This window comes from Haliscomenobacter sp. (assembly GCF_965225875.1).
Taxonomy (GTDB): domain Bacteria; phylum Bacteroidota; class Bacteroidia; order Chitinophagales; family Saprospiraceae; genus Haliscomenobacter.
Genome location: NZ_CBDDBS010000003.1, coordinates 980418 through 1095760 on the forward strand (window position 1 = coordinate 980418; position 115343 = coordinate 1095760).

Here is a 115343-nt window from a genome sequence, read left to right on the forward strand (position 1 = left end):
AGGTGTTCATTGAGCGACATCCCTTTGAAGGGCTTGTCCATTTTGTCGGAAGCCGCTTTGCTGAGGTCGGTAATGAAATGGGAGGCATTGGTTGCACTTCCACCATTGCCGCAAACAAACATCTGGCGATTTTCAGCCCAGCCTTTTTCATAAATGGCGATGAGTTCTGCAATCTTCGCTTGGGGCAAATTAGCGATCAATCGCTGGTGCCTTTCCAGGTAATCGGCTATAAATGAGTCAGTATTCATGCGAATTTATTGATTCAGCAGGCACAATGCACCCACCAGAACAGTTTCTTCTTTGAGTTCAGCCAATGCGACCAAAGGCCCCGGTTGAAAAGCTTTTACCAAATATTTTGGCAGCGCCTCTTGTACCTGTACGCGTAACGCTTCACCAATCAAGGAAACCCCGCCACCCAATACGATGATTTGCGGATTGAACAAATGCACCACATGTGAAAGTCCCCATGCTAAAGTATCAGCATACTCCGAGAGCAATTCAGCCGCATGGCGATCACCTTGATTCAACGCAGGCAATACAAACTTAGCCTCTCCAGATTGCTGAAAACCAACCAATTGTTTTAGTGCTGATTCATTGGGTAACGCAGGTAGTAACTTCCGGATTTTGGCATCCAATGCCCAGCCTGAGCAAAAAGATTCCAGGTTGTTTCCCTGGCGATCGAGCTGTAAAAGGCCAACTTCCGCCTCGCCGGGAGCATTGCCGTGGTACAATGCACCATCACATACCAATCCTCCACCAACACCGCTGCCTAAAGTAATGTAAAAGACTTGTTTACAGCCTTTTCCGGCCCCAAAATGAGCTTCGCCAAGGGCGGCCACATTGGCGTCATTGTCCATAAAAACAGGGGCCTCAAACCGGTGTTTAAACCATTGTAACAGCTCAAAACCCGACCAGCCGCCAATTTGATGAGAGGTAGCAATGACTCCAGCAGTCCGGTTGACCGGCCCGCCAAAACCAATGCCGATGCGTGCAGGAGGGTAGGGGAGTGCAAGCAAAGTTTTTTCAATCTGGGTCAAAATACCCTCAGCACCCAAAGCTTTGTCAACCTGGTAGCGGAAAATTTCGCCAATTTTACCCGTATGGGGATCACCAATAGCCACTTGTAATTTAGTGCCGCCAATTTCGATGCCTACATCCATGGTTGATTGTTCAGCTTACTCCTCGAGAAAATCCAGATCCCGATTGTGGGTCTCCGAAATGGTAATAATGGAATACAGGCCAATGGCAAAACACAAAATCCCAACAAAAGCTCCAGATTCAATTACAGTAAACGACTGTTTAAAATAGCCAAACAAGGTAGTCATCAGCACCACGGTTCCACGTACCATATTGGGGATGGTGGTGGCAGCAGTGGCCCGCAGGTTGGTTCCAAATTGTTCGGCACCGATCGTTACAAACATCGCCCAGTAGCCAATACCAAAGCCCAACAACAAAGCCATGGTATAAAGGGTGCCCGCCTGATTGATGCCCCCAAACAGATAGATGACGGAACAAACCAAGGTAAAAAGCATAAAGCCCAATACCGCTTTCTTGCGGGAATGCAGCCAATGGCTCAAAAATCCACTGCTGAGGTCGCCTGTAGATAAGCCGATGTAGCACCACATGATCGCTAGACCAGGTTTGATGGGTTCAGTAATATTCAAGGCTACGCCAAATTCATTGCTAAAAGTGGCCAGAATGCCAATCACAAACCAGGTGGGCAAACCCATCCCGATGCATTTCAAGTATCGGATCAGTCGGTCTCGATTGGTGAACAAGGCAAAGAAATTCCCTCGTTGGAGGTGCTGCTGCGCTTTGATTTGTACAAAAATACCGGACTCAAATACCCCAATGCGCAACAACAACAGGGCAATACCCATGCCGCCGCCGATGAAATAGGCAGTCCGCCAGTCAAACCATTCTACGCTGAAATAAGCGACTACCGCACCGAGTAAACCAATGCCCGCAACCAGCGAAGTTCCGATGGCTCGCAAATGTTTAGGCAGAATTTCAGATACCAGCGTGATGCCTGCGCCCAATTCGCCCGCCAGACCAATTCCAGCAATGAAGCGTAGAAGTTTATACACTGTGGGGTCTTGTATGAACCCACAAGCAATATTCGCCAAAGAATAGGTCAAAATCGAGCCAAAAAGCACCGAAAGCCGGCCTTTTTTATCGCCCAAAACACCCCATAAGATGCCACCGACGAGCAAGCCCAGCATTTGCCAATTGAGGATGCTGGCGCCAACTGAAGAAACTTCGGCTTCTGAAAGGCCCAGGGATTGCAAGCTGGGAATACGGACGATACTGAAAAGTAATAAGTCATAGATGTCGACAAAATAGCCGAGTGCAGCTACAATCACTGGTACACTGATAAGGTGCTGAAGGGCACTTTTTGACGTAAAAGGGTTTTCCATGAAGATGTTTTGATTGATTCAAATGATGAGCGACGAAAATAGCATACACTGCCGATTATTCGTCATTCGGCGTTGGATTTATTTGCCATTATTATTTAAATTACCGAAGAGTTAAACTGCTCAGGATGGGCCGCCTGTAGTCGTCGAAGCCCCAAAGGCCGCCAAAAACGGTAAGGATGCCTTCATCTTTTTTAAAATCACTTTATATGGAGGAAGGAATTATTCACATAACGCCCAAGTCTGGGCTAATGAAAAAAGCTGCACTCCTAATGTGGAAGTATGGTATAGGAAGATTCTATCATCACAATTTGTTTGTTTTTTTATTCATTTTATTTTTTGTTTTTTTAGTCTTCCGACCTTTTATTGCAATTGCTGTATTTTTGTTAATGGTGCTTTATGTCGTTGGTGGACGAATTTACCTGATTTCAAAGTATAAACAAATGGGTAATAATCGTTATTCCGGAAACTATTTTTGGAAATACGACGATACAACGCTGACCAGAGTTTCTAGCGGCCCCAACGATTCATACAGCTGGAGGTATTTTACCGGTTCCATGGAATTTGAGAAAGAGGGAATGATAAAGCTGATTAGCTCTAGAGCCAATAATTATCTCTGGTTTTTTAGAGATGAGATGACTCCCGGTGAGTACGACGCATTTGTGGCTAAGGTCAAGCGAAAAATTCAGCAGCACAGAGTAAGGTAAGCAAGCTGGAAATAGTGAAATTCTATGTGTTTTTTGTCTCATAATTTATATTATGTTAAATAAAAAGAAGAAAAACGCTTCTACACCCAAAAAATGGCCTATTTCTTCCTCATGTTGTAAGAAATCATTCCAAGGAGAAACATTATGGCAATCACCACTTTCATCCATGCAATCTGAGCTAATCTTTCGTACTTTAAAACTTTGTAAGTAAGTACCAGTATATGCCTATTAATCGAGACTTTGTGAAATCCGGGGACAAAGGTTATGCTCGTGCTTGTCGCGGTGGTTCCTGGGAAATAAATCCCGCCAACCTGCATGTAACCTTTGCCAGGCTAACCACAAAGGCAAGCCGATGTGGGAGTGATATAGGCTTCCGTGTGGTTAGGGAGCTTTGATGTAGTGTATTCACAGAGGAAGGGCTATCTAACTTTAATTCAGATAGCCCTTCCTAATGCTATCTTTCAGAAAAAAGCTTAATCTCCTCCCATACTTGCCCAAATCTTGCCAAATATGGTTTAGGATCCTCAATTCCTGCAATTGCTTTCTGGTTGAATTCATAAATTTTGCCGGCGATAGTTTTTACTTCCTCCGAATCCATGCTCTTTTCTGCACGGCTAAGGAGCTTTAAAGTAACATCAGGTTGCATGAGCTTTAGTCCCTGCACTTCATTCAGATAGAAGGCGATGGACGCATCATCTCCTTTTTCGGCCAGGCCATAAGCTTGAACCATACTGGAAATTACCATTTTTCTAGCATTATTGTAATAGGCTTCTGCTTTTTCTCGGGACAGTTCGTTTCTGTAGTAATCGTCAAGATCGGCCAGGGAATATCTTCCAATTTGCATAATATATTCATTCAACTTATGACCGTAAGGCACTACTTCCTTGGGTCTTGGCTCCCGGATTAAAGTTCTGTCTACGATTAGGGACGTTGATTCTATGGAGCTACATCCAGTCCAGATGAAAATAGAGGCAAGTACAGATAAGAGCACGTTTTTCATAAAAATAGGTTTTAATTTTGTGTATATTCAAAAGTAACAATTGTTATTCGAACAAACAAATTACATTACAAACCAAAAGGTATGAAAATCCTCAGCTCAGCCCAGATTCGTGAACTAGACGCCTACACCATTGCCAATGAACCCATTGCCTCAATCGACCTGATGGAGCGCGCTGCCGTCAGTTTTGTAGACTGGTTCATGGCAAAATTTCCCCAATCGGACTCCCCTATCTATATCTTTTGTGGACCGGGCAACAATGGAGGAGATGGTCTGGCCATTGCCCGAATGTTGAGCTATGCCTTTTACGAAGTTGAGCTCTATTTGTGTGCCATTAGTCCAAAACAAAGTGCTGATTTTCAAGCTAATTTAAAAAAATTACCCCAATTTGAAAGTATTCCCATTACAGCGCTTTCCGAAGGCGACCCATTGCCCCCTCTCCCACCCTCCGGCATCTTGATTGATGCCTTGCTGGGAACTGGAATTTCACGCCCGCTGGAGGGCTATTGGGCTGATTTTGTGGCGCATCTGAATCAATTTCCCGGCACGAAAATAGCCGTAGACTTGCCTTCGGGTTTAAATGCTGATGTTTGCACCAAAAACAAAACATTTTGTGCCAATTACACCTTCAGCTTTGAATTTCCCAAACTGGCTTTTTTATTGCCAGAGAACGACAGCCGAGTGGGCGAATGGTCGTTTGCCTCGATTGGTTTACACCCTGAAAAGATTCAGTCCATTGAGACTCCAAATTATTACCTCCAACAAACCGATGTGCAAGCATGGGTGAAAAAACGCAGTCGCTATGCGCACAAGGGATTGTACGGCCATGCTTTGCTCATTGCGGGCAGCCAAGGCATGATGGGGGCGGCTTTGCTAAGTGGTCAGGCAATTTTGCGAAGTGGTGCGGGGTTGTTGACAATTCATGCACCGGCCTGTGGTTACCCAATCCTACAAATGGGTTTACCCGAAGCCATGGTGAGTTCCGATCGGCATCAGTTCAATTTTTCAGAAATGCCAGAACTGGCAAAATATTCCGCCGTAGGAATTGGTTGTGGCCTGGGCACCAAAGACTTTTCCATTCGGGGCCTTGATGAATTCCTGGGGGCCATTGGCCCAAAGCCTCTGGTGATCGATGCAGATGCCCTCAACATCATTGCCCAACAGAAATGGCAGCAGCGGATTCCACGTGGCGCCATTTTATCACCCCATCCCAAGGAGTTTTCCCGTTTATTTGGCGATGCAGGCGATGATTTTGCCCGGCTCGAATTGCTGCGTGAAACAGCCGTCAAATACGGCCTATACATCATCCGCAAAGGTGCACATTCTGCCATAGCCCTACCCGATGGCCAAATCTGGTTCAACTCCAGCGGCAACCCCGGGATGGCCACGGCAGGAAGTGGCGATGTGCTCACGGGAATTCTTACGGGGCTGTTGGCGCAGGGGTACAACGCAGAGCAGGCTTGTAAATTAGGTGTTTACCTGCACGGTTTGGCAGGAGATATTGCCGCAACTAAACTGGGGCACGAGGCACTTTTGGCCAGTGACATTGTGGATCAAATTGGGGCAGCCTTCCAGTTGCTAAAAAAATCTTAGAAAGCTTTAGAGAAACATTTATTTTTGCAGCGAAGGCCACTTTCGCTCCGACAGGGGGCCAACCAACTCAACATTCGTATTTATCCAACTTTTTCAGGATTAAGCAAATAGTTTATGGCAGCCTGGGGTATTAATAATTTTGAAAACGACGACGCAGTAGCGTGGATCGAGGCATTTTCTGAAAAACAGTCAATCGACAAAATTGAGCGGCTTTTCAGTGATGCCATTGAGGAGGACGAGCCCAGTGAGCGTCTAGGATCATCTGTGCTTGCTGCAGCCGAGTTGCTGGCCGTCTCCCAGGGCAATGAGCCTGAAGAATTCCATGAAACACTACTCGATGATTTTGAAATCGATCTGGAAGCCATCCAAGAGTGGATTGATGCCGATTTGATCAATTTAGCCATTCACGCGGTAGAAAAAATCAGTGAGTCTGATGATTCTGAGTTGCGGCAATTGTGGGAGGAGGTAGACGAATTGGATCACTGGTTGATCGTGATAAATGATTTGAAAAAGAGGTTGAAATAAATCCTTTCTAAAAGGGAAAAGAAACAGATTTGTAAAATAAATATTTAGGCCAAAAGGAACTCTTTTTTCCACAGAAACAAAGGAGTTATAATCAATTTGTGCGACCGCCATAAAATTTTTAAATTTTTATTTTCAGACAAATCCAATCCAAAACTTTTATTAGCTGCGTACCTAAGGGTTGATTCATTAACCTTCCAATTCCTGTTTTATGACAATAACAAAAAGTCAAGGTCAAATTCAAAGTGATTTTGACACGCAGCAAAAAGCCCTAGGGCGTAGGAAATTCCTGCGCAATACCGGAGCTGCCCTAACCGCGGGTGCTCTTGTTTCCATGATGGCTTGCGACAAAGACGACAACAATGACAATGTTGGCGTAAATTTTGGTACAGGCGACTTTGCGATCCTCAATTTCGCCTATGCGCTCGAACAGCTTGAAGCAGCGTTTTACACCCAAGTGATTGCCACACCTTACACCGGCATGTCAACAAGTGAAACCAGCCTACTTACCGACATTCGTGATCATGAAATCGCCCACCGTGAATTTTTCAAAGCTGCGCTTGGCACCAATGCAATCCAGGCACTGGAGGTAGACTTCAGCACGGTCGATTTTAACATCCGGGACAGCGTATTGAAGACTGCCAAGGCTTTTGAAGACCTCGGCGTATCGGCTTACAATGGCGCAGGTCGTTACCTCGCTTCCGTGGATTACCTCCTGCTGGCTGGAAAAATTGTATCGGTGGAAGCCCGACATGCGGCTTACATCCGTGATTTGCTTAGCAACGGTTCCTTTGCGGATGGTTCAGTAATCGATGCCAATGGCCTCGAGATGTCTCGTAAACCCCGTGCCGTTTTGAGTATTGCTGCACCTTACATCAAAACCAAACTGAACGCCAGCAGCCTACCTGCTTAACTTTAACCCATAAAAAGAGATTCAATGAACACACTTAAAGTGTTAAACATCATAAGTGAGCAGGATCCAGAAATTTTTGATCGGATCGACACGCGCCGTAAGGCTATGCACGCTTTTACTGGTTTGGGTAAAAAAATCGCCTTGATTTCGGCACCCTTTATGCTGGGTACAGTACTCAACAAAGCCTATGGGCAAGCCCCAACCAGCTCCGTCATCGACGTACTGAACTTCGCGCTGACCTTAGAATACCTGGAGTATGAATTTTATTTGAAGGCCACCAACAGTGCGGGCTTGATCCCCGCAGGTGCAGCCACCTCCGCCATAACCACCATCCGCAACCATGAATTGGCACACGTCAATTTTCTCAAAACCGCCATTACGGGTGCGGGTGGAACACCTGTTGCCAAACCAAATTTTGACTTTTCAGGTGGGAATGGCACTGGCACCGGGCCTTTTGCTATGGCTTTTAGCAGCTACCAACTCTTTTTGGCGGTAGCGCAAACCCTGGAAGATACGGGAGTGCGGGCCTACAAGGGACAGGCAGGCAACCTGATCAACTCCGACGACGTACTGGAGGCAGCGCTCAACATCCACTCCGTGGAAGCGCGTCATGCCTCGCACATACGCCAGATGCGCAAAGCCAATAATTTTGGCGATGTGAAACCCTGGATTACTGGTAAAGAAACTGGGGGCATCGGTGCGTTGGTACAAGCCAATTACGATGGTGAAGAACTGACTACTCAGGCTGGTGTAAACATCATTGATATTGGCGGAAAAAGTATTTCGGCCAATGCTGCAAGTGAAAGTTTCGACGAACCGTTGACCACCGCTCAGGTGCTGGCGCTGGTTGATGCTTTTATTGTGTAATAAAATTAAGCGGTCAACTCACTCACTCACTTATCGAGTTGACCGCTTTTAAATTAAATTTCAATGTAACACCCGTCTCCATAACTCAAGAACCGGAACCCATTATCCAGGGCATATTGGTACATTTTTTTCCACTCCTCTCCTACCAAAGCTGCCACCAACAACAATAGGGTGCTCCCAGGTTGATGAAAATTGGTACACAAGCCACTGATCATTTTTACCGGATAACCAGGAGCAATCAACAACTGGGTTTTGGCCACCAAACGGCTAAACTCATTGCCCTCAAGCCAGGTAAGTAAAGCCTGAAGTGCTTTTTCCACTGGAATCGTTTCATGGTCCAGTTCGTAAGCGTCCCATTGCCGAATTTCAAGGGCCTCCCGATCAAGATTTGGGCTATTCAGTAATTTACAGCCCATTAAATACAAACTTTCCAGGGTACGCAAGGTTGTAGTGCCCACCGCTACCACCGGGCGTTGTGCTTGATGGGCTGTAATTAGTTTTTGCAACAAATCCCGCGACACATCAAAATATTCCGCGTGCATATCGTGATGCCCGATCGTAGGTGCACTTACGGGCTTAAAAGTGCCAGCGCCCACATGTAAGGTGATGAAATCAAGGTCGATGTTTTTATTTTCTAGCCTAGAAAACACGGCAGGAGTAAAATGTAAACCGGCAGTCGGTGCAGCCACGGAGCCTTCCAGGTCCGCATAAATCGTCTGGTAGCGTTCGCGATCCAACTCCTCCGCTTCCCTATCTAAATAAGGCGGCAGGGGAATTTGCCCAATGGAACTCAGCACTTCGGCAAAAGTGTACTCGGCAGGTTGCCAGCGGAATTTGATGCTAAAGTGGCTTGAACCACGTTCGAGTACTTCTGCAGAAAGTTGGTGGATTTGATCCGGTTCGGTTCCCCAGGTAGCGCTGACTGGTCCCTCTTTCCATTTTTTGGCTCCACCTACCAGGCATTTCCATTCAGATTCACCATGTTTGGCCATTTCCACACTGAGTTCGCCGAGGGGCTCCAGGCAAAAAATTTCGACAATCCCCCCGGTAGGTTTGGCCATGAGTAAACGGGCGGGGATGACTTTTGTGTTGTTGAACAGCATCAATGCTCCTTCCGGGATGTTTTGGGCAAGATTGCTGTAGGTGTCTTCTGATAGGTTATTCTGGCGAAACAGCAATAGCTTTGATGCATCGCGTTGGGCAAGGGGGTATTTTGCAATCCGCTCTTCTGGTAAATCGTATTGGTACTCCTCAATCTTTATATCCTGGACTTTCATGACCTGGCATTTAACAAATAAAAAAAGTGAGCCGCGAAGATACACGACTCACTCCTTTTGTTTGATGCTTCCTTCAGCTTTTTATGCTTAGTAGGAGCAAAAATTAGTATCGTTTCTTAGTTGGAAGAAGATGCTGTTTTTACAAAGCGTACCGACTTACCTTTTCCATTGGTCAGATAGTAAACACCATTTGGCAGATCGCTGATCTGGATATTGACCTTGTTGTAGCCTTGCACCATTTCAACCACCTGATCCTTGGTTTGTACTCTACCCATCAAATCAAGGATGTACAAACGGCTTGGACCACCTTCTGCTGCATAAAATTCAACATTGAGTACATCCTGAGCGGGGTTAGGATACACCTTGAAATTGGTTTTTTGCAATTCCTTGTCGCTGAGTTTTCCAGCCAGTTCAGGTGCTACAAATGGAGTGGTACCGTACAGATCGGATTCCCATACTCCGCGGCCATAAGTAGCTGCGCGTACTTTACCCAAGCTGTACTGGATTTCCAGATCGGCAATTTCTACGTTTGGCAATTGAGCGCTGAACAATACCCAGTCGCTCATGGTATTGTCACGGTAGTAAACACCTACGTCCATACCCAGGTAAACGCCGCCGTTGCTGCCGTTGGAATAAACAACACTATTGGCCGGAATATTGGGCAATGTGCCACTTACATTCGTCCAAGAGGTACCACCATCGGTAGATTTGTATACTTTGCTACCAGTGTTGTACCCACTGATTGAAACCCAAACATTGTTGGCATTGGTGTTGTCGATCGCAAAAGCGTTGACGCGTCCGGCAGATGTAGGATTGGTCAATGTAGTCCAGGAAGTACCTCCATTGATGGTTTTTCTGAGCATGCTGCCTGTGCTTAAATCCGCATCAAATGCATAATACACTGTGTTTGCACTATTTGGAGCTACAGCAATGGAACGCACACTTGGCCCAGTTGCGGAGTTAACTCCCATTCTGGTCCATTTAGTGCCACTGTTTGTAGATTTGTAAATGCTTTTATAACCGATGTACATCGTTGCGGGAGTACTTGGTGCCAACGCAAATGGAGTTACCCAACCACCTTGTTCGGTCGTATTTGGCTTGATGGAAGCCCAGGTAGAACCAGAGTTGGTTGAACGATAAATGTCTCCATAATACAACTCACCATACATATAAGCCGCGTTCGTTGGGTTGATGGCACAATCCATCCCGTCGCCGCCAATCTCATCGGTCCAGGTTCCGGTAGTACTCCGCATTTTGGTACCATTATCCTGCAAGCCACCAATAATAGCGTTGTTGGTCTGAGATACACCCAAACGGTACAATTGGCTGATGGCCATGGTGTTGGTCAAATCAGTCCAGCTGGTACCGCCATTGGTTGTCCGATATATACCACCATCATTTCCCTGGAAAAGGGTGGTATTGTTTTGGAATTCCAATGCGTGCTTATCCGCATGTACCACAGGCACAGCCCCTGATGAAGTCCACATGGTGTTTATGGTCCAGGTAGTACCTCCATTGGTTGATTTCCAGGTATTTACTCCGCCCAAATAAATGGTATTGGCATTGGTTGGATCGGTTGCCAAGGTCAGGTCATACCAACCTTGTCCACCTGCATCATTGCCTGTTGCATTCCAACCCAGCAAGTTGGGAGTAGAGGCTTTGAGCGTCCAGGTAGTACCACCATTGGTAGAGGAATAGAATCCATTGAACCCACTATCAGCGGATTTTGAATAAACCGCTCCCACGTAATTGGCATTGGCTGCAGAAACACTCAATTCTGCGCGATTGGAGCTCGCCAGCGAATGCACTTGAGTCCAGGTTACTCCATTGTCGGTAGAGCGAAAGATTTGAGCTGTAGTACCATTGACCGCTGTAGCGTAAAAAGTCCCTGTTGAACCAGGCATTTGCTCCAGGTCATAGAACACACCAGTGTTGGCCTGAGTCCAGTTGGCACCAGCATCATCAGTATAAAAAATACCAATTGAGGTAGCCACCAGAATTCTGCCACCTGTAGGGTTTTTTACCAATTTGCGGGTATAACGTACATCGGAACGTACCCAGTTCAAACCAGTAGTGGACCAGGTTGCACCGCCATCCGTTGATTTAAGGATACCAACCGATGGGGAGTCCCGACCATCACCATCACCCGTAGAAACATAAATGGTGTTAGGGCTCGCTGGATCTACCAGAATAGAGCTAACCCCGAGGCTAGGTCCAAAATCAGTCAATGCAGTCCAGGCAGTACCTCCATTCGTGGTTTTCCACACACCTCCACCAGCGCTACCAATGTAAATGACACTGGAATTACCCGGGTCAAATGCAATAGCATTGATACGGCCAATACCGGCATACCCTCCAGTAGAGGAAGTTGGTCCCATGGGAGTCCAGTTGCCTACTGGCGTAAGTGAACTGGTCACCACATCGGGGGCAAAACCATGGCTTTTTTGATAACTGCTGAATTCTTCTTCATTGATCCCGGCTTTAGGCAGGGAGCCATCGGGCATCAAACGGTTTTCCCAGTAATATTGCCAGCGTAAAAAGGGTTTAAAACCTTTACCCTTTTCTGGTGTTTTGTCCTTCCAAAACTCCTTGAAATCAGCTTTTGCTGCTTCAAAACTAGCTTTGTCTCCTTTTGTCATCAAGTCTGCCCAAGGTTGAGCAAAACTTGAAACCGTACAACATGTAGTAAACCATAACAATAGAGCCGTGGCTCCAATTAATTGTCTTTTCATAAAATCCGATTATAGTTAAGAGTGATAAAATCCAAGGAAAGATCCTATCTAACAGAAAGGTGAACAATTGAGATCTGATTTGGCTGGAAATAATGTAAGCAGTACAAGGACAAGATAGGCCAATTTCACAATTTGACAAATATATTTTGGTCGAATTGTGAAAAAACGAAAAAATGACAATAAAAAGAGGAGTAATTGCGAAATCGTTAAAAGGTTGGGTTAAAAGACAGGTAAGCCGATTCCGAGATCTGGCCTCGGCCTTCCTGTCAATGCTTAAGACAGATTACAGTATTCGGCTAGATAGAGTTGCAGTCAAAAATGTTCTAATGCTAGCACAGTGTTAGAATGGAGGCCAATAATGATGCCTTTGGGTTTGGGAAAAGATAATAATGTGGGAAATAAGGTGGATGTGAATTGCTGGAAGAGAAATAGGAAACTTATACGTTTCGGTTGTAAAATTAAAAAAATATTGATTTATAAAAATAATAATCTAAGTTTTTTTCATAAAATCAGAAAAGAATCAAAAAATCGATCACTGGCGGCATTAATGGCCATGTCCTTAAGGGTAACGGTTTGAATGCTGTAAAACCGATTGCGCACCATAAAGGCCTTGGTTTTGATGACAGCTTGGTCCCGTAAGTAATTGATCCGCCATATTTTACCAGGAAAGCCTTGTTGTACAATATCGGACTGGTAAGCCAGTTCTCCTTTCACACTACTGGTTGCCTGATCGATACTTGCAGCAAAAAAATCCTTTAGCAATTCTGTAGAGTCTGAATGGATGGTCCCAGGAGGGTAATCACAAAAGGTGACCATGTAGAACAGGTTTTCCGCATTTTTCTGGGTGTTGTTGTACACGAGGATGTAATAGGCTAATTTTCCTAGTGGGGTTTGCACCGAATCAACCGCTTTGTCAAATTCTCCCGGGACCAGAACTCTAAATTTTCCTTCCAGAGATTGGTACTCCTTCCAGGGATTCGTCCGCCAATCTTCAGCAGAAGTTTGAACAAATGTATCTCGCAATACTTGTGCGTGGCTAATACTAATCGAGATCAAGAAGAACAAGCCCAAAAGGCTCAATTTTTTCACTAAATTCATTGCAAGTTAATTTCCATCAAATGAGCGTATTTTCAGCCTAAAAGTTGTGTCCGCGGCGGTAAAAAAATAAGTGTTTCATTTTGCCAAAGAATTAGATAAGTAAATGGTTCATTTTAAGCTTTTTATACAATTCTTTGGCTCAAAGAAAAAATGAACACTTATTTTTTGCCCACTATTCCGTAATTTTTTTTGTTAACAGAGACATATTTTTTTGCAAAGTTCAACAAAGCGCCATACCTTAGTTTCAAAATCAAACTAAGTGACAAATACATCCCATTTATCCGCAGTCTATCGTGAGCGTTTTGCCCTCGTAGCGGACCTTTATCACCTGACAATGGCTTATGGATTTTGGAAAAACGGAGTCCAGGATCAACCCGCCGTATTCCAGTTGTACTACCGTCGCAATCCGTTTGCCAACCAATACGCCATTGCTACGGGTTTGGGTTTGGCCATCGATTACCTGCAACAGTTCCGCTTTACGGTAGAGGACATTCATTACCTCGGCTCTTTAAAAGGTGCTGATGGGCAGCCCCTATTTGAGATCAGCTTTTTAAACTACCTCCAAAGGCTTGAATTCAAATGCCATGTTGATGCCATTCCTGAAGGTACTGCGGTTTTTCCCAATCAGCCTTTGGTGCGGATAGAAGGCCCGCTGTTGCAAGCCCAAATCGTAGAATCGGCCTTACTCAACCTGATCAATTTTTCCACCTTGATTGCCACCAAAGCAGCCCGGGTGGTACAGGCAGCTCAAGGAGATCAAATTCTGGAATTTGGACTGCGCCGAGCCCAAGGACTGGATGGTGCCCTAACTGCCTCCAGAGCAGCCTATATTGGAGGGTGTAATGCCACAAGTAACTTGCTGGCGGGCAAATATTACCGCATTCCTGTCCGTGGTACCCATGCCCACAGTTGGGTAATGAGTTATGAAAATGAAAGGGAAGCTTACCGTAGTTTTGCCAAGGCTATGCCCAATAACTGTATTTTCCTGGTTGATACTTACGACACCATCAAAGGGATCAAAAATGCCATTGAAGTAGGCAAAGAATTGCGAAGTATGGGGCATACTCTGCTAGGGATTCGCCTGGATAGCGGCGACCTTTGTGAGTTGAGTAAAAAAGCCCGCAAAATGTTGGACGATGCTGGCTTTACCGAAACAACCATCGTAGCCAGTGATTGTCTGGACGAAAATTCGATCAGTAGTTTAAAGGACAAAGGCGCTACAATCAATGTTTGGGGAGTTGGTACTGAGCTCATCACCGGAGGGACTCAAGCTGCTTTAGGTGGAGTATATAAACTGGCTGCAATCCAGGGAAAAAATGGAGAATGGGAATACCGGATCAAAAAATCCGAGGATTTGTACAAGATGTCCAACCCCGGTATCCATCAGGTGCGGCGCTATTTTGACCAATCGGGCAAACCTTTGGCAGATGTACTATACGATGCCACTCAGGCTGAACCTACAACCGAGGTCATTGAGCTCCAGACAGGAAAAGTAGAACCCCTACCCTCCCCCAGCCTTTCCCAGGATCTGCTTGTGCCTATTTTTAGATCAGGGAAACTCGTCTACTCTGTTCCCGACATCCACCAGGTGCGGGAAAGATCATTGCAACAACAAGCCTTATTCAATGGAACCAAAAAACACTTTGTCCATGGATTGGACCGTTATTTGTTCGATTTGAAGCAGCGTTTCGCGCAAAAGTAGTGGGGGAAAATAAGTGTTCATTTTCTCTGAGCCAAAGAATTGGATAAGAAACTTAAAATGAATTATTTACTTATCTAATTCTTTGGTAAAATGAAACACCTGTTTTTTTATCGCCCTAAAGAGCTAAATTGCGTTTTATTATACTTTGAAGGATGAGTTTGCAATGAATCAATGGTATTAATCGTTACCTCATCCTTTTGAACCTGGAATTTGCACAATGAAATATTGCTATGAATATCCTCGGCCATCTGTTACGGTAGACTGTATCATTTTTGGCCTCGACGAATCTCAAGTGCTCAAGGTACTCCTCATTCAACGGGGGCATGACCCTTTCCAGGGACATTGGGCCCTGCCCGGCGGCTTTGTAGATTTGGAAGAAGACCTAGAGTTTGCAGCCTTGCGCGAATTGGAGGAGGAAACGGGGGTTCGCGACGTGTTTATTGAGCAATTGTTTACTTTTGGTGCGCCTGGTCGGGACCCTCGGGGCCGCGTAATTAGTGTGGCCTATTATGCCCTGGTCAATTTGACGGAGCACCCGGTAAGCCCTTCCACCGATGCACAATCGGCAGAGTGGTTTCCCATTACCAAACTCCCGCAACTGGCTTTTGACCACGAATTGATTCTGGATACGGCCTTGAATCGTTTGCGCGCTAAAGTCCGGTACCAACCCATCGGTTTTGAGTTGCTGCCTGAAAAATTTACTTTGACTCAGTTGCAAAATCTGTACGAAACCATCTTGGGTTTGCCAAAGGATGATGCCTTGAACAAACGTAATTTCCGCACCCGAATCCAAAAAATGGATGTACTGAAGGAAGTAGGCATCCAAGAGGGTGTTTCACATCGCCCGGCTAAATTGTACAGTTTTGACAAGGCGCGTTACGAAGAGTTGCAAAAAATGAAATACATGGACCTGGTTCGCCGGGGCCTTGATTTTGAAATATGACCTGGTGCAATGTTAATTCTACGCTACAATGTTAATTTAACTGCAGCCATTTTAGTTAAATTGTTTAATGCTACTGCTCTATGAAAACCGTTTTTTTTGTTCGCCACGCCAAATCCAGTTGGGGAAATCCTTCAGTAAGTGATATGGATCGTCCACTCAACGAACGTGGGCTGCGTGATGCACCTCAAATGGGTTTAAAACTCAAACAACTCAACTCAAACATTGATCTCATTGTGAGCAGTCCAGCCAAAAGGGCTTTCACGACTGCCACTTTTTTTGCGGCAGCATTGGGCTTACCCCCCGAGAAAATTGTGTTGGAGCCCCGCTTGTACGAAGCCATGTCAGAAGACGTGATCAGCGTCATCAATGAGCTATCGGATGAATACCACGTGGTGGCTATTTTTGGGCACAACCCCACGTTTACCTTCATCGCCAACCTTTTTACGGAAGATTACATCGACAATATTCCCACTTGTGGGGTCTGTAAGGTAGACGCCAAGATCAACTCCTGGAAGGAATTTGGCGAAAACAGTGGTCGACTGTCCGCATTTTATTTTCCCAAACAATCTTTGCTTTAAATGAAGGGTTTACGAGTGGTCCTTTTATGTTTGTTTCTCCCGCTTTTTGCCTGTAATGTGGGGCAAAAAAAGCTCCCTATTCCAGAAAAAAAATTAATCCAAATCCTCACCGATGTGCATTATGCCGAGGCAGCCTTACAAGATGTGTACGGCGTTCAAAAGGATAGCCTCAAAAAAGTGTACTACCAGGAAATTTACCAATTGTACGAAACATCGGAGGGCGAGTTGACCAAAACCATGGATATCCTGCGTCAGGATCCGGAAAGATTGGACAAAATTTACCAATTCATTGTCGACAATCTAAATGGTTAACAATTATTTAAACTGCATAGCATCTAGGTCATCTTGGATTAATTATAGCTTTGCACAAGTTTTTTGAACCTTCGTGCATGGACAACATAAAAATTCTCATCGTTGATGATGAGCCAGACATCCTGGAGATTCTCCAGTACAACCTCGAAAAGGAAGGCTATCAGGTCGTGACGGCCTCCGATGGTGAAGAGGCCATTAATGTGGCTGAACGCGAGCAGCCCAACCTGATCATTCTGGACATCATGATGCCTAAAATGGACGGGGTTGAGGTTTGTAGAATCCTGCGTAGCAAACCCGATTTTGACCGTACCGCTATCGCCTTTTTAACCGCTCGGGAAGAAGATTATTCTCAAATTGCTGCATTGGACGTTGGTGGCGACGATTACATCACCAAACCCATTCGCCCCCGCGTGTTCATCAGCCGCATCAAGGCCTTGTTGCGGCGCTCGGATCGCCTCCCGCAGGAAGAAGGTTTGGACGTGGTTAAAGTAGGTGACCTGGCCATCGACCGCGATCGGGTCAGTGTACAACGGGGCGAAGAATTGATTGAATTGGCCAAAAAAGAGTTCGAGTTGTTGTTTTTACTGGTTTCGAAACCAGGCAAAGTGTTTTCCCGGGAAGAAATATTCAACAAGGTTTGGGGAACTGACGTTATTGTAGGTAACCGAACCATCGATGTACACATCCGCAAGTTGCGGGAAAAAATTGGTGAAGATTACATCAAAACCATCAAAGGGATCGGGTATAAATTTGAATTTTAATGCTTAAAAACCCAACGCCCCGGCAAATCGCCATTGCTTCAGCGGCCCTCATCACTGCGGTAGGCATTGTCATTTTTTTGATGGTTCGTTTTCTGCGTTGGGAGGCCTATCCCTGGTTGGAATATTTGACCTGGGTGCTCTTGTTTTTTGTACTGACCTACCGGGTGGTTTTGTATTTTTTGCAAAACTACATTTACCGCAAAATCAAACTCATCTACAAAACCATCCACCAGGAGAAGATCAATCCGGCCGAAAAGAGCAAATCCATCAACGCCGATGCGAAAATATTTGAAGAAGTAAGCCAACAAGTGGCCGATTGGGCCGCAAATCAACAGAAGGAAATTGACCAATTGCGTTCCTGGGGAGAATACCGCCGGGCCTATTTGGGCGACATTTCACATGAGCTCAAAACGCCCATTTTCAACATCCAGGGCTACCTGGAATCGGTCATTGACAATGGAGTGGAAGATGCAGCCTTTAGTTTGTCTTTTTTGAAAAAAGCTTCAAAAAACGTAGACCGCCTACAAACAATCATCCAGGATTTGGAAACCATCTCCAAACTGGAAACGGGCAACATGTTGCTCGAGTTGACCAATTTTGACATCAAGGAACTGGGTCGGGAGGTTTTTGAAGACCTCGAAATCAAAGCCGCCGAGCGCAATATCTCCCTCGAATTTAAAGAAGGGGCCAGTCAAAACTACCGGGTTAAAGCCGACCGGGAAAAAATCCGCCAGGTACTCATCAACCTCATCCACAACTCCATCAAATACGGCATCCCCAACGGCCGCATCAAAATTGCCTTTTACGACATGGACAAACGGGTGCTGATCGAAGTAGCCGACAATGGCATTGGCATTCCTAAGGAGCACCTTGCCCACGTCTTTGACCGTTTTTACCGGGTAGACAAAAGCCGCGCACGCACCCAGGGTGGCTCCGGCCTCGGCCTTTCTATTGTCAAACACATCATTGAAGCCCATTCCCAAACCATCAATGTAAGGTCAACCCCGAATCTGGGCTCTACGTTTGGGTTTACCTTGGACAAAGCGAGCTAAGTTGCATAATTCTGATTTTTATTCGGAGGACATCAATTGCCACGTGCTTTAGCTCGTGGATCGCGCTTTCTCCTCTTGATGGGCCTCCAGCCCAAATTATGATTCCCAGGCCAGGGCTGAAGCCCATACAAATTTTTGCCCCTGGTCCACGAGCTAAAGCACGTGGCAATTGATGTCCTTCGCCTCCAAAACTTTCAATTTTCAACTATAAACTCTTCAATTTTTCACTTACTTTTGCACCCCGAAATCAAGATTCATCTTTTATGCTCAACATCACCAACGTTTACGTACAGTACGGCGACCGGATTTTACTCAATCGCATCAACCTCACCATTGGCGAAAAAGACAAAGTGGGTTTGGTCGGTAGAAATGGTGCGGGGAAATCGACCCTGCTCAAAATAATCGCTGGCGAGATGAGCCCTCACGAAGGTAAGGTAAGTCGCCCCAACGGTGCCTCCCTGGGTTTTTTGCACCAGGAAATGGACATTCCCAAGGGCCGCACGGTACTAGAAGAAGCCATGACGGCCTTTGCTGAAGCCAAAGATCTCGAAATCCGCATCGCCGAGTTGCACAAGGAAATGGAAACCCGTACGGATTACGAGACAGACTCATACATGGAGCTTTTAGAGGAATTCGCGCACGTCAACGACCGTTTCCACTACCTCGGTGGCGAGTCGGTTCAAGGGGAAGCTGAGCGGGTGCTCAAAGGGCTTGGCTTCAAACAAAGCGACCTCAACCGCCTCACTGACGAATTCAGTGGTGGTTGGCAAATGCGGGTGGAACTGGCCAAAATGCTGTTGCGCCGCCCCGACTTCTTGCTGCTCGACGAACCTACCAACCACCTCGATATCGAGTCCATCATCTGGCTGGAAAGTTTTTTGAAAGACTATACCGGCTCGGTGATTCTGATTTCGCACGATAAAGAATTTTTGGACAACGTGACCACCCGCACGGTAGAGGTGGAACTGGGCAACGTGTTCGACTATAAAGCAGCCTACACCAAGTTTGTAGAAATGCGCCGCGACCGCCGCGAAAAACAACGCGCGGCTTTTGACAACCAGCAAAAAGTCATCGCTGATAAGGAGCGCACCATCAGCCGCTTTATGGCCAAGGCCTCCAAAACCAAGATGGCGCAGTCCATGCAAAAACAGCTGGACAAAATTGACCGCATTGAAATCGACGATGAGGACATTGCGGCCATGAACATTCGCTTCCCGCCAGCTCCCCGCGCCGGACAAATTGTGGTGGAGGTAAAACAACTGGAAAAACGCTACGGCGAACTGCTGATCCTGGACAAGGTAGACTTCAAAATGGACCGCGGCGACCGGGTTTCTTTTGTAGGTCAAAACGGCCAGGGCAAAACCACTTTGGCCAAAATCATCGTGGATGAAATCCAGTACAGCGGTGGCAGCCTCAATCTGGGCCACAATGTCAAAATTGGCTACTATGCCCAGAATCAGAGTGAAACCCTTAAATCGACCGATACCCTGCTGGAAACCATGGAAAATGCCGCACCGCCTGAAATGCGCAGCCGCGTGCGCCACATCCTGGGTGCCTTCATGTTCAGCGGGGAAGATGCAGAGAAAAAAGTATCGGTGCTCTCCGGGGGTGAACGCGCGCGTTTGGCCCTCGCCTGCCTGCTGCTCAATCCCTTCAACCTGCTGGTACTCGACGAACCTACCAACCACCTGGACATCATCTCCAAAGACGTGCTCAAAGCGGCTTTGATGGAATACGATGGCTCCTTGATTGTAGTTTCTCACGACCGGGAATTCCTCGCGGGCCTAACCAACCGCACCATTGAGTTCCGCGATCGCCACCTCTACGACCACATCGGCGACGTAAACGCCTTCCTCGAAAAACGCCAATTGGATAACATGCGACAGGTGGAAATGAGTACCAAAAATACCCCACCAGCTGTGGTTGCCGCGCCCCAAATGGCCAATGCACACCCCGCTCCTACCCCAGCCCGGGAATTGAGCTTCGACGAGCGCAAACGCCTGCAACGGGCCGTGAGCAACGCCGAAAAAAAAGTGGAACGCCTGGAGGAAGAACTGACGAAGTTCCAGGCGCAAATGTCTGATCCTGATTTTTACAGCAAGCCGGATGCGAACAAGTTGATGCAGGCGTATGAGGCCAAGAAGAAGGAATTGGGAGTAGCAATGGAGGAATGGGAAGCGGCGACGATGGAGTTGGAGGGGTAGACGTTTTAGATCAATACCTATAAAATTTATTGAGTTATAACCCTGAGGTGAATCTTTAGTGCCTTAGGTTTCTAAGGTGGTGAGGCTATTCTTTTACCACCTTAGAAACCTAAGGCACTAAAGATTCACCTCAGGCAGATTAACAAAGATTAGCTGTTAAAAACTGTTAAACTTCCAACCCTCCCCCCTCCCTTCCAGTCTTACCCTCCTGACAAAGCATTTTTATATTACCCAACTGTTTTACACCATGAGATTATCCAAAATGTTGCTGGGGCTATTTGCTCTGGCCCTCTTCACCTTTGCCTGTGAAGACGAAAACAACGGCACCCCCGACAAAAACACCTTCACTTTTGAGTTCAGCACTGCTACCGAGGGATGGGTGGGCGCCTTTGCCGATTTACCCAAATTGAACAACCGCCAAGACTCCTCCATTTACGAGTTGAGTTACAAGTGGGCGGCCCTGCCTGCCGAGGTGGGTGGCAACCGCGTAGGTGCCCTGCAGCTCATCGGCCACAACCGCAGCGACGATTTGTTCATGTACGTGAAGCGCAAAGTGACGGGTTTGTTGCCTAATACCACCTATCAGGTCGATTTCGACATCGATCTGGCCAGTGAGGCGCCTACGGGTGCGGTGGGTATCGGTGGCGCACCTGGAGAGAGTGTTTATTTCAAAGCCGGAGTAGTTGACAAAGAGCCAGTGGCTGTATTGGACCCAACTGACAACCACTTCCGCATGAACATCGACAAAGGCCAGCAATCTCAAAGTGGTCGGGACATGAAGGTATTGGGCGACATTGCCAATGGCAAACCGGCCAGTGGCACGGGCTCATCCCCCTTCACCATCATCAACCGCAAGAACACCAACAAGCCGATTAGTGTCAAAACCGATGCTCAAGGCGCATGTTGGATTATCCTGGGAACCGACTCTGCTTACGAGGGGTTGACCCGTTTGTACTACGACCGGGTGGGCGTGGTCTTTACCCCGCTGGCAAAATAGGCAAAGCCAGTTACTGGATTTTCCTAGATTTTTGTTTACATTGCATTTGAATACACGTGTTAGGGGTGAAAATCATTCATCCCTACACGTTGTTTTTTTTATAGAAAACCACTACTTCGACACATGAATGCAGAAAGCTTTGCAAATCTGCTAAAGGAATACGCGCACCTCTATCAATTGCCGATGGAGGAACTGCGCACCATGGTGATGCAATACCCCTATTGTCACAATTTACAAGTATTGCTGCAGGAAAAAGCGGAACTCGACCAACATCCCGACCGCGAAAAAAACCTGGCCAGGGCCGCCACCTACGCCATCGATCGCAAACAGTTGTACAAACGACTAAAATTGATGCGGGAAAAAAAGGCAGAGCCAAAAGCCGAAGCCTCCTATCACCTGGGCGAAGACTTTTTGGAGCTCAAGGACCTTACCTCGGTACAAGCCGACCTCGAAAAAATTGCCTTGGGCACCTATGAAGACCCTTCCATTACCCAAACGATGGCCATTGAGCCTGAGCCTCCTTCCAGCATTGATGGTACAGCCAGTACGGAACCCGGCCTCAATTCTTCCTGGAATGGCTCCTGGGATGGTGCCAACGACGACTTGGACGAAGACATCAGCCTGGAAACTGATTCTCTTGACTTTACGCTCAATCCCATCTCAAATCCAGTTCCGAATGTTGCATCGGATATTGTTGTTGAAACTGAACCTCCTTTAGATGATGTTTCCGATTCGTCCACACCTTCCCCATCTCTAGACGCAGAGCCCGACACACCCAAACCATCACACCCAAACCCAAACCCAGTTATTCCAACACCTAAAAAGTCCTTTAGTAGCTGGAGCAAAGCCGCGCAAAGTGCTTATTTGCAAAGTTCTATCCAACAATTGTTGCAGGAGGAACACCTCGATCCCAAAAAAAACAAACACATCGACAGTGTTGATAGCAAAAACGAGGTAAACAAAAAAGCCTGGAAAAGTATCGTGGATGGCGACAGTATGGCATCCGAAACTTGGGCTCAATTGTTGGTCGCCCAAAAACAATACCACAAAGCGATTGAAGTATATGAACGTTTGATGTTGTTAATTCCAGAAAAAAGTTCTTTCTTTGCAGCTCAAATTGAATCGATCAAAAATAGTTTATCATGACCTTCATTACTATAGTCATCGCACTGGTCAGCTTCGCGTTGATGTTTTTCATTTTGATCCAAAACCCTAAGGGTGGTGGTATCGACTCAACCTTTGGCGGAAGCCAGGCCAACCAATTGTTTGGCGCTTCTGGGTCGACTGAAATTGTGGAAAAGATTACCTGGGGCCTTGCAGCTGCCTTGTTTATCTTGTGTATCGTAGCATCTTTGATGGTAAGCAACATCGGCGGTGCTGGCGAACAACTGCTTTCGCAATAATTCTTCGCAATATATTTGCACCCAAACGGGCAATAGTGAAAACTGTTGCCCGTTTTTTGTTAAGGGGCAATAAAAAAATAAGTGCTCATTTTGCCCCACTACTTATAGAAAATCAAACCATGCACAATCCCTGGCAAACCCTTTCCATCCAGGAAGTTTACGACAACCGCTGGATCAAAGTCACCCACCGTGAAGTCCTCACTCCGACTGGAACCCCTGGTATTTATGGAGTTGTCCATTTCAAAAACCTGGCAATAGGCATAGTGCCTATCGACGAGGAAGGCAATACCTGGTTGGTCGGCCAATACCGTTATACTTTGGATCAGTACAGCTGGGAGATACCCGAGGGAGGCTGCCCTAAAGGCACCGATCCCCTGGAAACTGCCAAACGAGAGCTTAAAGAAGAAACGGGCATGCAAGCCGAGCGCTGGGAACAAATCATCGATTTTCACACTTCCAACTCGGTTACGGACGAATACGGGATTGCCTATCTTGCCACCGGTCTTAGTTTCGGTGAAGCTGAACCGGAAGAAACCGAAGAATTACAAGTCAAAAAAGTACCGCTAGAGCAAGCTATTGCGATGGTTTTACGGGGAGAAATAACCGATGCCTTGTCGATGATGGCGCTGATGAAAGTACACATCATGAGCTTGGCAAAAGAAATTTAAGCCTTCACTTTTAAGAATAGCGCTTAACTCTTCAAGTTTGTTTTTACTTTTAAGCCCATGATTGCATGGCAAAAAATACGAGGCTACTTGCGGGGCACCTTGCAGCACCTGTTCATTGGGGGCATTATTGTCTTCATCAGCATTTTGTTTCCTACCCATACCCGGTTCAAATACAGCTACGAACAAGGTCAAATTTGGAATTACGAAGATTTGTCGGCCCCTTTTGATTTTGCCATCAAAAAACCAGATCGCCTGCTCAAGGCTGAAATGGATTCCATTCTTGCCGATTTTTCGCCTTTTTACCGCATGGATGACAGTGTAGGTGTTCGTAGCCTGCGCAAATTTGATGAACGCTTTGATGATCAATTCAAAAATCTTGAAAAAAGTCAATTCCTTGATGTGCGGCGCAACCCGGAGCTGTACCGCAAATTTGGCGAAAAATTCCTGCAAAACAAACACCAACGAGGAGTAGTTGACCTGGATCCCAGTCACCAACGGGAGGACAAGAACTTTGTAATTCATTTACTGCTTGGTGGCACTTTTGAGGAAAGAACCCTGAGTAATTTGTTCACCTTGGACAAAATAAACCAGACTATTTCCGATACTTTACAAAATTGCGGCCTACCCAATGCCGATTTTTTGTATGCCCTGCTGGTTGAATGTTTGGAGCCTAATGTAACATATGACAAACTCAATTCCGAACTAGCCCGTAAAGAAATGTTGAGTGGCGTAGCCAAACACAGTGGTATGGTGCGCAAAGGAGAATTGATTGTACCTCGTTTTGGGGTGATCAGCGAACCCGTTCAACTGAAGCTGGAGAGTTTAAAAGAGCATTTTGAAATTGAAATCGCCCAACGCAGTTGGGGAATTTATTTCGGGTATTTTTTATTGACGGCACTGGTCATTGGTTTATTTGCCGCCTTCTTGTACCTGTACTGCCGACCCTTGTTCGACAATTGGTACGAGCTCATTTTTTTGCTGGCTTGGTTTCCAGTGTTTGCCTACCTGGTGTACATCATTACCCGGATTGATGCATTGAGTGTTTACATCATTCCCTTTGGCATCGTACCCATTCTGGTCAAAACTTTTTACGACAAATGGCTGGCTTTGTTCACCCATTCGATGATCGTATTGCTGGCTACTTTTTTGTCTTCCTCCGGTTTTGAATTTGCCTTCTTGCAAACCTTAATTGGGGTGGTTATTTTGTTGACGAATGTGGATACCCGCGATTGGAACCAGTATTTTTTCACCATATTATACATCTTTTTGGCATTTTGTCTGGGTTATTTAGGGCTGAGTTTGGTCCAACAAGGCAGTTTTAAGGGCATTGACTTGGCCATGTTTAACTGGATTTTTTTAAGCACCTTTTTAACCCTTCTGGCAAACCCCTTGATTCCACTGCTGGAGCGGATGTTTGGCTACACATCATCCATGGGTTTGGCAGAATTGTCCGACCTCAATCGACCACTTTTACAAGAATTGGCCATCAAAGCACCTGGAACATTGCAACATTCTTTGCAGGTTGCCAATTTGGCTGAAGCAGCAGCCCGCCGCATCGGTGCCAACCATTTATTGGTGCGTGTAGCAGCTTTGTACCACGACATTGGTAAAATCAACCAACCTGAATATTTTATTGAAAACCAGGGAGGCCTCAATCCGCACGACCAATTGCCATACCGCGAAAGCGCTCGCATAATCATAGCCCATGTAACCCAAGGTGTAGAATTGGCCAAGCAGTACCGTTTGCCCAAACTACTGAACGAATTCATTCTGACCCATCATGGGACCACCCTGGTGGAATATTTCTACCGCAAGGAACAAGATGCCTTCCCGGGCGAAGTGATCAATGAAGCCGATTTCTGTTACCCTGGCCCTAAACCGCGTACCAAGGAAGAAAGTATCCTGATGCTGGCAGACTCCATCGAAGCCGCAGCCAAAGCCAGTCTAAAAAACCCTGCCCCGGGGGATATCCAGGCCCTAGTAGAGCGCATCATTGCAAGTAAATTGAGTAAAAAACAATTGGAAGATTCCGCCCTGACTTTTAACGATCTGGAAAAATGCAAGGCCGTCTTTTTACAAATTTTGCGCTCAGTATACCACGCAAGAATTGAATATCCCGCCGAAAAATAAGGTAATCCAGGTAGAGCAAAAAAACTGGATTTATTCCCTGCAGAGTATTACCTTTGCGCGACATTTCTGAAAGGGTATGGAGCAAGTGATTTTTAAGGACTTGGGGTGCATGAGTTATCAGAAAGCTTGGGACTTTCAAACTCAGTTGCACCAGGAAATTGTAGAGCAAAAGTTGGCGTTACGCAAGGCCAATCAAACGCTTCCAGCATCCAGTTCAGGCTTGCATTACCTCCTCTTTTGTGAACACCCTCCTGTGTACACCCTGGGCAAAAGCGGCTCCATCGACAACTTATTGCTGGACAGTGAAGCCCTCGCACAAGCTGGCTTTGAATTTTTTAAAATCAATCGCGGTGGTGACATTACCTACCACGGCCCCGGCCAAATTGTTGGTTATCCCATTTTTGACCTCGACCGTTTTTTTACCGACGTACACCGCTATGTGCGCTTTTTGGAAGAAGCCGTAATCCTTACACTGGTAGATTATGGCATCCATGGAACCCGGGTAGAAAAGTATACCGGGGTTTGGTTAGAAGCGACTGACGATAAACCCCTGCGTAAAATATGCGCCATTGGCGTACATCTGAGCCGTTGGGTCACCATGCATGGTTTTGCGTTCAACATCAACACCAACTTGGGCCACTTCAACAACATCATCGCCTGTGGCATCACGGACGAGGATAAAACGGTGACGTCCTTGGCAAAAGAATTAGGTCGGGAAATGGACATTGAGGAAGTAAAGGCGCGCCTTAAAAATCATTTTGCCTACTTGTTTGGTTTTACATTTGCTATTCCCGAATGGGGCGAAAAAAAATAGATTGTTCATTTTGCCCCACTGCTAAACACGACTGAATGAAAAAAGATATTTTAATTCCCAAAGTAGAAGACCTGGCCATAGCCATCATTCCAGGAGAGGATGATGACCTATGGGACGTATATTTGTTGAATTTGAAAGCCTCTCCTTTATCCACTGTTTTGATCAATTCAACTGGTTACGGTGAAATTGAAGGCGAAAAGGTCAAAACCACCACACTGCGCCATTTTTTTGAAGAAATCCCCCCTCAATCCTATACACTTATCGAACCCATCCAGGACAAGTTATTTTCCCTTGCCAATGAATACTGGGTTAGTTTTGTTATCGATGAACTGATGTACGACAAAAAGTATGTTTTTGTTCATGGAAGTATTTCCAAAGACCATTTTACTACCGTACCTTTTCTAGATAAAAAAGGAGTAATGATTCGGTGATTGAGCAGTTCTTCTTCCTTCATCCGGTCACTGAACGGAGCCGAAGTGCCGGATGAAGGAAGAAGAACTGCTCAATTACCCCATCCAAATACCAAAAATAATGCAAGCCATAGAGCCCAAACGTGTTACTGAATCTCGTTCGGTAATGACCGAGATGGTTATGCCCAACGATGCCAACCCCATGGGTAACCTGATGGGCGGCAACCTACTGCGTTGGATGGACATCGCCAGTGCCATTTGTGCAGGAAAACACTGCGAAAGGCACGTGGTAACCGCCTCCGTTGACCATGTTTCTTTTCAACGCCCCATCAAAGTGGGCGACGTAGTCACCTTGGAAGCAACTGTTACCCGGGCTTTCAATAGCTCACTTGAAGTATACGTTGAGGTTTTCGCTGCGGACATTAAGGGCCAAAATGCCCGGCGCTGCAACCATGCCTATTATACATTTGTTGCACTAGATGACGCTAACGGCAGCCCAATTGGTGTGCCTCCGGTGATCCCCCTCACCGAAATAGAGCAGCAACGTTATGATAGTGCCCCCCGCCGACGTGAGGTTCGCCTTATTTTAAGTGGTCGCATGCGGCCCGAAGATGCGACCGATCTGAAGGATTATTTCAAGCAGTTTTCGTCAAAATAGTTATACCTATACCAAATGTAATCCCATTGCCCATGACCTACATTTATCACTTTTGTACTAAAGTTTTGACCTTTATCCTCTTTGCTTTCCTTTGCGCTTGTAACAAATCACCACAAAACACTGAACCGAAAGAATCCTTTGTGGTTGGTGTAAAACACGCTCCTGCCGATTACTTTTATTTACAAAGAGCCTTCCCTGATACTCATTTTTCTGATCAGGCATATGCCGCCGCTTTGGACGAAGCAAAAGCACAATTGAGTTTAAGAACTGTGCCACCAGTAGGTTTTAGTGAAGCCTGGAATGCCAAAGGCCCGGGAAATATCGGAGCACGAGTCAATGCCATTGCCGTGCACCCCGGCAACGAACAAATCATCTACGTGGGTTTTTCGGGCGGAGGTTTGTATAAAACCACGAACGGAGGGAAGTCTTGGTTTCCCATTTTTGACGATCGAGCCTACCTGGCTATCGGTGCCATCGCCATCGACCCCAGTAATCCGGAAACCATTTATGTTGGCACCGGTGATCCCAACATTACCGGTTATCCTTTTTTGGGTGATGGCTTGTATCGGTCTATCAATGGCGGGCAAAGCTGGACCAGAATTGGTCTGGAAGACACCCGCATCATTTCCAAAATTGTCATTGACCCCAGCAACCCCCAACGCATCCACGTGGGTACCATGGGCCTGCCCTTCGAGCGCAACCGTCAGCGGGGCCTATACACCAGCAACGACGCTGGTAAAACCTGGCAACAGACTTTGTTCGTCAGTGAGCAAGCCGGAATTATTGATCTGGTGATTGATCCCCGCAAACCCAATGTATTGTACGCGTCTTCCTGGACCCGCATCCGCAACAACCAAGAATCGATCATAGCTGGCCCGGATTCGGGTATTTTTAAAAGCACGGACAGTGGCAAAACCTGGAGTAAACTTACGGGTGGTGGTTTACCCACTGAGCCCATGGGCCGCATTGGATTGTGTTTTTATTCAGGTAGTCCCGATTTGCTTTTTGCGGTTTACATAGATGTCAATTCCAATTTGAAAAACATCTACCGCAGCGCCGACGCAGGTAACACCTGGGAGGCTCTGATTGTAAGCGGGCAATCAAATCTGCCGAACACTGTAATGGGGGGGCTTGGTTGGTATTTTGGCAAAATCAAGGTTAACCCAAAAAATCCTGCTGAACTCTATTTGTTGAGTATTTCCCTCTGGAAAAGCAGGGATGGCGGAAAAATGTGGGAAGCCATTGGAGAAAGTGAAATTCATTCTGACAAACACGATTTGGTATTCACCCCTTCCGGAAATGTAATTGTGGGCAGCGACGGAGGCCTGGATCAAAGCAATGATGGTGGCAAAACCTGGATCGACATCGAGTCCATCCCAACCACCCAATTTTACCGCATCGACTACAATCCGCATTTCCCCAATCGGTATTACGGTGGTGCACAGGATCATGGTACAGTACAAGGTAGCGCCTTAAATCAGGACTGGCAGCGCATCGAAGGTGGGGATGGTTTCCAGATGCGTTTTCATCCTTTTGATCCACAGATTGTCTGGGCGCAAACCCAAAATGGCACCCTACGGGTCAGCAACAATGGCGGAAGTTATTTCCAATTGGCCTTACAGGGCATCAACCGCACCGACCGGGTCAATTGGGATGCGCCTCTCCTCTTGAGCACCCACGACCCCGAAATATTGTACACTGGCACCCAAAAGGTGTACCAAAATAGCACTGGTTTGGCCGTGTTTTGGCAAGCCATCAGCCCTGATTTGACGGATGGTGAGGTCTTTGGGCGCAATTTTCACACCATATCTTGTCTGGCGGAATCGCCGCTCAACCCTGAATTGATTATGGCAGGAACGAGTGATGGCAATGTATGGTACACTTCAAACACGGGGGCATCCTGGAATCGCATCGACCCAGGCCTGCCCGAACGCTACGTCACCGCGGTGAAGGCCTCTCCAAGCAATGAAAACACGCTGTATGTGAGCCATTCCGGGTACAAGGACAATGACAATCGGCCACATTTGCACATCAGCCGAAACTTGGGGAAAACCTGGTCTTCCGCAGCTGGTGACCTTCCGCCTTTGGCCATCAACGATTTCATTGTACTGCCTGGTTATCGGGACAATGTACTGTTTGCAGCAACCGATGGCGGCGTATATGCCAGCGTCAATGCGGGTAAAAACTGGTACCGCCTGGGCGCCAATCTGCCCATCATCGCCGCTTATAGTTTGGCCTGGAATGTGGCACGCAACGAATTGGTGGTTGGAACACATGGCAAATCCATCCTCGCTTACCCACTTCAATCCTTACTCAATAATGTAGTGACCAGTGCGCCACAGGCCATTTTACCCCAACATACGCTTAAAGCTTATCCCCTACCCTTTGGAGAAAGCCTAAACCTGGATTGGGACGCGCCCGAACAACAATCGAGCTGGAATCTCAAGGTGTTTGATGCAAATGGAAAAATTGTATTGGCCCAAAACCTGGGTAGCAACGCTTTCAACAAGTTGCAATTAAAAACAGAATACTGGCAAAAAGGGGTGTACTTTATTCAGATCAGCAATGGGCGGGCGCAAATTTCCCGCAAGGTGATCAAAGGGTAATTTTTCCTTTTTCGGCAGGTGAGTTCAGGGTGGATCCGAGGTTTCGAGTCTTTACCTTTGAAAATAGACTTTAGGAACAAAAACTTTTTGGGCATAAAGTCTAATAAATTTAACGATCAGACTGCATCACAATCATGAAGCAAGTAACTCTTCTATTCGTACTTATGCTGGCCCTCAGCCTGAGTGTTTCAGCTCAAAAAGAAAAATGGACTTCCCTGTTTGACGGTAAAACGCTCACTGGCTGGAACAAAAAAGGGGGCAACGCAACTTACGCGGTAGCCAATGGAGAAATAGTGGGAACCACTATGGAGAACACGCCGAATACCTTTTTGTGCACCGATAAATTGTACGACAACTTTGTGCTGGAACTGGAATTGTCGCTCGGTGGCGAGATGAATTCAGGCATCCAGTTTCGCAGCAATGTGCGCAAAGGCAACGACGGCAAGGATGTCGTGTACGGCCCACAATGCGAAGTGGACCCCTCTGCTCGCGCCTGGTCGGGTGGTGTGTACGACGAACAACGCCGCCAATGGTTGTACAACCTCAACTTCAATCCCGAAGGCCAAAAGGCATTCAAAGGAAATGGTGCCTGGAACAAATACCGCATCGAAGCCATCGACGGCCAAATCCGTACCTGGATCAACGACATTCCTACTGCCAATCTGGTGGATACTTTGGTCGAAAAAGGCTTCATCGCCCTACAAGTCCACTCCATTGGCAACGATCAAAAACTGGCGGGTAAAACCATCCGCTGGCGCAACATCCGCATCCAAACCGGAGCCGACATCGTGGCTAAACCCATCAACAATTGCCCAATTATCAACCTCAAGCCAAACTCTTTGACCGAAGCGGAGAAAAAACAAGGCTGGCGTTTGTTGTTCAACGGCCAAAACATGGAGGGCTGGCGCTCTGCCTTCAAAACCACGGCTCCCGAAGCAGGTTGGTTGGTCAGCAATGGTGTATTGAGCATCCAGGGCAGCGACGGCTCAGAGTCGCGCAGCTTTGGCGACATTGTGAGCAAGGAAGAATTCAGTGCCTTTGAATTGACTTTTGATTTCAAACTCACTCCTGGAGCGAATTCAGGCGTGAAGTATTTTGTGAGTGAAAAATTCGACAGCAAAGGTGGCTCGGCCATCGGCCTGGAATACCAGTTGTTGGACGACGAAAAACACCCCGATGCTAAAATGGGCGCAGCGGGCAACCGCACCCTGGCCAGTTTGTACGACCTGATTCCTTCGTACAAACTGGACAACCGCTTCAAACGCAAAATTGGCGAATGGTGCCAGGCCCGCATCGTGGTCATGCCCAACAACATCGTTCAGCACTGGCTGAACGGCTTCAAAGTGCTGGAATACGAGCGCAAAAGCAACATTTTTGCCGCCCTGGTCGCCCGTAGCAAGTACAACACTTTTGAAGGTTTTGGCCTGAATGACAAGGGGCATATCCTCTTGCAGGATCACGGCAATACGGTTTATTACCGCAGCATAAAAATTCGTACTTTGTAGGTTCGTTTGCAACCACTACTGGGCATTTTGCTCAGAGGACATGAATAGCCCCTGGCTTTAGCCAGGGGCTATTCATGTCCTCCGCGTCTAAAAAATGTCTAATAGTGAGGTTTGAAACTACGGACCTGAAGATAAAAGCAATGAAAGTTGGTTTATTTATTCCCTGTTACGTTGACCAATTCTACCCGAAGGTGGGCATTGCAACGTTGCAATTGTTAGAGAAATTCGGCTGTAAGGTCGGTTTTCCGTTGAATCAAACCTGCTGTGGCCAGCCGATGGCCAACAGCGGGTTTGAACATTTGAGCCAGGATTGTAACCGCTTGTTCATCCAGAATTTTGCGGAATACGATTACGTGGTGGGGCCCACGGGTAGTTGTGTGCTCCACCTCAAGGAACATTTGCATGATGAAAAACGGGAAGCTGAGGCTACTGCCCTGCGTGGCAAAGTCTACGAGTTGTGTGAGTTTTTGACGGATGTACTTCAAGTGAAAAATCTGCAAGCCAGTTTTCCTCATCGGGTCGGTTTTCACCAGAGTTGCCACGGACAAAGGGGGCTCGGGCTTTCCCAAATGTCGGAACTCATGGCTGAACCTTTTTCCAAACCCGCCCAGCTCCTGGCACAGGTGCAAGGCCTGGAATTGATCCCACTAACCCGTACGGATGAATGCTGTGGCTTCGGGGGTACTTTTAGTGTGATGGAAGAAGCCGTATCGGTCAAAATGGGCAAAGACCGGGTGGCGGATCATTTACACAATGGTGCAGAGTTCATCACGGGCGCGGATATGTCCTGCCTAATGCACATGGAGGGGATATTGCGGCGGAGCGGGAGTAAGGTGCAGGTGGTGCATGTGGCGGAGATTTTGAATGGGATTTGAGGTAACTTTCAATATGTCAATCGTTTAATGTTTTCCATATACCCCCGACTCACCCGTACCACCTCCCCGTTCTGCAAAATCACATCATAACTGGAAATTTGTTTTTGAATTTCCTGCACAAAAGCCAGGTTGATGATCGCCGAGCGGTGCACCCGAATAAAACGGCGTGGATCGAGTTTTTTCTCTAAAGCCCCCAGGCCATAATTGCTGAGATAGCGCTGTTTGGAGGTGATGAGTTTGGAATAATCCCCTTCGGCGTCAATCCAAATGACTTCAGCCAGGTCGACGGTTACCAATTTTGCGCCGATCTGCACCAGAATCTTTTCAGGGTAAGTACTTTCGGGCGTCAGCAGGCTTTCGGTAAGGGATTGTACACTGTTCAGGTTGTTTTGCAGGGAATTTAAGGCTTTTTGTACGGCAATTGAAAAACGATCCCGAGTGTAGGGTTTGAGCAAATAATCGAGGGCGTGTACTTCAAAGGCTTTAAGCGCATACTTATCATAAGCCGTGGAAAAAATCACCAATGGCATTTCATCCAAACGGGTCAACACATCAAATCCATTCAACCCTGGCATTTGAATGTCCAAAAAAATCAAGTCGGGTTTAAATTCGCGAATCAGGCGAATGGCATCCACTCCATTGTTGGCTTCGCCGATGACGATCATGTCGGGGAAATCTTCTAGGTATTCACGAATGAGCTGCCGACCCGCCGCTTCATCGTCGATGATGATGATTTTTTGCATGTTGAAACTTAGCAGTGGGCAAACTTACAATTCAAAACTAATTTTTAAGCCCGAGGGCAAATTGTCTTCCAGGCGTAAGACTGTGCCGTACATTTTTTCCAACCTTTGGGCAGTGTTTTTCAGGCCGATCCCATTGCTCCAAATGGCCTTTTTGTCTTGGACCCCCACGCCGGTGTCGGCTATTTGGATCTGCAATTTTTCACCAAAGCGCTGGATTTGCACGCTCACCTGGCCTCCTTCGATTTTTGGTGAAATGCCGTGCCGAATGGCATTTTCCACCAAAGGTTGTAAAATCATTGGCGGGATTTTTTTGTCCAACACATCTCCGGCAATGTCCAGTTGCAACTGCAAACGTGCGCCGTAACGGGCCTTCTCCAGTTCCAGGTATTTTTTGACAAAAGTTATTTCATCCGCTACGGGCACCAAGTCTTCCTGCGTTGCTCGCAATTGATAACGAAAAAGGTCTGCCAGGCTAGCGATCATTTCCCGGGTACCTTCCAACTCCCTCGGTACCGAGGCACTGATGGTGTTGAATACATTGTACAAAAAGTGAGGATTGAGTTGAGCTTTCAGGGCCATGAGTTCACTTTGTAAAGCGAGCTGTTTCAATGCCGCTTCCCTGGCCTGCTGCTCTTTTACCTGCAGGTGGTAGCTGTAGCCATGCATGACCCCAAATTGGATGATGTACAACAAACTGGTGATGTAAATGTCCCAAATCTCGCCGTTGCCCCAAAGGTGCCCCATACCAAAATTGTCCGCCACCCAATAATAGCTTTGTTGCCAGCCCTTGACGTAAATGGGCAATAAAACAAGGTGCAACAAAATTTTGATCCAGATTGGCCAGTCCTTGAGTTTCCGAATCATCAGCCACCAAATGGGGATCGAAAACAACAAGCGCAGCAATTGTTCAACGATAAAGCGGTCATAGGGCTCGCCCCGGCCATCGGCAGAAATGAACACCGCATAGTAATAAAAAATGCCAGAGAAAACGTACATACTGAGCAGAACACTCAGCTCAATCAATGAAACGCCCCAAATTCGGTGCCGATACAGCTCTGCAAACATGCCTTCAATTTTTATTCAATGATAAATGTTTCCCGGCAAAAAGGTTCACAACTTTCCGATGAATGAACGTATAGAGCGATGAATGGAAAAACCCTTTCACTCAACGCCGCATTTGACCATTCGTCTTTTCTGCCTTGCTGACCCTGGTTTCCAGGACTAGTTTTGAGGCATTGAATCACTCAAAATCAGCCGACTATGTTGAAGTATTCCCTTTGGATCACCTTTTGTTTGTTCAGTACAACTTTTCTTGCTGCACAAAGTTCAGTGATGGGCCGAGTTGTGAATGCCCGCAATGAAACACTGCCTTATGCAAGTATTCAATTGAAAAAAAGCCAGGATTCCAGCCTCGTGAAAGTTGAGTACAGCAGCGAAAATGGTAGTTATACCTTTCAAAATGTACCAGCTGCCGAATATTATATCAGCGTTTCTATGGTTGGTTTCAGCTCTTACGATTCGCCCCAATTCAAGGTAGAAAGGGATAAAAACACTGCCCTTCCCGACATTGCCCTGTCTGAAAGCAAAACCGAGTTAAAAACCGTAACCGTAAGTGCCCGCAAAGCCCTGATTGAAGTCAAAGCGGATAAGACCGTTTTTAATGTCGAAGGCAGCATCAATGCCACCGGCAATAATGTGTTGGAGTTGCTCCAGAAATCCCCTGGAGTGATGGTGGATAAAGACGACAACATCATCCTCAAAGGCAAATCCGGCGTGATCATTTACATCGATGGTCGCCAGTCTCAATTGCAAGGCGCCGACCTCAATGCCGTGCTCAAAACCATGCAATCCAACGAAGTAGAAGCCATCGAAATCATATCACAACCTTCGGCCCGTTTTGACGCAGCGGGTAATGCAGGCATCATCAACATCCGCCTGAAAAAAGACAAACGCCTAGGCACCAATGGCAGTGTGAACATGGGCTACGCCCAGGGAATTTTTGGCAAATGGAACAGTGGGCTGAGCCTCAATCACCGCAACAAAAGCAGCAACTGGTTTGGCAATTACGCCGGCCGCTGGGCGATGGAACAAAGCTTCATCAACATGTTTCGCGAACAAGGCGAGTTTCGTTATGAACAGCGCTCCGTGGGCCGCTACCAAAGCGACAACAACAACTTCAAGGTTGGCGCCGACTGGTTTTTGAATTCCAAACATACCTTGGGTTTTGTCGTCAATGGGAACCTGAATGACGGCGAAAACCTGAGCATCAGCCGCACACCCATCCTGGCACTAAACACTGGCACCCCACAGAGTATTCTGGTTGCGAACAACATTTCAAGTAGTGTCCGCAACAATTTCAACAGCAATTTCAATTACCGTTTTGCCGATACCACTGGCCATGAACTCAACCTGGATGCCGACTTTGGTAGATTCAATCGCGACAACAACAGCCTTCAACCCAATACTTATTACGATGCAGCGGAAAAATCTGTCCTCTCCTCGCGTACTTTCCAGATGATCACCCCGGCGGAAATCTCCATTTATACCTTCAAAGCCGATTACAGTCAAAAACTGGGCAAAGGTAAACTGGGACTAGGTATCAAAGCCTCACTCGTGAATACCGACAACACCTTCAATTTTTATGACGTGCTGGATGGGGCTGCCCTGTTTAATACCCAGCGCAGTAATCTGTTTGATTATACCGAAAACATCAACGCTGCCTACGCTACCTATCAGCAACAATGGGCCAAATGGAGCCTTAACGCAGGGCTGCGCCTGGAAAACACCAACTCCAGAGGTGAATTGAGCAGTACTCAGCAAAATGAAGACGATCTGGTCAAACGGCAGTACACCAATTTGTTTCCCAGCGCTGGTTTGACCCACCAACTGAACAACAACAACAGTTTGGCGCTCAACTACAGCCGCCGCATCGATCGCCCAACTTATCAAACCCTCAACCCTTTCGTATCCCAACTGGATGAACTGACTTATGGCAAGGGAAACCCCTTTTTGCGCCCCCAATACACCAACAACCTGGAATTCTCCCACACCTATAAATACACCCTGACCACTTCTTTGCGCTTCAGCCGTACTACCGATTTTTTTGGTGAACTGAGCGACACCATCGAAGGCAACCGCAATTTCATCATGACCAGCAACCTGGCTACCGAAAACGTGATCAGCCTCAACGTCAGTTATCCATTTAACGTGGCCAAATGGTGGAATGTCTATGCAAACGTAAATGCCTATCGCAGCGTGTATGAGGCCAATTTTGGGGAAGGCCGTTTCCTCAATCTGAAAGCGACTGTGCTTAGTCTCTACGCCCAACAAACCTTTACTTTGCCCAAAGGTTGGCGCATCGAAACTTCAGGGTTTTACAATTCGCCTTCCATCTGGCGGGGTACTTATGCGAATCGGCGCTTTTGGGGTATGGATTTAGGCCTGCAAAAACGTTTGTTCAATGATAAGGCTACGCTCAAACTCACCTTTAGCGATGTGTTCAATAGCATGCAGTGGCGGGGCATTAGCCGTTTCAGCGGCCTGACTATTGATGCCAGTGGCGGTTGGGAAAGCCAGCAGTTTCGTTTGAATCTGAATTACAATTTTGGTAGCCAACAAATTAAGGCGGCCAGAAGAAGGAGTACAGGCTTAGAGGAGGAGAGCAATCGGGTGAATTGAGTAGTATATGGGGTTACGACACAATAGTCTCAAGCTTTAAGTGCAAAATAAGCTTCATCCTATTGCGTTGTAATCCTATACACCCACAATCATAACCCATGAACCGTTTATGTGCCGCAATGACGACCCTACTTTTTTTTGCAGGCTCCTCTCCCACCCTGCTGGCTCAAAGTCAAACCTATTTAGGATTCAACGGTTCTGGATGGCCTAGCAATTTGCAGGTCCGCGGAGTGCTTCAATGCTCCTGGGAACGAAAATTTGTGGCCAAACAACTTGAATTTGGTTATGTTCGCCGCGAAAACATCACCATCAGTAAGGCACTTCCCGATGGTAGTCACTATTTCCAACCATTAATGGGATCGATAGAAGGAAGCATTTTGTTAAAATTTGGTTTCAAGTTCGAACAATTGCGCATTTTTGCCATAGTTGGTCCATCTTTATCTCGCGGCGTGGAAGCAGAAGCCTTGGTGTCTTATGAAAATGGCGATGCGCTTCAGATGGTGGTTCCCTGGAAACAATTGGGCATCCGCCGTTGGGAATTTGGGACCTATCAGGGCTTGGGCATCGAAACGATTGGGCGCAATGGCGTCAAAATCCAGATTGATTTTCGGTATTATCTCGGATTGACTGATTTGTTGCCAGAAGAAAAAACGGCCTACAACCAGGGCCCTTTATTGGGCATCGGAATTGCCTTGCCCCTAAAACATTCAGATGAGGAATCAGGTCATTGAGCGATTTTATCCATTTGTTTAATTTCATTTCTGGAAATAATCCGCAGTTTTTTTCATCTTAGAGCTTGTTAACATTCCTACCTACTAAAAGACAAGCAATGAAAAAAATAGCACGTAGAAGGTTTATCCAGCAAATGGCCGCCGTGGCGCCCGTAGCTGCGATCCAGCCTTTCCACCTGATCAAAGACATGAAGGTCAGTCCTGCTGACAAAATTCGGATCGCCACCATCGGCATGGGCATCCAGGGGCATTACGATACCCGTGCGGCCTTAAAAAATCCAGATGTGGAATTGGTCGCAGTGGCTGATTTGTACAAGGGTCGTCTCGAACGCGCCAAAGCTGATTTTGGGCAGCAACTCTTTACCACTCGCGATTACCGCGAAATTTTGCAGCGCCCCGATGTCGATGCTGTACTGATCGTGACATCCGACCATTGGCATGCCAAAATTGCCATCGATGCCCTGGCCGCGGGCAAACACGTGTATTGCGAAAAACCCATGGTCAAGCAGATTTCGGAAGGGCACGGTGTGATTGAGGCCTGGAAAAAATCGGGTAAAACCATGCAAGTAGGCAGCCAACGGATTAGTGGCTCCGACGCCGCCGAAGCCCGTCGAATGATTGCCGCTGGCGAAATTGGGGCCATCAATTATATGGAGTCCAACAATGACCGCTTCAACGCCATTGGTGCCTGGAACTACTCCATCCCACCCGATGCTTCTCCCGAAACCGTGGATTGGGATACTTTCCTGGGCAATGCCCCGAAACTGCCCTTTGATGCTACCCGCTTTTTCCGCTGGCGCAATTACCGGGATTATGGCACGGGAGTAGCTGGAGATTTGTTTATCCACCTCTTAACCACAACTCATTATGTCACCAACTCAAAGGGACCAACTCGTATTTATTCATCAGGGGGCCTTTATCATTGGAAAGATGGCCGTGATGTACCGGATGTGCTGGTTTCGGTAATGGATTACCCCAAAACTGAACAACACGGGGCCTTCCAGGCGGTGTACCGCGTCAATTTTGCGAATGCAGGAGCGATCAACAACAGCACCCGCATCATCGGTGATGAGGGAGAAATCTTGTTTGGCAACGGTCGACTGACTTTGACCAAAAAGAAATTGCCCGTAGCTCCCGGTTATGGCAATTACGATAGCTTCTTCACTTTCCCCGAGGGCACTCAAAAAGAGTTTGTGAAACAATACGACGCCAAATATCCAGAGGATAGCCGCAAGGCCGAACCAGTCAAAGAAATCAAGTTTGAAGCGCCCAAAGGTGAAGATGGCCACGCCATGCACTTTGGCAATTTCTTTGAAAACATCCGCAAGGGCAGCCAGGGGACGATTGAAGACCCAATTGTTGGCTTCCGGGCTGCCGGACCGGCGTTGGCTTGTAACGAAAGTTATTTTGCACAAAAAGTGATCAATTGGGATCCAGTGGCGATGAAGGTGAAAAAGAAGTAAATTTGTTGAGGAGGTTGGCTGCCGCAAGCAATTTTGACAGTAATACTTGCGGCAGCTCAATACAATTCGCGCTATCCCTGGAATTTCCTAATCCTGGCGAGAAAAGAAATACCCCCGGCCGCCACCTGTACCATCCGAGCCGTAATAAATTCCATAACCAGCGCGCTTGATGAATTTTTGCAGGTATTTGGTATGCAGTTCCTGGGACTGCTTTACACCATTCACCACAAAGGCGTCTTCGGTGAGGCGGAATCCATTCAGGCTTTCCTTGTCTTTAACCAATTTATCACTGATCATTTCTTCGATGATACTTTTTAGCAAGGCCTGGGCTTCTTTGCGGTCTTTTTCGGCCTGGATGCGATCCTTCGCTGCTTGTTGCCGATCTACCTCGGCTTGAGCACGGTCTTTCTCCGCCTGCAAACGATCCCGATCCGCTTGAGCGCGATCTTTTATAGCCTGTTCGCGGTCACGTTTGGCTTGTACATCGTCCCGCATGGCTTGCTCACGATCCAAATTGGCTTGGAGGCGGTCTTTTTCAGCCTGTTGACGATCGCGTATAGATTGTTCACGGTCCCGCTCGGCTTGCAAACGATCCTTGTCGGCATGAGCACGGTCTAGTTTTGCCTGCTCCTGATCGCGCATTGCGTGCTGCCGATCTCTTTCGGCTTGTTGGCGATCCCGCATTGCTTGTTCCCGATCGCGTTCGGCTTGTTGGCGATCCAATTCAGCCTGGGCTCGATCGCGCTCAATTTGTTCATCTATTTCTTTGATCACTGGCTCATACTCGGCGTATTTGTCTTCACTCAGTTTTTCGCCATTCACATACATTTCCTGGATTTTTTTATCCACTCTTTTGATGCTGTAGGTTTTGCCATTCACGTCTTGCAAGAACATAATTTGTGGGCTACTGGCCGTGCCGCTGCCACTTACATTGACGTTGCTGAAGGAAGCAATGCGATTTTCACGGGTTGTCTGAGCCTGGGTGTTGTGCAAAGACAAAAAAGTTACTGCACCGATCAACAGGACTGTTGCCAGCAAAGAGATCTTCTCCATAATACTTAATGTTTTGTAGTTGTGGTGATTGAGAATGCGCTTTACCCGATCAAGTAAAGGCGCTTTTTGCCCGGCAAAGGCCAGGGCGTATCTAGCTCCATGAAGTTTATACTCTTGAAAAGCCACCAGGGCGTTGATGTACACAGTTTTGTTTTTCATCGCGGCGATGGCTAGGTCGTCACAGCAATTTTCCCGTTCCTGGCGGATGAGCTTGGACACCCACAGAAGACCAGGATTGAAAAAGAAGACGTTTTCCAACAAACACTGAATAAAATTGACCAGGTAATCACTCCTGCGAATGTGGGCCAGCTCGTGCAGCAAAATCGCTTCGACCTGTTCGGTAGGCAAATTGTTCAACAAACCTACGGGTATAAGAATTAAAGGTTTTAAAAATCCCAGCGCAGCAGGGCCTGTCACCAGCGCCGACTCCAACAGCATTACCCGCTGATTCACTCTGATTTGAGCACTCAATTCCTCCAGACGGTTCCGCCAATAAAGGGAAGGCTGGTAAGTTTTGTACCAGCGAAGGCGGAAAGCGTACCATATATTCAGCCCCATTTTGATGCTTTTTAGGCTTAAAATCAGGATCCAGACACTGACCAGGATTAGTTGATTTTGCTCAAACAAAGCACTTAGCCTGTTTATATTGGTTTTGAACCAACTTTGGGCTTGGGCAATTTGGGCTGAGTTGAGGATGTCCATTGGAACTGCCAAGGCATCCAAATATTTTATGTTGGGAATACGTCCTGCATATTCAAAAAAATTCCACTCAATGATGGCCGTGACCATTGTTCCGGCTACAAAAATGAGCATCAACGTGGCCAATAAATTATAGCGCAGCAATGCCTTCTGACGCCGAATAACAAGCAAAATAAATGCCGCAAGTAGGGCCATCGCAAGACCTTGCCACAAGGAATGCACCAGGGTCCAACTGATGGTTTTTAACAATCTTTCCGAAAAAATACTGGCTGCGAATATGCTGTTCATGTCGAGTTGGGTTAATAAAGTCAATCAACGTCTAATTCCCAAAAAACCTCCTACTGTGTAAGTCATCGAGGTAGTATGGTCTCCATTTGGCTTTCGGGTCAAGTATTTTTCCTGGTATCTTTTGGTTAGTTCCGGGGATTGTTTTTGCCCATTGACCCTAAAAATCTCCAAATCAAGGTGATAAGACCGCAAAGCAGATTCTTTTTTGATCAGTTTGTCCTGAACCATATCTGCTTTGAGTTCAGCTGATTTTTCACCACAGCAATTCTCGCCGGGTTGAAGCATCGTAGACCAATACTCCTGACTCTCCCTTTCAATTGCACTGGTTTTTGCTTTTACTAAGGCTTCCAGGCTATCCGCTTTCGCTTTAATTGCGGCACAGCGCTCCTGAACTTGCAGCAGTTCGGTGCGCAATTGGGATACTTGTGGTGAGTTCTTCAGGGTATCCGTAGTCTGGCCACAAAGTGGAAGAACTACCATAGTGATTAAGCTGATAAAGAATCCTAGCGCAGTTTGATCAATGTACTTTTTCATGAACAGAGGGTTTAAAGGGTAGGTTATTGATTAGGTTGAGAATTGTCTATCCGTTGCACATACACTTGTTGATTCGACTTTGTAATGCGGAGGTAATTGCCTTTTAATGGATTTAGAATGTACTTTTTTTGGTACTTTTCTATGATCGCGCGGGGTTGTTTTCGGCCATTCACCTTAAACGTACCTTCATCCAGTCGATAAGAGCGTAGCGCTTTTGCATCTTTGATGATGCCATCTGCAATCAGATCAGCACCGAGTGAGCTGATTACATGGTCTTGGAACATACTGTTCTTTGAACTTTGTGTAGTCAGAGTTGGCACCTTATCTAATGTTTGTTCTACTAAGGCTTTGATGCTATCGTACCTGCTTATTTCGCGTTCGTATTGTTTGGTAGCAAAAGCTAGATCTGCCTGTAGCTGGGCAAGTTCCCTTGTTGAAGTCGGAATGCTGTCTTTCAAGGGTAATTCCGCATATGCCCCCTTGGAATGAGCCACCGTTTCAGCCTGTAATTGTTGTTCAATTGAGTTTGAACTGGCTTGCTCAGAATAAAGGGTTTCCTGATTTGTTGGAGCTAAAATCACTGGCCTTTTTGCAAGCACATCCGTAAGAGATGGGCTTGAACTTTTAGTTTCTCGTAGGTCATTCACGGAAGTTCCCTTGGGTAATGTTGGCTTAGCCCACGTCAAAAAAACGCCTACCAACAGCAGCCCAAAGATCAACGCTACTTTTTCATAAACCTGTAAAGCACGGTAGTCCCGACGATTCAGGATGCGTTTGATGCGCGCCAACAATGGCATTTTGTTCCCACCAAAAGCCTGTGCATATGGAGGTTCTAGCCATTGGTACTCTTGAAAACGCAGCAGGGTTTGTGCATAAAGCTGCTCATCCTGCAGCACTTGTAATGCCAGGTCATCACAACAATTTTCACGTTCTTCTCTGATCCGATGCGAAAGCCAAAGTAGGGCCGGGTTGAAGAAAAAAACATTCTCGAGTACGCGTTGCAGGACATTTACCAGGTAATCACTCCGTTGAATGTGTGCCAACTCATGGAGCAATATAGCTTCAACTTCTGCTACCGTCAAATGATTGATCAAGCCAATTGGCAACAAAATCAAAGGCCTAAAAAAACCTAAACTGGCCGGTCCGGGAATGATTCCTGATTCTAGCAAACCTACCTTTTGGGTGATGCCCAGGCGTTGGGACAAGGCCTGTAAACGCAGGTTCCAACTGGGCTCCAATGGCTTGGTTCGAATGATCCTTATTCTGTAGACATAGGCTATGTCCAAAGCCATTTTGATGCTCTTGAACAACAAAACCAAAACCCAAACAAAGAGCAATAGCCCCTTGTATCTTTCAAACAGCTGAACCCAAGACTGGTTTTTGTCTAAATGAAAGGTCGCAGGCTCAGCAAATACCCTCAGTACAATGGCTCCATCATGCTGGAATTCACTAATCAACTCAGATGATTCCATGCTCTTTGTTTCGTGCTCACCCCATTCGGCCCAAAATGTCAAACTGGCCATTCCGACAAATAAAATCATTAGCCCAAGCAAAAGGTTGTATCGGATCCGTGCATTCAGATTGCCAGTTCCAAAAAACAAAAGCCCAGCAATAAAAGCTACAATTGCGCCTTGCCAAAGTGAATGGAGCAGTGTCCAACTCAGGGCATGAAGCAACCTTTCCGAAACGGTAAACGTTGCGAATAACGATTGCATAAGTCTTTTTCTTTTAGGGTTTTACAACTTGTTCTCTTCTTCCTTTAGTAGCTTCCGTATTTCATCCAGTTCGGCTTTACTTGCTTTTTTGTTGCCTAAAAAATATTGCAACAATTTGCTTACCGACCCTTTGTAATGAGTATCGACAAAATTTTCCAGCAAGTTTCCTTTGGTACTATTTTCCTCCAACGCCGCCGTGTACACATGTTTCATGCTGCTTTCATCCCGCAGTAGCATGCCCCTTTCGGTCATCAACTGCATCTGTTTCAAAGTAGAGGTATACTGTACGGATTTCTTTTGTGCATTCAAGGTATCATTGACAAAACGAACCGTACTGGGGCCATGATCCCACAGGACTTGCAGAATATCCATTTCTGCCCGGGTGGGCCCTCCTGTTTGTGCTGATTCTGGTTTGTTTGTTTTCATAACCCAAAGGTACGATTTTTATCGTACGTTGCAAGTAGTAGCTTTATTTTTTTCAAAAAAGTTTAAAAATATAGGCTTTTCGGGCGCTTTCATCCAAGTTCTATCCAGGAAAATCGAAATTTCAAGCTTTTTTGTGCATAAAAACTATTAATTTGCGCCAACAGAAATGTAAAGACACATGCAGAAAAGTTTACAAGCGCTTTTTGGCGTTCACCACGGGTTGGACGAAAAGAGCGTCAATTTTTTAACCCAAGCCTTAGAGAAGAACAACCTTCCCGGTTTCGACTACATCGAGTTCAAACAATCCATTGGCAATCTGGGTAGTTTAGGGATGGATGAACCCACCATGTTCAAGTCAGCTTATGCTACGGCTGCAACGGTTGGTTTGACCAAGGAGAAATTGTTAAAAACTGCCGAGCACTACAAAAATATCCTGACCACTGAAAAAACGCAGTTTGATGCAGCCGTGCAAAAGCAGGTCGATCAAAAGGTGCGATCCAAGCAGGTGGAGGTAGAAAAACTTCGGAAAATGATCGAGGAGCATCAAGCCAAGATCAAGGAACTGGAAGGTAAAATCGCTGCTGCTCAATCTACGGTTGAACAAGCCGATGACTTGATCGAAGCCGAGCTGGCCAAAATCGAAAACACCAAAAATGGGTTCGATACCACCTTGCGCGCCTTGATGAACGAAATCGATCGCGATATTCTGAACATTCAACAATATTTGTAATTTTGAGCGGACTCAAGAATTGAGTGCCACCAAAAACTCACCTAATCATGGCTGACGTTAAGTTTGAAAATCCCGAATTTAAACCAAAATCATTCTGGTCTCGTCCAGAAGGCACTACGGGTGCCATTTTTGGACTGGCTATTTTAGCAGGAGTAGGTTACCTTATTGCCAGCAATATTACTTTCCTCATTGGATTAGCTGCCAACACACTTACTTTGGCGCTGATGATTGTTGCATTAGTCGCCTTGTTGTATATGGTGCTCGATCCCAAGATGCGCACCCTCATTTGGTACATGTACAAAAGTGTGATGCGCTGGGTAACTGGCATGTTTGTGACCATCGACCCAATCGGTATCCTCAAGAACTACATCGAAGACCTGGAGGACAATCTGGCTAAAATGCGCAAACAAATTGGCGTTTTGCGTGGTCAAATGCGCCAGATGACCACCCTGATCGAAGACAACAACAAGGAGATTGAGTCGAATATGCGCCTTGCTGCTGTTGCTCGTGATCAGGACAAAGATCAACAAATGCTGTTGGCTTCCCGTAAGGCTGCCCGCTTGAAGGAAAGCAACGAGAAATACGCTGCCTTGCACCAAAAAATGGAGATCCTGTACCGCATCCTTTCGAAGATGCACAGCAACTCCGAAGTTTTGTTGGAAGACACCAAGGATCAGGTGAAGGTGAAGGAAATTGAGCGCAAAGCCATCCGTACCTCCCACTCTGCCATGCGTTCGGCCATGAGCGTAATCAGCGGCGATCCCGATAAACGCGCGATGTTTGATGCTGCCATGGATGCCATCACCGAAGATGTGGCCAACAAAGTAGGTGAAATGGAAAACTTCATGGAGATGTCTTCCAAGTTGATGGATTCCATCGATCTCCAAAATGGTATGTTCGAAGAACAAGGTATGGCCATGTTGGAAGATTGGGAGAAAAAGAGCACCTTGATGCTGATGGAAGGCTCCGGTAAAACTTCTTCTGCTGAATCTTTGGATCTGGATAGCTTCAAAAGCCGCCCGGAGAAAGAAGCGAAAGGGGATGGAAATGATTACAGCAATCTTTTCAATAACTAGTAAGCAAAAAGCGAAAAAATAAAGGGGGAATGGCGATTGTGTCGCTTTTCCCCCTTGTTTTTTTAATCCGCTTCCTTAGATGCCCCTTAGGTGCCTTTGGTTTCTTAGGTGGTGAAAAAGAAAAAACTTGCTCCGCAAGGAGCTTTTCACCACCTAAGAAACCAAAGGCACCTAAGGGGCACCTAAAGTAAGCGGATATTATTTCACAACTCGGTTTTGGCTTTCAGGGTGGCTAAATACTCTACCAAGTCGACCAGTTGTTGCTCATTAAAACCTTTGTAGAGCCCTTCTGTCATCAAGGATTGGGGCATTTCTTCCATTTTTTGCACATCGGCCATGGGGTATGACCGGGAAGTACCACCCATGATCCGCAACTTCAACTCGCTAGCCGTTTTGCTTTCCACTATGCCTTGCACTGTTGAGCCATCCTTCAACGCCACATTAAAACCCTCGTAACCATAGTTGATTCCAGAGGAAGGATAAATGATCGCATTATAAAGCGCCCCTTTGTCCAGTTTGGAGCCAATTTCGGTCAAAGCGGGACCAAAATTCACGCCACTAGCTCCCACCTTATGGCAAGTTGCACAATGTTGCAAAAAGACCGCCTTGCCCGATGCTACTTTGCCACTTCGGCCTTCCAGCACCGCCACCGGAGGCAAATCACTTCCCATTTCCTTTTGCTTTTTGGTCAATAATTCCCGTGACTTTTTGCGCACATCGGTGTTCCAGGCTCCAGCCAGCGATACCAAACCTTGCATCGCCAAGACCTCGGGCACCTGATTTTTTTCAAACAAACCCAACAGATAAATTTGCCCGTCCCAAGTACTATTAAGGCAATTTAGCGCTGCCCGCCGAACTGCAAGCGGGTTGCTTTCAGCCAGGTATTGCTGATAAATTTTGAACAAAGCAGGATCATTAACCGGTGCCAGTGCGTACAGAATTTGTTGCGCTTTTGACTCATCTGCACCTTTGAGTTGTTGCAGCAAGAGTGGCATACCTTTGTTGGCAACCAAAAGACTGGCGGCTTGGCCACGCAGGGCTTCATCCTTGTTTTCCAGCGCCATTTTGAGCAACTTGTCGTTCTGGTTTTTGACTTGCAAGCGGCCTAAAAGGTCGAGGTACTCCACGCTGCCTTCCAGTTTGGGCAATACCTGTTCGGCCAAAGATTTTAGTGTGGTCGACTGTTGATAATAAGCTGGATCAATCGAAAACAGGGCCAGGATATTGATGGAATCCTGCATTGGGTGTTGGGCTTGCGTCAGACTCTCGATCAGGTCATTTTTAGTTGAATCCGCATGAAAATGCAAGGCCCGGAAGTACTGTCGCAAGTCAAAGGCTTTGATCCTTGGATCCAGGATCATCTCTTTCAATAATGGCAGCGCCTCTTTGGAACGGCTGCGCCAAACCAGGTTTTTGCCCGCCTCTGTATTCCATCCTGAACCAACTTTCTTTTTCCAGGCTGAAAATCGACTATCAGCTTGCAGGTCAGAACCTATGCCCAAGGCTTCCAGGTACCAACGATCTTGCCCATCGTACTGACTGGCCAAATCTGCCCATATCTTATCGGCCTCAGCACCTTTGGCGAAGCGCAAAGCTAGCGCGGCTTCGCGTCGAACCTGGGCCGAAGGGTCTTTGGTCACACTTTTAGCCAATTGAGCGATTTGATTGGGCAACACCTGTCGGGCCAAACGTAAACCCACGATGCGAATATCTGGATCAATGTCCTCAAGGGCTGCTTGTACATAAGTTTGGGCCTTCCCTTTCATTTTACCCAAAATCCACAAGGCGCGGGCCCGTACCCGGGAATTGGTGCCATTCCAGAGTTTGAGCAAACCCGCTTCAGCACTGGTTCCCATGCTGCGCAACGCATTCGAGGCTTTGGCTTGGACGGCGAGATTGGGATTCTGGAGTGATTCAATGAGCTGACCTTCGGTTTCAAAACCGGGAATGGCTTTTTCTGGCTGGTATTTGCGGCCTTTTTTGCCCGCGCTAACCCGAAATATCCGCCCACGGCCAGTGTCTCCAAATTTGTGACCTCCTACCGCGGGATCGTACCAGTCAGCAAAAAAGACCGAGCCATCCGGGGCCACTGTTACATCTGAAGGACGGCACCATTGGTCTTTACTTTTGACCAAATTGAGCACTTCGGCACTGTAGCCAGCGCCATTCGACTTAGCCGGATAAGCGCGCACGACATTGTGCCAAGCCTCAGCGTGGAGCGGCTGATTGTGGAAGGCCTCGGGGAGCATCTCCCCTTCGTACACCGTCATTCCGCAAGGGGAACCAGAACCGGTTTGTAAAAGATTGGGCACCACGCCTGGGTCATTCAAATGCCAGTGACGCAAGGGGATTTCAGATTCCAGGTTGATCCGGCGATCGCCCCACCAGGCACCGGTCATTTGATCCGTGTAGCCGTAGTTGCCGTATTCCATGACGTAGTTGATACGTACACCCATGTTGCCATCGTCGTCGTTGTCGGATTGCCAAAGGGTGCCATAGGAATCGGGGGCTACTTCGTAGTTGTTGCGGAAATTGTGGGCCAATACCTCCAGGTTGCTGCCATCGGGGTCGCAGCGAAATACCATACCCTGGCGATAGGGCGCGCCCTGGTCATTCACCGCGTTGCCACTTAGGTCCATCACGGGTTTGCCATGGCGATCCATGATTTGTCTGCCATTGTTGCCAAAGTTGAAGTACATTTTGCCATCGGGGCCTTGCACAAAGGCGTGTACAGCGTGGTCGGATTGCACGCCGCTGAGCCCGGTGAACAGGGTATCTCTTTTATCGGCTTTGTCATCACCATTGGTGTCACTCAACAAAAACACATAAGGGCTGCAAGAAACTATGGCCTGATTGTCTACCGCCCAGATGCCAAGTGCAGCATTGACGTCGGTGCCTTGGTAAAACACGGTGCTTTTATCGGCTTGGGCATCGCCATCAGTATCTTCGAGGATGAGGATGCGGTCGCCTTCTTTGCGTTCGGGGTTTTCGGGGTTGTGGGTATTGCGGTAGTTCAGGGCTTCACAAACCCACACGCGGCCTCGTTCGTCAATGTGCATGTTGGTGGGGTTGATCAGCATGGGCTCGGAGGCGAAAAGGGTTATATCGCAACCATCGGCTACCTCCATACCGTAGACGGCGTTTTCAGCGAGGCGTTTGGCGGGTTCGTCCAGTTTGTCAAAATCGATGGAAGGAGCAGGAGGGGCACAGGCGACGAGCAAAGCGAGCAGTGCGCAGTAGGCAAGTTGTTTCATGTTTGTTTATTCTGATGTTGGTGATGGGATGAAAATAGGGAGAAAAGAGGATAGTGGTGTTTTTTTTGGGGAGATTTTTGCGCTTGGAGACCATGTGTGTTGTAGAGGATAATTTGGACGCCATTGTGATTTTTAAATTGGAAATAAAATAGATATTTTGTGAAGAAAAAAACTTGATCCTATGTCGGAAGAAGCTCAGTGGCGCATCAAAATGGCTTTAAAAAATCAAGCCAAGAGCCTGGATTTAAGCTATTGTAATTTAGTGGCATTACCCAAAGACTTAGAAGCCTTGATTTTATTAGAGGAATTAAGTCTGTATGAAAATAGTAATTTAAGTGATTTAAGCCCCCTGGCCAACTTGCAGAACTTGACTTCGCTTTCCGTTTTCAAGACTCAAGTGAGCGATTTAAGCCCCCTGGCCAACCTGCAGAACTTGACTTCGCTTTACGTTTACAATACCCAAGTGAGCGATTTAAGCCCCCTGGCCAACTTGCAGAACTTGACTAAGCTTTACGTTTACAACACCCCAATCAGCGATTTAAGCCCCCTGGCCAACTTGCAGAATTTGACTACGCTTTACGTTTTCAAGACCCAAGTGAGCGATTTAAGCCCCCTGGCCAACCTGCTGAACTTGACTTCGCTTTACGTTTTCAACACCCTAATCAGCGATTTAAGCCCCCTGGCCAACTTGCAGAACTTGACTTCGCTTTCCGTTTACAACACCCTAATCAGCGATTTAAGCCCCCTGGTCAACTTGCAGAACTTGACTTCGCTTGACGTTTCCAACACCCCAATCAGCGATTTAAGCCCCTTGGCCAACTTGCAGAACTTGACTAAACTTTCCGTTTTCAACACCCAAGTGAGCGATTTAAGCCCCCTGGCCAACTTGCTGAACTTGACTTCGCTTTACGTTTTCAACACCCCAATCAGCGATTTAAGCCCTTTAAAATTAATCATAGAGAAAGGAATTTTTGTACACAATGAAGGATCCACAAATAAGAAAGGAATTTTTGTAAAGGACTGCCCTTTAATCAATCCTCCCCTTGAGATTATTGTAAAGGGCAACGAAGCCATCCTTCGGTATTGGGAACAAATTGAACAACAAGCGGGAACCGTAGAACTTTACGAAGCCAAACTCATTATCGTTGGTGAAGGAGGCACCGGAAAAACCACCCTTTTTGAAAAGCTCAAAGACTCAAATCATCAGGTGGGCAATACCCCGGAAACACATGGTATCAACATCCACGAAGGGCTACCTTTTCAACACCCGCACATTGGTGAAAACATTTTTCACGCCAACCTCTGGGACTTTGGTGGGCAGGATTTACAATACATGACCCATCAATTTTTTCTCACCCCCCGGGCATTGTACGTCCTGATGATGGATGCCCGTCGGGAGTCACCCAATCTGGCTTATTGGCTCAAGATCATTGGTTTATTGGGGCGAGAAAGTGAAGATGCCGTGGAAAAAGTGAAATTGTTATTGATTTTCAACAAACGGAGTAATAGCACTGGTCAACCACAATACCAAGACATTTTAAAATTTTATGAAGAAAGTATTGATGCCTATTTCCTGGAAGTAGATTTTGCGCTCAATGACTACCGTTTTGAAAATCTTCAAAAAGTCGTCTATGAACATTTGGTAAACCTGCCTATTGTCAAATCCCAATTGCCACGTTTGTGGAAAGATGTCAGGGAGGATTTGCGGGTCGAGTCCAAAAATGAAAACTATATTTCTACTCGCCGCTTTGCAGAAATCTGCTCAAATTACAAAATTGACCAAGAGGCAGATCAATGGTTACTCAGCGGCTATTTGCATCAGTTAGGCTCTCTTCTTCATTTCCAAAACGATCGAGGCTTACGTAGTTGGGTTATTCTCAATCCCCAATGGGCGGTGGATGGAGTCTACAGTTTTTTAACTGATGAAACCATCATAGGCAATTACGGCCATTTCAAAGAATCAGCATTTATCCAATTGCTCGTCGGTAAAGGCTATTCTCGTGAAGGTGCAGATTTGATTTTGCAACTCATGACCAAGAATAATTTCGACATTTGTTACGAAGCCAGTTTTGGGAGTTATGTAGCTGCACAATTGCTACCGGATACAGCCCCGGAATATCCCTGGTTCCCCAAAAACGTCCTACAATTCCGTTACCAATACAAAATCATGCCCAAAGGTTTGATGTCGCGCTTGATTGTGCGGCTCAGTGCTGACCTCGACCGACATCCCGAGACCAACAAACAAATCGTCTGGAAAAAAGGGGGCGTTTTTCGACTAAAACTCAAAGAAGGTGAATGTCGGGTACGCCTACGCGAAGACGATGCCGAATCCAAAGCGGGCCTGCGGCAAATTCTCGTCGATGTTATTGGGGAAGCTGCTGCGCGTAAATACGCCTTGCATAAAATCCGCGACGAAGTGGATGACCTGCACCGCAAATGGTTTCGCAATCTCAAACCGGATGAAATGGTGCCATGTTGTTGTTCGGAATGTATTGTCAGTGAGGAGCCACAACTCTACAAATTGGAAAACCTGCTCAAAAAAAGTACAAAACGCAAAGACACCAGCTGCGACTCTTCTGGTGAGGATGTACTCATTCAAACCCTGCTGGAAGGCATTTACGATGACCAGGAAATATACAGCATGAAGCGTGAACGTTAGAGAGACATAGCTACCCACATTCCCTCAAGCTTTAAAAGTATTGTGTTCCTTACGTTTTTTCGATTCTAATTTTCGCCCCATTCAAAAAAAAACTATCTTTGAAAACTGGTAAAAAAACTCCATTTCATGCCAAAACGAGTATTCATCGGATCCGCCCAAGCAGACGCCTCCCACGTAGAGACCCTAAAAAAACACTTCAAATTATATGAGCGCCAAAACCTGATCCAAATCTGGGATGAAAGTATGATCATCCCTGGCGAAGTGCGTAACAGCAAGATTGAAGAAGAGTTACATTTAGCCGAGATAATATTGTTGTTAATCAGTTCGGATTTATTGGCTGAAGATTTCATTTGGGGTACTGAAATGAATAAAATTTTGGAAAAGGTCAAACGCAAGGAAGTTCAACTCATTCCCATTCTGGTGCGGCACAGTGACTTTGCAAACTCTCCTTTTGCCATCTATGCCGCCGTACCCGATCGGGATAAACCCATCAGCAATTACAACAACAAAGACGAAGCCTGGACGATTGTTGTCGAACAGATCAAACGCAGCATTCAATCCAGACCGACTCCTTCCCCTGAGCCTCAAAATTCAATACAAAGCATGATTCCTCAAACCCTCATTGACGATGTCAACAATTTAATTGGAAAAGGACATACAGACAAGGCACTCGATGCCATCATTCGTTGGGCTCATGCCAACAACCAAAGCCAATTAAAAAGTGACGCGTCGATCATCAAATCCAGCTTAGAAACCCTCAAGCGGAATGAAATGTTGGGGATGTTGTCGTTTGCGGAAGCCGGAAGGGAGTCCACTAAAATCAATTTCAGTATAATGAATCTGTTGAAAATAGATTTGAACCCTCCAAAAACCATCGAACCTCCGATTGCTGTGCCTCCCGTTGTTTCTTCAACCTCCAATGACAAGTTGAAGATTCTGATGCTTACCGCCAATCCAGCAGGCAGCTATCAACTTGAGTTGGAAAAAGAACATTCTCGCATCACCAAAAAACTTCAAGAAAAAACGGAACAATTTTCATTGGTTGTCCATCATGCCGTCAACAATACTGAATTCAAAGAATTAAATGAAATAGCAAAACCCAATATCCTGCATTTCTCGGGGCATGGCGATTCGGATGGGATCATGTTACAAAATGACGATAAAAATGGGTCTAAGCTACTCACTGCAAATGCTTTGGATGCATTGTTTGAGTATTTTATCGATGAAGGTATTCTTTTTAAAGCGGTGGTACTTAATGCCTGCTACTCTGAGGACCAAGCTAAAGCAATTGCCAATCACGTCCCTTATGTTATTGCCAGTACAACGGCAATAAGTGATGAAGCTGCCATTGCGTTTAGCGTCGGGTTTTATTTCAAATTAGATGCCCAAGGGGGAAATATTGAACAATCCTTCAGGTCTGGCAGGACCCAGGCAGTGACCACTGGTGCTGAAAAGTCATATTTTGCTTTGTTTAAAGGTGGTGAAAAAATAGAAGCTTAAGCTTTAATATTATTGAAAAATTGAAAAAGATGTAAGCGTACATTCACTTTTTTCTATTCTCCCTCATGCAACCATTTCCCCCTGTTTTTGTCCTTCCCACAAAACAGTCTAAAATATGAAACGGATTGCAACGAGATTTTTTTGCTTTTTTCTGCTAAGCCTGTCTTTGAGCGCTACTGCTTTTGGTTTTGAAAACACTCTCACCCCCACCCGCGCCTATTTGGGCGTCCATTTAGAAGAGATTTCCAAACAAAAAGCTGCGCTCCTGGGCGCGGATAATCCTTATGGCAGCTACATCACCCGGGTATTGCCGGGTTCAGCTGCTGAAAAGGCGGGCTTGAAGGCCCTCGACTACGTGGTAGGTGTCGATCAACACAAGGTGGATGACGACACTGAATTGAGCGACATCCTGGAGATTTACGACGCGGGCACCGAAGCCACCCTGCACATCTACCGCCAGGGCAAGCCTATGGATGTCAAAATTACTTTTGGTGAAAAAGTCAATGAAAAAGAAGAGAGTGAGGCTCGCCCTTTTTTAGGCCTCAGCCCCGCCGACGATGAGGAAGAAGACGAGGATGAAGCCACCGTGGGTGTAGCCGTAGAGGTTACGAATGAATCTGCCGCTGCCGAAATGGGCCTGCAAGATGGCGACGTCATCACGGCCATGAATGGCTACACCATGATCGATTGGACCGACATCAGCGCCATGATCCGCAGTATAAAACCCGGCGACGAAGTCAACCTTACCCTGCGCCGTAACGGCGAAACCCTCACCAAAACGGGGAAAATGGGTAAAAAACAAAACGACAGCTACACCGTAATCAATGGCGGCCGCAATGGCAACAATTTTGGCATTTCCTGGTCGGACAATGGCAACAACAATGGCAATTGGGCCAAAGCCGAAGTAATGGATGGCGCTTTCCTGGGCGTCAACCTCGGCTCCATGAGCAAAGAAAAAGCCAAAAAACTGGGCTTCAGTAATCTTTACGGTGCCTATGTATCCAGTGTGATTCCCAATTCTGCCGCAGCAAAAGCTGGCCTCCAAGCCTTTGACTACATCTACGGAATAGACGAATACCGGGTAGGTGAAGGCCAGTCTTTGAGTTTTATCCTGCGTAAATTTTCAGCCGGCCAAAAAGCCACTGTCTATTTCATTCGCAAAAATCAGGAGCGCAATGTCAGCGTTACTCTGGGTAGCCACGACGATGAGGACGAGGATAGCGACTGGCGCGATGAGTGTGAAAAACCCTTTTTGGGCGTACGCCAATCCCACGAAACCTACAACGAAAAAGGGGTTTTGGTGGACATCGTAGAAGGCTCCACCGCCAAAGAAATGGGAATGAAAGAAGGCGATGTAGTGGTGGCCATCAACGGTAACCCCATCATTGACTGGAGCGACATTAGCATGGCTCTGGGCCTGGTAAAAGCTGGCTCGACGGTCAGCGTGGATTACCTACGCGACGGCAAAAAAGTGAGCGCCAGCAAAGCCATCAAATCACTGTGTGATGCCCGCAAGAGCACCTCTTATTACTACAATTCTGACGACAAGGACAATGGCAACTGGGTGTTCAAAGGTTTAAGCCGTGGAGAAGGCAGTGCCAGCCCCCAGAGCACCCGCGTCAACCCTGCCAATGTCAAGGCCAGCATGCAAGACATGGATAAAGCAGATGCTGATAAGCTCAAATCACTTGGGGTCAACATGCCAGTGATCAACAACCTGCGTCTGGAAAAAATCAACCTGTATCCCAATCCAAGCAAGGGTATGTTCAAGTTGCAGTTTGATCTGCCTGAAAAAGGCCAAACCGAGGTCAAGGTATTCAACGCCGCAGGCCGTACCATTTACGAATACGAATTGGGCAATTTCAGTGGAGATTTTTCGGATGAAGTAGACATTTCCCAAAACGGCACCGGAACCTATTTCCTGCAAATCCGTCAGGGGGATAAATATGCTTCGAAGAAGATCATTTTACAATAATCGCCCAACGGCATCCATCCTAAAAAAAATCAATTTCATCGTTCCAAAAGAACGTTAGTAAGAAACATCCGACTCATTTTACGTAAACAAGGCGAGGTTTTTCTCTTTATCCTTCAAGCCACATCTTCATTGGTGTGGCTTTTTTTGTATTTTTCGGAGCGTTGTTTTTGAATTTTAACCATTCATTAGCACAAGCCATAACCAAAATTTATTCAAAGGATTCAGGTATGAAAAGATTATCCGTTAATTTACTCTGCATCGTCCTGTTGCTTGGAGGAATGTTGTACAGTCAGCAGGTCCAGGCCCAGGCCAAGAAAAAAACCACACCTGCTCCCACCACGGCAGCAGTTTCCAGCACTCCAGCCAAAACGGGCCTGGATGAAAAACTCTACAATTCTATCCAATGGCGCTCGATAGGCCCCTACCGCGGTGGTCGTTCCGCAACGGTAACGGGTGTCCCTGGCAAACCCAACCTTTTTTATTTCGGTAGTGTAGGTGGTGGCGTTTGGCGCACCAAAGACGGTGGCCAAACCTGGCAAAACATCTCCGACGGCTATTTTGGCGGCTCAATTGGTGCCGTAGCCGTTTCTGAATACGATAACAACATCATTTACGTAGGAGGCGGTGAAAAAACTGTCCGAGGCAACGTTTCCTACGGTTACGGCATGTGGAGAACCCAGGATGCTGGCAAAACCTGGCAGAAAATTGGCCTCGAAAAAGCCATGCACATCCCCCGCATCCGCATCCATCCCAAAAACCCTGATCTGGTGTATGCGGCGGTCCTGGGTGATTTGTACAAATCCAGTGATGAGCGGGGCGTATACCGCAGCAAAGATGGTGGGAAAACCTGGGAGCGCGTCCTGTTTGCCAATGCTGACGCAGGTGCTGTTGACCTCATCCTGGACCCCAACAACCCACGGGTAATCTACGCATCTACCTGGCGCATACGCCGCACGCCATATAGCCTGGACAGTGGCGGTGAGGGCTCTACGCTTTGGAAAAGTACCGACGGCGGCGACACCTGGACCAACCTGATGTCTAAAAAAGGTTTGCCCAAAGGCCCCCACGGCATCATTGGCGTTGCAGTATCGCCGGTGAACGCGGAGCGTGTTTGGGCCATTATCGAAGCCGCTGAAGGAGGCGTATTTCGTTCGGACGATGGTGGCAATACCTGGGCAAAAACCAACGAAGACCGCAACCTGCGTCAACGGGCCTGGTATTATACCCGCATCACTGCCGATACCAAGGATGAAAATGTGGTGTATGTTATGAACGTGAGTTACCACAAATCAACCGATGGCGGCCGTACTTTCAGCACTTCCAATGCACCGCATGGTGACCACCACGACCTTTGGATTGCTCCCGAAGACCCACAACGCATGATCATTGCCGACGATGGTGGTGCTCAGGTGTCTTTTGATGGCGGGGAAAACTGGAGTACTTACAATAACCAACCTACCGCGCAGTTTTACCGCGTAGTGACCGACAATTCTTTCCCCTACCGCATTTATGGGGCCCAGCAGGACAACTCAACCATTCGCATTGCCCATCGTACCGACGGCTCCTCGATTGGTGAGCGCGATTGGGAGCCTTCTGCTGGTGGTGAAAGTGCTCACCTTGCGGTTGACCCCTTGGACAATGACATTGTTTATGGTGGTAGCTACGGTGGTTTATTGACCCGTCAGAACCACCGCACCAAGCAGGAGCAAGCCATCAACGTATGGCCTGACAACCCAATGGGTGCCGGTGCCGAAGCCATGAAATACCGCTTCCAGTGGAACTATCCGATTTTCTTTTCCCCACATGACCCCAAAAAGCTCTATGTGGCTTCGGATCGTTTGCACGTGACCACCAATGGCGGGCAAAGCTGGGAAACCATCAGCCCCGACTTGACCCGCAACGACAAGAGTAAGCAAAAATCCTCCGGTGGCCCGATCACTCAGGACAATACCAGCGTGGAATACTATTGCACCGTTTTTGCAGCATGTGAATCTCCTTACGAAAAAGACCTGCTATGGACAGGTTCCGACGACGGCCTTTTGCATGTATCCCGCGATGGGGGCAAAAACTGGAGCAATGTAACGCCACCAAGTGCACCTGCCAATATCATGTTCAACAGCATCGACGCCGATCCTTTCAACAAAGGTGGGGTGTTTGTGGCGGGTACTTCGTACAAGTCCGGCGATTATAAGCCTTACTTGTTTTACTCCAAGGATTACGGAAAAACCTGGACCAAAATCACCAATGGTATTCCGGAGAATCATTTCACCCGGGTAGTCCGCGCTGATCCAAAACGGGCTGGCTTGTTGTACGCAGGAACTGAAACGGGCATGTACATTTCCTTTGACAATGGAGCCAACTGGCAGGCGTTCCAGTTGAACCTGCCCATTGTACCCATTACGGATTTGACCATCAAAAATGACAACCTGATTGCCGCTACCCAGGGACGCAGCTTCTGGATGATTGACGATTTGACTCCGCTTCATCAGTTGAGCGAACAAGTGGCCAATAGTGATTTCCACCTGTACCAACCGATTCCCAGCTACCGCATGGAAGGTGGACAGGCAAGAAATCTCACTACTGAAGGTACCAACCACCCCGGCGGCGTTACCTTCCACTACTACCTGAAGCAAAAGCCAGCTGATTCAGTAGAGGTGAAGTTGACGATCATGGAGCTCAATGGCACTGTGATTAAGGAATACTCTACCAAAGCCAAGGAGAACCCGGAGAAGTTGCCTGAACTAAAACAAGGCGGTAACACCTTCAACTGGAACATGCGTTACGCCGATGCAAAACGTTTTGAAGGCATGATTTTCTGGGCTGGGGGCACGACTGGCCCAAAGGCGGTTCCCGGACGTTACAAGGCCAAATTGAGTGTAGGTGGTAAGACGATGGAAACCGAGTTTGAAATCTTGAAAGATCCCCGCTCCGATGCTACCATGGAAGACATCCGCGAGCAATTCAACTTTCTGATTGGCATCCGCGATAAGGTAACTGAAGCGCATCAAACCATCCTGGATATCCGCAACATCCGCAAACAACTGACTCACTTTAAGGAATTGTGGAAAGAAAATCCCGCGATGAAACCTTTGATGGAAAAGGCAAATGACATCGACAAAGCGATTGGCGTAATTGAAAACGAATTGTACCAGACCAAAAACCGTAGTGGTCAGGATCCTCTCAACTACCCGATCAAACTTACGAATAAACTGGCCCACGTCGGATCTCTTTCCAGCCAGGGTGATTATGCACCGACCAAACAGGCGAAAGAAGTGAAGGAGGAAATGACTAAAAAGATTGACGATCAATTGGGCAAATTCCGTACGCTGCGCGACACCCAATTGCCTGAATTCAACCGCCAGGTGCGGGAGAAAGGGGTGGATGCGATTTTGTTGAAGGAGGAGAAGCTGAAGAGTTAAAAAGTATCTCCTACGGTGAATCTTTAGTGTCTTAGGTTTCTTAAGTGATGAAAAAAAACTGCGTGGCGGAATACTTTTTCACCACCTAAGAAACCTAAGACACTGAAGAAATCACCTCAGTCGAGGCATTTAAAAACCCCAAATTGGAATGCCTCGTGTTTATTTCTTCTTGTACCTATTCGTATTGCCTGTGCCTCCAATCTGCGAGAGTTCCAAATTGGTAGCCGTCAGGGAGACTAAGGAATAACACGCGTCGTCTTGAGCGGTAATTTTCAGACAAGCTCCTGCGCCCGCTGGGCCACAATCTTCGGGGCATTTGGCGTAGTACAAACATATCGCTGAGCTGACCTCTTTCCCATCGTACACGTCGATGTATTTGCCATCCATAATTTTGACCACCGACTTGGGATCATCCAGTGACTGCCAGGTACCTTGCAGCATTTTCACCTTTTTAGCATCCGCTGCGGACAGGAATGGATCATCAAAACTTGTGCGCCGATAAACGCCATCAGCCTTTACCCCATTGCCAAAGCCACAGGTTGCAGGATCACCTTCCAGTGTAGTGATTTCTACAGCTTCAGCAAAATTGAAACTCAGCTTGCAAGTGCCACCAAATTCATCGGTAGAGAAATCGGCAGTACTGCCAAGGATGTTCGCAACACCTTCCATCATTCCTTGGTTGTGAGCTGGTTTTCCACCCACCACCGTCAATTTGAATTTGAACTGATCGGCTGAAATCTGGCTCACCAGCAATTCCCCACTACCTCCATCATTTGGCAACTCAAATTCATAGGTTCCACTAAAAGGCTCTGAAGCAGGTTCTACCACATCGTCTTCCAGTTCCGAGGCGATGGCCAATTGACCAATTTCATCCACAACAAATTTGGCCATTTCGGCAAATTTGGCATTCTCTTGGTAAGGCTTTGCTGCTTCGACGATTTGTTGTTGCAGGTCAAAACGCTCTTCAGTGCTTGCAAAATTGGAATTGAGCAAAACGCTGTCCCGCAAAATGTAGAGCCAACCCACTACGTGATCGGTTCCCTGTTCGTCACTTTCATTGAAGCGGGTTAAGATGGCTTCCGGATTTTCCAAAAAAGCATCTTTGACAGCCAGTACTTCTTCTACACAGTTCGTGCCACCACAAGCGGTGAAAGCGTCCCATGCGTCGGTTCCTTTGGGGTTACAGGCAAAAATTGAAATCATCAGGACGAGGCTCCACAGAGCCCTTGAAATTACGTTGTGCATAAAATATTGGTTTTGTGTAAAAAAATGTAGTTTACTCAATTGGGGACGCGTTTACAAATGTAAACTTTCCCCAATGTTTTTTTCATGATCTTTTTATGATTTTCCTTGTTACACCTGTTATCTTTTCACCAAAATCCAAAGCCATGCCCTTCAGCAAATTCATTTTGAGCTATTTACTCACCACGGTCGTTTTTTTCATCATCGATATGACCTGGCTGGGCTTCATTGCCAAGGGCATTTATGCACGTTACTTGGGTGGTTTTTTGAGTGATCAAATCAACTGGACGGCGGCTATCGTTTTTTACCTGCTGTTCATTGTGGGCATTTTTCTATTTGTAATTTTTCCAGCGCTGGAAAAACAATCTTGGCAGCATGCCCTGTTGTACGGCGCCTTGTTTGGGTTCTTCACCTACGCCACTTATGATCTGACCAATTTGGCTACGCTCAAAGGCTGGCCGCTGAATATTGTGTTCATCGACATCGTTTGGGGCATGGTGCTTACAGGTTCGGTGAGTGTTTCTGGGTATTTCATCGCCAATTATTTCAAATAGCTATGGCTGGGGTATTGCTGCAAATTGGGTTGTTGATCTGGGTTTATGCCACTTTGTGGTTCATCGTCTCCTTGTTGGCCCGGCGCAATGATGTAGCTGATATTGCCTGGGGGTTAGGTTATGTGGTCGTTTGTATCTACCTGTTTCAAACGCAAGTAAAAGCCAGTGTTCCTCTTCTGGTGTACACCTTGGTTGGCATTTGGGCCTTGCGTCTGTCTACCCACATTTTTTTGCGCAACCGCGGCAAAGGTGAAGACTTTCGTTATCGGCAGTGGCGCGAAGAATGGGGGAAAACTTTTTACTGGCGCTCTTACCTACAAGTTTATCTATTACAAGGCTTTTTGTTGTGGGTCGTTGCTTTACCAATTGTAGTTGGGGGTATTTCGGCGGCGCAGGAATGGACGATTTGTACTTATCTGGGCATTTTGCTCTGGGGGATTGGTTTTTTCTTTCAGGCGGTTGGAGATTACCAATTGACCCAATTTGTCAAAAATCGCAAGCACAAGGAGGAAGTGCTGCAAACTGGCTTGTGGCGCTACAGTCGCCATCCCAACTATTTCGGAGAGATTGCAATGTGGTGGGGCATTTTTGTCATAGTCCTTCCCCTACCCTATGCCTGGCTTGGCATGATTGGGCCATTGACGATTACGCTGTTATTGGTCTTTGTATCGGGAGTGCCAATGCTGGAAAAGCGGTATGTGGGAAATGCGGAATATGCGGAGTACCAGAAACGGACGAGTATGTTGGTGCCGTGGTGGCCGAAATCCCGTTAATTTTCTACTTTATCCACCAAAAAACCCGGCAAATCCCGAATCAACGGCCCTGCCGTACTGGCATTCGTAAACACCACGTAACCCATTTTTGGCTCTTTGTACACTTCAAAATTGCAATTGAAATCCCCATTGCTTCCCTGGTGACCAAAAGCCAATCCATAGGGCGATTCATGCACAAATAAGCTCAAGCCCAGATGAGACTTGTACCTGGGTTTTTCCTTTTCTTCCCAAGGAAAACTCGACTGTACACTCAGCATTTCCGTATAGGTTTCCGGTTTTAACCCACGCTGTTCCAGCAAGGCCAACATAAAACGGGAAAAAGCCCTGGCTTCTGTGTACATGCTGTAGGCCATCCCCGGCTGGCTTGGGATTTCATCAGTACTGATGCGTTTTTTAAAATGCCCGGCGGCAGCGAGTTTGACCAAAGTATCATTTTTGGAAAAATAAGTGTGGTACAAACCCAGCGGCTGAATGACTTCTTCCCTTAAAACCTGCTCCACTCCTTTCCCCGTGATCTTTTCTACCACTCGTTTCAGGTATTCAAAACCTTCCCCGGAATAGCTGTATTCCGTGCCGGGGGTAAATTTTAGATCCAGTTTGCCATCCTTGTTTTGCTGCCGCCAGTTGGGGAAGCCTGTCCGGTGGCACAACACGTGGCGCGCCGTCATCAATTTGTAGCGCTCATCGTAGGCAATGTCCTTGTTTGGCAAGTATTCGTACAAGGGTTTATCCAGATCGATTAAACCTTTTTCCATCAGGCGCAATACCGCAAAGGCAAAAACGGGTTTGGTAATGGAGGCAGCTTCAAAAAGGGTGTTCTCGTCTACGGGCACTTGGGTGGCTGTATTGCGCACCCCGTAGGTTTGAGCGTAGGCCAGCTTCCCATCTTTGATCAGGGCCAGAGATACGCCGGGGATGTGGTACCGTTTTTGGTAGGATTCGATAAAACGGTCGATTTCAGGTGCCTTGTTTTCGTCAAAATTGGGCAGAAAGCCCAGCTTTTCCGGCTTTTTCGGCTCCTTTAAATTCAAGCTGTAAATACCATACACACTTACCGCCAGAATAGATAAAATACTCACCCAAAATACCAGGTCAAAGCGCCAGGAGGAATCAAATTTGCCAGTTGCCGTGCCATAACGAAAATACAAAGTCGCATAAAGGACCAGCAGCAATAAAATCGAACCTGCTATGCCCCCGCTCAAAACCATAAACAGCGGCAATTTGATGCTCAAAAACAGGAAGGCCCAAATCAGCGGAACCACCCAAGACAGGATACCAATGCTGCGCTGGCGTTGTTTAAGGTCAAAAAAATCCATCCAGCCGAAATGGCTGAAGATGTCGCTGAACAAGCGACCCCAGACCGCCAATCCAGCAAATAAGGTGGAATACAGGACAAAAAACGCCCCAACCATAAAGAAAATCCTGGCCCAAGGCCCTAAACTCTCGGTAAAAATACCGGAAAGCACTTCCAGCAACTGATATCCCTCCGGAACTTCCTGCCGGGCATGCAATACCGCTGCCCCCAACAAGTAAAAAACCGCTGTTACTGCCGTATACACCACCATACTACACACCGCATCTGCCTGCATGACTTTGATCCAGCCGCGGGCACGTTCAGCCCAGGCCTCAGTGCCATCGTTTGGGCCAGTATGCCGGGCATAGCCTTTTTCAAGGCACCAGTAATTGTAATAGATGATTTCTTCGCCGCCAATCCCGGTGATGCCAAAAGCGCCAAAGGCATAGATCACCGCCGAGCTTGGCAATGAAAAGCTCAGCCCCGTACCCAATTGCGCCCATTCCATAGCATAAGGGGTGTATTGTAAAAAGATCAAAGCAGCGATGGCAAAAAGTGTAAACCCGGTTATGAGCAACAAACAAGTTTTTTCCACGACATTGTAATAGCCTCGAAACACCAAAACGGAGGTCAATGGCGCCATGAGTAAAGCCCACATGGCTACCGACAACTGTGGCAGCATCATGTTCAGTACCAAAGCCACGCCCCCAATGATACCACCCATCTGGATGAACTTGATGAGCATGATCAAAAAATACAAGGCAACTGTCCAACGGGCTTTGCCGATGCGTGGACCCGGCAAGTCATCGAGGGTTTGCATGGCGGTTTTCCCGGTGAGGATGGTGTGTTTGGCAAATTGCACTTGTACGGCTACCTTAACCAAACAACTGACCAGAATGACCCAAAAGGCTACAAAACCAGCTTTGGCCCCCAGTGCGGTGGTCGCAATCAATTCGCCGGAGCCGACAATCGCGGCAGAAAGCACGAAGCCGGGGCCCAGGTGTTGCAAGCGGTGCCAAAAGGTCACCGGAGGCGCTAGAACGGCGTCGGCGCGGAGTACATATGGATCTGACATGGTTTAAAAATAATAAAAGCTCCCGCCTTTTCAAAAATGCTTTCTATGTTTGCAAAAAAATAGCTACAAAAAACGTAACTATTTAGCAGCCGCCTGCGGCGGGATTTTTCACCACGAAGACACAAAGACGCGAAGACACAACATTTTAGCGCTTAATGTCTTTGTGCCTTAGTGTCTTCGTGTCTTTGTGGTATAAAATAAAAAACCGCCGCAGGCGGCCGCTAAATAGTTACAAAAAACTCTGATTCATGCAACAATGGTCTACTCCTCCCCCTATGCAGATTGATCCTGCAAAATCCTATACGGCAACCATCAGCACCGACAAAGGCGACATTGTGATCCAATTGTTTCCTGAGTTCGCGCCCAATACGGTCAACAACTTTGTCTTTTTGGCCAAAGAAGGTTATTACAATGGCATTACCTTTCACCGGGTGATCAGCAATTTTATGGTCCAGGGTGGTGATCCTTCCGGTACAGGCCGTGGCGGCCCCGGTTACCGTTTTGCTGATGAATTTGCGGGCAATCCCCTGACTCACGGTACGGGTGCCCTGTCGATGGCCAATGCAGGTCCAGCTACCAATGGCAGCCAGTTTTTCATCACGCACGCCCCTCAGCCTCACTTGAATGGGAAGCACACCGTGTTTGGCCAGGTAAAAACGGGCCAGGATGTGGTGGATGCCATCCGGCAAGGCGATGTGATGGTAACAGTAACGATCACAGAGGAATAAGGGGGAATGACGAATGATGAATGGGGGCATTGCTCTTCAACATTCAAGAGCAATGCCCCCATTCGTCATTCGTCACTCGAATTATTCGTCATTTTTTCCTTCGTAGTAGTCTCTCTTCAATTTCCTCCCGATACGCCGCAGCCAGCGGAATGCAGTGTTTGCCCAAGGTCAATTGATGTTTTTCTATTTTTTGCACTGCGGCTAAGGACACAATGTAGGACTTGTGCACCCGCACAAATCGCTCCGGGGGCAATTGCTGCAACATTTCCTGGACTGTCATGCGGGTGGTGATGCGGCGTTGGCCTTCATGGATGAACAACAAGTTCGTATCCGATTGGATGAACAGTACATCATCCAGATTGACCCGCACCCAATCGTATCCTTCTTTGACAAAAATACTCCCTTCTTCTTCGTTGGTTTTGCGGCCAGTTTGTTCCAGCGCCCGTTGGCAGGCTTGTAAAAATCGGGCAAAATCGAAGGGTTTGAGCAAGTAGTCCAATGCTTTTAATTCAAAACCTTCCAAAGCGTATTCTGCGTGTGCCGTAGTAAAAATGATGGCGTTTTTTTGGAGCTGAATCAGGCGGGCGAAATCGGTGCCAAGCATATCTGGCATCTGAATATCCAGGAAAATCAATTGAATCGGCTCAGCATGCAGATAAGCCAAGGCTTCGGCAGTGCTGTAGAAGACCTTTTTGAGTTGAATAAAAGGCACCTTGGAGGCATAGCGCTCTAGTACTTCTAGTGCAGAAGGTTCGTCGTCGATGGCTATGGCGTTGATGTAAAAACTTGACATGATTTTGGGTTTATTGCAGGGCAGGTGTAGGGCAACTGCAAGGGTTGCCCCTACAGATCGATTTTTAATGCCACTTCAAAAATTTGATCACTTTCCTTTATTTGCAATTGGTGTCGCTGTGGGTACAACAACTGCAGTCTTTCCCGGCTGTTGCGGATGCCTGTGCCTAAGCCACTTTTGGATTCAGGACTAGGGGCGATGCTATTGCGCAGCAGCATTGACAAGTTTTGTCCATTGACAAGTAGTTTCAGGTGAACAAAACAAGCTTCATTCAAACTGATGCCGTATTGAAAGGCATTTTCGATAAAGGGGATCATGAGCAAGGGGGCAATTTTCGCTCCTTCCCCTTGCTTGCTGATGTCAATCTGGATGTCCAGGTTGTTTGTTTTAGGCAAACGTAGACGCTGAAATTGGATGTAGCGCTCTAAAAAAGCCAGTTCATTTTCCAGGCTCGTATACTCCGCTGCCGCCTCTTGAATGCTGAATCGCAAGAGTTGAGAAAGCTCAAAAATCAACTTCGCAGTTGCTTCATCCTCGTGCTTTTGCGCCGAGTTGTAGATAACGTTCATCGTATTGAACAAAAAATGGGGCTTGATTTGAGCTTTCAACACATTCAATTCAGCTATTGTTTTGTCCTTCAACAAGGCCAACTGAGCCCGTTTGGTGCGAAAATAATCGGCGGAATAGGCATAGGCCACTACAAAGGCGGTGAGTAAAATGGTGGACAACACGTTTTCATCCGCAAATTCAGGTTCGTAATCAGTCCGCCATTCCAGCCAGGCAAAACACAGTAGGGCAAACATTCCAATCCAGACCCAATACCAATTTTTAAAGCGAGAATCGGCTACGGCAAAACGCAAAAAGATGAAGCGAAAATTCAGTAGTGCCAATCCCCATACCAACAACAACTCCAGCAAAACCCCTCCGAAGTAGCGCAACAAACGGCCAATTTCCTCCATATCGCCGCCCAGATTCACGATGTACACTTGTAAAAAGCGCCAAACCAAATAAGCAACTACTGCCCCTACCAAAAGCAAAGGCAGTACATTGCTACTGAGTATTAATCTGGTTGTTTGACTTTTTGGACCTTGCGGCATTTTTTCATTTCTTTTGTAGCGGTTTCCGATCCTACACTTTGCATCACCAGGTAACGATCCCAAAAATCGACCTCTTCGTATGCTTTGATGTAATAGACTTTTCCTGCTTCGGTTTGGAGTGAAAATACTCGTTTGCTACCCCGATAAATATACGATTCTACATTCGTTTTTCCAGGAGTCACCTGAATTTCAAGGTAGGCATTGGCTGGCAATGAGGCTACCAATTTATCATTGACCCTAATCTCGTGTGCATTTCCCAAGAATTCCCGCTCCCGATAAAGGATCAGCGTGGCTTTTTCGAGGTTCTCACTACTGGCCAAAGTGAGCAGAACCCCCACAATACATACTAGGCGGCCCATGATCAGTAATTTTTGGATAAGGAAATGAGGTATTGAAAGTACACCATGTCAAGTTGATCCTTAGGTGCGCCCAATAGGTTAAAAGATTGGGATTTCCATTGGTAATCTGTAAAACCTCTGCGGTAGCCAATGCGAAAACAGTTGCCTACTGAAACGGGTTTCTTTTCCCGATTGCTCAAAGAAACGGTTACATCAAAAGCTCCACCTTTGTTTGAAATGATTGGTGTAGTCAAAAATGAGGTGGTGAACAAATCCTGAAACCCTACTTGTCGATTGGGCTCATCTTGAACAAGAATGAAGCTGTACTCGTACAAAGAGGCGCCTGCCCCCACATTTAAGCGGAAATTTCGACTTTTGAATACCGAACGCTCTGCGAACAAAGAGATGGTGACCATTTTGGGGTTAAAAGCATCTCCTAACGACACCGGTAGCGTCACATTCGTACTGAAAGCCCAATCCTGAAATCGCACTCCCGCTTCAAATGGAATACTCCCCGTGAAGCGGGATTCGCTGGCAAAATCTTTGGTTTTTAATACCTGTTGCATGTTACTCAACCATATTGAATTTAAATTGACACTATACAGGAAGGCCGTACTGCGCAGGTAAACACTTTTTTTAAAAACTGGAATGGATTGGCTCATGGTATCCGTTTGGGCAAAAGACGGGGCCAGGACAATAAGCAAAGCCCCAATCAGTAAACAAGTTTGTTTCATGTCCTTATTTTTTGATGATGATTCAAAAGTAAAGGCATTGGAGTCGTATAAAAAATCAGTGTGTTTTGTGGGGTATTCCGCGTGGGGAAGTGGCCGATTGGCGTGTTTAGAGAAAGATAAGATTTGCCCATAGCCTAAATCTTCTTAAATTTGCCAACCTTAGAAACTATCCTCCAACAAAAGAAATCCAATGTCAGAAACACCATTCCGCCTCGAACCCTTTCGCGACGATGAAATAGAAGCTGCTATTGCCGAGCTGTTTAGTTATCCGGCCTTTACCGAAGGTATGAAGCTGTTTTTGCCGGAGGCCTTGTTGCAGCAGGTTATGCACATGAAAGACCAGGTGCACACCGCTGCCGATTTTCAAACCAAAATTGTGGCGCCTTTTCTCAAGGTGATTGAAAAAATCAGCATCAAAGAACTGAGTGCCAGTGGTTTTGAGCACCTGGATCCCAGTGAGCGCTACCTGTTCATTTCTAACCACCGCGACATTGTACTGGATTCGGCTTTTTTGAACATCGTCTTGTTCGAGCACGGATTTGATACCAGTCAGATTGCCATCGGTGACAACCTGATGATGCACCGGATTTCAGAGCTGTTGTTTCGCATCAATAAAAGCTTTGTTGTCCGTAGAACTGGAACGGCCCGGGAGTTGTACAGTTCTTCCCTACAAATGTCTGCGTACATCCACAAACTCATTACGGAGAAGATCGACTCCGTATGGATTGCCCAGCGGGAAGGCCGCGCCAAGGATGGCAACGACCGCACTCAGGTGGGTTTGTTGACCATGTTGAGTTTGAGTGGAAAAAAAGACCTCCAACAGCATTTCCAAAACCTCAACATCATTCCCGTCGCCATCTCCTACGAATATGACCCTTGTGGCTTGCTCAAAACCCAGGAATACCTGAACAAACGGGCCGATCCTGAATTCAAAAAATCTTTCAAACAGGATGTGGATTACATGCTCCTAGGCATAAAAGGGCAAAAAGGCCGGGTGCATTTTCATTTCGGAGAACTGCTCAATGATCAGTTGGAAGCACTGGCGGAGGCTGACAACAGTAAAAAGCAGTTGGAAATGTTGGCAGAAATGATCGATCAGTCAATTCACCAAAATTATCACTTGTGGCCGGTGAATTACATTGCCTACGATTTATTGCACAATTCCAACACCTACAATACGCACTACACCGAGCAGGAACTGGAATGGCACTGTCGCTTTTTTGAGGATCAGGTCAAACAACTCCAACAGGATAGTGACGACGCTGGCTACACCTATTTGTTGACCATGTATGCCAATCCACTGATCAACGCGAATAGTTACCAGCAGTAGGGTCTGAAACGCAATTTTTTTCGCTGATTTTAAGTTTATTAGTTGGTTCCACACACTCAACTAGTAAACTTATACCCGGTGACCGAAAACCAGCCACAACTCCATCAATTGCTCGCCAAATTGGAGCAACTTTTGCAAAAGCAGGATAGTTTTGCAAGGGAAATTGAGGCATTGCGCCAGGAGATTGAAGTACTGAAAAAAGAAAGCAAGGTCAAAACTGCAAATGTTCAAGTTTCGAAGGCCCCAATCTCGCCACCGATCCTTAAAGAATCAAGCCAAGCAATTGCTGAACAGATTCCTGCTTCCACAGCTCAGGCTAACCCTTCCTACGACAATAAGCTAGAATCATTTATTGGTGAAAATTTGATCAGTAAAATTGGGATCATCGTCCTGGTTTTAGGCGTGGCCATTGGGGTCAAGTATGTGATTGACCACAATTTGATTAGCCCCCTCGTTCGAATCTCCCTTGGATATTCCGTTGGGTTTGTGCTCCTGGTGTTGACCCATCGATTGAAATCGCATTACCTGGAATACAGTGTTGCTTTGCTAAGTGGGGCCGTGAGTATCTTGTATTTTACCACTTTTGCAGCCCACCTTTTTTATCATTTTTACTCATTTGGTCTTTGTTTCGGGCTGATGCTGGCCACTACTATTTTTACGGTTTTGGCGGCTATGTATTTCAATCGATCTTTTGTGGCTTTCCTGGGCTTGATTGGCGCTTATGTTTTACCCTATCTATTGTACATCAACCCCAAAGAAATAGACCTCTTGTTTCCATACCTCAGCCTGGTCAACCTAGGAATATTGCTCATTGCCCTTTCTCGCAACTGGAAATTCCTTAATGTAGTTGCCTTTATCTGGACCTGGATCATTTTTTTTGGTTGGTACATAACCCTTTACAAACCTGTTTCTCAATTTATAAGCAGTTGGATTTATCTAAGTGTCTTTTTTGGTATTTTTTACGGCATTTTTTTAGCCTACAAACTGAATAAGTTGGAGCCATTAAAAACTGGTGATGTGGTTTTGATCAGCATCAACGCCCTATTGTTTTGTTTTTTTGGCATTCGGATATCCGTTGTACAATTTGATCACCATGATTTTTCCGGTTTGATTGCAAGCCTCAGCGCCGGGATTCATTTTTTGATGGCTTATCTGGTGTCCCAACAGGGCAAGGCCGATCCCAAAATCGTACGTTTTTTGAGCGTGCTTGGTTGGAGTTTTTTGACCCTGGCGATTCCCTTGCAATTTGACGGGGTTTGGGTAACGGTTTTCTGGGGACTTGAAGCAGGTTTAATGTTTGTTTGGGGGAGGCTCCGCAGCATTCCCCTCATTGAAATTTTATCTTTTTTTGTATTGGGCCTGGCAGGTATCCAGATTGGTGACTCCTGGGTGTCCTACCTGTACAGTTATCCGATAAACCCGGTTCGTTTTTTCAATGCCGATTTTTTGAGCAGCATTTTTTTTGCTGGTGTTTTGGGGGCTATCAATTATGTTCATCAGCGCTTTTTAATCCGCAGCCCCTGGATCCGTCATGAAGAGCAAAACCACTTGTTGCGCTTTTCCCTCGGTACTGCCTTGGTAAAAGTCCTTTATTTTACTTTCTTCTGTGAAATATCTGCTTACTGGATTCATGTTTATGGCCAATTTGCTGAACCTGGCCAGCTTTGGAGCAAACTTTATTTTCAGGAGGATATCGACTCTTTTCGCTGGATTTGGTTGATCAATTACACCCTATTGTTCCTATCGATTTTGGCTGTTCTGAACTGGTTTTGGATCAAAAGCAAGGAATTAGGGGTAGTGAGCCTGGGTTTGCAATTGGCCGCAATAGTGGTAGTTTTTATTTTGGGTTTCTATTTGCTAAATGGGTTTTACGCTACTTATTTGACGCAGCCGGATTATGTTTTGTACAATCGAATCCGATACCTGACCATCCTGTTTTTGCTGCTGATGCTGGGCACCGGGATTCCCTATTTGTGGCGGCAGGAATTGAGCAAAGATGTAAGGGTCACTTATGAGTTGGTGGTATATGCTTGTGTTTTATTCCTGGTCAGCAACGAAATTATGCTCATTGGAAGCAGCCTGGCTTATAAGTTGGGCCTAAGCCTGTGGTGGGGAGTATTTGCCCTGGGCTTGATTGTTTTGGGCATCTGGAAGCGGATTCCACATGCCCGAATCGCTGGAATATTTTTGTTCGGAGCTACGCTGTTTAAGTTGTTCATTTATGATATTGAACACCTGGCGACAATCCCCAAAACGATTATTTTCGTAGCGTTGGGGATGTTATTGCTTTTGGTGTCTTATTTGTACAATCGATATAAAGAGTGGTTAAACCCAGATATAGAACCTACAAACTTATCTCCTGGTCATCAAAAATCTTCCCATTCAGACAACGAATAATTCGCGCTGGGAAATTTTCCAGAATCCGGTAGTCGTGTGTTGCAAAAAGCACAGCGGCGTTGTTTTGTTTGGACAAATTCCGCATCAGCAAGAGGATTTCATCGGAAGTTTCCGGGTCGAGGTTTCCAGTAGGTTCGTCAGCGAGGATAATAGCAGGCGTGTTGAGCAAGGCGCGTGCAATCACCACGCGCTGTTGTTCTCCTCCAGAAAGTTGATGCGGCATTTTGCGCTCCTGGCCGACGAGACCAACCTGTTGCAAAACTGTCTCGATCCGCGCCTGAATTTCGGGCCGTTTGGTCCAACCCGTTGCTTTGAGGGTGAACAGCAGGTTGTCGAACACACTGCGGTCGTTGAGCAGGTTGAAATCCTGAAAGACGATGCCCAATTTGCGGCGCAATAAGGGGATGGTATTCCGATCCAGTTTAGCCAAATCATATCCGGCTACTTCGCCCAGTCCATGCGTAAGGGGCAGTGCGCCGTACAAGGTTTTGAGCAGACTTGATTTTCCACTCCCCGTTTTGCCAATCAGATAGGTGAACTCACCCGCGTTGATGCGCAGATTCACTCCGTTAAGCACTTCCTGGGTGCCTTGTTTGATGTTGACGTCTTGTAGCCTGACAATGATGTTGCTCATAGAGAACAAAGTTAACAGTCTTGTTGATATTTCCAATGTTCCGACCGGTAGAGACGCACGGCCGTACGTCTCTACAATTTAGAATCGTTCAATTTTACAAAAAGCCGACAAAGATCAAGACCTAAACTCAGATTTTGCTGTTTTAAAAATGAAAAAGCAAGGGAAAGCGAATTACCTTTGCCAAATTCTGACACAGGTATGCAACATCTCTGGTACAAGCTGCGTCAAAACAAGCACAACAGTTTTTTTTAACAGGATACATTATGAAGCGGATCTATCTCATCGCTGGCGTTATGGTGGCCATTGCCATCCTGCTGTTTGTTAACTCAGGCAAAGACATGACCACTTATGGTTCATTTGCCGATGCCAACAGCAGCACGAAAAAAATCAAAATTGTAGGGAAATTGGCCAAAGACAAACCCATGGTTTATGATCCTGCCAAAGATCCCAACCATTTCAGCTTTTTCATCAAAGACACCAATGGTGAAGAGCACAAAGTGGTGTTGTTGAAAGCCAAACCACAAGACTTCGAAATGTCGGAGCAAATTGTAGTAACTGGCCGGATGAAAGAAGGCGTTTTTGTCGCCACCGATTTATTGATGAAATGTCCTTCCAAATACAAGGACGAAGAAATTGCCATTAAGAGCAAACAGAACGGGTAAACAAGATGGAAAAAATCCAATACATCGGCGAAACCCTACTGCCCGGGCAGATTGGGCAATTGGGGGTTTTGCTGGCATTTGTAGGCGCTTTGTTGTCGATGGTGGCTTATTGGTTTGCCACCCAAAGGCGAGAAAGTGCAGAATTTGATAGTTGGCGCAGCATAGGGCGTTACGCATTTTTGGCGCACGGTTTGGGCATTTTCGCCTTGATTGGTGCACTGTTGTACGCCATGATCAATCAGTTGTACGAATACCAGTACGTTCAGGCACACGTTTCGGAAGAACTGCCCATGAAGTTCATTTTTTCCGCTTTGTGGGAAGGTCAAGAAGGTAGTTTTTTGCTCTGGATGTTTTGGCATGTCCTCCTGGGTTTTGTGCTACTCTTTAACGGCAAAACCTGGGAAACACCTACACTAACCGTTATCGCAGCCATTCAGGCCGTTTTAGCAACCATGCTCCTGGGGATTTATGTAGGTTTTGGCGATGAACCCGCCAAATTTGGGAGCAACCCCATGTTGCTCTTGCGCCAAACGATCGATGCGCCCATTTTTGCACAAGCTGACTATTTGAAACTGATCAAAGGCAATGGTCTGAATCCGGCGCTGCAAAATTACTGGATGACCATTCACCCACCGACCTTGTTCCTGGGTTTTGCGTCAACCGCTATTCCATTCGCTTTTGCCATTGCGGGCTTGTGGACAAAGCGCCATGTAGAGTGGTTAAAACCAGCCCTGCCTTGGGCGCTGTTTTGTGGCTCCATCCTCGGCATAGGTATTCTGATGGGTTCCGCCTGGGCCTACGAAGCGCTCAACTTTGGCGGCTATTGGGCCTGGGACCCAGTGGAAAACACCTCCTTGGTACCCTGGTTGTTGATTGTTGCCGGAGTGCATACCAACCTAATTTCGAAGGCTACCGGGCATTCCGTCCGCAGTTCCTATATCTTTTACTTGCTTGGCTTTTTGCTTGTGGTCTACTCTACCTTCCTCACGCGCAGTGGAGTTTTGGGTGAAACATCGGTACACGCCTTTACGGAAATGGGGCTGGAAAATCAATTGATCCTGTTCATTTCTGCCTTCACACTGACAGGCCTAGGCTTGATGATCTGGCGCTGGCGGGAAATTCCTCATCCCAAATCGGAAGAGCATACCACCTCCAAAGAATTCTGGATGTTCATCGGCACTTTGATTTTGTTGTTTTCGGCGGTGCTCATTACGGGCTCTACTTCTTTGCCGGTTTACAACAAGATCATGCAGGTATTTAACCCAGCATTTCAAGGTAAGGTCATCACCGAACCCGTAGCACACTTCAACAAGTACCAGCTCTGGATTGCCGTATTCATTGGTTATTTTTCTGGTTTTGCCCAGTTTTTGCGCTTCCGGGAAAACAACTGGAGCAAAAATGCAATGCGTTTTGCGATCCATTTAGGGGCTGGGCTGGGCATTGCCGCTGTTTTGACTTATTTAAGCAGCCTTTTGATCAATTTGCATACCTGGCAATACACCTTGCTTACCTTTAGTGCCTATTTCACCATTGTGAGTAACCTCGACTACTTGATCACTCACTTGCGTGGTAAGCTTAAAATTGCCGGGTCGGCCTTTTCACACATTGGTTTCGGACTGATGATTGTGGGCATTATGGCTTCGGGGGTAAACCGCAAAATCATTTCTTCCAACGCCTTTTTGATGGATGGTTTGATCGCGGGTGGGGATGAGGAATTGAGCAAAAAGAACATCACCTTGTTCCGCAACGTGCCTACCATGATGCAGGACTACCTGGTGACCTTTAAAAAGGATACGCTGGAGCACTTTACCCGGACTTATACGGTAAACTACCAACGTAAGAATAAAAAAGGGAAAGTAGTAGAGGATTTTAACCTTTACCCAACCATCCTTTACGATAAATCCTTTACCAAAATTGCCACCTCCAATCCAGATACCCGGCATTATGTGCTTAAGGACGTGTTTACGCACATCAGCGCCTTGCCAGAGGTAGAGCAAAACTTTGAGCTCAAAAAACAACGGGAAGAGGAACTTAAGTATAAAACCTTGAACCTGGAACAAGGCCGTACTCAAATCCTGCATGATACCCTGGATGTGGAAAATCAGGATACGGTGTTCCGTCGCACTTTCCAGATTAGCCTGGAATCAATCAGCCGCAATCCGGTGCACCATGAATACAAACCCGAACCTGGTGATTTGGCCTTCAGCACCAAACTCAAAATTCGCCGAAGTGATGACGACAGTGTGTACTACGCCAATCCGGTTATTTTGCTGCGGGGCCAATTGATTTACACTTATCCCGATCAGGTGGATGACCTGAGTGCCAAGTTCAAAATCAGTCAGGATGCTATTGAAAAGGTATTTGCGCTGGAGAATCAGCTCAAGTACGAAAACCTCAATTTGCGCCAGGGTGACGTAGGTCAATGGCAAGACCTCAAAATCAGGTTTACCGGCTTCAATAAGGCCCCCGAGCATCCAGATTACAGCCGCAAGGAAGGTGATCTGGCCGTGGGCGCCAAGCTGGACATTACAGGGCCAGATGGTAAAACCTACCATGCCGAACCGATCTTCCTAATCCGGGAGCAGCAGCCTTTGAACGTTAAGGTGGAAGTACCCGAATTAGGCTTAAATGTGCGTTTCCCTTTGCTGGATCCGGGCAAAGAAACGATTCAATTGATGTTGGCTAAAAGTACGGCACCGAGCAGCATTCCGGTTGAGGTTGCTACTGATGCCTTGCCCTCGAATTACATCGTTTTGGAAGCAATGGAGTTTCCGGGGATCAATGTGTTCTGGTTTGGTTCGCTACTGATGATGTTTGGCTTGGGCTTCAGCATCTGGAACCGGATGAGCACCCGACGCAGCGGAGAATCCCTAGCCTAACTCGACTTAGGTTTTTCTTCGGTGCCTTAGGTTTCTTAGGCGGTGAAATATTGACCTGATAATCAGGTATTTACTTTTTCACCACCTAAGAAACCTAAGGCACTAAAGAAAAACCATAGATTTATACTAAACACCAACTTGTGATTCAAACCATCAGCATCGTAGGCGCTGGAAAAGTCGCCACCCACCTCAGTAAAAGGCTCCAGGCATGTGGCCTGACCATCCGCCAAATTTACAGCCGACAATTAAAAGATGCTCAGGAGCTGGCAGCAGCTGTCAAGGCCGAGGGCGTCAATCAATGGAAAGATTTACAATTTTCAGGGCTGGATTTACTTATTATCGCGGTCAAAGACCAGGCTATTCCTGAAGTCGCACAGCACTTAAGTACACTACCCTCCCACTCTATCCTCGTCGTACATACTTCTGGCAGTAGCCCTTTGAGCTGGTTAAACGCTCTTCCACGTCACGGTATATTTTATCCCTTACAAAGCTTTTCGCCTGGTCGGGAACCTAATTTTGAGCAAATTCCCATTTGTGTGGAGGCGCCTAATCCTGTCGATCAAAACCTTTTGGTCGAACTTGGTCAACGCATCAGTCAAAAAGTACAAATTACTAGTGAAGCGGATCGGCGCAGCCTGCACCTCGCTGCGGTTTTTGTCAATAACTTCGCCAATCATTTGTACCAGATTGCGGCGAAAATTTTGGCCGAGCGCCACTTGCCTTTTGACTTGTTGTTGCCACTGATTCAGGAAACAGCAGCCAAAATCCAGGGCCACGATCCAGCCGAAATGCAAACTGGACCAGCCTTACGCGGTGATCGGGCAACAATTGAGCGACACCTCGATATGTTGGAAGAACACCCGGAATGGCGGGAGTTATATGGGGTATTCACAGCATTGATTAGGGCATAAAATGTATAAGAATTTGTAGTTTTGACCTTGCTATTTTTAATCAATTCCCTATTGCCATGTCAACAGAGAAACAGCAAGGTGTAACTGGTTTGAGCGCAACCCTACTCCAATGGATGGGAACTGCTCTGGTCACCATAGTTTGGATCAGTAGTGGTTTATTTGGTTTGTACATCCTGGCCTTTTATGCCGCGGCCGCCTACCAGGGTGAAATGAATCGCTGGAACAAAGTTTTGCCTGAGTTGTATGGACCTAGCAGCGGTACAGCTAATGCGGGTATTGGATTGCACTTTGCAGCAGGGGGAATTATCCTCATTTTGGGCAGCATTCAGTTGATCGACGCCATACGCAATCGTTATCCATCTTTTCATCGCTGGGTTGGGCGGGTGTATGTTCTTGCATCTGTCTTTGCTGGGCTTGGCGGATTGAGTTTTATCTTGATCAAAGGCACCATTGGTGGCATGGTGATGGATATAGGTTTTGGGTTATACGGTGCGTTGATGTTGATTTGTGCCACCGAAACTTTTCGGCATGCCCGAGCGCGACGCATTGAACTGCATCGAGCCTGGGCCTTGCGCCTTTATGCCTTAGCTATTGGTTCTTGGTTGTATAGGATGGATTATGGCTTTTGGATTTTATTGACTGATGGCTGGGGGCACGAAGATTACTTTACCGGGCCATTTGATAAGGTTATGGCCTTTTTCTTTTACTTGCCTAACTTGTTGGTAGCCGAAATTTTCATTCAAAAACTCAAATCAAAAACATCACTGGCTTTTAATCTTGTCGGAACGCTTTTATTGCTGGCAGTCAACGGTTTTCTGGTGCTTGGGACTTACTTTTTTACGAAACATTATTGGGGTCCGGCGATTTTGACCTGGATCACAGGCTGAGTGTAGAGACGCACGGCTGTGCGTCTCTGAATCGAATTTTATGTCAAAAAGAGACGCACAGCCGTGCATTCCTATGGTCAAATGATCATTTCAACTCCAATACCGTTGCGGTCTTCCCTTTCAACTCTAAACTTTTCCCCAAGCTCAACATCTCCCCACTCAGCACATCCACTGCGCTTGTTTTCCCTTTGATCACTTCGGCAAAGTGACCTAAATCAAGTGACTTGCTATTTGCATTTTTATTCATCAACACCAAAACCGTTTCATCAGCAGTGTACCGTGCAAACACATACACCCCATCTTGTGGCCCAAAATGCAGCGTTTTACCATTGTGAATCACCGTTTTTTGCTTGCGCCAGTTCAACATTTTTTTCATAAAAGACTGGATGCGCAGCTGATCAGCACTCAAACCTTGCCCAGTAAAAGCATTCACTGCATCGCCCGCCCAACCGCCGGGAAAATCGGTCCGAATCAGGCCATGGTCACCAGGTTTGGCACTGTTGTCGATCAATACTTCGGTTCCGTAATAAATCTGGGGAATGCCCCGGACGGTCAACAAATAAGTCAAAGCCATTTGGGTGAGATCGACATCCTTTTTCAATTGGGTAAAAATGCGATCCATATCGTGGTTGTCCCCAAAAACCATCAGGGCCTGGGGGTTGGCGTACACAAAATCGTTAGCCAGTGCCTCGTACAATTTATCGAAACCGCCCCTGCCAGGCTCGGTCAAAGCTTGCACCAAGGCTGCTTGCAAAGGAAAATCCATGGGGCTTTCCAAACAACTGGTATAACCATCGTGGTTCTTTTTGCCTTGTTGCCAATAAGCAGCAATGAGCGGATTAGTGCTCCACTCCTCCCCTACGATGCTAAAATTGGGGTATTCATTCATGATGGCGCAACTCCAGTTTTTCAAAAAGTTCTTTTCTGAATATGGATAGGTATCCTGGCGAATGCCCCCCAAACCCAAGGTTTCGATCCACCAGATGCTATTTTGGATCAGGTATTTGGCCAAAAACGGATTTTGGTGGTTCATATCGGGCATATCGGGCACAAACCAGCCTTGTGTCATTAGTTTTTTATCCACTTGAGCCGCGTAAAGATCTTCATTGATGGTACGGCGGTGGTTGGTAACCTGCATGGAATCAGGGTAATTGACCCAGTTTTTAAAGGGTAAATCCTCCATCCACCAGTATTTTACCCCAGAGTGATTGACCACATCGTCTTTGATGAGTTTGATGCCCTTTTCACGGGCTTTATTCGCCAATTCTTTATAGTCTTCAAGGCTCCCGAAACGGGGATCAACTTTGTAATAATCGGTGATTGCATACCCGTGGTAGGACCATCTGGGCATATCATTTTCGAGTAGTGGTGTAGGCCAAATGGCCGTAAAACCCATAGCAGCCAGGTAATCCAGGCTATTGATGATGCCCCGGATGTCGCCCCCGTGGCGGGCGTAATCTTCCTTGCGGTTGATGGTTTTTTCCCGCAAGGTATCACTTTTGTCATTGCTTGGGTCGGCATTGACAAAGCGGTCAGGTGTAACCAAATAAATGACATCTTTTGAACTGAAGCCCATTTGATTTTGAGCGGCCTTGTTGCGTGGCAAGAGGGGGTACTGGTAAGTGATCGTTGGCGAGCCAGCTTTTCTGAAATTGATGCTGAATTTTCCCGGTTTGGTGCCCGGAGCAATCAATAAACTGATGAAGAGATAGTTGGGGCTATCTCCACGATTAATGGTTTTGATGCTTACCCCAGGATAGCTGATGCTGGGACTTGTGCTGCCGATATTGGGGCCGTGTACTAGCAACTGTAGTTCCGGGTTTTTCATGCCCACCCACCAGTTGGAAGGTTCAATGCGTTCAATTTGAGCGAATAAACCCATTGCCCAGAGGCTCAACAGCCCGCTGATCATCCATTTCGATTTCAACATTGCTAATCTGTTTAGGTCTCAATGCCTCAGCACTGAGTAAGTTTCAAGCGGCAAAATAGAATAAAAAAAAATAGCCACAAAGACACAAAGGCACGAAGGAGCATTGCCCTTCGTGCCTTTGTGTCGTTTTAGCCCTGAAAGGGCGATATATCTCCTCAAAGGGCATAGCCCTTTATTTCTCGCTCAAACTCATCCGAATCTTTTTCTCCAGATCACTCACTGTCTCTTTGAAAAACGGATCCGTTTCCATCAAATCCTGTACGGTACGGCAAGAATAAATCACTGTACTGTGGTCCCGGCCTCCAAACACTTCACCCAGTGCTTTCAACGAACGATCGGTCATGTTTTTAGCCAGGTACATACTCAATTGACGCGCAATCACAATGGAGCGTTTGCGGGTTTTGCCATTGAGGGTTTCGACGGGTACCTTGAAATATTCCGCTACGAGTTTTTGAATGAACTCGACGGTGATTTCTTTATTGATTTCGGTTACAAAATTTCGCACCACCTCTTTGGCCAAATCGATGTCGATTTCACGGCGGTTCAAAGAGGATTGGGCAATCAGACTGATCAGCACCCCTTCCAGTTCGCGGATGTTGTTTTTGATGTTGTAGCAGATAAACTCAGTGACATCCTGGGCGATTTCAACCCCTTCCATCATCATCTTGTGCTCCAGGATGGCGATGCGGGTTTCAAGATCGGGGGCTTGCAAATCGGCAGAAAGGCCCCATTTGAAACGTGAGATCAAACGCTCCTCCATGTCCTGCAAGTCCTTGGGGGGACGGTCAGAAGTAAGGATGATTTGTTTGCCGTTTTGATGTAGCTGGTTAAAAATATGGAAGAATATATCCTGCGTTTTTTTCTTGCCTTCCAAAAATTGGATGTCATCTACAATCAGCACATCGATGTGTTGGTAAAAAGTGACCACATCATTGATGGCGTTGTTCTTGATTCCCGCGATGATTTGGTTGGTAAATTTTTCGGAGGAAACGTAGAGTACCGTTTTCGCCGGAAATTTTTCCAAAATCTCATTGCCAATCGCTTGTGCCAGGTGCGTTTTGCCCAAACCCACATTGCCAAAAATGACTAAGGGGTTAAAAGAAGTTTGCCCGGGTTTACGGGAAATAGCATAACCGGCGGAACGAGCCAATCGATTGCAATCTCCCTCGATGTAATTGTCGAAGCGATAGTTTGGGTTTAACTGAGGATCCACCTTCATCTTTTTAATCCCCGGAATCACAAAGGGATTTTTGATGGAGTCGGTATCCACATTATTGTAGTAGGGCAATTGGTCGGAAAGAGACACATTACCAGGGTTGCTGGAATTCGGTTTTTCAAAACCATTCCCATTTCCAGCATAAACTTTACGTTTTTCTTCTTCGCGGGGGTCGTTTACCAAAATTTGGTATTCCAGGCGTGCTTTGTCGCCCAACTGACTACGGATACTTGTTTTGAGCAGCGATACGTAATGTTCCTCCAACCATTCATAGAAGTACTTGTTGGGTACCTGAATGGTCAGCGCGTTTCCATCTAGCCGCACAGGCTTGATGGGCTCGAACCAAGTTCTGAATGCCTGCATGTTAACATTGTTGCGAATGTTTTGCAGACAGCTCTCCCACACTGTAGCATGATCTTTAACCATTCTCCAGAATCTTTCGCCAAAGGGCGTTAAACAATAAATAGTCTCAATTTGTAAAAGAGAGCGTATCAGTAAGTTAATAAAAAAGGTGAGTTTGTTCAAGAGCTTTAGTCTCGCAATTTGTACAAACCGTTCCTTCCATCAGAGGGATACAAAGATGGAAAAAAGAATCCGTTTAGGGAAATCCGTTCGTCGACTTTTTTCTGATCAAATGAGCAAAAAAACTGGAACTGCCTGTAAACCTATGGGCTCTGGGCCGAAATATTTTTTTTGGGTTTATATCCAGTCTTGTAATTTCAACCCGCTGAATATTTGTTCTAAATTTTTTGTTGTCATACAAGGGTTTTTATGCAATTTCTTGCTTTAATTTCCTTGCTCTCGTTGTAGATAATAAGCCGCATTTTCGGCCACTACAATGTCCAACGGAAGGTGTTGTACCCTGGGTAATTGTTTTTTAAAAATAAAATAATCCGTCAGGTTTTTAATTGCTAAATAACCCTGGTAGTTGGCATTCTGGTTGATTAAAAAATCAATTTTTCCCATTTGTAAAAAGTGCAGGTTGTTGGGTAAAAGATCATAGCCCAGGATAGGCAAATGAACTTGAGAAAGGTCTTGAATCGCCTCTACCAGTTTATAAGCCCGAGAGTTAGAGACAAACACAGTTTTTATGTCAGCGTATTGTTGGAGCAATCCATTCAGTAAGGCCTCCAAACGTTCAGGGTTGTCAAAATCCTCTATATCCTGCCGCAGCACAGCAAATGAATCCTGATCCTTTTGTGCCAAAAAATGCCGCAAACCTTGTTCTTTGTCCATGAGGTGTTTGGCATTCGTGGTTTCCTTATCCAGATTGAGCAACAAAACCCTGCCTGATCCATTCATGACTGTGCTAAGGAGTTTGCCTGCTAATACGCCACTTTGATAAGAATCCTGACCAATGTAAGACATCACTTGAGGGTGTTCTACATCCGTATTGACCAGGATGGTGGGCACTTCCACCTCGGCGCAATGGTCGAGTAGTTCCAATGACTCTTTGAGAAAAATAGGTGGGAAAACCAGCGCAGCTGGCTTTTGATCAATCAAGTCAAGTGCACTCCTTTTAAAATCCTGTGGACTGAACAAATCGAACATTTGTTCAAGCAAACCTATGCCATAATGCCTAACAGATTGCTGAGCCCGACGCATTCCCAGCAAGGGCAAATCCCAGTATGGATCACTATGCAATTGCGGCATCAATACCCCAATCTTGATCACCCGATTGAAGGCTAAAGTACTGGCAATGAGGTTGGGTTCAAAATCCAACGCTTCCATTACCTCCAAGACTTTTGCTTTTACTTCGGGTGAAACCCTACCCCGGTCGTGAATAACCCGATCCACCGTTCCCACCGAAACTCCAGCTTGCTCCGCAATGTCTTTGATGGTGATTCGTTTATTCATTGCTTTAAAAAAAATTGAATGCAAAATTAAATTTTAGGGTGTGCGCACACACAAAGGTAGAAAAAAGTATGTGTCCGCAAACGCTAAAATTTTTTCTTGCGTGTGCGCACACACAATTTAAAAAAATATCTACCTTTGTCCCAAGTGAGGTAATTAAGATGAAAGCTCTTATTTTCGCTGCGCGTGTTGCATCAAAATTTGGTCGCACGATGAAGAAACTCATCAAATAAGCTATCGACAAGTGAAAAATAAGGCAGTCATTGGAATTGACATCGGCGGAACAGGTACCAAACTGGCCATCGTCGATGTAAATGGACAAATCCTCGAGCGCAGTAGTTATGATACCCAATCACGAAAAGGGTCAGAAGCCTTTATAGAAGGGCTAACCGAGGCGGTGACAGAACTGCGCGATCGGGTTGCTGCTTCAAGTGAAATAATCGGTATTGGAATTGGCACTCCGGCCTGTAATGAAATGGAAGGAACCATTACCGGAGCAGCCAATATGCCATTCCCAGATACAGAAACGGTTCCTGTCCGCCAATTGGTGGAGGAACGTTGCGGATTACCTACTCGATTGGCCAATGATGCCAATGTGGCAGCCCTGGGCGAAGGCCAATTCGGAGGCGCCAGGGGAATGAAAAACTATGCCTTGATTACCTTAGGTACAGGAGTCGGCTCCGGAGTAATTGTTGATGGAAAAATCGTCATTGGCCACCATGGATTAGCCAGCGAATTTGGACACACCTTTGTTGTACGTGATGGGCGCAGTTGTGGTTGTGGCCAAAAGGGTTGTATAGAAACTTATGCTTCCGCTACGGGCATCAAAAGAACTGTTTTTGAATTGATGAGCATCTATACCCAGGACAGTCCATTGCGCAATTTTAGCTATCACCAACTGAGCGCCCGGGACATTACTCAAGCTGCCCAGAGGGGAGATTTTTTAGCCCAAGAAGCTTTTCGTTTAACTGGAGAAATTCTGGGTTACAAAATTGCCGACCTGATGGTCCTATTTGACCCTAAGGCCGTTTTTTTAGCGGGTGGCTTGGCTCTGGCTGGATCATTGATCTTGGATCCTGCACGTGAAAGTTTGGAAAAGCATACAATGCCCATGTTCAAAGGTAAATGTGAAATAAGATTGTCTGAATTGGGAAGTGAAGATGCTGCGTTGTTAGGCGCTGCTTCCCTTATATACAAGAGTTGAGAGGTTGAGAAGTTGAGAAGTTAAGATCGGTCGCTGAGCGAAGTCGAAGCGCTGTTCTCAACTTCTCAACCCCTCAACTTCTCAACTGAACCTTAAAATTCGTTCCACATGGACTTTCTAAAATACCAGCTTAAGTCGGTAGAAAAAATTTCGACTAAAGTTTGGGCAGATGCCCGCGAAGGCTCAAAGCACGTAGCCCAATCCATCGCTTTAGCCATTCGTCAACGGCAACAAGAAGGCGAACACATCGTATTGGGCCTGGCCACAGGGTCTTCTCCGATTCAGGTGTACCAGGAATTGGTGCGTATGCACAAAGAAGAAGGTTTGAGTTTTAAAAACGTGATCACCTTCAACCTGGATGAGTATTTCCCCATGAAACCCGATGCACAGCAGAGTTATGTGCGTTTTATGAGGGAATACCTCTTTGACCATGTGGACATCAAAAAGGAAAACATCAACATTCCCGATGGCACCATTCCCATGGAGCAAGCGGATGAATATTGCCGCCAGTACGATAAAAAAATCGAACTCCTCGGAGGCATCGATATCCAGTTGTTGGGGATTGGCCGGACCGGGCACATTGGTTTCAATGAACCAGGTTCCTGGGATACCTCCGATACCCGTCTGGTGCGCCTGGATGCGCTCACCCGCAGGGACGCACTTAAAGATTTCCCCAGCGAAGAGGACGTGCCTTATCGCGCATTAACGATGGGGATTCGCTCCATCATGAGGGCTAAGGCAATTCACCTGCTGGCTTGGGGGCAACACAAGGCTGAAGTCGTAAAAAGGGCGGTTGAAGGAGAGATTACCCCCTCCATTCCTGCTTCCTTTTTGCAAAAACACCCTGGTACCCGTTTCCATTTGGATACTGGTGCCGCCGAAGCCCTCACCAAATATGAATCACCCTGGTTGGTAGGTATGTGCAACTGGGATGACGATTTGATTTGTAAAGCGGTCGTTTGGCTTTCTCAAAAAGTAGGTAAACCCATCCTCAAACTCACCAGCGAAGATTACAATGAGCATGGCTTGAGTGACTTGACTTTGGAATATGCCGCGGCTTACGAAATCAACATCAAAATTTTCAACCGCTTACAACATACTATCACTGGTTGGCCCGGCGGCAAACCCAATGCAGACGATTCAACCCGTCCTGAACGGGCCAAACCTGCCAAAAAACGGGTCATCATCTTCAGTCCCCACCCGGATGATGACGTGATTTCAATGGGCGGAACGTTCCTTCGTTTGGTAGAACAAGGCCACGATGTCCACGTTGCGTACCAAACTTCAGGCAACATTGCCGTTCACGACTACGATGCCTTGCGTTTTGTAGAATTTCTGCAAGAATACAATGAAACGGGTGCCAACAATGGCGCAAAAGACGAGCTGGACAAAAAGTATAAAAAAGTACTCAAGTTTTTGCACGACAAAAAATCGGATGAAGTGGACATTGCCGAGGTCCGTAGTGTGAAAGGTTTGATCCGTCGGGGTGAAGCCCGGGCGGGAGCTCGCTTCTGCGGTCTGGACGACAAACACATCCATTTCCTGGATATGCCTTTTTATGAAACGGGCCGCACGCGCAAAAATCCGGTAGGTGAAGACGATGTCAAAATCATCGCGGATTTGATGGAAAGCATCAAGCCTCATCAGGTTTACGCGGCTGGAGACTTGGCTGATCCACACGGCACTCACCGTGTTTGTCTGGACGCCATCTTTATGGCTTTTGAAAAACTGAAAGAGGAATCCTGGATGAAGGATTGTTGGTTGTGGCTCTATCGGGGCGCCTGGCATGAATGGTCAACCCACGAGATTGAAATGGCAGTGCCGATTAGTCCGGAGCAGTTGCTGAAGAAACGTCGGGCCATCTTTATGCACCAGTCCCAAAAGGACCGCCCACCTTTCCCTGGCAACGACGAACGGGAATTCTGGCAACGCGCAGAAGACCGCAACCGCGAAACTGCACACATATATCGCCAGCTAGGCTTGGCGGAATACGAAGCGATTGAGGCATTCCGGCGTTGGAAGTTTTAATCGAAGAACTTGCTTATAATTCTAAGGTGTTCCTTAAGTGTCTTAGGTTTCTTAGGTGGTGAAGAATTTTTTTTACCACCTAAGAAACCTAAGGCACTTAAGAGGCACCTTAGTCAAATCAGATTGCATGAAACACCTTCTTGTTTACTTATCCCTATTTTTGAGCGTATTCACCAACGCCCAATCCCCTACCCTTCCCATTATTCCCATCCCACAAAAAATCACCCCCAAGGCCGGCCAATTTGAATTAAATGCCCAAACCACCCTGCGCTTTGACCTCAACAACGAGCAAATCGCACTGGCCAGCAACTACTTCAATCAATGGTTGAGCAAATATGCAGGTTATAGCTTGTCAACTGGTAAGCTGGACAAAAACAATATTGTACTGGAACTGACTCCAGGGGTAAGTAAGGCCGAAGGTTATCGCCTGCAAATCAGCGGGGATCAAATCAAAATTCAAGCCTGGCAACCTGCGGGCTTGTTTTACGGCATTCAAACCCTGATCCAGCTTTTTCCCGTTCAAGCTACCGCAAGTACCAAGCTTGCCGCAGTAGATATTGAAGACCACCCAGCCTTTGCCTATCGGGGAGCGATGCTGGACGTTGGGCGTTATTTTTTCCCAGTTGACCAAGTCAAGGCCTTCATCGATATGTTGGCGCGGTACAAAATCAACCGCTTCCATTGGCACTTGACGGAAGACCAGGGCTGGCGCATTGAAATCAAAAAATACCCCAAACTGCAGGAAGTAGCCGCCTGGCGTAAGGAGACAGCCGCTGGACATCTCAGCAGTGCCACCCGTCAATTTGACGGCCAAAAACACGGCGGATATTACACCCAGGAAGAAGTGAAAGACATTGTGGAGTACGCCCGCAAACGTTTCATTACCGTGATTCCTGAGATTGAAATGCCTGGCCATGCCCAAGCGGCAATTGCCGCTTACCCCGAATTGGGTTGCCTCGATACCAAACTGGAAGTGGGTACGGTATGGGGTGTTTCAAAAAATGTATTTTGTCCCAATGAAGCTACCTTTGCCTTTCTGGAAAATGTACTCACCGAGGTCATGGCTCTTTTTCCCAGTCCCTATATCCACATTGGTGGCGATGAATGCCCCAAGGATCAGTGGAAAACCAATGCCACTGCGCAGGCCATCATCAAACGGGAAAAACTAAAGGATGAGCACGAGTTGCAAAGCTACTTCATTCGGAGGATGGAAAAGTTTTTGAACCAACACGGCCGGCAAATCATCGGCTGGGATGAAATATTGGAGGGAGGCCTGGCACCGAATGCTACAGTGATGTCCTGGCGGGGCACCGAAGGTGGCATTGAAGCAGCCAAACAAGGGCACGATGTCATCATGACGCCTACCTCCTACTGTTATCTCGATTACTACCAATCTTTACACGCCGATGAGCCATTGGCCATCGGCGGCTTTTTGCCCCTGGAAAAAGTATACAGCTACAATCCCATTCCGGCTGAATTGAATGCGGAGCAAGCCAAATACATCCTGGGTGCACAAGCCAATCTTTGGACCGAATACATCAGCACCGAATCCAAGTTACAGTACATGTTTTCGCCCCGCGCCCAAGCCTTGGCGGAAACAACCTGGTCGGGCGAAAGTCGCAAAAACTTCCCCGATTTTGTGCAACGCCTGGCGGTACACATGCAGCGTTGGAAAAAAGAAGGCTACAATTTTGGCAATCACTTGTATGATGTAAAGGCCATGGCGAAAGTGGAAGGAAATGGAGTCAAATTTGAGGCCTCCAATCCCGCCAAACAAGGCAGTATTCGCTACAGCAACAATGGCAGCAACCCTACCGCGAGCAGCCCGGTAGTAGACGCCACTCAGGCCATCACCCAAAGTGGGAAATATGTGTTTCAAACTTTCCAGGATGGACAAGCTGTTGGACGTTCAGCCAGCTTGGAGTTGAGTTTCCACAAAGCTGCGGGCAAAAAAATTACTTTGAACTCCGAACCTGCCAAACAATACAGCGCAGGCGGGCCAGGCTCCATCATCAACGGAGTGATTGGTAGCGATCAGCGATTCAACGACGCAGAATGGTTGGGATTTTCTGGCAAAGACTTCAGTGCGGTAATCGACCTCGGCAAAGCGAGCAGCCTCAAACAATTGAAGCTTCGTTTTTTCAACAATCCAGGCCAATGGGTGTATGCGCCCAAGGACGTAAAGGTAAGTTGGAGCAACGATGGGGAAAATTTTGGCAAAAGCCAAAGCAGCGTGGTTAGCGTAGGCACAGACAAAATTGTTCCGCTAAATTTGGCGCTGAAAAACGCCAAGGGCCGTTACCTGAAACTGGAAGTCAGCAACTACGGGGAGATTCCAGCAGGAGCGCCCGGAGCAGGCAGTAAAGCCTGGTTGTTTGTGGATGAAATTGTTATAGAATAATTGCAGATTTGGGGATTCCGGATTTCGGCCAGAGCACACCTTAGCAACCGAGATCTGAAATCCCAAATCCGAAATGATACATCAATGTACGGCATAACCAAAAAAACCTTAACCGACGTTTACCAGGAACTGGAAAACATCGAAGTCAGCGACAATGCTTTTGAACCCATCGCTGAATTACTGGACGAGGCGATTGCGCTCAGCAGCAAAATCTGTCCCCGCAATAGCTACACCCTGACTGCCCTTGAAAAAACCTGGAAGCAAAAGTTACAGGCGGCGGGTGCCATCGAGAAACACTTGCCTTCACACCTCACTGAGTTGGATGAAGTGCGGAAGGGCGTGATGATGGAGGTGTATTCGAATTTATATTTTGGGATTTAGGCCAGAATACGCTGCGATTCCAGCCCGCTTCTACCGCTATTTCCGTTGCAGCGCAAGTATCTCCTTACTGATTACATGTTCCATGGTTTCCCAGTTTGGTTTCAGGAGTTGCAATTGTAATCCACTGGGAACAACTTTAAAATGGTAAATTTCGCCATCGACCCAATTGCCCCCGTCCAATGTTTTAAAAAAAATAATGGCATCGTACTCGATCCCTTCTCCGAAGTCGGTGATCAATTCGTAGTATTTGAAGTCTTTAAAGTTGTGGACTTTGCCATCATTATCGAACTGGATTTCGGCAGGTTTCGTGGTGGTTTTGTACTTTCCCGCAATCAATATTTTCCTCAATTCGGTTTGTAAGTCCGTATCCACTTTCCGGTATTCATCGAAGGTTTTTGTCTGCGGGAAATACATTTTTAAATGATTGTTTCCATCATAGTCCAGTTCAAACGGGTCCGAAAAAGCAGGGAAATCCGAAAGTCGAGTCAGGTCATTTACAAATTTGCTCTTAACACTGTCGTATTTGATGGGGCTGCTGTAGCCAATTTCGTGGGGGGTAAACCCTTCCAAAAATGCCGAGTCGGTCTGCAAATTCTTTGCATCAAGTGTAAATCCTTGGACTTTGGTGCGGTAGTCTCTGCTGCTGTAAATGGATTTGCTTGTTTCGATGTCCTTCAGATAAGACTCGGAAATCCAAAGCCCTTGCAACTGGGCTATGTTTTCGTTCGCAATTGCCTTTTTGCTTTCCTCTTGAGGGTTTTTAGAGGTAGTGCTTTTGCTGTCGCAGGAGAATAAGGCTAGGGTAAGTAGAAGACTGAAGATGGTCTTGGTCATGGTTTGTTAGGTATTAGGTGCGTAAGTTACGGTATACAACAATTTCAGTGGATTGTACCGAAACCGCAGGGAAGATAGGGAGATCAAGGTATTCCAACAATGAAGCCTGGCATAATTTTTTGCTTCGCGCAGAACCTTCGGTGGAGTGCTTTTTTTAATCCCAATTAGGTAAAAATCCTAGAGGGCGTTTAAGATATTTTTTATATGGTTCGAATTTGTATTTTGGGATTTGAGGGTAGATAAATCCGGTCCAATCTTCTGGTCAATTAATCCGTACCCACCACGTCCCATCTGCGTATTGATACGCAACTATACCATCTGCCACTGTTGAATAAACACTTACAAGCGTAGTTGCCAAATCATGATCATCTCGATCTTTACAGTAGTCTATTTTATAACAGTTTTTAAAAAGAGTCCCATTAACTGATAAGGTATCGTGATGCATCGGTTTTAAGTCGCTTAGGTCACATCCCAGGAAAATCCTAAAATTGAAATTCAATACGGTCGATTCTGTGTCGGGATATCTCACAATCCTAACTAAATCAGCGTCTTCAGTTATTTCTTTCTTCTCCAAGTTATTAGCACCCATTTCGATCTGTGAAAGTGACCAATGGTCAGTGGGGAATTGCCTATACCTCACAGAAATATGCTTTGAATTACGGGCATTGATAAAGTAACCTTTTCGATTGTTGATCGCAGAATCAATTTTAGTGATCAAAAAACTGTCAATCTCATTTTTTGAACTTTTAAATACCAAAGTATCTCCAGGATGGTAAGGCTTTATCAGTTCTCTAAATGAATTGTCAATCCTGAATTTTTCTTCTGGAAATGCATCATAATAGCATGAATTCAATAGTAGGTATAAAATGCAAGTGCAAAGAATCCTCATAGATATTCATTGAGCCAAACGTTCTAACAAGTTATCGTCTTCGGCCAGTATGGTGTTGAAATTCAACGATAACCGGATTTTCTCTCCAGATTCTTTTTCGATTTGCCGCAAATACTGAAGCAATTCGCTCAGTACATCTTCTGGCAAAGTCTCCACGATTTTATTGATTTCTTCCTTTATCTCCATGTCTAGAAGTATTGGTTTGATCCAAAAATACTCGAATAAACTGATTATCTCAAGCCGTTTTTGCTCATTGCTTCCACACTTTTACAGCCATACTCCCGCCACCAGCCTGAGCACGTAGAATCACCAGCCCACTCACATGCTCTGGGATATGGAAATCCAGCTCATGCGCCCCTGCACTCAATTCACCTTCAAAAACTTGCCCGAGTTTTTGCCCCAATAAATTAAATAATTCCAGGCGAAGTTTCAATCCCTCTTCCAGATTCAACTTGATCCTCGCCCCTTCCTGATACAAAGCCGGCACCTCCATCTTTACGCCCAATAGTGACAAAGGCTGCCGCGTAGACGTAGCCACTCCCCTAACCCGGTCCCAATAATCACTTTTTTGCGTACGCAATCCTTCTGCACTGGCCACCGGAGATTTGATGTCGAGGTAAGGGTCTTTTTGGTAATCATATGGTGGCCATACTGTGAGACCAGTGCCATTGGGATTTCCCGTACGGGCAAAGTTGGTCCAGTAGTCCATCAGCGCCTTTGCCACTAACTTATCGTTGTTGTTGAATGAGGCGCTTTTTCCGTAATTCGTCTCCTCAATACTTTGAAAAAGGAAGGGTAATTCCAGACCGTGAGCTGCTCCAAAAATAGCCCCTACTCCAGCCTGGGCATGGGAAAAAAGATATCTCCAAACGGGTTCCGTTTGAAAAATGTCCAATCCTTTCGCCAGTCGGCGAGCCGGAGCCGTAAACTGGGCATCCGTCAAGGTTTGAATGTAAGACTGCCGTGCCTGGGCATTGGTCGTTCCGGGAGGATATAAGGTTAAACCCTCTGCTTCATAGGCCTCTGGTACATAGGCATCGAAAAGGGTGCGCACCTGCGCCGGGGTCACCACCAGGGGACTGGAAGCGGACATTTCATCGGCATTGGAGCCAATCAGGACTGGCATTTTATTGTGTTGGCCAGTCAAAAATACCGAGGCTGGATCCTTTGGAATTATCAAGCCATCCACCACTGGGCCCCAGCCCAGGGTTACCTTGCCACCAGACAGTGGGCTTTCCAATTCTGCGATGATTTTCGATACGGGTAGGGCTTTTAAGCATTGCAATTGTTGATCCAGGCTCCCGGTTGCACAGCCCATGCGAGAGGCAAAGGATTTGCTGAAGTTTTCTCCTACAACATAGGGTGCAGCAATGGGTGAACCACTCTGGATGCCAGCCCGATGAAACAGCCCTTTCGCCGAGGGTATGGTCAACAAAAGAGAAGTATTCACCGCTCCCGCTGATTCACCAAATACCATCACATTGCCCGGATCGCCGCCAAATTTTGCAATGTTGTCTCTGACCCATTCCAGTGCAAGAATCTGGTCCATGGTGCCGTAATTGCCCGAGGTTTTGGAACTACTGGCCGCAGCTACCGCAGGATGGGACATGAAGCCAAGCGCACCGAGGCGATAGTTGATCGTGACGACCACCACATCCTTGCGCGAAGCCAGGAATTTTCCAGTGTACAGGAAGGCACCTCCGTTTAGGGTTTCCGAAGCTGAGCCTTGTTGATTGCCTCCACCATGGATAAAAAATAGTACGGGCCGTTTACCAGTTAAGGCTGGAGTCCACACATTAAGGTACAGGCAATCCTCCTCCCCCTCCGTGGTAGCACTATCCTGAGTCGGACTGAAGTTTTTTTGTGGGCATTTTGGTGAAAAGTCGGCGGTCATCCGGGTCTGGCTCCAGGGGGCTGGCGGTTGTGGTGCTTGCCAGCGTAGCTCCCCTACTGGTGGTTTAGCGTAGGGAATTCCTTTGAAAGCCAAAGCCCCCTCTTCTGAGATCCCGGAGATTGGGCCATAAGTTGTGGTGACGGTCGTTTGAGCAGGTAAAATGGTGATAAACATGCCCAGGAAAAGGAAGAAGTATAAAAATCGAAGCATAGGTTTGGGTTTTATGTCTCCTTGGACGATTCGATGAGCTTTTGGTTTAATTTTATAATTTTAAATTAAAAAGAAAATTTCGTCTGAGTAAAAATTATTTTAGAAAATTAAGCTCAGGGCACTTAGTTTACTCAATTTGTGTACATTGTGCTACCTTCAACCCTCACCTTTATGGATATCGTTCAACAACTTCTCGCTGCCCTGGGGCCTGACTGTGTTCGAACAGCGGAACAAGCCTCCCAGCGTATGGCCAGCAATTGGGTCAACGCTCAAAACTTACAATGCCGGGCCCTTCTGTTGCCTCAAACCACCCAGGAAGTTTCAACAGCGCTACAAATTTGCCACGCCGCCAAACAAGCCATTGTCCCCCATGGAGGTCTAACCAATGTGGTGGGCGGGGTGCAAACCCAGCCACACGAAATCGCCCTGAGCCTGGAGCGTATGAACGCCATTGAAGCCCTGGATGTAGCCAACCAAACGGCTACGGTGCAGGCTGGAGTAGTATTGCAACAGCTCCAAATTCAGCTAAACGCCTCCGGTCTCTTTTTTCCACTCGACCTAGGGGCAAAGGGCAGTTGTATGATTGGTGGCAATATTTCAACCAATGCTGGCGGTTTACAGGCCTTGCGGTTTGGCGTTACGCGTAATCTGGTTTTGGGTTTGGAAGTTGTGCTTGCCAACGGAACCATCATTTCGTCCATGAATCATTTGTTAAAAAACAATGCCGGCTACGACCTTAAACACTTGTTCATTGGTTCAGAGGGTACCCTGGGTATCGTCACCCGGGCAGTACTCAAACTGGAGGCTTTGCCTTTAAGCCGCAATACTGCTTACCTAGCCCTCAACAGTTTTGCTCAAGCCTGTGAATTTTTGAATTTTGCCAAAAAAACGCTGGGCCATACCCTGACTACCTATGAATTGCTATGGCAGGACTATTACCGCCTGATGACTTCTCCGCCTGCCCGGCACGCCCCTCCCCTGCCCCAGGATCATGCTTACTATGTGTTGCTTGAGACTGCAGGGTATCATCCTGAAAATGACCAACGATTGTTTCAGGATACGCTGGAAAAAGCTTTTGAAGGTGGCCTGGTTGCTGATGCCTGCCTGGCTCAAAGCCAACAGGAACTAGACTGGTTTTGGGGCATTCGGGAGCAAGTGGATTTTATTTTTTCGGTGCATCAGCCCGTCTTTTTATTTGACGTTAGCCTTCCCATTTCTACCATGGAGACTTACACCCAAGAGATTCACCAAGGGCTAAAAGCGGTATGGCCCGACGTGTTTTTGTATGTCTTCGGACACATGGGGGACGGCAATTTGCACTTGTTTGTGTCCTGCGGGCAAAATAACCATGCAACTCGACATCAGGTTGAGGAGATTGTATTTGGCCCATTGACGGCGATTGGTGGCTCAATCACCGCGGAGCACGGTGTAGGTTTGGAGAAAAAAGAGTGGCTGCACCTGAGTCGAAACCCTGCCGAAATTGCCTTGATGCGGCACTTAAAAAGCACTTTGGACCCACATGGAATTTTAAACCCGGGGAAAATTTTTTGATTGTCTTCACTTCTAGGAACTTGTTGAAGCATCAAAAGGTTATGCAATAGTTTCAAATTTGACGCACATGATTACATATACCACTGCCCAAACAAAAGCCGACCTGGAGGGGGTTTTGGAGCTTCAAAAAGCCAATTTAACCCGAAATTTATCCCCGGAGGAAATTAAAAACCAAGGCTTTGTAACCATTCAACACTCTTACAAACAACTTGCCAAACTCAATGAAATTGAAGCGCACCTAATCGCTAAAGATGGGGATCGTGTCATCGCCTACCTGCTTGCTATGACCGCTGCTTCCAAAAATGACATAGCCATTTTAGATCCCCTGTTTGAATCTTTTGACAAGTTGGAATACAAGGGAATAAAAATAGCTGATTACAAATACCTCGTGGTTGGGCAGGTTTGTGTAGACAAGGATTATCGGGGGCAAGGCATTTTGGATGCTTGTTATGCAGCTTATAAACAGTTTTTTGGTCGAAAATACGATTTTGCCATTACGGAAATCGCCCGCCACAATGTCCGTTCTTTGAAAGGGCATCAGCGAGTTGGTTTTAAGGAAATCCACTCGCACCAGGAAAATGGTCAAACGGAATGGGTGGTAGTGATTTGGGATTGGAAGGAAAATTATTAGAAAAGATAATAAATTCTGAAGTTTTAGCATAAAAAACATAGTTTTGCCGCAAAACATAGCCCTTATGAAACAATGCTTTATTTTATTCTTTTTCAGTTTCTCAATCTTAAGCTGTCAGCCAGAAGAAAATTGCCCAGCATCCATTGATCTAGGTTTATTGAATTTATTAGACAACTCTGTAAAAGCTTTTCCTTATAAATCCGATCAAGTTAAATTAATTTTTAGCGACAGCCTAGGTCATGAATATATTGGCACTGTGGAACTCAGTGGGCGTCCTTTTGCAGGAATTTCTGGTGACGTACCTTGTAAAAGCAATCCCGAAGCGAAAATACCCGCATCAGGACGGATGCAAGTCATCACAGGTTTTTTATCCATTGCTGGTATACCTGGAAAATTCTCTATACGATTTCATATTTTTCCAGATTTTCTGCGCGATCCCTCTAAATTCATGGCGGACGTAGCCTTTATAGACTATCTCAAAGATGACTTTGCATTGCCTGGATTCACAAATGCTATAGTCATTGACAAAAGAACCTGGCCAGATATTCAGATTGGAAGTGTTGACTATACACCTACTTTTACTATTCACAACAAAAGTTTCAAAAACGTTTATATTGATAAATTTTCAAACCCTAAATACTATTTTACTTTTGAAGAAGGCATTATAGGCTTCAGGTTTTTGGGGGACAATAAATTCTACAAACTTGAGCGAATTGAGTGATTGTCTTTATTCCGATCATGATGTCAAAACCTCTCTAACTAATAGCAAGCGCCCTAGTGTTGTGGGATTGGAAGGAAAGTATATACTGAGCAAGATTTTCATTGCTATGAAGTAAAGGTTTAATTGTGAGGATTTTTGCTTATACTCGTGGTGATTTTGCAGTTCCATCCTTTTCAACTACTATTAGATCAACATGAAACGGAAATCTTTCCTGAAAACATCCGCCATTGCAGTGGCAGGTGCTTTGGTTGCACCGCTGACTTCTTGCACGCCAACTCCAAAAATCAAAACGATGCGCACAAACTGGGCCGGGAATTATACCTACAAAGCCGAAAACCTCCACCAACCCAAAACAGTTGAAGAAGTGCAGGCCCTGGTCAAAAAGCTGGGTCAGCAAAAAGCCCTGGGCTCCTGCCATTGTTTCAACGACATTGCCGATAGTCCGCTGAATCAGATTTCCACAGCGAATCTCAATCAAGTCGTCGCTATTGATGAAAAAGCCAAAACGGTTACCGTAGAGGCTGGCGCCCGCTATGGACAATTCGCACAGGAGCTGGATCAAAAAGGCTACGCCTTGCACAACCTGGCCTCCTTACCGCATATTTCGGTGGCTGGAGCCTGTGCTACTGCCACCCATGGATCGGGAGTTACCAATGGGAACCTTGCCACCGCAGTATCAGCCATTGAAATGGTTACGCCTTCCGGCGAATTGATCAACCTGAGCCGAAAAAACAATTCAACTGAATTTGCAGGCGCAGTAGTTGGCTTGGGCGCATTAGGGATCGTAACCAAAGTTACCCTAGATTTGCAGGATACTTTTCAAGTGCGGCAGGATCTTTTCCAGGACTTGCCACTGCAATCCTTACAAGACAATTTTGAAGCAATTATGTCCAGTGGTTACAGCGTGAGTTTGTTTACCGATTGGCAAAAAAAGCTGGTCAGCCAAATTTGGGTAAAGCGCAAAGTGGATGCCGAAACCAAAGACCTGGGTGCTGATTTTTATGGAGCTAAAGCAGCAACAAAAAACTTGCACCCCATCACCAGTTTGTCCGCTGAAAACTGCACCGATCAAATGGGGGTTCCCGGGCCTTGGTACGAACGTTTGCCCCACTTCAAAATGGGGTTCACCCCTAGCAGCGGCAAAGAATTGCAGGCAGAATACTTTGTCCCCCGCGAAAATGCGGTGGAAGCCATTTTGGCCCTGGAGAAAAAGGGGGATCTGATTTATCCCCAATTGATGATCAGTGAAATCCGCAGCATTGCCGCTGATGATTTTTGGATGAGCCCAGCCTATCAACGGGATTGTGTAGCCATCCACTTCACCTGGAAACAACATACCAAAGAAGTGACTGCACTCCTGCCGATGATTGAAGCGGAGCTAGCTCCATTTCAAGTGCGGCCACACTGGGGAAAGTTGTTCACCATGGCTCCGCAGGTTTTGCACGAACGTTATCCAAAATATGGGGATTTCATCAAGTTGGTGAAGCAGTTTGATCCTGAAGGGAAGTTGCGCAATGCTTATCTGGATTTGAACATCTACGAGAGCTGAGGATCGTATCCCAAAGCGACATAATTTTCACAAAGAACACAAAGACAGCACAAAGGACACAAAGTTAGACGTTGACGAAGCAACGCTCATAAGTACATCATTTCGGGCAGAAAACCTTATCAACGTTTAACTTTGTGCCCTCTGTGGTCCTTTGTGTATTCTCTGTGAAAATATGTCGCTGTCGCTTTAGCCTTTTTAACCTTGGGAAACCTCTTTTATGCCACTCACCCGAATCATCCTACTCACCGTCCTCTCCCTACTTGCTTTTGCCAGCAACTCCCTACTCTGCCGCATTGCCCTGAAACAAACCTACATCGACCCCGCCAGTTTCACCTGCATTCGGCTCATCGCTGGAGCCATTGTGCTTTGGGTGGTTGCAAACCTGCGCAAACGAAAACAAGAAGGTCGTGGAAACTGGCTGTCAGCAATGGCTCTATTTGCCTATGCCGCAGCCTTCTCCTTTGCCTACGTAAAGCTCACCGCTGGTACGGGTGCATTGATTCTGTTTGGTGCAGTACAGGCAACGATGATCGGCTATGGCTTATGGAAAGGAGAAAAGCTACGATTCTTACAATGGCTCGGCTTAATTCTGGCACTCGCTGGACTGGTAGGTCTGGTATTGCCCGGGCTGGCTGCTCCCCCACTCGGTTCTGCGGTTTTGATGTGTGTGGCCGGAGCCACTTGGGGAGTTTATTCCCTGCGGGGTCGTGGTGCTGGTGATCCAACTAAGGTTTCAGCGGGTAATTTTTTGCGGGCTGCTCCGCTGGCGATTGTATTGAGTCTTTTGCTGTTTAAACAAGTAGAACTTGACCCGCTAGGAGTTTTTTATGCTTTGGTTTCAGGCGGCATTACTTCAGGCTTGGGGTATATATTTTGGTATACGGTCTTGCCTTCTTTAAAAACCAGCAATGCGGCGACTTTGCAACTCAGTGTACCGGTGATTGCAGCTCTGGGTGGGATTGTTTTTTTGGGTGAGCCCCTCAGTTTGAGGTTGGTTTTGGCTTCGGTGGCGATATTGGGGGGGATTGGATTGGTGGTTTTGAAACGGTAAATTATTTGGATTAGAAGACGCACGGCCGTGCGTCTCTACCATCCGGCATTGTACCCAACCCCTAATTTTGTCTTCTACGCCCTTCATTTGATCACTCCAAGATAGCGCCCCAACCAATACGGCAACAACCAGATATCACCTGCACTGTGTTCTTCGTTGCCATTTCCCTTTTTTCGATCCAGGTTAAACATGTTGGCATTGTGTCGCTGAATCGGTCGCTCGTCGGGAGGAAGCACTTCCATTAAGGTTTGGCTACGAAAATTCGGGGCCATTTTTTCAATGTCCTGGCGGTGACTGTTGGCAATTTCCCAGCTGATCAAATCCAGAGGGTGTTCTTGCAGGTACCAAATCGCTTCCTTTAAATCAAAATTAGCCGTGCCCGTCAAAGCAGTAACAATATTCCAGAGTCCCTCTTTTTCGGGTCTTTCAGTTTGCCAATGATCGAGGATGGCCTTGCGATAGTGTCTTTTGAGGGTATCATTCAGGGCATAGCGGTAAAGGCCCCAATAGCCCGGGAAGTACATTTCATCATCCGAGTGGTTCCAGGAATCGGATAATACTTTGCTCAAATCATTGGCTTCTTCGGGTGCGTATCCAATTTGGCTCATCGGCCGCATCAGGTTTTCAAAATAACCTTGTTTGTTCAGCAGTTCGAAGGCTTTGTCCCGGTACTTGGTCTTCTTGGTGAAAAAATAGGCTGTTTGCAACATGGCGATGATGTTCGAAGCATTCAACTTGCGGTCGCCAACATTGGTAGGCAAAGCATTGACGTAGCTGGGGTTCCAACGCCCCCAGGTAGTGGGTTTTCCATCGTAATCAATCAGGTAAAGGTCGTTTTTAAGGATGTGGGACATCAGGGTGTCAATCAGTACGATGGCGCGTTTTTTCAAAGTTGGGTCATCGATCAACTCTGCCATTGCCCCATAGGCAAAAATATGGCCAATGGCTTCATCGCTGCTGGTGGTTGATTTCCAATCCCATTCCGCATCAGGTGATGGCTGCCAACGATCGGGATCCGCAAGTTGGGGGATGTAACCCCGGCGTTCAAAAGAGCGGGCAGGAAAGCCAGGAATTGGATTGACCGTATACAAACGCTCCATGGCATCCAGGGATTCCCGGCAATTTTGCAAGGCTTCGGGGTCTTTGGTGACCTTGTAACGGAAAATCTCTGCACCCAGGTACATCGAAGTCCACAAGCCATCGTTGTCGGAATCTTCGAGGTAGCCAGTGGCAAAATTGCCTTTTTCCATGCCGCTTAAAGTGGCATTAAACCCATTGCGGATGTGACGGGTGCGCACCTGGGTTTCAAAAAAAACTGCTTTCTCTTTTAAAGTCATGGGCTGAAACTGGATTTGCGCCAGGCCCTTTTGGGTCAAAATCAAAACGGAACGCTCCGGTCCTTCCGCTATGTGGAGTATTTCATTGCCGGGCAGCCAGCGCTCGCCTTGGTAATAGTCAAATTTGCCGTCTTTGCGTAGGGCAAAAGCACCGTTGTTGCTACCGAACCAGACTTTATCCCCGATGGTTTGTACAACCGTGATGTTGGGGACTGGGATGCGTTGTTGTTTGGTACCCAGGGCCTGAGTTTTAAGATCAAAAACTTGATAGCCATCGTTGCTACCAATGATGATTTTTTGTTGATCGGGGCTAAAATCAAAGGCGGTGAAGCCAACACCAGCACATAGTTTTTGCAGGTTTGAGGAACTTGGAGAAAAGCGATACAGCCCCTTTTTGCCCAAAATCCAAAATAGTTGAGTGCTTTTTTGCCAACGCAGGTTTAGCACTTCGTCATCCGGTAATTGGCTTTGCCAAAGGGTTTGAGAATTCAGTAGGTAGTGTAATTGCTGGCCATCGGAAATGAGGAAGGCAAATTCTGGGCCAGCTTCCAATAACCTGGCCTTAGGTAAATTGTGTTTAACCAATAAGGTACCCGCCCAGGCATTGCTCAGCACAGTTTGCTCATCGAGAAAGACAAACTGATTCTGGTGCAGTGCCATTGCGGCAATTTTTTTATGCGCCAGGGTTCGATATGTTTGATCGGGCTCCAAAGTGCCGGGGTACAAAAAACGGCCATTGTAGGGCTGAAACAAGCCAGCCGAGGAATAAACTTTGATGACACCATTGCGGTCGGCGAAAGCCTTTCCAAATTGGAGATCGCCCTGATCGGGTAGATAATATTTGACGCTGTAGTCTTGGATAAAAGCTTGGTCGAGGTGGAAGGGTTGTTTGGTTTGTGCTGATAAACTTGCCAGACAGCACCACAATATTGCACAAAGGCCAATTGATTTCAGCTTGGTTTTCATCAGGATTTGAGGATTTTTTTTGGATCAACGACTAAATATTTAATCGATTTTTGATCGCTTTTCAAATGGTAAGAATACGTCAGATGCAATAGGCCATCCCCCGTCTGAATCAAACAAGGATACGAAAAACTCCCCTCTCCCTTCGTTACATTTTCCAGCGCAGTTTTCCATTTCCAGCTTTTACCTTCGTCATCCGAAAGAAACAAACTCAGGCGGTAGCGGCCATCTTCCAGGTCATTGCCCACAAAGGCCCATTTGCCATCCAGAAGCCGTAACAATTCAACACTGGCGGTATTGGGAATTTCGGTTTTTGTAGCCGGCGACCAACTTTCGCCCAAATCACTGGACTCACTCACTTGCACGCGTGGAGGCGCGTCCCCGCTGTCACGCAGGTAGGCGAGTAATTTTCCATCCTTTTTTTGCACCAGAGCTGGTTGAATCGGGCCACGCCCCACCAGCGGCAAACTGGGGCGCCAAGTCTGACCTTTGTCCTCCGAAATGGCCATTAGCGAAAAATTAAAACCATCTGAATACAGCGGCAGGATGATCCGGGAACCAATGATCAGGGGTTTGATCCGCGTCATCCAGCCGATGCTGCGCTTGATGGGGTCCTGGCTTGCGGTAATGATCATTTTGTCGTAGGAAGGAGCGTATTCCGCCCAACCTGCCGGGTTTTCGGGCAATAATTTGAATTGTTTGGCCACTTCTTCGGCAAAACGGGCATCGGGTTTGAGCAAGATGTTGTCCTGCCAGTTCCAAATCGGTGGGCCACTTTTTAGGTAATCGGTAGAAGTACGAAAACGCAAAATTGATTGCTCCCATTTGTTGGCTTGTACCGCAATCCAGGCCAAAAAGAGGGTGTTGTCTTGATTCAAAAACAAAACCGGGTTACAATCGGGTAAATTCGGGGTATCCGCCATCAAAAAGGGTTCGCTCCAACTCGTTTTGCCTTTTTCCAGGCGTGCTCCCATGATTTTGACATCGTCGGATGTACGTTCTCCACTGCCGTAAAACCAAACCGCCAGCAGGTCACCATTGGGCAGGTGGACGAGGCTACTGCCGTGAACATGTTTGTCCTGGAGGGGAAAAATCAGCATGGATTTTTCAAAAATAGGCGTTTGGCCAAAGGCAAAAATCAACCCAAACCAGGCGATAAGCAGACAAGTATTTTTTCTCAACATGCGATCGGTGCCTTTTAATACGCTCCCACTACCTAAGAAATGGGCTAAATGGTGTTGAATCACAAATTAATCATTATTATTGGATAAAATTTTCAGTCCACATGAAGTTCTACCTAAAAAAAATCAGCCTCTTCCTGCTCCTGGGGTTCTTGATCAGCACCCTGGCTTGTGCTCAGAACAAGGTAAGTCCACAAACCGCACTAAAAAGCTACATTGATGCCAAGGATAAGTCCTATCAATGGGTTTTGAAAGATTCTACCACATTGGGTACGGTAAAAGCCTACCATTTGCTCCTGACTTCGCAAAAATGGCGGGAATACACCTGGCGACACCAGCTAACCGTCTTTGTCCCCAGTACTACCCAATACGACGGGGCTTTACTTTTTATCACGGGTGGTTCCAACAAAGCTGAGCAACCCAATTGGAGTAGTGCCGATCAGCTCTGGGCACCCTTGGCGGGTATCGCTGAAAAAAACAAAGGCATCGTCGCTTTAATCAAACAGGTACCCAATCAACCCTTGTACGGCACCATGACCGAGGATGAACTCATTTCGCATACGTTGCACCAATTCAAAGGGGATAAAGATTATACCTGGCCCCTGTTGTTTCCGATGGTCAAATCGGCTGTAAAAGCCATGGATGCCGTACAGGAATTCAGCAAACAAAAGGTCAAGCACACTGTCAATAATTTTGTGGTAACCGGCGCTTCCAAACGCGGCTGGACCACCTGGCTAAGTGCAGCCATCGACGACCAACGGGTAAAAGCCATCGCTCCAATGGTCATCGATATGCTCAACATGCCCGCTACCCTGGATTATCAATTCAAAACTTACGGTGAATACAGCGTGCAGATTGAAGACTACGTTAAGTTGGGCATTCCCCAAAATACAGATACGGAGGATGGAAAAGCCATCACGGCCATGATTGATCCCTATTCTTACCGCAGCAAGCTCACCGTGCCCAAGATGATCTTTATTGGCACCAATGATGAATATTGGACTGTGGATGCCATCAAACACTATTACGACCAGATTCCGGGTAAAAACATGATTCATTATGTGCCCAACGTGGGTCACAACCTGGGGGGCGGTAAACAGGCTTTTGAGGCCCTTAGCGCTTTTTTTGGCCTAACTATTACAAATAAGGCTTATCCACATTGCACCTGGGCAGTCAACGAGGTTTTGGAGGGTGTAGAACTTACCGTCAATGCGCCGACTCAAGACCTGGTGGAAACCACCTTGTGGGCTACCACTTCTTCTGATCGTGATTTCCGCAACAACCTTTGGCTCAGCAAAAACATCAAACTCAGTGGGACCAATGTCATTAAAGCCACGCTACCCTACCCTAAAAAAGGATATCAGGCCTTTTATTTGGATTTGAAGTACAAAGACCCGAACGGTGGAACGTTTACGACCAGTACACGTGTGTATGTTTGTGATGCAGCAGGAGTTCTGTAAAGATGAAAGATGAGAGATGAGAGATGAAAAACCTGACAACTGCTTTCATCTCTCATCTTTCATCTCTATTTGGCAACTTTTTCTCCCCACAACTCATCATTTAGTGTAATTTTGCCACTTCAAATCAAAAATTAGGAATGAGTACTAAAAAACCTAATCGTAAGCCTGCTGGTCCAGGCCGTCAGGAAAAAGAGAATCCTACCCCTCGCACTCAGCCAACTGCACGCCCGAGCACTGGCAACACGGAGCGTGTCCGTAGCAGCACAACTGCTTCTACCCGGGCACCTCGGGTAAAAAAAGACCTGATCTTCAACCGCAACAACTATATCCTCTTGGGAGCTGCCGGATTGGCCATGGCACTCGGCATCATTTTGATGTCTGGTGGTTCGATGCCCGACCCCAACACCTGGGATGAAAACATCATTTATGGTTCCCGCCGGATGGTCATTGCACCAATCTTTATGCTGGGGGGAGTTGTACTGGGGATTGTAGCCATTTTCCGCAAATAAACGAATTCATGACCGAATTTATCCGTGGGCTTATCCTTGGCATCGTTCAAGGGATAACCGAGTTTTTGCCTGTAAGCAGTGATGGGCATTTGGAATTGGCCAAATACATTTTAGGTGACAAAAGTATGGGTGAAGACAGTCTGTTTATGACCATAGTGCTACACGTCGCTACTACCCTATCCATTATTGTTGTTTTCCGCAAAGACATCAAAGACATTTTTGGTGGTTTGCTCCAATTCAAATGGAATGCCCAGACCGAGTTTTCAGCCAAAGTGGTCGTTTCGATGATTCCGGCAGTATTTGTGGGTTTGTTTTTCGAAGCAGAAATTGAAAGCTTGTTTAGTGGCCGGATTTTGTTGGTCGCTGCGATGCTAGCGGTTTCTGGTTTGATGCTGCTTTTGGCCCATTATTTTGCCAGAGACACCGACAAGCCAATTTCTTATGGGAATGCTTTTATCATTGGCATAGCCCAAGCATTAGCCATTGCACCTGGGCTTTCTCGTTCAGGGTCAACTATTTCCACCTCGGTACTTTTCGGCATTGATCGAAACGTAGCTGCTAAATTTTCCTTTTTAATGGTCATTCCCTTGATCCTCGGCAAATTGGCCAAGGATATCCTCGATGGCCAATATAGTAGCCAGATCGAAAATGGGACTACTTTAATTGTAGGCTTTTTAGCGGCCTTTTTCACCGGGTTATTCGCTTGTCGACTCGTGCTAAAAGTAGTTCAACAAAGCAAACTGGTCTATTTTGCAGTATATTGCTTCGTTGTTGCAATTGTTGCAGCAGCCTACATCCTGAGCAAAGGATAATATTTGTCTAACAAAATCGGCCATATGGACCCGAATGCCGGAGAGCGGCCACTGAACAGTCAATATTTCACCGAAGGCGCTGTATTACTCGTGGACAAACCACAGGGATGGACTTCCTTTGACGTAGTGAATAAATTGCGCGGCAAAATCCGCAGCTTGTTTCAGCTTAAAAACATCAAGGTTGGCCATGCCGGCACCCTTGATCCCATGGCAACAGGGTTGTTGATCGTCTGTACGGGTAAGGATACCAAGCGCATCAACGAATACCAGGATCGCTCCAAGGCGTATACGGGTACCGTTACTTTTGGAGGAACAACGCCTTCCTATGATGCAGAGACAGAAATCGACGCTACTTTCCCATTCGAGCACATCACTCCTGAACTTTTAGAGCAGGCCAAGGAAAAATTTCTTGGCGAAATAGAGCAGGTTCCCCCCATGTTTTCAGCCATAAAAGTAGATGGGCAACCACTGTACAAAATGGCGCGAAAAGGCGAAAGCATCAAAGTAGAAGCCCGAAAAGTGCACATTTACGACATCAACTTTACCCGCATAGAACTACCCGAAGTAGACTTTGAGGTGCATTGCAGCAAGGGGACTTACATTCGGTCTTTGGCTTATGACTTGGGTAAGGCTTTAAAAAGTGGCGCGTATTTGAGTGCGCTACGCCGGACCAAGATTGGGGAATTTGAGGTGGATAAGGCTAAGTCGGTTAGCGAATGGGTGGAATGGATGGATGGAAAAAATCAGGTCTGAAATTTTTCACCCATAAAGCTTCTTTTTCACCAATTAGGCATTCTAAATTGAACCATCTAAGACCTGTCAATTACCCACAAATCCGAGCGTTGAATGCAAGATCGTGCTTTTATCTCAGAACCCCCGACCCCTAAAGGGGAGTACATTGTTGGTAAGCTAAAAATGCTGCATTTTAACCCAATTGTACTATTACAGACTACCCGAAAATGTGCTCCCCTTTAGGGGTCGGGGGTTCTGAGGCCACGGTAAAATGCTCAATAACAACCACAAATCTAATTTTGAGGTTTTGTGGGTAATTGACAGGTCTTAGATGGTTCAAACCAACATGCGGCTTCGCCACTCAACTCAAGATTGAGTATACCCCTTAATGATTTTTTCAAATAGGCCCCCCGGCAACAAACGCTTCAATTTCAAAGACAACTTCTGATACGATTTCCCCACCGGGTACAATTTCGCCAGGTTTTCCTTTTCCAAAATCCGAATGATTTCAGTCGCCATGTACTCAGCAGTAGAACCTTTACTCACTCCATCATTCATATTTTGGGCGACTTTCGCAAAAACACTGTTGTAGGCGGGGTTGTCTGCGGCATATTCCATAATACGGTGCGCAGTAATTGAAGTTTGAATGTCCCCACATTGAATGGCACAGGCTTGTATTCCAAAACGCCCCACTTCCAGGCGCAGGGCCTCGGTAAGTCGGTCTACAGAGGCCTTGGTCGCACTATAAACAGCTCGATAAGGCAAGGCCACTTCTGAAGCAATGGAGCTGATGTTGATGATTTTGCCGGATTGGGCTTGTCGCATGTGTGGGAGCACGGCCTGCGTAACTCGGATCAAGCCAAAAACATTGGTATCAAAAGCTTGCTGAATGCTATCAACACTCATCACTTCCAATGGACCAGCAATACCAATTCCTGCATTGTTGATCAACACATCGATTTGGCCTTGTTCAGCGATAATTTGTTGAACCGCAGCGTTGATACTCTCCTCATTTTGAACGTCCATGGTCAACAAACAGAAGCTAGTCTCATCCCCCCCTTTGCGGCTGGTGCCATAAACGATGTATCCTTTTTGAGCCAATAAAGTGGCCAGGGCTTCTCCCAATCCAGAGGATGCACCTGTTACCAAAGCTATTTTTTTCATAGTTAGCGCGCAAATTTTGGAGCGGGAATCAATTCTTTTGAACCAGCGATATATTGGTAAAAACCTTCACCACTTTTTGCGCCCAGCTTCCCGGCGGTGACCATATTGACCAACAGTGGGCAGGGTGCGTATTTGGGTTGCCCAAAACCGTCGTGTAAAACTCGCATGATAGACAAACAAACATCCAACCCAATAAAATCAGCCAATTGCAATGGGCCCATTGGATGCGCCATGCCCAGTTTCATGACGGTGTCAATTTCGGTAACTCCAGCCACTCCTTCGTACAAGGTGTAAATAGCCTCATTGATCATGGGCATCAAAATTCGGTTGGCCACAAAGCCGGGGTAGTCATTGACTTCAACCGGAATTTTACCCAGTGATTGGGAAAGCTCCATGGTGATGCGGGTAGTATCATCGCTGGTATCAAAACCCCGGATGACTTCTACCAATTTCATCACTGGAACTGGATTCATGAAGTGCATGCCGATTACCTGACGAGCCCTTTTGGTCACTGCGGCAATTTGGGTGATGGAAATAGAAGAAGTATTGGTGGCCAGAATTGCTTTTGCAGGGGCGAAAGTATCCAAGTCCTGAAAAACCTTGAGCTTTAGCGCTACATTTTCAGTGGCGGCTTCAACGACCAAGTCGGCATGTTTAACTCCTTCTTCAAGGCTGGTTGCGGTCTTTATGTTCGCCAGGGTTCGATCCTTATCAGCTGCTGTGATACTTTCTTTTTTGACCATCCGATCCAGATTGTTGCTGATGGTGGCCAAGGCTTTTTCCAAAGCTGCGGCAGAAACGTCAACTAAAGTAACCTGATGTTGGTATTGGGCAAAAACGTGCGCGATGCCATTTCCCATGGTTCCCGCTCCGATGACACTGATGTTTTTCATACAAGTAAATTCAGGCAACGAAGGTAGTGGAAGTCGCTTCAATATGCAACCTTGACGTAGATTTTGCCTGGCTTGGTCGAATTTTCAAGCATCGCTTGATGTGCACGGGTAGTTTTGGACGGTGTTTAAATATCACTCATTAAACCTGTAACTTAATGAAACTAAGAAGAAATGTTTATTTCGCCCTTTTAATTGGTTTGCCTTTGTTTTCCTGCTACAATAACAATTCGGAGGAAAAAGCGGCTCGCGAATCTGAAGAAGAAGGCTTCCACCTGAATATTTCGAGCAAAGACGGTGATGTAAAAATTGATGCTTCCAGTAAAGGTGACAAAAAATCGGGTAAAGACAAGGATGGTTTTCACCTCAACATTTCAACTAAAGACGGTGACTCTGAAATCACCGGGCTTAATCTTGATGACAAATTAGATGGATTTGATTTAAAAATTGAAGGCTCTGGTTCAAAGTTGGACGCCAAGATTTTGCAAAGTGTTTTGCCCGAACACATTGGTTGGTTCAAACGCGAAGAGTACAATTTCCAAAATGCCCTGGGTTTGGTGTCCAATGCCGAAGCTCAATACATCAAGGGAAAACAAAAAGTAACGGTAGTCGTGTTGGGCGGAGCCATTGGGAGTATAGCCGGGGGCTTCAGTGATTTTTTCGAAGGTGAATTCGACCTGGAAGATTCCGATATGCGTCAGAAAACCGGAGAATGGAATGGCATCAAATACGTAGAAGGTTACGACGAAGAACGCCAGCAAAACTTCATGCACATGGTGCTGGACAATCGCATTGTCGTGATGGTGGCTGGCGAAAACATGTCGGAATGGAATTTCAGCTGGTGGTGGAAACGGGTCAACTGGAAAAAATTGGAGTCCAACTAAAACTGATCTTTTTATAAATTGTGCTGGCTTTTAAAACCCGAATCCATGCGCAATTTGTTTTTTGGGCTGCTTTGTTGCAGTTTTATATTTTCTTGTTCCGCACCAGACAAGTCTGAGCAACTCATTGTCAATGCTGATTTTAAACCCATTGAAGTAGATTTGGAAGACTTGTTTGCTGCCGGGCAATTCCCCGAGGACACCCTGATCACCATTGAACACGATGAGTTCTTTAAGCAAAAAAAACGCTACAAAGCCTATCCTCTTGCCCCAATCCTTAAACCACTGTTGGCCAAAATAAAAGATACCACCAATCTAAGGGTGACCTTTACCTGCACCGATGGTTATGCACCAAACATGAACTTAAACAAAGTGCTTAGCCACGAAGCTTATTTAGCCGTACAAGACCTGGATCAGGCAGGGTTGGATAAAGATTGGGCTGATTCTCTAGCCACCAAGTTTAAGCCCTTTTACCTGGTTTGGCGGGATGCCGCCGAAGGAGATGCTGGTTTTGCCTGGCCTTACGGGTTGGCTGAAATCCGCATTGCTTCGTTTTTTCACGACTTTGCGGAGGCCTTTCCGCTCCACAATACTTCGGCACAAAAAGGTTTTCAGCTATTTCAGATCCACTGCATGAAATGCCATTCCATCAATAAAATCGGGGGTGTGATGGGGCCAGAATTCAACTACCCTAAAAGCATCACGGAGTATTGGAAAAAAGAAGACATGTTTAATTTCATGCGGAATCCACAATCCTATCGTTATAGTGCAAAAATGCCTGCTGTTGGTCTTTCCAGAGGAGAGTTTGAAGAGATTTATGGGTATTTGGTAGAGATGAAAGGAGTGAAAAGTGAAAAGTGAAAAGTGAAAAGTGAAAAAAATACATCCAACGGTGACATCCAAATTGTGTACCTGTTTTTCACTTCTCACTTTTAGTTTTTCACTTAAAAGTCGGTGTTTGCTTCTTTCAAGTCCAATGGCTTGATCCAGATATTTCGGTAAAGGACATTGTGACCTTCTGCTTGCAATTTGAGGCCACCGGGGACGTCAGTAATCCCTTTACCCCCGTCATTTCCACCGTCGATCCCCGAGTTGGGTCCACCCCAAACCTGCTGGATACGTTGGTTGACATGCACTTTTTTGCCGTTGAAGTAAACGGTGACCAAGGCTTTTTCGCTGAGTTTTCCATCCGTGAACCGGGCAGCACGAAAGGTGATATCGTAGGCATTCCACTTCCCTACCCCATTGTAGGCATAGTAAGGGGATTTGGACTCATTGATGACCGCCGCCATACCGTGAGAGGTCGAGTCGCCATCGAGTACCTGGATTTCGTAGCGGTTTTGCAGGTAAACGCCACTGTTACCTCCCTTTTCCGAGATAAAAAATTCTACGTGCAAGCGGAAGTCCCGGAAAGCCTGTTTCGTAACAACATCCGCACTACCGTATTTACCTCCTGCGGCTGCGGGGTCATTGCTGTTCATGGCAGTGCCTTTATCCACAGGGTCCTTGACGATGGCCCACTTGATGGGCAAACTGGCAGCGAGGCGAGGCCCGTTCCAATAGGTCCAATTTTTATCCAGAGATTTGCGGGAGCCATCAAAGTACATTTTGGCGCCTTTGATTGGCTTGGTGCCTACGCCAACTTGTGCTTGTATACCATTGAAAAACAGCATACTGCACAGCAAGGTGGCGACGAAGTGAGCACATTTAAATGGAGATTTTGCGATCATGTCTTGCAATTTAATGTGCTCAAATATTGGATTTTTTTCTGGGAAAGTTTTTTTAATGTTGGTTTAAAATAAAAAGAAAATTATATCTGAGTAAAATCCAACATTGATTCTCTGCTCGACCGCCCCGAAAGTTCCAAACTTTCGGGGCGGTCGAGCAGAGAATCAATGTTAAACTTCCCAAAAATCCTTGTTTGCTCAATACCCAAACAACTCCTCCAAACTCATCACCTTCAGCTCTCCATACGCTTTCAAATCTTCCATTTTCAAACGTTTATCCGAACCCAACACACAAAGGCTATAAGGTTTTTTGCTCACATTTGACGCATGAAAAGCTTTTAGTGCAGCGTAATCGAGTTTTGGAGCCTGCTCATAAGTCCACTTGCGGTCGTCGTAATCCACCCCACGCAGTTGGGCGTTGAGGTAGCTGGCCACGATGTCGTAGCCTTTGGTGCGATCCGTTTCGATACCGTTTTTGATGGCCGTTTTAGCAGCAGTGAGGAATACATCCGATTCGGGTAATTCATTCAGCAATTCATTCATGCCTTCAACGGCTTCCTTAAATTTATCCGCCTGGGTTTGAATGTAGGCTTGCATCGTATACCGCTCTCCTTTCTTACCCGGAGGAGCATAAAAAGCGCTGGTAGAATAGGCCAATGCTTTGGATTCCCGCAAGGTTTGCACCACGATGCAAGTAAAACCACCTGCTCCAAAGTAATTGTTGAATACACTGATGGTTGGCGCCAACTTGGGATCGTACACCTCTGTGTTCCGTACCCAATCAATCTCTGCCTGGACCATCTCGTAATTGGCAAACAAAACTTGAGCCTTGTCAGTGGCTACTTTGGCGAAGCTGGTCTTGGCTGGATAAGCTTTGTAGCTAGTAGGTAATGGGTGGCCCTTCTCCAGAATAGGTTTGATTTCTGCCAAAGTTTTGGGACCGTAATAAATCACCTGGTGGCGGTAATTGAACAAGTCTTTCAACAAATTTACCAAATCCTGTGCCGTCAAAGCGTTGATCTCGGCTTCACTCAGAACATTGTTGAAAGGGTTTTTGGGGCCGTATTGCGCATAGGAGCGTACGGCAGTGCGGATGGCATTTTTATTCGATTTGGCATCCTTGCGGCTCTTCAACAAGCGTGCTTTAAGGTTGCTCCACACCGTTTCATCGGCCTTACAATTCCGGATCATCTCCTCCACCAGGGCCAAACCTGGGCTCAAATGTTCCTGCAAACCACTGATACTAAGCGTAGTGAATTCCTGTGCAGGGCTTAGATTGTAAGAGGTTGCCGTTTTGTACAACTCCTGGCTGAACTGCTCGGCAGTGTACTTATCTGTGCTGGCCAATTGCAGGTATTGAGCCGCCATTGGCAGCAATTTATTGTTCCAGGTACCCATCTCAAAACGCATGGTTAGCGTGTATTGCTCATCATCCTTGTTTTGGATGTAGAAAAACTCGGCGTTTTTAAGTTGATCGCGTTGGAAGTCTTTTTGGTAATCCATCCAAACTGGAGCAATTGGATTCAAGGACATATTGTTGATCTCCTTAAACAAAGGGGATTGCGCATCCTTGTTTACTGCTACTGGTGTGATACTTGGCTTGGGCACCTTTTGGGAATCCTTATCTTGCCCCTGGCGTTTGTATACCACAACAGAGCCTCCACTGAAATGTTTTTTGGCAAAATCGACAACTTGTTGTTTGGTAATGGCCGCCATAGCATCGATTTTAGCCACCTCATCTGCCCACAATTGGCCGCGGCTACGAATGAAGCTATTGGACAGTTGGTCGGCCCGATCGTAGTTGCTTTCCAAATTCCGCAAAGCAGTCAACTTGTAATTGGCCACAATCGCTTTGATCAACCATTCATCAAATTCGCCTTTTTTTAGTTTTTCCAACTGTTCCAGCAACAAACCTTTCACCTCATCCAGGCTTTGGCCTTGTTTGGGTGATCCGCTCAACAATTGTACCGAATAGTCCTTATTGCGGTAATTGGAGGAACCTCCGTTCTGGATTTTCTGGGCTTTGTTGAGGTTCAAATCAATCAAACCTGCCTTGGAATTTGACAAAATTTCGTCGGCCAGGGTAAGCAATACGGAGGATTTTACGTCCACTTCACCAGGCATGCGGAAGGCGATCATTACTGACTCTGCGGTTGGGCCCCACACTTCTTTTACCGTTTCACCAACGAGTGGTTTCTCTGGAGCTGGTTTGTATTCCACAACGGGTTTGTTGGGTAAAAAGGCAAACTTTTGGTCAATCTTCTTCACCACCTCATCCGGGTTAAAATCACCCGCAAAAATCACCGCCATGTTGTTGGCGACGTAGTACTTGTTGTAGTAGTTGCGGATTTCAACCAGGGAAGGATTCTTTAAGTGCTCGATGGTACCAATGGTGCTTTGTTGGCCGTAATTGTGGGCAGGAAAAACACCTGCCATCATGGTTGCAAATACTTTCCGAGGATCTTCATCCAGCGTCCGGTTTTTTTCTTCGTAAACCGCTTCCAACTCCGTGTGGAAAATGCGGAAAATGGGTTTGCGGAAACGTTCGGCCTGCAAGGTCAAATAACGATCGATGGCATTAGCTGGAATGTCTTCTTCGTAAACGGTTTCTTCCATCCAGGTGTGCGCATTTGTATTGATACCGCCCATGTTTTTCATGGTTTTGTCGTATTCATTGGCGATGGCAAATTTGGCAGCTTCGCCAGAAACGCGGTCAATTTCTTTGTAAATTTCTTCCCGTTTAGCAGGGTCGGTGGTCTTGTTGTATTTTTCGTACAAGGCGTCGATTTGGTCGAGCAGCGGTTTTTCTTTGGCCCAGTCCAATGACCCAATTTTATCCGTGCCCTTGAACAACAAGTGTTCCAGGTAATGCGCCAAACCAGTATGCGTAGCGGGATCAGTATTGCTGCCTGCCCGCACGGCAATTAGGGTGCGAATCCGCGGCTCCTTTTTATTGGGCGAAAGAATAACCGTCAAACCATTTTTCAGCGTGTAAAAACGGGTTTGCATGGGGTCTCCTTCCACCGTGCGGTAGGTATAACCATTAGAAGTAACCTGTTTCCATTGGAATTTGGGCGGTTTTGCCCACAATTGAAGCATTGTACTGCTCAACAGCAGTACCAGCAAGAGTCTATTCATTTTCATGCCGAGTGATGTTAAATGAAGCTAAAATTTGGGCATGAAATTAAGTAAAAATCTAAAGCAGGCAAGAAGGATCCTATCCCGCAAAAAGGGGGATTTTCAGCTAAATAAGGATTGTTTGGTCAAATCGGCGGCTTCAAATCCTTAAAATGACCATTCAAAAGCGCCCTTTGTTGCAAATTCCGCATTTCGCGAACCATGGGTAGAAACTGCTCCAAGTGATTGATCATAAAAGTTTGACGCTCCTTTTCGGTGGGCATACTCAGGAGTTCATATTCTTGCTCCGTAGACATCCCGGCATGGTGGGCCACGTCAAAGGTGATGAAATCACTGGGGCTGTCGGGCAGTGCTTTGTCGATGTTCAACAGATCGAACAATTCAATGAGATAACCCAGCATTTTTTCATTCAAAGTCCAATCGAAATCACGATCCGTTTCAAGGCGAACGATGGTTGCCCCTGCGTACAATTTACCCGGAATTGGATTGATGAATTGTTCCATCCGGTAAACACCTAAACCCTTGGTTTTGATGTCCATTTCACCACCTTCATGGCGTTTTTCGATGCTCAACAGTTGAACCTCGGTACCGTATGGCATCACCCGGTTGTTGAGAAATGTAGGAATCCCGAAAGTCACCCCATTTTCTTCACTCTCTTTAATGAGTTGGCGGTAGCGGGGTTCAAAAATATGTAGGTTCAGATTTTCGTTAGGGTATACGACAATCTGCAGTGGAAATTGTGGCAACAAAACAAAATCCATACTGCCTTATTTTTTGATTTAACTGATTAAAAAAAATATATGTAACCTTTGTTTGAATTCCTCGTATATCAACCTAAATTGAACGAGTGTTCAGAGAGCGCAATGCGGCAAATGCTTAATCAGCCTGTTTACTGCACCTGCAAAAATACAAAACATGAACTAAGCCCAATAGTTGCAATTTTAATCCTATAAAAACCATTTTAACAACTTGCCATGTTTAAGCTCAGCACCAAAGCCCTGCGGCCACTCGTTTTCGGAACGAGTGTGGTCATTCTTTTCCTTGCCCTTTTGAGCACAGGATGCCGAAAAAACCGCGAGGTCAGTACTCTTTCCGCCGAAAACCCCTTTGTATACGCTTATACATCCGGGGTTATTTCCAAAACCGATCCAATCCGAGTACGTTTTGCGCAAAATGTTGCTCAACCCGATGAAATTGGCAAAGAGGCACCCTCCGTGTTGTCCATTTCACCCAATGTGAAAGGCAAACTGACCTGGGAAAACGCCAATACACTGCGTTTGGAGCCCAATCAGGAGCTCAGTTCCGGTACAACGTACGATGTCTCAGTAAATGTAAAACAAGTCATCAACGATGCCAAGGGTGAAAATGCCAGTTTTTCTTTTCAGTTTCACACCCGCGAGCAGCACTACCAGGTAGAACTGGAAGGCATGCGCTCGGCCAGTGCTACCGATTACAGCAAACAAACCTTGAAAGGGGCGGTCTACACTTCCGACGTAGCCCAAACTGCTGAAGTTGAAAAAATGCTTGACGCCAATCAGGACGGTAATGACCTCAAAGTGGACTGGAAGCATTCCGGCGACCAAATGGTGCACTACTTTACCGTCAAGTCGGTCAACCGCAGCAAACAGCCTTCGGAAGTCAAACTGGCTTACGATGGCAACTCCATTGGCGTTAAAGAAGACAAATCCGAAACTTACAAAATCCCTGCGGTCAACCAATTCAGTGTCATGGATGCAGAGGCAATCCAGTTGCCTGAGCAATACATCCGGATCGTATTTTCAGATCCATTGGAAAAATCCCAAAACCTGGACGGACTAGTCAGCATCGATGATTACGAAGGAACCCTACGTTTCATCATTGAAGACAATACGGTACGCGTTTACCCGGATCAAACCCTCAATGGCAATTACCGGGTAAGAGTAGCAACAGGGGTAAAAAACACCAAAGGCGGTACTTTTTCCGAAACCACCGTTTGGGATGTCACCTTTGAAGAAATCAAACCAGGAGTAAAACTGGTTGGACAAGGGGTAATTTTGCCCAATTCGGAAGGTTTGATGTTCCCCTTTGAATCCGTTGGCCTCAAAGCAGTAGACATCGAAATTTTCAAAATATACAACAACAATATCCTCCAGTTTTTACAAGACAACCCCATCGATGGGGAGTATGATTTGTACAAAGTGGGCCGGGTGATAATGCAGAAAAAAGTCAACCTGTCCATCCTTAGCCCCAATGCCAAGGCAGGTCGGTGGTCGCGTTATGCCATCGATTTGGGCAAATTGATCAAGGCCGACGAACAGGCCATCTATCAGGTACGCATCGGTTTCCGCCCAGAATATTCCGCGGTTGCTTGTATGGCCGAAGCGTCTACGGGGAATGCGGAGCTTGATGGTGATCCGTTCTCCCGTGCAGGTGAAGATGAAGACGAGCCCCTGGAAAGCATCATGGACAATTATTATGGGTATGATGGGTATTTTGAAGACTACGATTGGGACAAACGGGATGACGCTTGTTCCCGCGAATATTACAACTCCGATCATTTTGTTCAACGCAACGTCATTTCTTCCAACCTGGGTTTGATTGCCAAAAAAGGAGGCAATCGCAAGCTCATGGTCATCGTGAGCGATTTGCGCAGCACCGATCCAATCAGTGGCGCACAGGTTGAGGTTTTTGACCGCCAGAACCAGTCCATTGGTAAAGGCAGCAGCAACGGGGAAGGCATCGCCGACGTAGCCTATAAAGGCCAACCTTTCGTAGCCATTGTGACCCACAATGGCCAACGCGGCTACGTCCGCCTGGAGGATGGAGAATCACTCTCCCTCAGCAAATTTGACGTAGACGGTGCCGTAACCCAAAAAGGCCTGAAAGGGTATTTGTACGGCGAAAGAGGCGTTTGGCGTCCCGGGGATTCAGTTTTCCTCAATTTTATGATCGAAGACCGCGAAAAACGCCTGCCTGAAAGTTACCCCATCACCATGGAATTGTACAATGCGCGAGGGCAACTGCAAGAAAAACGCACCACTTCAAAAACGGTGGGAGGCATTTATCCCCTTTATTTTGCAACCCATCCCGATGCGCCTACGGGCAACTGGCAGGTGAAGGTAAAAGCAGGCGGAGCCATTTTTGAAAAAATCCTCAAGATTGAAACCGTCAAACCCAACCGCATTCGCATTGATCTGAATACTGGTTCCGAAAATGA

91 protein-coding genes (2 of these 91 cut by a window edge) are annotated in these 115343 nt (G+C 46.6%); 57 read left to right on the forward strand and 34 right to left on the reverse strand.

Going from position 1 to position 115343, the window contains the following annotated elements; translation table 11 throughout:
• The 3 genes in view from ACO08K_RS24320 to ACO08K_RS24330 are tightly spaced (at most 15 nt apart) and all read right to left on the reverse strand, a layout consistent with a single transcriptional unit that may run on beyond the window.
• A protein-coding gene (locus ACO08K_RS24320) for a D-sedoheptulose-7-phosphate isomerase (protein ID WP_421799083.1) crosses the window boundary here: on the reverse strand, positions 1 to 248 show its beginning. 316 nt of this gene lie to the left of the window's left edge; 248 of the gene's 564 nt are visible here — the first part of the coding sequence; the start codon lies at positions 246 to 248; its stop codon lies beyond the left edge, outside the window.
• A gap of 6 nt (positions 249 to 254) precedes the next feature.
• Positions 255 to 1160 carry an ROK family protein gene (locus ACO08K_RS24325; protein ID WP_421799084.1) on the reverse strand — a complete coding sequence of 302 codons (906 nt, stop codon included), beginning with the start codon at positions 1158 to 1160 and terminating at the stop codon, positions 255 to 257.
• Between the two features lie 15 nt (positions 1161 to 1175).
• Entirely contained in the window at positions 1176 to 2417 is a 1242-nt protein-coding gene (locus ACO08K_RS24330; RefSeq protein ID WP_421799085.1) for an MFS transporter, read from the reverse strand.
• Between the two features lie 206 nt (positions 2418 to 2623).
• On the opposite strand from ACO08K_RS24330, the gene ACO08K_RS24335 reads away from it, so the two are divergent.
• Complete coding sequence (locus tag ACO08K_RS24335; RefSeq protein WP_421799086.1) at positions 2624 to 3121, forward strand: hypothetical protein; 498 nt, start codon at positions 2624 to 2626, stop codon at positions 3119 to 3121.
• A gap of 454 nt (positions 3122 to 3575) precedes the next feature.
• Here ACO08K_RS24335 and ACO08K_RS24340 read toward each other — a convergent pair whose 3' ends face one another.
• Positions 3576 to 4121, reverse strand: coding sequence for a hypothetical protein (locus tag ACO08K_RS24340; RefSeq protein ID WP_421799087.1), 546 nt, complete (start codon positions 4119 to 4121; stop codon positions 3576 to 3578).
• Positions 4122 to 4202: 81 nt separating this feature from the next.
• Here ACO08K_RS24340 and ACO08K_RS24345 point away from each other — a divergent pair, with 81 nt between their 5' ends.
• From ACO08K_RS24345 to ACO08K_RS24360, 4 genes are all read left to right on the forward strand, one after another.
• On the forward strand, positions 4203 to 5711 hold the full coding sequence (locus ACO08K_RS24345) for an NAD(P)H-hydrate dehydratase (RefSeq protein WP_421799088.1): 1509 nt from the start codon (positions 4203 to 4205) through the stop codon (positions 5709 to 5711).
• Between the two features lie 114 nt (positions 5712 to 5825).
• On the forward strand, positions 5826 to 6236 hold the full coding sequence (locus ACO08K_RS24350; protein ID WP_421799089.1) for a DUF4259 domain-containing protein: 411 nt from the start codon (positions 5826 to 5828) through the stop codon (positions 6234 to 6236).
• A gap of 208 nt (positions 6237 to 6444) precedes the next feature.
• Positions 6445 to 7146 carry a ferritin-like domain-containing protein gene (locus ACO08K_RS24355; protein ID WP_421799090.1) on the forward strand — a complete coding sequence of 234 codons (702 nt, stop codon included), beginning with the start codon at positions 6445 to 6447 and terminating at the stop codon, positions 7144 to 7146.
• 24 nt (positions 7147 to 7170) lie between these two features.
• Complete coding sequence (locus ACO08K_RS24360; protein ID WP_421799091.1) at positions 7171 to 8013, forward strand: ferritin-like domain-containing protein; 843 nt, start codon at positions 7171 to 7173, stop codon at positions 8011 to 8013.
• Positions 8014 to 8066: 53 nt separating this feature from the next.
• On the opposite strand, the gene ACO08K_RS24365 is transcribed toward ACO08K_RS24360, so the two are convergent.
• From ACO08K_RS24365 to ACO08K_RS24375, 3 genes are all read right to left on the reverse strand, one after another.
• Entirely contained in the window at positions 8067 to 9290 is a 1224-nt protein-coding gene (locus tag ACO08K_RS24365; protein ID WP_421799092.1) for an S-adenosylmethionine:tRNA ribosyltransferase-isomerase, read from the reverse strand.
• A 116-nt stretch (positions 9291 to 9406) separates the two neighbouring features.
• Positions 9407 to 11929, reverse strand: a complete 2523-nt coding sequence (locus ACO08K_RS24370) for a T9SS type A sorting domain-containing protein (protein WP_421799093.1) — start codon at positions 11927 to 11929, stop codon at positions 9407 to 9409.
• A gap of 594 nt (positions 11930 to 12523) precedes the next feature.
• Entirely contained in the window at positions 12524 to 13120 is a 597-nt protein-coding gene (locus tag ACO08K_RS24375; RefSeq protein WP_421799094.1) for a hypothetical protein, read from the reverse strand.
• Positions 13121 to 13379: 259 nt separating this feature from the next.
• On the opposite strand from ACO08K_RS24375, the gene ACO08K_RS24380 reads away from it, so the two are divergent.
• The 18 genes from ACO08K_RS24380 (at position 13380) to ACO08K_RS24465 (ending at position 32738) form a co-directional block, all read left to right on the forward strand.
• The gene (locus ACO08K_RS24380) at positions 13380 to 14822 is read left to right on the forward strand and encodes a nicotinate phosphoribosyltransferase (protein WP_421799095.1); all 1443 of its coding nucleotides are present in this window, start codon (positions 13380 to 13382) and stop codon (positions 14820 to 14822) included.
• 217 nt (positions 14823 to 15039) lie between these two features.
• Positions 15040 to 15765, forward strand: coding sequence for an NUDIX hydrolase (locus tag ACO08K_RS24385; RefSeq protein ID WP_421799096.1), 726 nt, complete (start codon positions 15040 to 15042; stop codon positions 15763 to 15765).
• Between the two features lie 80 nt (positions 15766 to 15845).
• Positions 15846 to 16343 carry a SixA phosphatase family protein gene (locus ACO08K_RS24390; protein ID WP_421799097.1) on the forward strand — a complete coding sequence of 166 codons (498 nt, stop codon included), beginning with the start codon at positions 15846 to 15848 and terminating at the stop codon, positions 16341 to 16343.
• A complete protein-coding gene (locus ACO08K_RS24395) occupies positions 16344 to 16655 on the forward strand; it encodes a DUF4296 domain-containing protein (protein WP_421799098.1) in 312 nt (103 codons plus the stop codon).
• 77 nt (positions 16656 to 16732) lie between these two features.
• Positions 16733 to 17416, forward strand: coding sequence for a response regulator transcription factor (locus tag ACO08K_RS24400; protein ID WP_421799099.1), 684 nt, complete (start codon positions 16733 to 16735; stop codon positions 17414 to 17416).
• Positions 17416 to 18468, forward strand: a complete 1053-nt coding sequence (locus ACO08K_RS24405; protein WP_421799100.1) for a sensor histidine kinase — start codon at positions 17416 to 17418, stop codon at positions 18466 to 18468. Before ACO08K_RS24400 ends, ACO08K_RS24405 begins: the two co-directional genes overlap by 1 nt.
• A 263-nt stretch (positions 18469 to 18731) precedes the next feature.
• A complete protein-coding gene (locus ACO08K_RS24410) occupies positions 18732 to 20672 on the forward strand; it encodes an ABC-F family ATP-binding cassette domain-containing protein (RefSeq protein WP_421799101.1) in 1941 nt (646 codons plus the stop codon).
• 247 nt (positions 20673 to 20919) lie between these two features.
• Positions 20920 to 21669 (forward strand): PEP-CTERM sorting domain-containing protein, encoded by a 750-nt coding sequence (locus ACO08K_RS24415; protein ID WP_421799102.1) that lies wholly within the window; start codon positions 20920 to 20922, stop codon positions 21667 to 21669.
• 123 nt (positions 21670 to 21792) lie between these two features.
• Positions 21793 to 22815 (forward strand): hypothetical protein, encoded by a 1023-nt coding sequence (locus tag ACO08K_RS24420; RefSeq protein ID WP_421799103.1) that lies wholly within the window; start codon positions 21793 to 21795, stop codon positions 22813 to 22815.
• Positions 22812 to 23072, forward strand: a complete 261-nt coding sequence (gene secG, locus ACO08K_RS24425) for a preprotein translocase subunit SecG (protein WP_421799104.1) — start codon at positions 22812 to 22814, stop codon at positions 23070 to 23072. Before ACO08K_RS24420 ends, secG begins: the two co-directional genes overlap by 4 nt.
• A 119-nt stretch (positions 23073 to 23191) precedes the next feature.
• A complete protein-coding gene (locus ACO08K_RS24430; protein ID WP_421799105.1) occupies positions 23192 to 23740 on the forward strand; it encodes an NUDIX domain-containing protein in 549 nt (182 codons plus the stop codon).
• Positions 23741 to 23797: 57 nt separating this feature from the next.
• Complete coding sequence (locus tag ACO08K_RS24435) at positions 23798 to 25870, forward strand: HD family phosphohydrolase (protein WP_421799106.1); 2073 nt, start codon at positions 23798 to 23800, stop codon at positions 25868 to 25870.
• A 76-nt stretch (positions 25871 to 25946) separates the two neighbouring features.
• The gene (gene lipB, locus ACO08K_RS24440) at positions 25947 to 26684 is read left to right on the forward strand and encodes a lipoyl(octanoyl) transferase LipB (protein WP_421799107.1); all 738 of its coding nucleotides are present in this window, start codon (positions 25947 to 25949) and stop codon (positions 26682 to 26684) included.
• A 35-nt stretch (positions 26685 to 26719) separates the two neighbouring features.
• A complete protein-coding gene (locus tag ACO08K_RS24445; protein ID WP_421799108.1) occupies positions 26720 to 27115 on the forward strand; it encodes a hypothetical protein in 396 nt (131 codons plus the stop codon).
• A 100-nt stretch (positions 27116 to 27215) separates the two neighbouring features.
• A complete protein-coding gene (locus ACO08K_RS24450) occupies positions 27216 to 27752 on the forward strand; it encodes an acyl-CoA thioesterase (RefSeq protein WP_421799109.1) in 537 nt (178 codons plus the stop codon).
• 32 nt (positions 27753 to 27784) lie between these two features.
• Complete coding sequence (locus ACO08K_RS24455; RefSeq protein ID WP_421799110.1) at positions 27785 to 30358, forward strand: VPS10 domain-containing protein; 2574 nt, start codon at positions 27785 to 27787, stop codon at positions 30356 to 30358.
• 134 nt (positions 30359 to 30492) lie between these two features.
• Positions 30493 to 31863 carry a 3-keto-disaccharide hydrolase gene (locus ACO08K_RS24460; RefSeq protein WP_421799111.1) on the forward strand — a complete coding sequence of 457 codons (1371 nt, stop codon included), beginning with the start codon at positions 30493 to 30495 and terminating at the stop codon, positions 31861 to 31863.
• A gap of 140 nt (positions 31864 to 32003) precedes the next feature.
• Positions 32004 to 32738: a (Fe-S)-binding protein gene (locus ACO08K_RS24465; RefSeq protein WP_421799112.1), complete on the forward strand. Its 735-nt coding sequence runs from the start codon at positions 32004 to 32006 to the stop codon at positions 32736 to 32738.
• Between the two features lie 8 nt (positions 32739 to 32746).
• Here the strand turns inward: ACO08K_RS24465 and ACO08K_RS24470 are convergent, their stop codons facing one another.
• On the reverse strand, positions 32747 to 33481 hold the full coding sequence (locus ACO08K_RS24470; protein WP_421799113.1) for a LytR/AlgR family response regulator transcription factor: 735 nt from the start codon (positions 33479 to 33481) through the stop codon (positions 32747 to 32749).
• 24 nt (positions 33482 to 33505) lie between these two features.
• Complete coding sequence (locus ACO08K_RS24475; protein ID WP_421799114.1) at positions 33506 to 34546, reverse strand: sensor histidine kinase; 1041 nt, start codon at positions 34544 to 34546, stop codon at positions 33506 to 33508.
• A gap of 195 nt (positions 34547 to 34741) precedes the next feature.
• Here ACO08K_RS24475 and ACO08K_RS24480 point away from each other — a divergent pair, with 195 nt between their 5' ends.
• The 3 genes from ACO08K_RS24480 to ACO08K_RS24490 all read left to right on the forward strand — a co-directional run bounded on the left by ACO08K_RS24480 (position 34742) and on the right by ACO08K_RS24490 (position 39353).
• Positions 34742 to 37159 carry a TonB-dependent receptor domain-containing protein gene (locus tag ACO08K_RS24480; protein WP_421799115.1) on the forward strand — a complete coding sequence of 806 codons (2418 nt, stop codon included), beginning with the start codon at positions 34742 to 34744 and terminating at the stop codon, positions 37157 to 37159.
• A gap of 98 nt (positions 37160 to 37257) precedes the next feature.
• Positions 37258 to 37890, forward strand: coding sequence for an outer membrane beta-barrel protein (locus tag ACO08K_RS24485; RefSeq protein WP_421799116.1), 633 nt, complete (start codon positions 37258 to 37260; stop codon positions 37888 to 37890).
• Positions 37891 to 37988: 98 nt separating this feature from the next.
• On the forward strand, positions 37989 to 39353 hold the full coding sequence (locus tag ACO08K_RS24490) for a Gfo/Idh/MocA family protein (protein ID WP_421799117.1): 1365 nt from the start codon (positions 37989 to 37991) through the stop codon (positions 39351 to 39353).
• 87 nt (positions 39354 to 39440) lie between these two features.
• Here ACO08K_RS24490 and ACO08K_RS24495 read toward each other — a convergent pair whose 3' ends face one another.
• The 4 genes from ACO08K_RS24495 to ACO08K_RS24510 are packed head-to-tail and all read right to left on the reverse strand — an operon-like array spanning position 39441 to position 44068.
• Positions 39441 to 41393, reverse strand: coding sequence for a M56 family metallopeptidase (locus ACO08K_RS24495; RefSeq protein ID WP_421799118.1), 1953 nt, complete (start codon positions 41391 to 41393; stop codon positions 39441 to 39443).
• Between the two features lie 24 nt (positions 41394 to 41417).
• Positions 41418 to 41927: a hypothetical protein gene (locus ACO08K_RS24500; protein WP_421799119.1), complete on the reverse strand. Its 510-nt coding sequence runs from the start codon at positions 41925 to 41927 to the stop codon at positions 41418 to 41420.
• Between the two features lie 23 nt (positions 41928 to 41950).
• On the reverse strand, positions 41951 to 43642 hold the full coding sequence (locus ACO08K_RS24505) for a M56 family metallopeptidase (RefSeq protein WP_421799120.1): 1692 nt from the start codon (positions 43640 to 43642) through the stop codon (positions 41951 to 41953).
• A gap of 21 nt (positions 43643 to 43663) precedes the next feature.
• On the reverse strand, positions 43664 to 44068 hold the full coding sequence (locus ACO08K_RS24510) for a BlaI/MecI/CopY family transcriptional regulator (protein WP_421799121.1): 405 nt from the start codon (positions 44066 to 44068) through the stop codon (positions 43664 to 43666).
• 178 nt (positions 44069 to 44246) lie between these two features.
• Here ACO08K_RS24510 and ACO08K_RS24515 point away from each other — a divergent pair, with 178 nt between their 5' ends.
• Together ACO08K_RS24515 and ACO08K_RS24520 are read left to right on the forward strand one after the other, a co-directional pair.
• Positions 44247 to 44798 carry a hypothetical protein gene (locus ACO08K_RS24515; RefSeq protein WP_421799122.1) on the forward strand — a complete coding sequence of 184 codons (552 nt, stop codon included), beginning with the start codon at positions 44247 to 44249 and terminating at the stop codon, positions 44796 to 44798.
• Positions 44799 to 44845: 47 nt separating this feature from the next.
• Positions 44846 to 45874, forward strand: a complete 1029-nt coding sequence (locus ACO08K_RS24520) for a PspA/IM30 family protein (RefSeq protein WP_421799123.1) — start codon at positions 44846 to 44848, stop codon at positions 45872 to 45874.
• A gap of 203 nt (positions 45875 to 46077) precedes the next feature.
• Here ACO08K_RS24520 and ACO08K_RS24525 read toward each other — a convergent pair whose 3' ends face one another.
• Entirely contained in the window at positions 46078 to 49128 is a 3051-nt protein-coding gene (locus ACO08K_RS24525; RefSeq protein ID WP_421799124.1) for a PVC-type heme-binding CxxCH protein, read from the reverse strand.
• A gap of 181 nt (positions 49129 to 49309) precedes the next feature.
• Between ACO08K_RS24525 and ACO08K_RS24530 the strand changes: the two genes are divergently transcribed.
• The 4 genes from ACO08K_RS24530 (at position 49310) to ACO08K_RS24545 (ending at position 58681) form a co-directional block, all read left to right on the forward strand.
• The gene (locus tag ACO08K_RS24530; RefSeq protein WP_421799125.1) at positions 49310 to 51787 is read left to right on the forward strand and encodes a COR domain-containing protein; all 2478 of its coding nucleotides are present in this window, start codon (positions 49310 to 49312) and stop codon (positions 51785 to 51787) included.
• 126 nt (positions 51788 to 51913) lie between these two features.
• Entirely contained in the window at positions 51914 to 53287 is a 1374-nt protein-coding gene (locus ACO08K_RS24535) for a CHAT domain-containing protein (RefSeq protein ID WP_421799126.1), read from the forward strand.
• Between the two features lie 115 nt (positions 53288 to 53402).
• Positions 53403 to 55262: a PDZ domain-containing protein gene (locus ACO08K_RS24540; protein WP_421799127.1), complete on the forward strand. Its 1860-nt coding sequence runs from the start codon at positions 53403 to 53405 to the stop codon at positions 55260 to 55262.
• A 227-nt stretch (positions 55263 to 55489) separates the two neighbouring features.
• Complete coding sequence (locus ACO08K_RS24545) at positions 55490 to 58681, forward strand: WD40/YVTN/BNR-like repeat-containing protein (RefSeq protein ID WP_421799128.1); 3192 nt, start codon at positions 55490 to 55492, stop codon at positions 58679 to 58681.
• Between the two features lie 159 nt (positions 58682 to 58840).
• On the opposite strand, the gene ACO08K_RS24550 is transcribed toward ACO08K_RS24545, so the two are convergent.
• Positions 58841 to 59926, reverse strand: coding sequence for a hypothetical protein (locus tag ACO08K_RS24550; protein ID WP_421799129.1), 1086 nt, complete (start codon positions 59924 to 59926; stop codon positions 58841 to 58843).
• Between the two features lie 143 nt (positions 59927 to 60069).
• Here ACO08K_RS24550 and ACO08K_RS24555 point away from each other — a divergent pair, with 143 nt between their 5' ends.
• Positions 60070 to 60477 carry a DUF2177 family protein gene (locus tag ACO08K_RS24555; RefSeq protein ID WP_320031191.1) on the forward strand — a complete coding sequence of 136 codons (408 nt, stop codon included), beginning with the start codon at positions 60070 to 60072 and terminating at the stop codon, positions 60475 to 60477.
• A 2-nt stretch (positions 60478 to 60479) separates the two neighbouring features.
• Complete coding sequence (locus tag ACO08K_RS24560; RefSeq protein WP_421799130.1) at positions 60480 to 61250, forward strand: DUF1295 domain-containing protein; 771 nt, start codon at positions 60480 to 60482, stop codon at positions 61248 to 61250.
• On the opposite strand, the gene ACO08K_RS24565 is transcribed toward ACO08K_RS24560, so the two are convergent.
• On the reverse strand, positions 61247 to 63619 hold the full coding sequence (locus ACO08K_RS24565; protein ID WP_421799131.1) for an Nramp family divalent metal transporter: 2373 nt from the start codon (positions 63617 to 63619) through the stop codon (positions 61247 to 61249). The genes ACO08K_RS24560 and ACO08K_RS24565 overlap by 4 nt on opposite strands.
• Before the next feature lie 248 nt (positions 63620 to 63867).
• Here ACO08K_RS24565 and ACO08K_RS24570 point away from each other — a divergent pair, with 248 nt between their 5' ends.
• The gene (locus tag ACO08K_RS24570) at positions 63868 to 64347 is read left to right on the forward strand and encodes a peptidylprolyl isomerase (RefSeq protein WP_421799132.1); all 480 of its coding nucleotides are present in this window, start codon (positions 63868 to 63870) and stop codon (positions 64345 to 64347) included.
• Positions 64348 to 64435: 88 nt separating this feature from the next.
• On the opposite strand, the gene ACO08K_RS24575 is transcribed toward ACO08K_RS24570, so the two are convergent.
• From ACO08K_RS24575 to ACO08K_RS24590, 4 genes are read right to left on the reverse strand one after another with little or no spacing between them, the layout of a single operon-like run.
• Positions 64436 to 65140: a LytR/AlgR family response regulator transcription factor gene (locus ACO08K_RS24575; protein ID WP_421799133.1), complete on the reverse strand. Its 705-nt coding sequence runs from the start codon at positions 65138 to 65140 to the stop codon at positions 64436 to 64438.
• 50 nt (positions 65141 to 65190) lie between these two features.
• Positions 65191 to 66237 carry a sensor histidine kinase gene (locus ACO08K_RS24580; RefSeq protein ID WP_421799134.1) on the reverse strand — a complete coding sequence of 349 codons (1047 nt, stop codon included), beginning with the start codon at positions 66235 to 66237 and terminating at the stop codon, positions 65191 to 65193.
• Entirely contained in the window at positions 66201 to 66596 is a 396-nt protein-coding gene (locus tag ACO08K_RS24585) for a DUF2846 domain-containing protein (protein ID WP_421799135.1), read from the reverse strand. Before ACO08K_RS24585 ends, ACO08K_RS24580 begins: the two co-directional genes overlap by 37 nt.
• A gap of 2 nt (positions 66597 to 66598) precedes the next feature.
• Positions 66599 to 67309: a hypothetical protein gene (locus ACO08K_RS24590; RefSeq protein ID WP_421799136.1), complete on the reverse strand. Its 711-nt coding sequence runs from the start codon at positions 67307 to 67309 to the stop codon at positions 66599 to 66601.
• 190 nt (positions 67310 to 67499) lie between these two features.
• Between ACO08K_RS24590 and ACO08K_RS24595 the strand changes: the two genes are divergently transcribed.
• Together ACO08K_RS24595 and ACO08K_RS24600 are read left to right on the forward strand one after the other, a co-directional pair.
• Positions 67500 to 68639: a glycerol acyltransferase gene (locus ACO08K_RS24595; protein ID WP_421799137.1), complete on the forward strand. Its 1140-nt coding sequence runs from the start codon at positions 67500 to 67502 to the stop codon at positions 68637 to 68639.
• Between the two features lie 78 nt (positions 68640 to 68717).
• Positions 68718 to 71036, forward strand: a complete 2319-nt coding sequence (locus ACO08K_RS24600) for a DUF2339 domain-containing protein (protein ID WP_421799138.1) — start codon at positions 68718 to 68720, stop codon at positions 71034 to 71036.
• On the opposite strand, the gene ACO08K_RS24605 is transcribed toward ACO08K_RS24600, so the two are convergent.
• Positions 70984 to 71670 (reverse strand): cell division ATP-binding protein FtsE, encoded by a 687-nt coding sequence (locus ACO08K_RS24605; protein WP_421799139.1) that lies wholly within the window; start codon positions 71668 to 71670, stop codon positions 70984 to 70986. The two genes, ACO08K_RS24600 and ACO08K_RS24605, sit on opposite strands and share 53 nt — an antisense overlap.
• Positions 71671 to 71933: 263 nt before the next feature.
• Between ACO08K_RS24605 and ACO08K_RS24610 the strand changes: the two genes are divergently transcribed.
• The 4 genes from ACO08K_RS24610 (at position 71934) to ACO08K_RS24625 (ending at position 77009) form a co-directional block, all read left to right on the forward strand.
• Positions 71934 to 72332: a cytochrome c maturation protein CcmE gene (locus ACO08K_RS24610; protein WP_421799140.1), complete on the forward strand. Its 399-nt coding sequence runs from the start codon at positions 71934 to 71936 to the stop codon at positions 72330 to 72332.
• Between the two features lie 5 nt (positions 72333 to 72337).
• Positions 72338 to 75211: a cytochrome c biogenesis protein CcsA gene (ccsA, locus tag ACO08K_RS24615; RefSeq protein ID WP_421799141.1), complete on the forward strand. Its 2874-nt coding sequence runs from the start codon at positions 72338 to 72340 to the stop codon at positions 75209 to 75211.
• 140 nt (positions 75212 to 75351) lie between these two features.
• A complete protein-coding gene (locus tag ACO08K_RS24620; RefSeq protein WP_421799142.1) occupies positions 75352 to 76122 on the forward strand; it encodes a Rossmann-like and DUF2520 domain-containing protein in 771 nt (256 codons plus the stop codon).
• A gap of 56 nt (positions 76123 to 76178) precedes the next feature.
• Positions 76179 to 77009, forward strand: coding sequence for a DUF2306 domain-containing protein (locus ACO08K_RS24625; protein WP_421799143.1), 831 nt, complete (start codon positions 76179 to 76181; stop codon positions 77007 to 77009).
• Positions 77010 to 77094: 85 nt separating this feature from the next.
• Here ACO08K_RS24625 and ACO08K_RS24630 read toward each other — a convergent pair whose 3' ends face one another.
• From ACO08K_RS24630 to ACO08K_RS24640, 3 genes are all read right to left on the reverse strand, one after another.
• Positions 77095 to 78939, reverse strand: a complete 1845-nt coding sequence (locus ACO08K_RS24630; protein ID WP_421799144.1) for a glycoside hydrolase family 13 protein — start codon at positions 78937 to 78939, stop codon at positions 77095 to 77097.
• A 172-nt stretch (positions 78940 to 79111) separates the two neighbouring features.
• A complete protein-coding gene (gene dnaA, locus ACO08K_RS24635; RefSeq protein ID WP_421799145.1) occupies positions 79112 to 80581 on the reverse strand; it encodes a chromosomal replication initiator protein DnaA in 1470 nt (489 codons plus the stop codon).
• A 360-nt stretch (positions 80582 to 80941) separates the two neighbouring features.
• Entirely contained in the window at positions 80942 to 82012 is a 1071-nt protein-coding gene (locus tag ACO08K_RS24640) for a substrate-binding domain-containing protein (RefSeq protein WP_421799146.1), read from the reverse strand.
• Positions 82013 to 82253: 241 nt separating this feature from the next.
• Between ACO08K_RS24640 and ACO08K_RS24645 the strand changes: the two genes are divergently transcribed.
• From ACO08K_RS24645 to ACO08K_RS24660, 4 genes are all read left to right on the forward strand, one after another.
• Entirely contained in the window at positions 82254 to 83213 is a 960-nt protein-coding gene (locus ACO08K_RS24645) for an ROK family protein (RefSeq protein WP_421799147.1), read from the forward strand.
• 108 nt (positions 83214 to 83321) lie between these two features.
• Entirely contained in the window at positions 83322 to 85241 is a 1920-nt protein-coding gene (nagB, locus tag ACO08K_RS24650) for a glucosamine-6-phosphate deaminase (protein ID WP_421799148.1), read from the forward strand.
• A gap of 127 nt (positions 85242 to 85368) precedes the next feature.
• Positions 85369 to 87642: a family 20 glycosylhydrolase gene (locus ACO08K_RS24655; RefSeq protein ID WP_421799149.1), complete on the forward strand. Its 2274-nt coding sequence runs from the start codon at positions 85369 to 85371 to the stop codon at positions 87640 to 87642.
• An 84-nt stretch (positions 87643 to 87726) separates the two neighbouring features.
• On the forward strand, positions 87727 to 88023 hold the full coding sequence (locus ACO08K_RS24660) for a hypothetical protein (protein WP_421799150.1): 297 nt from the start codon (positions 87727 to 87729) through the stop codon (positions 88021 to 88023).
• A gap of 36 nt (positions 88024 to 88059) precedes the next feature.
• Here ACO08K_RS24660 and ACO08K_RS24665 read toward each other — a convergent pair whose 3' ends face one another.
• From ACO08K_RS24665 to ACO08K_RS24675, 3 genes are all read right to left on the reverse strand, one after another.
• On the reverse strand, positions 88060 to 88857 hold the full coding sequence (locus ACO08K_RS24665) for a hypothetical protein (protein ID WP_421799151.1): 798 nt from the start codon (positions 88855 to 88857) through the stop codon (positions 88060 to 88062).
• An 895-nt stretch (positions 88858 to 89752) separates the two neighbouring features.
• On the reverse strand, positions 89753 to 89932 hold the full coding sequence (locus ACO08K_RS24670; protein ID WP_421799152.1) for a hypothetical protein: 180 nt from the start codon (positions 89930 to 89932) through the stop codon (positions 89753 to 89755).
• Between the two features lie 64 nt (positions 89933 to 89996).
• Positions 89997 to 91850, reverse strand: coding sequence for a carboxylesterase/lipase family protein (locus tag ACO08K_RS24675; RefSeq protein ID WP_421799153.1), 1854 nt, complete (start codon positions 91848 to 91850; stop codon positions 89997 to 89999).
• A 171-nt stretch (positions 91851 to 92021) separates the two neighbouring features.
• Between ACO08K_RS24675 and ACO08K_RS24680 the strand changes: the two genes are divergently transcribed.
• The 5 genes from ACO08K_RS24680 to ACO08K_RS24700 all read left to right on the forward strand — a co-directional run bounded on the left by ACO08K_RS24680 (position 92022) and on the right by ACO08K_RS24700 (position 97353).
• On the forward strand, positions 92022 to 93401 hold the full coding sequence (locus tag ACO08K_RS24680) for an FAD-binding oxidoreductase (RefSeq protein ID WP_421799154.1): 1380 nt from the start codon (positions 92022 to 92024) through the stop codon (positions 93399 to 93401).
• A 67-nt stretch (positions 93402 to 93468) separates the two neighbouring features.
• The gene (locus tag ACO08K_RS24685; RefSeq protein WP_421799155.1) at positions 93469 to 94032 is read left to right on the forward strand and encodes a GNAT family N-acetyltransferase; all 564 of its coding nucleotides are present in this window, start codon (positions 93469 to 93471) and stop codon (positions 94030 to 94032) included.
• A 64-nt stretch (positions 94033 to 94096) separates the two neighbouring features.
• Positions 94097 to 94753: a hypothetical protein gene (locus tag ACO08K_RS24690; protein WP_421799156.1), complete on the forward strand. Its 657-nt coding sequence runs from the start codon at positions 94097 to 94099 to the stop codon at positions 94751 to 94753.
• A gap of 193 nt (positions 94754 to 94946) precedes the next feature.
• Positions 94947 to 96302 carry a D-arabinono-1,4-lactone oxidase gene (locus tag ACO08K_RS24695; protein ID WP_421799157.1) on the forward strand — a complete coding sequence of 452 codons (1356 nt, stop codon included), beginning with the start codon at positions 94947 to 94949 and terminating at the stop codon, positions 96300 to 96302.
• A 217-nt stretch (positions 96303 to 96519) separates the two neighbouring features.
• On the forward strand, positions 96520 to 97353 hold the full coding sequence (locus ACO08K_RS24700; RefSeq protein ID WP_421799158.1) for a DMT family transporter: 834 nt from the start codon (positions 96520 to 96522) through the stop codon (positions 97351 to 97353).
• A gap of 83 nt (positions 97354 to 97436) precedes the next feature.
• Here ACO08K_RS24700 and ACO08K_RS24705 read toward each other — a convergent pair whose 3' ends face one another.
• Together ACO08K_RS24705 and ACO08K_RS24710 are read right to left on the reverse strand one after the other, a co-directional pair.
• Positions 97437 to 99656 carry a hypothetical protein gene (locus tag ACO08K_RS24705; protein ID WP_421799159.1) on the reverse strand — a complete coding sequence of 740 codons (2220 nt, stop codon included), beginning with the start codon at positions 99654 to 99656 and terminating at the stop codon, positions 97437 to 97439.
• Positions 99656 to 100837, reverse strand: a complete 1182-nt coding sequence (locus ACO08K_RS24710) for a sialidase family protein (RefSeq protein ID WP_421799160.1) — start codon at positions 100835 to 100837, stop codon at positions 99656 to 99658. The genes ACO08K_RS24705 and ACO08K_RS24710 overlap by 1 nt, the downstream gene beginning before the upstream one ends.
• A 101-nt stretch (positions 100838 to 100938) precedes the next feature.
• Between ACO08K_RS24710 and ACO08K_RS24715 the strand changes: the two genes are divergently transcribed.
• The 4 genes from ACO08K_RS24715 to truB all read left to right on the forward strand — a co-directional run bounded on the left by ACO08K_RS24715 (position 100939) and on the right by truB (position 104368).
• Entirely contained in the window at positions 100939 to 102294 is a 1356-nt protein-coding gene (locus ACO08K_RS24715; RefSeq protein WP_421799161.1) for a PhoPQ-activated pathogenicity-related family protein, read from the forward strand.
• 137 nt (positions 102295 to 102431) lie between these two features.
• Positions 102432 to 102803, forward strand: coding sequence for a DUF3098 domain-containing protein (locus ACO08K_RS24720; protein WP_421799162.1), 372 nt, complete (start codon positions 102432 to 102434; stop codon positions 102801 to 102803).
• A gap of 8 nt (positions 102804 to 102811) precedes the next feature.
• Positions 102812 to 103615 (forward strand): undecaprenyl-diphosphate phosphatase, encoded by an 804-nt coding sequence (locus ACO08K_RS24725; protein WP_421799163.1) that lies wholly within the window; start codon positions 102812 to 102814, stop codon positions 103613 to 103615.
• A gap of 24 nt (positions 103616 to 103639) precedes the next feature.
• The gene (gene truB, locus ACO08K_RS24730) at positions 103640 to 104368 is read left to right on the forward strand and encodes a tRNA pseudouridine(55) synthase TruB (protein WP_421799164.1); all 729 of its coding nucleotides are present in this window, start codon (positions 103640 to 103642) and stop codon (positions 104366 to 104368) included.
• Between the two features lie 345 nt (positions 104369 to 104713).
• Here the strand turns inward: truB and ACO08K_RS24735 are convergent, their stop codons facing one another.
• Entirely contained in the window at positions 104714 to 105511 is a 798-nt protein-coding gene (locus ACO08K_RS24735) for an SDR family oxidoreductase (RefSeq protein ID WP_421799165.1), read from the reverse strand.
• 2 nt (positions 105512 to 105513) lie between these two features.
• Positions 105514 to 106404: a 3-hydroxybutyryl-CoA dehydrogenase gene (locus ACO08K_RS24740; protein ID WP_421799166.1), complete on the reverse strand. Its 891-nt coding sequence runs from the start codon at positions 106402 to 106404 to the stop codon at positions 105514 to 105516.
• Between the two features lie 155 nt (positions 106405 to 106559).
• Between ACO08K_RS24740 and ACO08K_RS24745 the strand changes: the two genes are divergently transcribed.
• Together ACO08K_RS24745 and ACO08K_RS24750 are read left to right on the forward strand one after the other, a co-directional pair.
• A complete protein-coding gene (locus tag ACO08K_RS24745) occupies positions 106560 to 107285 on the forward strand; it encodes a hypothetical protein (protein WP_421799167.1) in 726 nt (241 codons plus the stop codon).
• A gap of 45 nt (positions 107286 to 107330) precedes the next feature.
• Complete coding sequence (locus ACO08K_RS24750) at positions 107331 to 108143, forward strand: c-type cytochrome (protein WP_421799168.1); 813 nt, start codon at positions 107331 to 107333, stop codon at positions 108141 to 108143.
• A gap of 83 nt (positions 108144 to 108226) precedes the next feature.
• Here ACO08K_RS24750 and ACO08K_RS24755 read toward each other — a convergent pair whose 3' ends face one another.
• The 3 genes from ACO08K_RS24755 to ACO08K_RS24765 all read right to left on the reverse strand — a co-directional run bounded on the left by ACO08K_RS24755 (position 108227) and on the right by ACO08K_RS24765 (position 112908).
• On the reverse strand, positions 108227 to 108955 hold the full coding sequence (locus ACO08K_RS24755; protein WP_421800578.1) for a 3-keto-disaccharide hydrolase: 729 nt from the start codon (positions 108953 to 108955) through the stop codon (positions 108227 to 108229).
• Between the two features lie 252 nt (positions 108956 to 109207).
• A complete protein-coding gene (locus tag ACO08K_RS24760) occupies positions 109208 to 112153 on the reverse strand; it encodes a M16 family metallopeptidase (RefSeq protein WP_421799169.1) in 2946 nt (981 codons plus the stop codon).
• A 119-nt stretch (positions 112154 to 112272) separates the two neighbouring features.
• Positions 112273 to 112908: an LON peptidase substrate-binding domain-containing protein gene (locus ACO08K_RS24765; RefSeq protein ID WP_421799170.1), complete on the reverse strand. Its 636-nt coding sequence runs from the start codon at positions 112906 to 112908 to the stop codon at positions 112273 to 112275.
• 213 nt (positions 112909 to 113121) lie between these two features.
• Here ACO08K_RS24765 and ACO08K_RS24770 point away from each other — a divergent pair, with 213 nt between their 5' ends.
• On the forward strand, positions 113122 to 115343 hold the 5' portion of the coding sequence (locus ACO08K_RS24770) for an alpha-2-macroglobulin family protein (protein WP_421799171.1). Its footprint extends 3391 nt past the window's final position; the window shows 2222 of its 5613 coding nt (coding positions 1-2222); its start codon is at positions 113122 to 113124; the stop codon falls past the right edge of the window.

Bases quoted from the DNA above. Each gene is read 5' to 3' on its own strand.
- ACO08K_RS24555 (WP_320031191.1), top strand. From the start codon at position 60,070: ATGCCCTTCAGCAAATTCATTTTGAGCTATTTACTCACCACGGTCGTT.
- ACO08K_RS24520 (WP_421799123.1), top strand. From the start codon at position 44,846: ATGGCTGACGTTAAGTTTGAAAATCCCGAATTTAAACCAAAATCATTC.
- ACO08K_RS24590 (WP_421799136.1), bottom strand. From the start codon at position 67,309: ATGAAACAAACTTGTTTACTGATTGGGGCTTTGCTTATTGTCCTGGCC.
- ACO08K_RS24400 (WP_421799099.1), top strand. From the start codon at position 16,733: ATGGACAACATAAAAATTCTCATCGTTGATGATGAGCCAGACATCCTG.
- ACO08K_RS24510 (WP_421799121.1), bottom strand. From the start codon at position 44,068: ATGAAAACAAACAAACCAGAATCAGCACAAACAGGAGGGCCCACCCGG.
- ACO08K_RS24360 (WP_421799091.1), top strand. From the start codon at position 7,171: ATGAACACACTTAAAGTGTTAAACATCATAAGTGAGCAGGATCCAGAA.
- ACO08K_RS24385 (WP_421799096.1), top strand. From the start codon at position 15,040: ATGAAATATTGCTATGAATATCCTCGGCCATCTGTTACGGTAGACTGT.
- ACO08K_RS24655 (WP_421799149.1), top strand. From the start codon at position 85,369: ATGAAACACCTTCTTGTTTACTTATCCCTATTTTTGAGCGTATTCACC.
- ACO08K_RS24740 (WP_421799166.1), bottom strand. From the start codon at position 106,404: ATGAAAAACATCAGTGTCATCGGAGCGGGAACCATGGGAAATGGCATC.
- ACO08K_RS24410 (WP_421799101.1), top strand. From the start codon at position 18,732: ATGCTCAACATCACCAACGTTTACGTACAGTACGGCGACCGGATTTTA.
- nagB (WP_421799148.1), top strand. From the start codon at position 83,322: ATGGACTTTCTAAAATACCAGCTTAAGTCGGTAGAAAAAATTTCGACT.
- ACO08K_RS24390 (WP_421799097.1), top strand. From the start codon at position 15,846: ATGAAAACCGTTTTTTTTGTTCGCCACGCCAAATCCAGTTGGGGAAAT.
- ACO08K_RS24480 (WP_421799115.1), top strand. From the start codon at position 34,742: ATGTTGAAGTATTCCCTTTGGATCACCTTTTGTTTGTTCAGTACAACT.
- ACO08K_RS24495 (WP_421799118.1), bottom strand. From the start codon at position 41,393: ATGAACAGCATATTCGCAGCCAGTATTTTTTCGGAAAGATTGTTAAAA.
- ACO08K_RS24335 (WP_421799086.1), top strand. From the start codon at position 2,624: ATGGAGGAAGGAATTATTCACATAACGCCCAAGTCTGGGCTAATGAAA.
- ACO08K_RS24325 (WP_421799084.1), bottom strand. From the start codon at position 1,160: ATGGATGTAGGCATCGAAATTGGCGGCACTAAATTACAAGTGGCTATT.
- ACO08K_RS24515 (WP_421799122.1), top strand. From the start codon at position 44,247: ATGCAGAAAAGTTTACAAGCGCTTTTTGGCGTTCACCACGGGTTGGAC.
- secG (WP_421799104.1), top strand. From the start codon at position 22,812: ATGACCTTCATTACTATAGTCATCGCACTGGTCAGCTTCGCGTTGATG.
- ACO08K_RS24660 (WP_421799150.1), top strand. From the start codon at position 87,727: ATGTACGGCATAACCAAAAAAACCTTAACCGACGTTTACCAGGAACTG.
- ACO08K_RS24340 (WP_421799087.1), bottom strand. From the start codon at position 4,121: ATGAAAAACGTGCTCTTATCTGTACTTGCCTCTATTTTCATCTGGACT.
- ACO08K_RS24700 (WP_421799158.1), top strand. From the start codon at position 96,520: ATGCCACTCACCCGAATCATCCTACTCACCGTCCTCTCCCTACTTGCT.
- truB (WP_421799164.1), top strand. From the start codon at position 103,640: ATGGACCCGAATGCCGGAGAGCGGCCACTGAACAGTCAATATTTCACC.
- ACO08K_RS24710 (WP_421799160.1), bottom strand. From the start codon at position 100,837: ATGTTGAGAAAAAATACTTGTCTGCTTATCGCCTGGTTTGGGTTGATT.
- ACO08K_RS24530 (WP_421799125.1), top strand. From the start codon at position 49,310: ATGTCGGAAGAAGCTCAGTGGCGCATCAAAATGGCTTTAAAAAATCAA.
- ACO08K_RS24350 (WP_421799089.1), top strand. From the start codon at position 5,826: ATGGCAGCCTGGGGTATTAATAATTTTGAAAACGACGACGCAGTAGCG.
- ACO08K_RS24715 (WP_421799161.1), top strand. From the start codon at position 100,939: ATGAAGTTCTACCTAAAAAAAATCAGCCTCTTCCTGCTCCTGGGGTTC.
- ACO08K_RS24605 (WP_421799139.1), bottom strand. From the start codon at position 71,670: ATGAGCAACATCATTGTCAGGCTACAAGACGTCAACATCAAACAAGGC.
- ACO08K_RS24415 (WP_421799102.1), top strand. From the start codon at position 20,920: ATGAGATTATCCAAAATGTTGCTGGGGCTATTTGCTCTGGCCCTCTTC.
- ACO08K_RS24545 (WP_421799128.1), top strand. From the start codon at position 55,490: ATGAAAAGATTATCCGTTAATTTACTCTGCATCGTCCTGTTGCTTGGA.
- ACO08K_RS24345 (WP_421799088.1), top strand. From the start codon at position 4,203: ATGAAAATCCTCAGCTCAGCCCAGATTCGTGAACTAGACGCCTACACC.
- ACO08K_RS24355 (WP_421799090.1), top strand. From the start codon at position 6,445: ATGACAATAACAAAAAGTCAAGGTCAAATTCAAAGTGATTTTGACACG.
- ACO08K_RS24750 (WP_421799168.1), top strand. From the start codon at position 107,331: ATGCGCAATTTGTTTTTTGGGCTGCTTTGTTGCAGTTTTATATTTTCT.
- ACO08K_RS24435 (WP_421799106.1), top strand. From the start codon at position 23,798: ATGATTGCATGGCAAAAAATACGAGGCTACTTGCGGGGCACCTTGCAG.
- ACO08K_RS24640 (WP_421799146.1), bottom strand. From the start codon at position 82,012: ATGAATAAACGAATCACCATCAAAGACATTGCGGAGCAAGCTGGAGTT.
- ACO08K_RS24460 (WP_421799111.1), top strand. From the start codon at position 30,493: ATGAAGCAAGTAACTCTTCTATTCGTACTTATGCTGGCCCTCAGCCTG.
- ACO08K_RS24570 (WP_421799132.1), top strand. From the start codon at position 63,868: ATGCAACAATGGTCTACTCCTCCCCCTATGCAGATTGATCCTGCAAAA.
- ACO08K_RS24665 (WP_421799151.1), bottom strand. From the start codon at position 88,857: ATGACCAAGACCATCTTCAGTCTTCTACTTACCCTAGCCTTATTCTCC.
- ACO08K_RS24370 (WP_421799093.1), bottom strand. From the start codon at position 11,929: ATGACAAAAGGAGACAAAGCTAGTTTTGAAGCAGCAAAAGCTGATTTC.
- ACO08K_RS24745 (WP_421799167.1), top strand. From the start codon at position 106,560: ATGAAACTAAGAAGAAATGTTTATTTCGCCCTTTTAATTGGTTTGCCT.
- ACO08K_RS24675 (WP_421799153.1), bottom strand. From the start codon at position 91,850: ATGCTTCGATTTTTATACTTCTTCCTTTTCCTGGGCATGTTTATCACC.
- ACO08K_RS24365 (WP_421799092.1), bottom strand. From the start codon at position 9,290: ATGAAAGTCCAGGATATAAAGATTGAGGAGTACCAATACGATTTACCA.
- ACO08K_RS24595 (WP_421799137.1), top strand. From the start codon at position 67,500: ATGTCAGAAACACCATTCCGCCTCGAACCCTTTCGCGACGATGAAATA.
- ACO08K_RS24680 (WP_421799154.1), top strand. From the start codon at position 92,022: ATGGATATCGTTCAACAACTTCTCGCTGCCCTGGGGCCTGACTGTGTT.
- ACO08K_RS24755 (WP_421800578.1), bottom strand. From the start codon at position 108,955: ATGCTGTTTTTCAATGGTATACAAGCACAAGTTGGCGTAGGCACCAAG.
- dnaA (WP_421799145.1), bottom strand. From the start codon at position 80,581: ATGGTTAAAGATCATGCTACAGTGTGGGAGAGCTGTCTGCAAAACATT.
- ACO08K_RS24610 (WP_421799140.1), top strand. From the start codon at position 71,934: ATGAAGCGGATCTATCTCATCGCTGGCGTTATGGTGGCCATTGCCATC.
- ccsA (WP_421799141.1), top strand. From the start codon at position 72,338: ATGGAAAAAATCCAATACATCGGCGAAACCCTACTGCCCGGGCAGATT.
- ACO08K_RS24395 (WP_421799098.1), top strand. From the start codon at position 16,344: ATGAAGGGTTTACGAGTGGTCCTTTTATGTTTGTTTCTCCCGCTTTTT.
- ACO08K_RS24490 (WP_421799117.1), top strand. From the start codon at position 37,989: ATGAAAAAAATAGCACGTAGAAGGTTTATCCAGCAAATGGCCGCCGTG.
- ACO08K_RS24705 (WP_421799159.1), bottom strand. From the start codon at position 99,656: ATGAAAACCAAGCTGAAATCAATTGGCCTTTGTGCAATATTGTGGTGC.
- ACO08K_RS24420 (WP_421799103.1), top strand. From the start codon at position 21,793: ATGAATGCAGAAAGCTTTGCAAATCTGCTAAAGGAATACGCGCACCTC.
- ACO08K_RS24725 (WP_421799163.1), top strand. From the start codon at position 102,812: ATGACCGAATTTATCCGTGGGCTTATCCTTGGCATCGTTCAAGGGATA.
- lipB (WP_421799107.1), top strand. From the start codon at position 25,947: ATGGAGCAAGTGATTTTTAAGGACTTGGGGTGCATGAGTTATCAGAAA.
- ACO08K_RS24760 (WP_421799169.1), bottom strand. From the start codon at position 112,153: ATGAAAATGAATAGACTCTTGCTGGTACTGCTGTTGAGCAGTACAATG.
- ACO08K_RS24330 (WP_421799085.1), bottom strand. From the start codon at position 2,417: ATGGAAAACCCTTTTACGTCAAAAAGTGCCCTTCAGCACCTTATCAGT.
- ACO08K_RS24630 (WP_421799144.1), bottom strand. From the start codon at position 78,939: ATGTTGAAATCGAAATGGATGATCAGCGGGCTGTTGAGCCTCTGGGCA.
- ACO08K_RS24445 (WP_421799108.1), top strand. From the start codon at position 26,720: ATGAAAAAAGATATTTTAATTCCCAAAGTAGAAGACCTGGCCATAGCC.
- ACO08K_RS24765 (WP_421799170.1), bottom strand. From the start codon at position 112,908: ATGGATTTTGTTTTGTTGCCACAATTTCCACTGCAGATTGTCGTATAC.
- ACO08K_RS24540 (WP_421799127.1), top strand. From the start codon at position 53,403: ATGAAACGGATTGCAACGAGATTTTTTTGCTTTTTTCTGCTAAGCCTG.
- ACO08K_RS24535 (WP_421799126.1), top strand. From the start codon at position 51,914: ATGCCAAAACGAGTATTCATCGGATCCGCCCAAGCAGACGCCTCCCAC.
- ACO08K_RS24450 (WP_421799109.1), top strand. From the start codon at position 27,216: ATGCAAGCCATAGAGCCCAAACGTGTTACTGAATCTCGTTCGGTAATG.
- ACO08K_RS24670 (WP_421799152.1), bottom strand. From the start codon at position 89,932: ATGGAGATAAAGGAAGAAATCAATAAAATCGTGGAGACTTTGCCAGAA.
- ACO08K_RS24690 (WP_421799156.1), top strand. From the start codon at position 94,097: ATGAAACAATGCTTTATTTTATTCTTTTTCAGTTTCTCAATCTTAAGC.
- ACO08K_RS24525 (WP_421799124.1), bottom strand. From the start codon at position 49,128: ATGAAACAACTTGCCTACTGCGCACTGCTCGCTTTGCTCGTCGCCTGT.
- ACO08K_RS24685 (WP_421799155.1), top strand. From the start codon at position 93,469: ATGATTACATATACCACTGCCCAAACAAAAGCCGACCTGGAGGGGGTT.
- ACO08K_RS24465 (WP_421799112.1), top strand. From the start codon at position 32,004: ATGAAAGTTGGTTTATTTATTCCCTGTTACGTTGACCAATTCTACCCG.
- ACO08K_RS24455 (WP_421799110.1), top strand. From the start codon at position 27,785: ATGACCTACATTTATCACTTTTGTACTAAAGTTTTGACCTTTATCCTC.
- ACO08K_RS24375 (WP_421799094.1), bottom strand. From the start codon at position 13,120: ATGAATTTAGTGAAAAAATTGAGCCTTTTGGGCTTGTTCTTCTTGATC.
- ACO08K_RS24565 (WP_421799131.1), bottom strand. From the start codon at position 63,619: ATGTCAGATCCATATGTACTCCGCGCCGACGCCGTTCTAGCGCCTCCG.
- ACO08K_RS24405 (WP_421799100.1), top strand. From the start codon at position 17,416: ATGCTTAAAAACCCAACGCCCCGGCAAATCGCCATTGCTTCAGCGGCC.
- ACO08K_RS24475 (WP_421799114.1), bottom strand. From the start codon at position 34,546: ATGTTTGCAGAGCTGTATCGGCACCGAATTTGGGGCGTTTCATTGATT.
- ACO08K_RS24500 (WP_421799119.1), bottom strand. From the start codon at position 41,927: ATGAAAAAGTACATTGATCAAACTGCGCTAGGATTCTTTATCAGCTTA.
- ACO08K_RS24430 (WP_421799105.1), top strand. From the start codon at position 23,192: ATGCACAATCCCTGGCAAACCCTTTCCATCCAGGAAGTTTACGACAAC.
- ACO08K_RS24550 (WP_421799129.1), bottom strand. From the start codon at position 59,926: ATGCACAACGTAATTTCAAGGGCTCTGTGGAGCCTCGTCCTGATGATT.
- ACO08K_RS24695 (WP_421799157.1), top strand. From the start codon at position 94,947: ATGAAACGGAAATCTTTCCTGAAAACATCCGCCATTGCAGTGGCAGGT.
- ACO08K_RS24585 (WP_421799135.1), bottom strand. From the start codon at position 66,596: ATGGGCCGCCTAGTATGTATTGTGGGGGTTCTGCTCACTTTGGCCAGT.
- ACO08K_RS24560 (WP_421799130.1), top strand. From the start codon at position 60,480: ATGGCTGGGGTATTGCTGCAAATTGGGTTGTTGATCTGGGTTTATGCC.
- ACO08K_RS24485 (WP_421799116.1), top strand. From the start codon at position 37,258: ATGAACCGTTTATGTGCCGCAATGACGACCCTACTTTTTTTTGCAGGC.
- ACO08K_RS24470 (WP_421799113.1), bottom strand. From the start codon at position 33,481: ATGCAAAAAATCATCATCATCGACGATGAAGCGGCGGGTCGGCAGCTC.
- ACO08K_RS24735 (WP_421799165.1), bottom strand. From the start codon at position 105,511: ATGAAAAAAATAGCTTTGGTAACAGGTGCATCCTCTGGATTGGGAGAA.
- ACO08K_RS24625 (WP_421799143.1), top strand. From the start codon at position 76,179: ATGTCAACAGAGAAACAGCAAGGTGTAACTGGTTTGAGCGCAACCCTA.
- ACO08K_RS24505 (WP_421799120.1), bottom strand. From the start codon at position 43,642: ATGCAATCGTTATTCGCAACGTTTACCGTTTCGGAAAGGTTGCTTCAT.
- ACO08K_RS24575 (WP_421799133.1), bottom strand. From the start codon at position 65,140: ATGTCAAGTTTTTACATCAACGCCATAGCCATCGACGACGAACCTTCT.
- ACO08K_RS24720 (WP_421799162.1), top strand. From the start codon at position 102,432: ATGAGTACTAAAAAACCTAATCGTAAGCCTGCTGGTCCAGGCCGTCAG.
- ACO08K_RS24580 (WP_421799134.1), bottom strand. From the start codon at position 66,237: ATGCCGCAAGGTCCAAAAAGTCAAACAACCAGATTAATACTCAGTAGC.